The following is a 95,132-nucleotide window of genomic DNA, read 5'->3' as shown; positions in this document are numbered from 1 at the left end:
CATGCAAACGCACTGCGAAATCAACGTTTCAAATGTGCTTAAACGATGTTGATTAGTCAGGAGCCTGACCAAGAATAGAGAGCCCGGCCTAAAATCCAGAAAGAACGGTCTATTTTTCCGATGAATTTGCTTAAATAGGTCAACTATTCGCACAAATCCATCGAAGCTGTCCAGAACGCTCAAGGCTGTAGCCTCGTTCTACTGAATTTTATGCTCGAGCACTATTCTCGGTCAGGCTCCTGGAGCTATTCCAGAAAGGAGACATTGGCCAGATAGATATCAGGCTGAGAACTTTGTATTAAAGGAGGGGGTTCTGAAAGCCATACACGGGAAGGTTCAGAGTCAACCTGAAGCAGCTTCGCAACAATATACAGCAGAGTAAATGCTGGTTTGCTGTCCGGGTGTGAAAACTGGAGATAATGGTCATCGAGATCACAGTCTGGACAGACCTGATCCGCCTTCTGAAGATGTTCTGCCGGGGAAGGAACACAACAGTCATGATCCATGCCGGAAGCGTCTGATGACATGGTCATCGACATCTCAGGCTCGGCAGTATCCATAGCATGAGCCTGCGCCATCTGACAGGCCTGTAACAGCATAAACATCAGCAGAGCAATAAGCGCAGCGCCGAGTGTTTGTCTGTGTTTCAGGTTCAGATGAATCAGTGACATGGATACAAAAAATATAGAGTCTAAGCAGACATCTTAAACCTTCCAGTGAGGGGAAGGTCAATCGTGACTTACCGTTTGAAGAATATGAAAGGTTGACTATATTCCTCATCACCTTGGATCATAAAAAGAGTAATTCGGGATGATAAATTCCAGAAAACTCAATGCACTCATCTTTGGGTGCTGCATTATGGCAACCTCAATAACAACCGCTGCGCCACAATACAACGTATCCAGAACTCAACATCAGAATGAAACATGGAATGATTATCTGGCCAGACTGGATAAAGAAAACTCTCTGGACAATGTGGAGAATTCCTCAAGCAAAGAGCTTCCCGCTACTCATAAAGATTGCTCTTCCCTTCATGAGCTTGAACTGCCCGTTTCTGTTAGAGATCAGGCCGTAAAAGTCAGTCATGTTTTAAAACATTTCTCAAAGAATCTGAGCACTGAGAGTCAATCAAAAATAGAGGGTTACTGGGAAGTAGTCAGCAGAGGCCAGAACAAGCTTCTGGAAGGTATGAATCAGGAAATAGATCTGGATGATATTTCAGACCAGTCTCTCTTGCCCTACCTGTTGCAGCAGAAATTGCCGGACACTTACAAGATATTTCTCCAAAATGGCATGCCTGCCAATGAGGTCGATAAACAGGCTATTGACTACTGGCAGGAAAAAACAGCTAACTCCCTTCCCACTCCCAAAGGCCAGCTTTTGGGCTGTAAAGCCTTTGAACAGTTTGACCCGGGATGGCTGGAGACAGGCATGAACTGGTTGGCTCAGGCCGTTGGCATACTCACCAAGGCTGACTTTCCGGAAGTACCCGGTAAAGCAAGCTACAACAAGCCAGAAGGCGTTAAGATTGCCTTGATAGGCGACTGGGGGACCGGGCTTCGTGAGGCTCGTGATGTTCTTGGATTCGCTCTGGCCATGCAGCCAGATATTGTGATCCATTTGGGTGATGTCTACTTTTCTGGCAGCAAAAGTGAGTTTGCGGAACACTTTCTTGAATTCCTGCCTGAACCAGACAGAGAGGGAAGACCGGACTTCTTTTCTCTGAACGCCAACCATGAGATGGATGGTGCTGGCATTGGCTATTTTAACGTCCTGAAGCATCCTCTTTTTGAACGACAAAAGCAAAGCAGTCACTTTGTACTGGAGGTCAACGGATGGACTCTGTTGGGGCTCGACAGTGCCTACAACGCTGATGGTATTCAGTACACTACTGGTCGAATCAGAGACAAGTTCCAGTCAGAACTGTTGTCTGCATCTCAGCACAAAGCCCACAAACTCATTTTACTGAGTCATCACAATCCCCTTTCACCGGACGGAACCCGGACGACTCCTCTTTGGGAGGATGCCTATCACGCCTTAGGCAATAATGCCCCTCAATACTGGTATTTTGGACACCAGCATATTGGTATGGCTTACTCCGCTCAGTCCGCATTAGGCAAACTGGGCGTAAATGCACGCTGCGCCGGTCATGGTGGAATTCCTACTGCCAGAGGTTCAATGTATTTCAATCAGAACAAAATGCTTGAAACCATCGATAGCTATTCCAATGAGCCCGATGCCTACCGCCCCCATCACATTCAGAACGGCTTTATGATCATCACTGTAAGAGACAGCCATATTGAAGAAGCATACTTCAATCAACATGGTAAACAACAAGTGATGATTACGCCTTCTTATCAGAACATTCATACAATGGTTCTTTGCCCACCTCATTGTGAATGACTGTAGTTGTCAGGCATTGTCCTCTTCCACAGCATCATAAAGACGTTCCAGAATATCGGGGATAGCGGACATCACCCGATTCCAGCTGGGTATAAAGGGTCTTTCCATGGGGTTTTCCAGAAAGTGTTGCCCAGCTTCCATGATATTTCGGGCAAACAGTTCAACGGCTCGCTCTTCGGTATCGCGATCAACATGGAGGCCATTCATTACGGCGTCGTCGTAATAAGATTCAATGAAATCCAGAGCTACCCGGTAATAGGTGGCCTTGATGGTCCGGAATGTCTCAGTATTGAACTGCACACCATTGGTGGCCAGTTTTCTGAAGACTGCCTTGATAATGTCATGGCTCATTTTAGAAAGACCGGCATTACGATCTTCTTCCGAGAGTGGCTGATGCTTGTGGTCATACACATCAGCAATATCGACCTGACACAGTCGTTTACTGGAGTAGTTGCGCTTAACCTCTGACAGCACGCCTATTTCCAGCCCCCAGTCACTGGGGATTCGGATATCGTTAAAAACACTGGTGCGCATGGAAAATTCACCGGCCAGTGGGTAACGGAAGCTGTCGAGATATTCCAGATATTCCATTGGGCCGTGTATTTTTTTGAGCGCTCTTAACAGCGGTGTCACCAGAAGACGACTGACCCTGCCATTGAGCTTGTTATCGGCGACCCTGGCGTAATAACCCTTACAAAAGTCATAACTGAAAGCCGGATTGGCAACCGGATAAAGCAGCCTCGCCAGCAAGTCTCTTTGATAAGTCACGATGTCACAGTCATGCAGAGCAACAGCTTCTGATTTTGCTGAAGCCAGGACGTAACCATAGCAATACCAGACATTTCTCCCCTTCCCCGCTTCCTTGGGAGCTAATCCTTTGCTTTCCAGTAATCGATCAATTTCACGAAGCCTGGGGCCATCCTGCCATAAGATCCGGTGATGCTGATTCAACTGACCAAAGAAATCCCGGGCATAGGCATACTCTTCCTCACTGGCTCTATCCAGACCAATAACGATTTCGGACAGATAGCGAACCTGGCTGAGTTCCTGAACAATATTGTTCAGGGCAGGCCCCTGCAGCTCAGAAAACAGGGAAGGTAACACAAGGGACATAGGACGCTGACGCGAAAAAGCCTGCAGCTCCTGCTCCATATCTTCTGTTGAACGTACCCTTAAATTATGGAAATTGGTGATAATGCCATTCTGATAAAAATCTCCCATAACTACAGTCCCTTTATCTGATTATTGTTTTGATGCGCCCAGTTCACTGGTTTCATAGCAATTCACCCGCCGATTCATGGCGCTTTGGAACGGACTCAAGAATGTCCAAAACAGCTTCACTCCAACCTGCCGGCCCTACTGATTCGGTATGCTTGATATCAGGCAAGTGTTCGGTAGCAGGCTGACGGCTTCTTTCAGAGCGAACCAGAACAGGAATATCCACCGCTTCCAGCATGGGTATGTCGTTGAAGCTGTCGCCCAGACCTATAGACAGCCAACGTCGTTCAGGAAAACTTTCCAGATAATGTTTAAACAACTTTTTGGCTGCCGCGCCCTTATTTCCCTTACCAGAGACATGATAGAACCGTCCTCCTCTGGTCAAATGCAGTCCTTCTTTCCCCAGCTTTTTTTCGAATAGCTTCAAGGCTTTTTCACTGTCTTCCCAAAGCAAAGGCTCGCTGGCTTTACGGTCTGCGGCAAGGCTCGCCTCTTCAAGACTTAATCCACAAAGTTCTGCTATTTCCTGATGACTGCAATCACCAAAACCTCTGAACTGAAAGTCGTATTGCTCACGAAACTGCTTTAAAACCCTGCGAATAGCCTTGTAGGGTCGACCATGAAAGTAATGAGTATTCTTGTCGGTATCAGAAGATTGGAAGTAATTGGCAGGAATGGTGGTAATCATTCCGTTCTCGGTAATAAACGGATGATCCAGCTCCATTTCCAACTGCAATGGCAGAACTTCACTGAGCGTTTTACTGGTATTAAAAATCACCGGGATATTCAGCGCTTTCAGTTGATCCAGAGCAGGCTTTGCCTCTTTCCAGCTATAGCTGTCGTGATCGAGAAGTGTGCCGTCAAGATCGGAAAACAAGACCAGTCTTTCTGTCGCCTTTGCTTCTTTGGACATGGCTTTAGTCCTTGTCCAGACGCTTTTGGTAGATGGCGTTGGTTGCTTCTACAAAACCACTGACACTGCCGCAATCAAAGCGCTCACCTTCAAATTTGCAGGCGATAACACAGCCCTGTTGAGCCTGGGTCAGAATGGCGTCGGTGAGCTGGACTTCTCCATTTCGGCCAGGTTCTGTGCTCTCAATAATTTCGAAAATATCCGGGGTCAGCACATAGCGGCCAATCACCGCAAGATTACTGGGCGCTTCAGAAGGGTCGGGCTTTTCTACCATGTCAGTGACCCTTATCAGGTTTTCGCTGAGCGCTTCGCCGGCAATCACACCGTACTTATCCACTTCGGATTCCGGCACTTCCTGAACGGCAACAATCGTGCAACGAAACTGTTTGTACAGATTCACCAGCTGCGCCATAACCATTGGTCCATTGTCGTTAATGCAGAGATCGTCAGCCAGGACAACACCAAATGGCTGGTCACCGATCAGGGTTCTACCGCACAGGATCGCATGACCAAGCCCCAGCATCTGATTTTGTCGGGTGTAAGAGAACGTACAGGCCGCCATGACTTCACGAATGGTCGATAGCTTTTCTTCTTTACCACTGCCAGCAATCTCAGCTTCCAGTTCATAATTGATATCAAAATGGTCAGGAATCGCCCGCTTGTTTCTGCCATTCACAAACCCCAGGTCGGTCAAACCTGCCAGCATGGCTTCTTCAACGCCATATTGAATCAGGGGTTTATCAACGACAGGTAACATCTCCTTAGGCATGGATTTGGTGGCAGGTAGAAAACGGGTTCCATAGCCCGCTACAGGAAACAGACACTTTTTAATCATATTTCTGCTCGTCTTTCTGAGAAGTTGTGCGTCTCAATAGGGCTAAAGCAGGAGTCGTGCCAATTCAGTGACAGATCCTTGGTGGGACAAGAACAATGAGCTCAATAATGATTTTCAAAACAATCAATAAATAGACGATATAAATAACAAATTTATGGCATTTATCCGTGATGGCATGACTTCTGCTGCAAGGAAAGAATTCAGCTTAATTCGCACACTTACAAGGGAAGATGAATCTTGCAAAGCTACCCAAAAGCCTTCTCTGGTTTTCATCAGTCCATGACTCAATTATTGTCGCTTCCCTATGGTGAAGCAGCGGGCGATATTGCAGCGAGAATTGTTCGCAGAGTACAACATCACCTTCATGAAAACCCTCCCAGGCCAATMCCCGCCTGGTCTGAAAAAGATGCGTTTCTCATTACCTATGGCGACTCTCTTTCTGATAACAGCGACCAGACACCGCTGCAGGTTTTAAAGGGCTTCCTTGATGCCCATCTCAATGAAGTCATCAACACTGTACACATTCTTCCCTATTTTCCTTACAGCTCAGATGATGGTTTTTCCGTCATTGATTATCTGTCGGTTAATGAACAATTAGGAAGCTGGCAGGACATAGAATCCATCTCCAATAATTACCGGTTTATGTCGGATCTGGTGATCAATCATATTTCCAGAGAAAGCCTGTGGTTTGCAGACTTTGTCAGTGGTACACAACCTGGCAGGGATTACTTTATAGAAGAAACTCCTGAGACGGATCTTAGTGCTGTGACTCGCCCAAGAAACTCTCCTCTTTTAGTACCTATTCATACAAGGCGGGGGTTGAAGCACGTCTGGGCAACATTCAGTGAAGATCAGATCGATCTGAACTTCCAGAATCCGGACGTTCTAATCCAGATGGTGGATATTCTGCTTTTCTATCTGGCTCGCGGCAGCAGCGTCATACGACTGGATGCCATTGCTTTTCTCTGGAAGCAACTGGGTACTCATTGCATGAGTCTTCCTGAAACCCACGCCATTGTTAAGCTGTTTCGACTGATTATGGAAAAGGCTTGTCCAGGCAGCCTGCTATTAACAGAAACAAATGTCCCTCATGAAGAAAACATCAGTTATTTTGGTCAGCAAGACGAAGCGCAAATGGTTTATCAATTTGCCCTTCCCCCTTTAATACTTCATGCACTAAATAGGGGCACAGAAAAATATCTGGTGCAATGGGCCAGGGCACTGCCCGATTATCCGGAAGGCTGCACGGTCTTGAATTTCACAGCATCCCACGATGGCATCGGCCTTCGCCCCTTGACTGGAGTGATCCCGGACAATGAAGTGTCAGAACTGATCGACAGCATGCATCGTTTTGGTGGTTTCGTGAGCATGCGCACCCTGCCGGACCAGTCAGAGTCTCCTTATGAGATCAACATTGCGCTTTTTGATGCCATGAAAGGGACTCGAAGGGGTGAAGATCAGTGGCAAGTGCAGCGCTTTCTCTGCTCTCAGCTCATCATGCTGGGCATGCGCGGTATTCCTGCCTTGTACATCCACAGTCTTTTTGCCACGCCTAACGACCTGGCGGGTGTAGAAAGTACCGGCAGAACCCGATCCATCAATCGTCGGAAATGGTTATTGGAAGAATTGTTGCCCGAGCTGGAAAACCCGATTTCAATTCAATCGCTAGTATTCCATTCGCTCTTGAATAATCTCAGAATTCGCAAACAGGAACCCTGCTTTCACCCGAATGCCTCACAAAGTATTCTGGATATGGAGCCCGGTATATTTGCATTTTTGAGAACATCCGGCAGTCGTAAACTGGTGGCTATTCATAATCTGACACCCGCACATCAAAAGTTGAACCAGCCCGATTATGCTGGCTGGTTCGACTTATTGGGCAATGGTGTAATTGCTGACCTTCAACTCAAGCCGTATCAGGTATTGTGGTTAGTGCATGAGTCCTAATGTACTTTGAGCCCGACCAGAGAATCGCACCAGCCTGTCAACGGTTTACCAAAGTGAGGCAACAGCGTGTCGCGCCTTAAGCTGTATACAGATGCCAGGCTACAGGGAGAGAATGAAAGCAGGTCACTATAGCCTTTGAAGATAGCCACATCATCATCAAGGCCAGCATCATGGGAAGCCTGAATCACTTCCTGTAAAAGAGATAGACTCCCAGGCTGGTCATCATCTGCAGACAGCTCTTTATCGAGTTCACTGAGCTGAAACATGGTTAAAATAAAGCTGAAAAAGCCCTTGGCACTCTTAGGCTTAATAGTCGCTTTGTTTGGAGGATTGACTCCCAAAAAGGGCAGAATGTGAAGAAAAGATCTTTCGAGTTCATCCTGAACAAACTGCTTTTCCCCATCAGGCAGAGCATCTATTTCCGCTAATGCCACTCTTGCACTCAATCTCAACAGCCCCAGCAAAGCAGTGGTGTTGGCATCCACGTCCAGATATACTTCTACACTCCTATCCTCAGCAAGATCATCGACTTCCTGATAGCTTTTGACTACCTTCAGGTAATATCCAGCCTTAGTAGCATCGGCTAAATATTGGTGATGACGCCCATGCCAGTGTTTCTCCAAATGAGTCTCAATGGCTTCAAAGAGCTTTTTCGATTCAATGAATGAAACCTGATTATCCAGCTCTACCCTGACAGCTCCCACAGTAACAGAAACTCTGGAGTCGTTCTCTTTCTGGTCTTCTTCCTCACAATCGCCCTGACAATGGGCTTGAGCCTCTTTGAGCTCATCCGACTCCAGAACTTTTTTCAAATGTTCTGTTATTCTTTTGTACCTGCTCTCAAGTTGCTCATCAATTTCATCAGCGCCCCTCAGACTTTTTTGTAATTCTCTGAGTTTCATGTCGTCTTCATCACTGCTTCTGCTTTCAGAAAATGCTTTTCGCATGGTTTCATGAAGCTCACCAGGTCTCTGCGAATCATGACTCTGTTTTTCTGAATCAGATGCAAAAGTCGGCAAAGTGAGACAAGACAATGCCGAAACAAGAAATCCCAGAAATAATTTTTTCTTCATTTTTAAACCTATCAGAACAACCAAGTGCTTAAAGGTAGTCAGTCTTTAAGGTTTCTTCCTTCGTAGGTTTTGATTTCCCGGTAGTCCTGCAAAAGCTCCTCTCCACTATCAATATCTCTAAGAGCAATCAGTCTCCCGTCTTCCACCAAAGAAATATTGCCCTGTTTGGAATGATTACAAAATCGGATGTTATCGTGTGAAAGGTGCCAGCGATTTCTTGTTACATCAAAAAAACCATAGTGCTTAATAAATGCCTGCTCTGAAGCTTCCAGCTGAAGCAATGCCTGCTCAGAAAGATGCAAATCCAGCTCTGGGTTTTCCTTGTAGAGGATTACTCCCTTCTTAATGGATTGCCCGGCAAACAGCCCTACTCCGTGAACAGGGCTCTGAGCCAGATAGGTTTCAACACAGAACATCAGAAAAACCTCCCAAAATTTAACCACCATAAAAAATAGAGCATGCTGATGGTTGTTAGCATGACTGACCGGCTTGTTAAAAAGAAAACAACTGGAAAAACAACAGGATAGTCAAGAGCTACTGACAGAGAGGTGTTTTTTATATACTAATTCGAAACAGCTAAGCACTTATCAGGTCTTACTCCCTAAACCGACTATAGGAGCAGGACCATGAAAAAGACCTATCCACCAACCTGTGCATTAAGAAGAGTTATGCCATTGATGGCTGCTCTTTGCTGCGTCCTTTCCGGCAACATTTCAGCACAAACATACGATGAAAATGATATTCCATATCCCTGGACACTCCAGGAGGTTAAGGATTATTACCAGCAGAGAATTGAGCAACTTGAAACTTTGGGTATAAAAGAAGATTTCCCAACGGAAAGGCAAGTCAATAAAGCATTTAGAAAATTTGCTACTAAAAACCATCCTGATAAAAATCTGGGACAGCAGGCAAAAGCCAAGGCCCTAATGGAAAAGGCAGGCCATGCCAGAGATAACTTATTTGATCCAGATCTCAGCAAGCTCGACAACGCTCGCACCGACTTTTTGGGTAGACCTGATCTAGGGAAGGTGTGAACAAGTTCCTTGTGAGCTAATCTACCATCAGCTCATATTTGGAGTTCACCATGAAGAATCAGCTCACGTTTGCCGACTGCGAGTTCACCCAAAAAAAGCGACAGACTCGTAAAGAGAAGTTCTTACTCAGAATGGAGAAGCTGATTCCCTGGTCTCGATTAGAAGCCGTCATTGAGCCTTTTTATCCAAAGCCAGGTAATGGAAGACGCCCTTACCCGCTAGCAACCATGTTGCGTATTCACTGCTTACAACACTGGTACAGCCTGAGTGACCCAGCAATGGAAGATGCACTTTATGAGATAGCCTCAATGCGATTATTTGCAGGCTTATCTTTGGAGAACCCCATTCCTGATCACTCAACCATCTTGCACTTCCGGCACCTTTTGGAGAAGCACAAGCTTGGCCGTAAAATTTTTCAGGAGATTAATGAGTGGTTAATAAGTTCTGGCATTGTACTGAAGGAAGGCACTCTGGTGGACGCCACTATTATTGAGGCGCCTACATCCACCAAAAACCAAGCAGGTCAACGAGACCCTGAGATGCATCAAACCAAAAAGGGAAACCAGTGGCATTTTGGAATGAAAGCTCATATTGGTGTCGATGCCAGAACTGGGCTGACTCATAGTCTTTCAACTACGCCCGCAAATGACCATGACCTTAATCAAACTAAGAATTTATTGCATGGAGATGAGTCCTTTATTGGGGCGGATGCTGGATACCGGGGGGCAGAGAAACGAGAAGAACTGAGCGACTGTGAAGCGGAGTTTTTCATTGCTGAGCAACCCAGCAAAGTGAAAGCCCTGAAAAAGCATCCCCGAAAAAATAAGGTGGCGATCAAGTTGGAGTATTTGAAGGCCAGTATCCGAGCGAAAGTTGAGCACCCCTTCAGAATCATCAAGTGCCAGTTTGGATTTGTAAAAACAGCGTATCGAGGCATCGGGAAAAATGACAATAAACTGGCCACTCTTTTTGCTCTGGCTAATGTGGTTAGATTGGATCAAATGCTACGTAGGGGTTAATCTGCCTATCAGCCGAGAAAACCGGCTGAAAAGTAGATAATGAGCGACCCTATCCTCGCTTTTAGTTCTAAGAATTGTGTTTTAGAACATGCTCAAAGGATTGATGGACTTCTTCACACCTTCCTTAGTTAGTTGCTGCATTCTCATTCCCTTAACTTTTCGTGATGTATTAAAATGTAATCCATGCGCCCCTCCTTCACACCCCCTTGGTCATCATTTATTAATTAGTGAAGTGAGCAAATTAAGTAAAAGTGACATTGCTATAGTCCATGCACCTATTTCTAGCACTGCCGATAATGATGTTTCGGTAAGATCTGGTGGTAAGTGGGTTAGAAAATTTCTTAAATCAACTTTTCACAAAGAAAACAATTTATCTAATGTTGAAGCTGGATATATTATTGACTTAGACTTTAGTGAGAGAATTCTATCAAATTCAATAAACTTATATGATTTTGGAGATATATATTTCAATCCAAAAACTGATACACAAAATACTGTTGGGCAAAGACTATCTTTCATATGTCAAAATGTAGCTTCTCGTCATTCAAAACTAATTGTCCTTGGTGGCGATCACTCACAATCTTACTTTACAATTGGATCACTAGAACAAGTTTATCCAAAACTAGGAATCATTCATTTTGATGCACATTCTGATTTATATACATCTGGAAATAGCTTAGACAAAGAAATGAATCACGCAAACGTCTTTCATTGGATTAATGGAATGGATCACGTGAAATCAATATTACAAATAGGTCTAAGGGATACTTATTTTCAAACAGATAGCAATATAAGAGTTGTTAAAAGCAAAAAAATTCAACAATTTTCTGCTTTCGAAATCATGTCTAATGGGTTTTCGAGATTATTAGATTCGCTAGACTCTGATTTAGACTGGTTTATTTCTTTTGATGTTGATGTGTTACATAGAGTTGATCTACCTGAAACAGCTACACCAGTCTTAGGAGGCCTTGACTTTTATACAACATTTAGAATTTTTGAAGAGTTATTTCAGCGTCTAAGAATTATTGGTATGGAAGTTGTTGAAATAGGCGAAGGCACACCAACTGCACATGGAGCTGCGGCAATAGCTTCAAGGTTAATTTCTCGGTTTATATTTAGTACTCATAACAAAGAGTCATCAAAAGGAATTATCTTCCAACCAACTTTAAACTAATAACTCTTGATGGAGAAAATTTTGAACTTACTCGACTTAATATTAATATCGAAAGAAGCGCTTACTATTGATCAGTGTGATATGTTAATAGAAGAGTTTAAACAAAGAGAGTTTGATTCTGAAAAAGAATCATCTTTAAATTCACAAACAGGTTTATTAGAAGAAGCTTCATATAAAACCATTTCACTAAGACCAAATACAGAGTGTTTCAAAATCTTACATTCAGCTACAGGAAAAATGATTACAAGTTGGATGCGTCATTTAGAAGAACATGATATGTATAATACAAAACTACTAAAGCAAAGTTTGAAATACTCTCATGATTACAGAATTTTAAAGTATAGTTCAGGAAGCAAGATTCACCCACATACGGACTGGGATTTATTTACTATTGGCAGCTGTTCATTCATTTTAAATAATGAATTTAAAGGTGGTGATTTTTATTTTTTTAATGGCAAAAATAAAATCTCCTTGAATAAAGGAGATGCAATTATTTGGCCTGCTGATTGCTTTTGGGTCCATGAAGTAAAAGAAGTTATTGAAGGGGAAAGATATTGTGCAAATTCATTTTTGACTTGCTTACCTGATGATTATGTTGATGAAGTATTTGAAAAAATTAATCGTGATATGTCAGACAGAGAAGAAGGTTCTCCTTACCTCCATGAGTTGAATTAAGTAACCAGAGAATAACTTCTAATTTTCTTCCCTTATTTAATTGGGATCTAATGCTAGCTGAAATCAGCCCCTCAAGGCCTATTTACGGGGCAAAAGCCTATGTATCTGCTCAGAATTTATAGGCGCATTTTTCGGCCGGTTGGCTACACCCCAGTAAAATCAAGGGAAGCATTCTAAAATCAGGCTCTTTTGCCTATAAAAAAATGAGCAGTTACTAGGGGGCGCAACCAGACCAAGGAAGCGGTTAACTGAAGCACTCCCAGGTAGTTGTTTCGACCCAACCGTTCGTACCGGGTTGCAATTCGTCGGAACTGCTTCAGTTTCTGGAACAACCTTTCTACAAGATTGCGCTCTTTGGTCATGTCTCAAAGCTGTTGAAAGTGCTCTCTATTAATGAATTCCCCAATCACTTTGTCATGCACCTTCTCTGAGCGTGAAAAACAAATTGTTTTTCGATTCAATCTCTTTAGTCGGGTTCTGAAGTTCAAATTTTCTCGCTCAATGCCTTGAGTATTAGCTTTACCAACGATGTGTTGCTCCTTAGGTAACAGCCTTTCGTAAGCTCCCCAGTCATCCGTGAAATACGTTTTGATACTATAACCTTCGAGGTGGGCAAGAAGTAGTTTCAGTACACTGTCTTTTCTCCGGCCAAACTCATAAGCCAGTACTTTTCTGGTATCTGGGTTCCATGCATACCAGAGCCATCGAGGGTTCTTTTTACTACCCACATATGACGGTAATCCTCCCTTTTTTAACCGCAGTTAAAAGTAGAGGTTAAGCTGCCATCAGTGGTGGCCTGCCATTGTTAGCTTTATGTGGTCTTTCATGATTGTAAAACCAAAGCCACTCGGTTGCATATTCCTGAACCTCTTCCAGAGACTCAAAGAGGTGTTTGCTGACCCAACTGTATCGAACTGTTCTGTTATGTCGTTCGATATAAGCGTTTTGTTGAGGGTTACCCGGTTGGATATATTCAATGCGGATTCCCTTTCTTTTCGCCCAATTGGTGAACTCGTGGCTGATAAATTCAGGTCCATTATCGCAGCGAATAATGCTTGGCTGATCACGCCATTCCAGCAACTGCTCCATGACCCGAATAACTCTCAGCGAAGGCAGCGAGAAGCCTGGCTCAATAACCAGACCTTCACGACGATAGTCATCAATAACATTGAGTAGTCGGTAGCTTCGACCATCAGCCAGTTGGTCATGCATGAAATCGATAGACCATACCTGATTTGGGCGCAAAGGCTCCTTTAGTGGCTCAGGCTTATTACGATTCAACCGTCGCTTTGGCCTGATACGCAAGTTTAATTCCAGCTCCTTGTAGATGCGATATACCCTTTTGTGGTTCCAGGTAAAGCCCTGAACATTGCGTAGATAATCAAAACACAAACCAAAACCCCAGTCGCTATGCCGGGTGGTCAGCTGTATTAGCCACTGTGCAATCTCATCGTTCTCTGAAGCCTGTTTGGGTTGATAGCGATAACAGGTTTCACTGATTAGGAAACAGTAACAAGCCTTGCGAATGCTGATGGAGTGTCGCGCCACCGACTCCTGAGCCATACAGCGACGCTCACGGGGCTTTACCACTTTTTTGCCATGGCTTCTTGAATGATTTCAGCCTTTAGGCGTTCGTCAGCGTACATTTTTTTGAGCCGCCGGTTCTCTTCCTCAAGCTCTTTGAGCCTGGTCATAAGGGAAGCATCCATACCTCCGTACTTGGCTCGCCACTTATAGAACGTTGCGCTGCTCATCCCGTGTTCGCGGCAGAGTTCGGGAACTGGTGTTCCAGTTTCTGCTTGCTTGAGAATCCCGAGGATCTGACTGTCTGTGTATTTTGATTTTTTCATGCAGAATCTCCTGCGTATAGGTTACGAGAAAATTCTACTTTTGGCTGCAGTTATTTTTCGGGATGATTACCTGACCACTGTTCATCCATTTGGCACACCAGCTCAACTGTCGAAGTTTCGCTCGGAGCGGGCTCTGCCTTGGGAGGTGTTAGTTTTTTAAATGGGCGACTACCGTATTAGGGCTGATTCTCAATACACGAGCGGTATCTCTGACTCCTGAGCCATTCATGGCCATATCGATAATGCGTTCATGGGTGCCAGGCTGGTTGGCGTTGTAGCGGTATTCAAGCTGGAAGCACTTATTGCAGTTGCGGCAGAGGTATCTTTGATGACCGGTATAAGCCTTTCCATTCTTAACGACATTGTCTGTCTTTTGACAATGTATACAAGCAACTTGAATAACAGCCATATAGCACTTAGAAAAAAGCTTAGGAATATACAGGATCAACAGTTTTAGGTCACGACCCCTGTTTCATCACTTGTTCTGTTCTCTGAAAGCCTTGGTAAGGAAGGAAAGTACACCAAAAAGATGCGCAAAATGCTGGCGGGCAAGGCATTGGACGTGTTGCAGTGGATGGTAATGAAGAATGAAACAAAGAAAATCAAAGCTTAAAATTCAGACGAAGGGCAAGTCCTACAGCCTCCACGACTCACCTCTATACAAACTGAAAACCAAGCGTAAACTTGCGAGTATTCTTCAGCACTCACTTCCAGACTTGAAGCTTTTGTGTAGTGATGAAGGCAATTATGCCGTTTTTGAAGAAACCAAGAAGGGCAGCAAACCTCGTGAGATTCAGAAACCAAATCCCAAGCTTGAAGTCGTCCATACCCGTATAGCCAGCCTGCTCTGTAGGATCGACACCCCAAACTATTTACACTCTGGTAAAAAGGGTCATTCCAACGTCTCGAATGCTTATGCTCACGTCAATTCGGATAATTTGCTGACCACGGATGTAAAGTCATTCTTTCCTGCAACATCCAGAAGGCAAGTATTTTCGTACTTCTACTCTATCATGCAGTGTTCACCAGATGTTGCAGATATGCTGGCTGATTTGTGTACCTATAATGCTCATATCCCAACAGGAAGCAGAATCAGTATGCCCCTTGCATACTGGGCAAATGTCTCGATGTTCAATGAGCTTCAGGCATTATCACTGAAGCATTCGGTCAAGATGACTATTTATGTTGATGACCTGACATTTTCCGGCAAGAAAGTGAACAAGCTATTCCGGTTGTGTGTGAAGAGAATTCTAGAAAATTATGATCACGCCATGCACCCAGCCAAGACCATTCTTTATCGTGCGGCTCAACCGAAACTGGTTACAGGTGTGATTGTCACAGAGGGGCAGATGAAGGTTAGGAATGAGCAGCATCAACAGTTGGCATCTGAGCTGGACATATGGAAAGCAATAAAAGATCATCCATATGCAGCAGGTATGAAACCCACTTCTAAGTTGCTGGGACGTTTATATTCAATGGCTGTGATTGACTCTCGTTACAAATCGAAAGCAGTAACAGTACGAAAATCCACTCATACATAAGATCAAAAATAATCATACCTCTGACTCATATTGCGCCAGTTCTGGCGTAGAGCCTTTAATGACTCCTCCCTGGATAATAGCTTTCTGCCCAACATCAACAGACATTCCCTGCACAGTGACTACAGAGCCGTCTCGCAGACGAACTTGACTGGTACTGTTCGAGTTTTTGGCTACGACAGTAGCAACCGTTTTTGCCCCTTCGGGAATCAGGGACTTGAACTGTTGCCAGATGTTGGTAGTGGCCATGTTCTTCTACGCTTAATAGTGACGCTCGAGCTCGATGGATTGACTGAACTTGCTGCCTGATATCCGAATACTGGTGGACAGACAGAGTGCTCGCCAGTTTCCATTGATATCCTGCACTTCAATTAACTGACCCGGTTCAACCAGCCCAGGGGCGGTATTGTTATCCGTGAGCGGGATCTCCAGAGTGGTGATACTTTGATGGCCACCTTTGGCCAGTTCATTCCTGCCCCGTTCAGTGTTGACCTGTGTCTCAGTCAGCCAGTCCTCCAGAATATCAGGCGCAGGATTATCGCCTGCAGTGCCTTGACGTTTCACATTGACCGCTACCCCTGCATGAGTGCCTGAGACATACACTGCGTTGTATTCGGGTTCTGGTCGCCAGCTTGCACTCAGGTTGATGACCATGCTGGCCGGTACGATTTTGTCCATAGTGGCGCTGCTCCAGCTCCAGGGGCTGGCCGGGTATCTGGGCTTGATGTTCAGTTGATCGCTATCCCGGGCAGGAATGATGACAGCGCCTGCAGTGCTCGCTAATCGTGCCACCACCTTCATGGGTGTCTCGTTCTGGTAGCTGAAGGTGCCACCTGGGATGATCCAGTCGGGTGTGCTGAAGTCGTCCAGCTCCGGATACAGGGCTGTGAAGCCGGTATTTTGCAGTTCTTCGGTGATGGCTTGTTTTGCATTGATGTTACTACTGTTGGACTTGCTGCGTTGCGGTGCATAGGGTGACGCCAGCAGCTGTGTTCGGCTGGTGCCATAGACGGTGTATTGCTCCTGACCAAAAGCTCTAGAGCCAGTGTAACGCTCGACAATAAAGACCCACTTCCAGCCGTTGATATCCACTTCGATTTGCTTGGGTCCGTTCTGATCCGGTTCCACTAATGCCAAGCTGCTGGCTCCCCAGAGTTGACCACTGAGGCTCCAGCTGAAGCTGTCAATGTCGAGGCTGATCTCTATGTCATTCAGCTCGATAGCCGTCCGTGTGGGTAAGGTGACCACGCTGATCGTATTCATAAGCAGATAACTCTCCCTGATCTCTGGTTGTTCCGGTTCGGGCTTTTCGATGACATCGATCTCGCCGCCATAATTACTCTTGGTACTGTCATCTTTAGCTTTTCTTCCAGGGCTCCAGGGGAGGATGACGAGTTCATCCTGGATACGGTTACTGCTGAACCTTGAATGCTGATGTGAGTCTCGAGGCTGGATCGGATAGTTGGGTGACTTATCACCCAGGCTGAAGTAAACCGCCGAGCTGGTGACCGGGGTGTATCGCCTGCCCTGGAAGGTGAAGTCCAGCTGTGAGGGGCCGGGTACTTGGTAGCCAGTGATGGTCTGCTGCTGGAAGGCCCCATACTCATTGCTGCGATCAAAACGCTCGGTCTGCTGGCGATCTTTCCAGCTGGCTTTCTGCCAGGGTTCACGGCTTTCTTGTTCCCTGGCCTGGATGCTCTGATCCCTGACCTCATGGAGGTCGGATTGTTTGGCAGCCGGTTGCCGCCATAATGCTTCAGCCTGATTCTGTCGATCATGGCCGTTGGCATGACTGATTTGTGCTGATCGTTCTCTTTCAGGCACCTGTCCCCAAAACAGTCCGAGAGCCTGAGCTTCCAGAGCCCGGGCCTGATGACTGCTTTGCTGGCGGCTTGTCTCAATCGTCAGGGAGTGTTGAAAGCGACTGCTGGCAGATGCCTGATACACTGCTCCTGTCTGCCACTGACTCTGCCAAGCACTAACCACCGAGGGCGGAGGAATAAAGGCGTAGGTGGGCTGTGGATAAAACAGAAAATGGGAGACCGGTTGATAAGCCTCCCGAGGAAAGTTGAAGTACTGAGTCTCTTCTGGAAAGTAAGCCACGTTCAGCTCTCAGGCACTATTTCTGGAAAGACGGGTCCATGAGCCAGAGGACGCGTGTAAGGTTTGGCTTTGAACTGTGCAGTCCCTACTGTTTGAATACTGTCGTCAAACCACCAAGTGGGTTCTGTACTGTCTCCGGTACCGGCAACAGTGCAGTGATAGACGTAGCCCTGAAAGTCGACGGGTCGGATCACGTCGCCAGTTTCATAAACTGTATCGGCTTGCCAGACATCACCATAGTCATCCACGGCTACAACAATGACTGATCCTTCATAAGGGCTGGTCTCCAGAGAGTAGCTGCCACTGGTACTGTCGCTCATCACGCTGCCCAGTACAGCATGTTTGGTCTCTTCACTGCCATCCACTTCCAGCAGGGCCTGGGTAAATGCGAAGACTTGCCGGGCGACGGGCTGGTCATCTTCGGTCACCACACCTTGTACCCGGGTGGTGTTGCCATTGCCCGGAATGATGATGCCACCACCACTATTGGCTGATGGTGGTGTATTGCCTTCGACCCATACTACTGTGCTGTCGCCTGTATTCGTCCAGACTATTTCACTGCTGACGTTTTGACGGCTGGTCGTGATCTTCAGAGGGTTGCTGCTGTCTTCAAAATCCCAATGCCACAGTGTCATAGATTGACTGTCAGAAACTGTGGGTGGAATACTGCTTTTGTCGTAGCGATTTATCAAAGAGGCTTTCAGCATCAACAACCCTTTCGCATTGCCTATTGATGTTCCATCACCTCCCAGAATGGCCCTGAAGTAAGCAGCAGAGAGGTACATGCTTTTATGGTTGTAAATGGAGTGAACCGTCTGTGCAACGCCGTTAAATAGGATGAATACACGATCACTGACTGTATTTTGAGAAGGATGCACGGTTATTACCAGTTCAAACAGCTCATCAAAAGGAATCGAGCTTTCGCAATACCCCCTTAACCCCAAGCTCCCATAACGTGACCCCAGCACTTTGACAATGCCACTCTCGATATAGATTTGTACCTGATAAGCAGAACCTGAAGTGCTGTTATCCGAGAAGGTATACAACAACGGAACTACTTGATTCGCCTGACTGGAGTCTACCTGGATCAGGGTATGAAAGTAGAAGTCCTTGGTACTGTTGAAGCCTTCGTTATCAGCGCTGTAAGTTACAGGGGAATCTAATCTTCCCTGCGTATTCTCTTTGCTGAACCATATCCCTGCCATCAGTCCGCATCCCCCCGAATTTGCAATGTAAACTGGTCATGGGTTTCCGTGCCCTGACCGGCCAGCACGGTTCGGCAGATCCACACCGGTGCCAGGCAGCCATCGGTATTGAAGCGGATCACATTGCCCACCGACCAGCCGGTCCCCCAACCTTCGGCCTTAATGGTGAAGTAAGGCGTACCGGTTTCCGGATTAATCGGTGCTGCGTCCACCGCCGTGATAGCGGTATCGATAATACCGAGCTTTTCTTCCACGATCTGGAAGGCGGACGACGAGGTAAAGATGATCGCCCACTTACCGAAAATGGCTCCTTTGTTGGTCACCTGCAGTGGGTAGTTGATGGTGTTGTACTGAGCGGTGGTGTTGTCGCCGATGCGCTCATTGCTCCAGTTGGGGTTGCCGCCGTCCCAGACTTTCTGGCTGAAGAAGTGATGCACCCGGGCTTGCAGGTCGCCATAAACGACGGCGCTGCTGACGCTGGTTTCATTGGCTGGCAAGGTCCAGGGCACCGGGGCAATGATGGACAGCTCGCCATTAATCTGCACGTCGCTGGCCACGCTCATATGCTCGACCCTGTCCTTGATGCTCAGGGGGGCGATCAGGCTGTTGCTTTCACTGTTCTGGAGCAGCAGTGGATCGGCAAAGGTGACTGTACCGGCTTCCCTGTCGGCGGTGTACTGGGCAGGATCGAGCAACTTGCCCTGGCTGTCCTCGACGATGATCTCCGCCTGGTAGTCCCGGTTGAGGGTGACCACCTGACCGGCAGTGGGTGTACCGGCATCGGTGGCCTGGGTATGGCTGATCACCACAATGTCGCCCGGGCGGAAAATAGGCACTTTACCATCGGGTGGCAGGCGGACCGGCTCTAAACCGATCAGCTCTGCATCCAGTGGCAGGCTGGTTTCCACAATGCAGTTATAGCGGACACTCTGGGGGATCACATAGATAGGCTCGCTGCCATCGGTAAAGGTCAGTTCACACCAGCCGGTGGTGGTATCCATCTTGCCCTGAACTTCAGATGTATTGATATCGCCGTTAAAGTCGGCGGTGGCGGTGATGACATCGGCGTTATCCACACGCACTGCGATCAGCTGCAGGCTACCTGCCCGAATGGGTGCACCGGGTGTTCTGAAGGCGACCGCATCCACTTTAAAACCACCGGAGATCGTAGCAGCAGACTGAATGGCAGCAGTGCTTATTGTGCCGGAAGGGTACACGGCCAGTGTCGCCACTCCACCGGTATAGTCAATCATGCCCACCGACGATCCGGCATTGGTCTGGGTGCTGACGTTTTTATAAAGCACACCGTCCCGGTCAAAGTAGAGCTCACCGTTCCATTCCAGGATTACGCTACCAGGTAACAGTGGATCTTCAATCAGGGGCAGCAGATCAATGGTCAGTTCCGGCGCACTCAGAGTATCGGTATTGGCTTGATGACTGAGACTGTTGCTCTGAGCTTTGCTGGTGACTGTGTTGCCTGAAAACACTTCCGTCTTGGTGGTGTTGGTGTAAGTCAGTCGGTACTTGTAACCTTCTTTGCGAACGGTGTATTCGGGATAGTTATAATCTTCTGTCGCCTGCAGGGTGAAGTTGCCGGTCTGGTAATCAAGGGTTCCTGCCATCCCGCGCCAGTTTCCGCTGCCATCGTCACTGACACTTTTGAATCGCTGGGACGTGGTCTGGTAGGTGGAGTACTCATTGCTGCGATTATTGGCCTGTTGCGGCACATTGCTTTGTCGTTCCACGGCAAACTGAATCTGAACCGAACCGGGCAGCAGGGGCGCACCTGAAATAGTCCCGGTCATTAAACCCGCACCATCCACAGCGACTTCAACAATGCCGCCAGCCACTTCCCCTTCTTCGTACTGGATCTCGATCTCCGTGCCCTGGTCGGGCAAAGTATCCAGTACAAAGCCCAACTCGCCGGGAGCGTAGTGAACACTACCAGAGCCATCGCCGGTCAGCAGGCCATTGCCCTGATCGGTGAGTGTTTTCGTGGTTTCGCTGGCCAGATAAGTAATGGTGACACTGCCAGGTTTGATGCCTGGTTTCTCGGTCGTGTGCCGGAATGAAAACTTGTCGACCGCCACGCTGCCGGTTCTGAGCGTTACTTCGTCATCGGCCTGAGTGATGTAGCTGAACACCAGCTTGCTGTCGGGATCGGGCAAGCCGTCCAGAGTCAGGGCCACGCTGCCCGTGTTGAAATCCATGGTCCCTGAGCCGGAGCCTACCAAAAGACCGTTACCCTGATCGCTGACATCCTGCCATTTGCCCAATGAGATATAGCTGATCACCAGAGTGCCCGGCTTGGGCTTGGCTTCGGCAAAGTTGAAGGTGTAGTTAAAGCCCCGGTTCTGACTGGTAATGTCCAGAGTGCCACTGATGGCTGCACCGGTGATGCCGGTCGCCGGTTGGTAAAGGGCCGTGGCCGCACTGGTAAAGAAACTGCTGTTGCGCCAGACGTTCAGTTCACCATTTTCATAGTCGATGGTCAGTTTTGAGTAGTGGTTGTTGCCACTTTTATGGACCAGCTGGCCGGTCTTGTCATCTTCAAAGGTGCCGCCTTCCAGGGTCAGAGTGACACTGCCCGGCAATGCCCCGGTTTGCAAAAAAGCACGACTCTGGTTGCCGGACAGATGGACAAACGACAGGCTGACACTGCGTTGGTTGGATGAGCTGGCCACCATGCGTTTGGCGGTGTAACCACCGTACTGATCCACTACCGGGCTTTCTACCCGGGCGCTGGGCACCAGGGGCGAATAAACGCTATTAACCTTTAGGGTCAGGTCGCCGGGGTTGATGTCGGCTTTCGTGGATTGAATGCCGTAATAGCGAGAAGTGTCGGCCACCTGTGTGTTCTGAACCGTGGTTTTGGCTTCACTGACGCCATCACCGTCTACGGGCATCAGGGTACCTGTAGGCGAAGCTATGCCCCCAGGAAAGCGGTCGATCAGAGCAGCGTTGATCTCCATATCCAACCGCCGACGTTCAAAGTCGATATAGCTGCCGGAACCATAGGCGTAGGTGAAGGTTTCGATGCGGTGCTCCACCTGGGTGATCCGGACATACTGTTCCTTGCCGGTGTCGCTGTTATGTAGCCGGTACACTTCGCCAATTTCCGGCAGGGCTTTTTCTTCCCGCTGAATACCGACAATGCTACGCTGACCCACCAGTTGATCACCCAGCAGCTCAAAGCTGGCACGGGTGCCAGGCACGACATAAGCCTCAATCCGGTTTCGAGCGACACTGCGCTCATCAGTCTGGCTGTCGGTATTGAACAGCAGCACACTGACATTGTCGTCATCGGGCGCATCGGTGAGGATGATATGACTGCCCAGATAAGCGTCGTTATTGTCAGTGCTGATACCGATGTACGCTTTGCGAAGAGCTACGTCTCCGATGGTGCGATCAATCCGGGAGATGTCCTGGAACAGATTGTTCACATTCCCGTCAATGACTTCATTGCCTGTTGCCCGGCCACCGCCGTCTTCCTCATCACTGAGACGCTGGCTTTCAAAGAGTTTCACATCGTCGTTGTTGATAGCCATCCGTTGCTCCTATTGAAATGTTCGTGCTTTATGTTTTTTCTGTTTTTTTACCGGATCATGGTACAAGATCCTTCTGGAACAACCTGATTTAGCTCTGTTAGACTCTGCATGATGCGGTAAACAGGAAAGGAATTCGTTGTGCCCGAAATTGAGAATAAGAAGTCCTATTACAAAAAAGACCGGGTTGAGCAAGCGATTGATAAGTTCGCTGCCATTAAAAATCCAAAAGTTGCAGATCTTGAGGCTGTGGGCAATGTTGCCCAAGTTGAAAATCAACTTGACCGCTATCGTTCCGCAACCAAAAATATGACGGTGGATCAACTGGAAGATGAAGAGCACCAGTCGAAAAGACTTGCTGAATATCTGACAATATCAGGCGACCCCAAGCCCCATAAAAACTGCCATGCTCATGCCATTATTTCGGGATCTCACAAGGATGCAGCTCGATTAAGGGCTGTACTGGCCTGGGTAAAGATAAGAATTGATGATCCCGATAATGGTTGCTGGCTACCTGAAAACACTGCGGCCCTGTCTTTAATGCCGCGAAGACTAAGACATGCAATACCTCATAGCAGAATTCACCGATTTAACTACTATCACTGGCTCGACAGCATCATTAATTTAAGAGCTACTCGAACTGATGAGCAACTCAGGTCAGTATTAAGGATGGTTGAAATTCGAATTCAAGCAGGTTCTCAGCCCAGTTACGTTATGAACAAAAAAGGCGTTGGTCTACCGGTATGATTTATTCCCTTCGACCCGATGTAAAAAAATTTCTCTGGTTCAACATCGACAGTAAAGAATCTCGCCGAGCCTTGGGTGACGATACTTTATTCCATATGGATGAAAGCCCTGTCTCTTACCTGAAGAACTGGCAAACCATGGAAATAGAGTTCTACAGCTCATCAGTAGGGAAAGTATCAGCCATACCCGATATTTCACAACGCCATGGCCGTTTATTTATCAGCCAAGAAGCTCACGCTAAGCTGCAGCCTCTGATTCACTCTTGCGGTGAGTTTTTACCTGTCACATACAACCAGGAACACGGTTATATCTTCAATGTATTGACCTTGTCTGATGACGCTCTGGATCTAAATCTCTGCAAGAAAAATGAATGGGGGGAGATAGAGTGGATTGCTTTTGATGAGCAGAAACTGCCTGGTTTTCCCCTATTCAGAATTGAGTACGATAACTATATGGCCGTGTTTTGTAATGAGCAGTTTAAGCAAGCCTGTGAAGATGCGGGCTTACAAGGTGTGAGATTCAGCCAGGACTTGTCTGGAGTTCCTTGACTTCTATTATTGAGATGGTTCAACCGTCAACAGCCGGAGTGTCAGGCTGTAATGGTGATCTCCACCCGGGTAAGCATAGGGCAGAATCTGTCGGGCTTCAATGGGGGAGCCTGCACTGCGATCAAAGATCACGGAGTACTGTCTCAGATCGGGCAGGGTCAGCGTCATCACCTTGTTGGCGATGCTGCTCAGTGCCAGTAGATCCAACACCACGGATCGTGAAACCCAGGCGGCATCTTCCCCACCACTCAGTTCAATAGAGCGACCATGGCTTTTGCTTTGCTCCTGGACCAACAAGCCACCGGTCAAGCTACGGTCGGTGCTTTGCTCGACGGGATTCCAGTCAAACTCATTGATCCATAACAAATCATCGGGCAGTGTGATGCTATCCAGTGTCATCAGGCAGACCTCATACCAGCGTTTTTCAAAGCTTCCAGCAGTCTTCTTTCATCATCGGGTTTGACGCCAACATCCACCTGGCCTCCCGGGTATTCCAGACGAATGACTTTCTCAGGGGTTGCTCTTGATAAAGCCGCAGGCGCTTGTGGGGACTGGCGCTCGGATTGAATGCGTGATTTTTCCTGACGAATCCGTTCTTCTTTTTCTCTCCTGGCTGCTTCTTGCTCCTGCTGTTTTCGTCTGGTCTTTGTCTCTGTGTAGATGGACTGGTTCAGGCTCAAAGCTTTTTTCAGGTTACTGACGGATTCGTTATCCCCTTGTTGTTTGGCAATGGCCAGCTGAGTCTCCAGTTCCTGCTTCCGGGTTTCAAACCGGCGCTGGTCAATGTCGTCTTGCTTACCTTGCAGACGATCCAGTTCGTCCTGTAGCCCTTCGAGGGTGCCCCGAGTGCTGTCTGCCAGTCGATCCATGCCCGCTTCAGCTTGTTCGATGGCACTGTTCAACCGGTCCAGGTCTTGCTGGTTAAGCAAGTTCATAGACTCTGCAGCAGCCCCGCCTTGGCTGACAAGAGTCTCTGCTGAAACAGCACCGTCTTGATAACCTTGTATGAGTTCTTCCAGGGCTATTTTCTGTCCATAAAACTCAGCCTTTACAGCAGCGGCATTTGTGGCTGTGTCCTGCATCCATCTACCCAGGCCAGTGACATCTGCACCCACATTCGCACTCTGCAAGTGGTGCAGTTCCTCGGTAGCTTCTGCCAGTGCCACCTTGAGCTGCCCGATCTCGCCCAGAGTGTCGGTGGTATCGATCTGAGTAGCACCCTGCATAGCAAGAAAGGTATCTTCTGCCTGTGCGCTTAACCCATAGAGCTCAGAGGTGATGTTGTTGTAAAAGCCCACTAAGCCATTGAGTGTTCCGGCCGCACGTTCAGCTCCCTGTGCTTGTTTATCTCCGGCCTCATCGACGGCATCGCCGAGCGTCTGGGCTGCGTCAGCGGCAGCTTGGGCACCGTCTTCCAGTTCAGCCAGTTTCTGACGGCTGGCTTCCAGAGCTTCATTGTATTGCTCCTGGGTCAGGGTTCCGTCTGCAAACGCTTGAGACAGTTGTACCGCCAGATCAGCCAGTTCCGTGCGGGTTTCGGCAGCATTAATCTGCTTGAGGGCATCGGCGGCACCAGCAAAGGCTTTCTTGGCCGTCTGGGCTGATTGGACGTAGACCGAGTTGAGTTTGACGACATCCTGCTCAACAGACTCTGTCGTTTTCTGGCTTTCGCTGCGGATCTGTTGCTGGGTTTGCTGACTCGACTGAACAATGGTTTCGCCCAAACGCTGCCAGGTCTCGTTAATCTCCTGAACATCATCCTTCACGGCTTCTTTGAAACCAGAAGTCACAGCTTTCATGGACTCACTGAAGGCTTGTAGCTTCTGTGCAGTTTCATCCGCCCCAAAGGCATTAAACAGGTCAGCAGCCGTTTGAGTAACGGACGCCATCACCGAGCTGAATACCAGGCCAAAGGATTTTACAGCGACAGTAAAGCCATTAAAAAACAGAGCAATACTGTTACCCGTCAGAGTAAAGGTATTATTCAAGCTTGCCAGAACCGAGGCCACACTCTGGCTGGCCGATTGAAACCGTTCAACCACCTGCTCAAAAGTCAGCCCGGCAAAATTGGCCTTGATCGCTTCGCCCATCTGAACAAAAGCGTCACTGAGCGACTGTGCCAACCGGGAAAGACGACCATCTTCGGACATCTGGGTAATATGGTCCGAGATCCCCTTCAGCTGACGTTTGGCGTACTCCAGCGCCCCACTCTGGGCCACTTCATCAAGAAAGTTCTGCCAGCTGTCTTTCAGGTTGCTGACGTAGCCGGACAGCAGGGACATATTCTCCGCCGCAGCCCCGGCTGAACTCTTGCCAATCTCCTCAATCAACAGAGCAATGGTATCTCGGCCCAACTTGCCAGCGCTGGACAGTTTCTGAAGCTCCTGGACATTCTTGCCGGTGGCTTTTTCCAGCAATTCCCACACCGGAACGCCCCGCTCTACCAGCTGAAGAATTTCCTCACCCTGCAGTTTCTGCTTGGCCCAGGCCTGACCCACTGCCAAGGATATTCCGTTCAGCCGCTCCATGCCCCCACCCAGCTTGGAAGCCTGGTCCACCATGGCCTGCATACTGCCGTCCATAGGATCGAGACCGAAGGCTTTCAGCCGGACAAAAGCATCCGCGACTTGCTCCAGTTGATAAGGCGTGTCCCGGGTAAACTGCTTGATCCACTGAATGGCCCGCTCACCTTCGGCCACTGAGCCCATCACTGCATTGAGCTGAACCCGCAACCGTTCAAACTGATCACCCGTACCCAGCAGCCCTTGGATTGCCCGCTTGATGGTATACAGCCCCACGCTGGCCGCCACCAAAGCACCCAACCGCTGAGATAGACGCCCCATACTGCCAGATGCTCGATCCGCATCTCGAGCCAGCTCCCGGAAGCCGGAACGTTTAAATGAACGAGAAGAAGTCTTTGCCCTGGCATCCACCTTTTGCAGTGCTGATGCTGTTTCTTTCAGCTCCTTTTGCAGACGCTGCTGCTGGCCAGACAGGTTACGATTGGAAAGACCCGCCTGCTCCAAGCTGCTGCGTAACCCGGCCAGCTTCTGTCGCTGAGCCTGATAAGCACGGCTGGCCGACACCACGGATTTACGAGCCGACTCCAAGGAGCGCTGGAGGGATCGGGAAGGTTTCTCAGTCTGCTGAAACTCCCTGGCCAACTTCTCAACCCTGGCTTCCGCCTCACGATAGGCTTTGCCCGTATCCCGAACTGCTGCTGTCTGTTTTTGAAAAGACGACAGAAGACGATCTTGCTTCTGCAAATCAGACAGTTTTTGTTTGAGGGTTTGGGCTTCTTTACGGAGGGATTCGAGGGAGGTGGCTGACTGGAGGATGGTCTTGGATAGGGTATCTTTGGCTTTTAATACCAGCCGAAGGGCTGATTCCTTGATGGACGACATAGCTCCTCCATGAGGCGAGATGTGAGAATATTAACGATATTGAGGACTACCGAGTATGGGCGTAACATTTGATACTGCTCGCTTGACTTTTAACTGTTATTTTCAGAGTGAAATGTAAAAAAGAGTACATATGGACAATCAAGACATAGAGTATATTTGTAAGAATCTTTTAAAAACCAATTGGAAACCAAAGCTTGATTCAGATGTATTAAGTGTTTTTGATAAATGTGACTCCAAGCTCGAAATCATGTTTATCCTTGGAGCTTGTGAATTCATCAAAAATCAAAGTGAAAACACATGCTGGATGACAACATCTACAGTCAATATAGATGGGAATAGTTATGAAGGAATCTGGTATGTAGAACCCTGGATGGGCTGGTATCTTGACGAGCTACCACAAGAATCACAAGGAGGCCCCTCCGCCTTATTATTTGTACCTCAATACAAATCTCCTGAAAAAGAAATAACTCACGATCTCGCACTTTTCTATGGAGATGATAATGGTAGCCCCACATGGCGTAGAACACATGTTATTGAGATTGACGGCTATGGTGTTCATAGCGAAAGACGAAAAAGTGATAGACTCAGAGACAGCGGTTTATCCTATCCTGTAAAGCGGTTTTACGAAGAGACCAACAGCCCTAATGATTGGTTTCGGGATATCGTGTACACAGATGCAGGCTGGGAGCCCAACTAACTTTTTACTGAGCCAGATCCAACTGCATAAAGGCACTCAGTCCATTTCCAGAAACTGATGTATCCGCCAGCACATCCACCTGCAGGGGAATGCTGGCAAAATCATCGGAGATAAACCCCAGGTTCTGCACCGGTGAGAACTTCACCCGATGGACTCGAATGTTGAAGGGCAAACCTTCCTGAGCATCGTTCAGCCCTTCCATAAACAGGGTGAACTCTCTCCCGGACTCCACCAGTGCCTGTACCAAGTTGGCCTTGAGTGGGGTGTAGCTGACCTTGATACTCTGGTCGTCAATGCCACCACCTTCCAATACTTTGATACCGGATTTCATCTGCTCATAATCCTCACCTTTTACAAGGATGGTATCGAGGCTGTCTTTGACGGTCACTGTTTGGCCAAGATCCGGTAGCCGCTTGAAGGGAATCAGTTCATCTGCGACCCCATGAGTTTCCAGCTCTTCATCCACAACCGGTGTCGTGGTCACAGCTGCCACACTACCTCGCAGAGCGAGAGAGATATTGCTGGCAGTAAAATCGTGAGCGACCAGACTGGCGGTAATACCCGACACCCGGCTGATAACATTGAGATTACCGCCACCACCCAGATAGTTCTTCAGTTCTTTACGGTCTTCTTCAAAACTGAAGTTAAATTCACTGACATTACCGATGGGCAGTAACGGTGCCGACTTGTTGTAGGGCTGGATATGAATGTTGCCTGCGCCGATAAAGCTTCGGTCGATGGTGGACATAGGGATCTCCTTCCTTGAGGTTTTGAATTAGAAGACGGCTTCAATGGTCAGGGTCGTATCTGCAAAAGACAGATGACTGTGATTGGGGGCTATATCAAACTGGGTGTCGTTCAAGGTGACTTTCCGAACTTCAGAAGTCAGCCGATTGTCAGGACTCAGGACTTTTCGGAGCCCACTGGACAGTTCGATCAATTTGTAGGTGGTCTGCTCATCAGTTCTGGTTACGGCACTGAGACTGAACTGCAGTTGATATTTGGCTTTGATTCCCTGGCGGTTTTCTTCCTGAATGGATTCCAGTTGAACCAGCAGTGCCGGTAATGCCAGGTCTTTTTCCAGCCCGGTGGCTGAATATCCCAACAATACGTTGTCTATAATGGCCCTTAGTCCATCAATCAGCGCCTGCACAATACGAGCTTCAGGATTCGATGTTAAAGACATAATTCAGTTCCTGATGCATCAGAGTGGCAAACCGTTCCAATAGCAGTGGCTTGAGCTTTTCCAGAACCTGCGTCGCATTTTTTAGCATTGGCTGAGCCTGCTTCTCCAACGGCAAACCCATCCACATCATCCGGCCCGACTTCCTTGAACGCTGGTATTTATGCTGCCAGTTGTCTTTGCGTCGGAAGACCATAGGCCTGGGCGCATTTACTGGTTGCATCAGAAAGGCACCTTTCCAGAAGTGTTTCCCGGTTTTTACGCCCGATTTTGTTTGTCGGGGCTTGCCCAGGTAGTGAGCAGGCAAGTCACTGGCACCAATCCAGATCACTAAGCTATACCCTTCTCTGCCCCTTTCACCGGGATTCAGAAGACTGACTTTGACCCGTCTGAGTTCTTTTAACTGTTTCTGAGTAATGCCCTGCTGTCGAGCCAGTGCTCTCAAGGTTCTTCGTTCAGCAAATCGGGACAGTTTTTTCAGCGTTCTTCTTGTGGCCAGATCAATTTTTTCAGGTGCATGTTTGAAGCTTTCGATCAGGTCATCGATGCTGTCATCCAGCTCAAGATCCAACTCCATGAAGATTCCACCAGGTCATTTGGCCATCACTTTTCAGCTTTTGATCAACCGTCCACTGTTGTCCATCCGCTAAGATCCGGTCGCCTCGTTTCAGCTGGGTTTCTGTCTCAAGGGCCAGGACAGTGATTTCCTGAAGCACCTGTTCAAACTGCCCGGCTGGAGCCAGCTCCCTGAACAATACGCCAGTGGTGTCCAATGTACTGTCGTCTGCAAACATCACAGTCACCGGCTGACCAAAGGTCGCCAACACCTGTCGGTTCAGTGCCTTCAGCTCATCTTGCATTTGATCACCGCCCGGGGTTTTAGGCAGATCGGCAGCGGGTTAGACTGGGTATGCACCTGTACGCCTTTGTCAAAATCCAGAATCTTCTGTTTGGCGTACCTTGGCAAGCCGATGGTATTGACGGTCTCGATAAAGTCCGCCGGGGCAAACCAGGTTTTGAAAATCCCGGTGCCTTCCGGAATCACATAGGCTTCATCGGCTTTGATGAAGGGCAAATCGCCGACCTGTCCGCGATACTCTTCCCAGTCGATATCACCGAACCGGAAACCGGCCTTGGGATCGTTGCGTAGAAGGGCACTGTCCTGGAAGCGGTGATAGGCATCTTTCACATAATCATGCCCCACCAGACCGTCGTAAAAGTCAGCCCCGCAGAAACCTCTTAATCCGGTGTAAGGCTGTGCTCCCAGCGCTTTATCCACCTTCCGGCGCAGATTTACACATTCAAGCCGGATATCGGTGTCTGCCACGGTGAACTTAAAGGTATGAGTCTGCTGACTCACACCGAATTCCTGGAACAAGTCATAGATAATGCTGGAGCCGTCCGCATCCAGAATCTGGCCCTTGATGGCTCCCAGCCGCAGGTGCTCCAGCGTCACTTCATGGTTGGCATTCATGGACGCCAGTCGTTGATTGACCACTGTCTTTACCCCTTCCAGGGCACTCTCAGAACCAAAGGCCCGGACATTGCGCACTTCATCTGCCACAACCGTGGAGTCATACGGAATATGGGGAATCACAAAACTGCGAACCTTCCGCTTGCCGCCTCTGGCCTGGGGAGCGGGAGCACCCCGCTCAGAAGTCGGCAACAGAATCAGCTCACCGTTGCGGGATTCGACAATAGCGGTGGTGGTATTGATGCCGCTCTCGGCAAATAGCCCCAGCTCACCGATACGTCCCGGTTTATAAGGCAACTCATTAATAGTGGCGGTCAGACTGGTGAGACTGAAGGCGTCGTTATTAAAAATATCCAGCAGGTTCATCCCTGTTCTCCTTTTCTGAGAATGATGTCCAGTGACGCCAGCTCTGACACCGCTGTCGCCTTTTGTTCGTCGGTGATCCCTTCAGGCCAGACCAGCAGCTCCTGATCCACTTCCGCCAGACGGGCAATAATGACACCTTCACCACCCGTTGCATCTGTAATCACATGATCCCAGAGCAGACCAGCAGCCATTTGCAAACCCGTGTCCGCATCTGGATCAAGAGGGCCATAAACATCCGTAGACGTGTTCTTGCCCAACACGGTGCCCGGCACCAGAGTCAGATCCGCCGCCAGTTCGACCCGCTCCCGGCTGATGCTGTTGTTTCCTTCGGACACAATAAATTCGCCAGCGTGCACCGGCTCTGTCATAACAGGCATGATTCAGTTCCTTTGAGTGAGATAGGGGTCTTGAGAAGAGAGAAGTTGTATCAGGCTGCGGATTGACCGTTACGCTTGCGGTAGACCGCCTGGGTATCAATCAGTGGCTGGATTTTTTTGTCCTGCTGGTTGGGGGTCAGGCTGTTATCAATGCGTTCATCACCCTGTACCAGTTGATCAAACAGTTCGGTACGTACCTGCTCTTTGGACTTGCCCGACTGAATGTACTGGCTGGCCCGATCTGGACAGTGCGCTGCAGTACAGAGGGATTTGATGGCCTCACACTCTGACAAACGATTTTTTACATCGTCAATGCCCTGATGCTGTCGCACAAAGGATTCAGCCATTTCCGGGTAACCGGCCTGGTTGCACAGGGTCATTATGGCCAGGGCATGAACACCGGATTCTTCTTTAGACGCTGGATCAGGTTGCTGAGGCGGATGCATGAAACTGGAGAGATCAAAACTGGCGGCCAGTTTTACCGGACTGTCCACAGTATCAATCAGACCATGGCCTTCGGCTTCGGTGGCCGTAAACCAGGTCTCCTCATCCATCAGTTTCAGCATGGCCTCCAGATCCAGATCACAACGACTGCAATAGGTCTGGGCGATCACTTCGGTGGTTTTATCCAGCATATCCGCCATTTTTCGAAGTTCCCCGGCATCGCCACCGACCCAGCCGAAGGGATTGTGAATCATCAACAGGGCATTCTCAGCCATATGTACGGTGTCGCCTGCCATCGCGATTACACTGGCAATACTGGCCGCCAGTCCTTCAATGCGAACATGGATATGGGCCTTGTGGTAACGCAGGGCATTGTAGATGGCGACTCCATCAAACACCGAGCCACCGGGGCTGTTGATGCGGACGGTAATCTCATCGGTATCCAGGTCTTTCAGATTGCTGACCAGCTGCCGGGCTGAGAGTCCGGCCCAATCGCCAATGACATCGTAAATCAGCAACTCTGCTGGCTGACCGGATTGATTCTTGAGCGTATACCAGGCCCGGTTCTTATTGAGGGGATTCTTGTTCATCGGTTTCAGGTTCCTCATCCTTGACGGTTTTTTCATGGTTCGCTTCGACGCGCGCGTCACTGTCGTATTGCAGGTTCAACTCATCAGCTCGACGGTTGTCAGCCGCGATCTCATCATCCATTTGTTCACTGTCGTATCCCTGTTCTGACACCACTTCCGAACGAGACTTGAAGCCACTGCGCACGGCCAGGTTCTGGGACTGCACATCCTGCACCGGATGGATATAAGCCCAGCCCTGGGGAATCCATTTCACCTTTTTGTAACGAGCCTTGTTGAGATGAAAGTCTGAAGCCGGTAATACACCTGACAGCACAGCCATCTCCAGCCAGCGATTCCAGACCGGACGACAGAGCTGGAACACCAGCAGGTTATGTTGAATCTGTTGAATACGACGACGAAACTCATTGAGCACCACTCGCAATGCCCGGTCACTGACGCCTTTCATATCACCCGATAAAATTTCGTAGGGCAGACCGATACCGGCGGCTACTGCCATCAGTTGCTGACGAATAAAATCCGGGTAGTTGCTGGCCGCACCGGGCGGCGTATTAAAAGTAATCTCCTCGCCCGGAGACAATTCCTGCATGGTGCCCGGCTCCATGGCCACCATGGGCACACCCTGCAGGTCATAAACAATAGGGCGACCGGTCAGAGGGTCTACTTTCTCGGTTTCCGGAGCCGGTTTGGTAATAAAGCCGGTGAACAGGTTGGCAATCTCCTGCCGCAACAACGTTGCATCATCAAACTTGTCCAGGTGAAACATTCTCAACATTACCTGGGTCAGCAACGGTTGGCCTCGAAGCTGTCCAGGCCGCAGCGGTTCATACAGATGCATCACCTGATCAGCAGGCACTCGTCGCAAGTCGGCAGTGTCCAGGGTTGTGTAGTCCGAAGGATGCTGACGGTGCATCCAATAAGCGACTCGCTGACCAATGGCGTTAAACTCAATCCCGGCCCTGATCTTGTGACCTTTTTTCAGATCATCGTTGTAATCCCAGGGCACAAACTCCGATTCCAACAGCTGCAGCTGAAGAGGCACACTGAAACCATCACCGGGTTTACGGGGTCGGAAGCGAACAAAGCACTCCCCGGCTTCCAGTACCGAACGCATGGCCAGCGATTGCTGCCCGTAAAAATCCAGCTGCCCATCAGCATCAGATTCATCGGTCCAGTCCAGAAACAGGGCTTGGAGCTGTTTGCGAAAAGCATCGTCCTCCGCTTCTGACTTGGGCTTGATGCCGGTACCGACAATATTGGCTACCAACTTTTCCAATCCGGAAGCAGCCCAAGGGTCATTACGAATGGCAGCTCGGGAACGATTGATGAGAGTACCCATATTACCCGTCAGAGACTGGTTCGGGCCGGTTGCTGGGGCTATCCAGCTTTGACTTCTCCGGCCCTGCCCGGCTGAGGTGTAAGCCAGATTTTTCAGCTCGGGCAGCAACCAGCCTGCAATGCGGTGTCGAAGCCTCATTCAGATACCTTTGCCGGAATAGATACCGTACTGCCGGGGTCGTTTTTGTTGTTTGATCAGTTCCCGTTCAATCGCCTGCAGTCGTCTTTCCATTTCAGAGAAGCTGGCGTATTCCACCTTGCGACCTTCGAACTCGACCGTTCGGGTTTCCCTGAGGAGTACCGCTCGTTTCAGAGCCTTATATTCAGCATCCGTAATCATGGGCTATCCATTTAAATAGCTGCTTCTTGAGAATCGACGGGATCGGTTTTGTACAAACTCTTCAGGCTTTTCCGATTCCATCACCACTTCCGGCTCGGGTCTCTGGGCTGCTAACTGCTCCAGATTCAAACCTCGGTGCTGCTGCAAAATACGCACAGCAGTCAGGGCATAAACCCGACAATCCAGCGCCTCGTTGCGCTTCTTACGAGCATCCCACTCAAAGTAAGCAACCCCGTGTTTGTATTTGCGAACCTTCTCTTCAGCTGTGGCCTGCTTGAAATAATCTTCATCAAAACAATCCTTCACCGGCCAGTGGCAATAACCGGCTCCCGGTTCCAGAATCCGGTAACGCTGATAGATCAACTCCTTGGCGGTATCGGTGCCTACCAGAGTGAGATAGACGCCTTTCTTATTGCGAGTTTTTGGGAAGGTCGCGATGGGCTTGCCGGACTGGGACGCGCCCTTGATAGGAATCAGCCAGTCCGCGCCCTGCTTACGGCTGAAGGCATAGACTTCATCGGTAAAGTGGCCGCCGGAGTCCATACAGATCTGGGCCAGGTTCATCAGAACACCATCCTGCCGTCGGTAAGCGGTTCGGAGTTTATCCGCCAGAATCCTCCAGATCTCCGGACGGCTGAGATCCCCATAGAGCCGGATATAATCAATGGACCAGCTCTCTTCGCCCGCTCCCCAGCCCACCACTTCGTACTCCACCCGGTCATCTTGAACATCAATGCCGCAGGTCAGCACTTCGACTGACCAGGGCACTTCAGCGACATAGTGTTCACGTCGCTGGTAGAGCAGTTCGTAATCAACGGTTTCACCGGCTTCCTGCCAAGTCTGCCCCAGCACCGTATTGGTCCAGTCTTTGAGCAGGACCGGATCATCCTTTGCAGCCAGAAAATCCGCTACAGCATCTTTCCAGCTGTACCAGCCATTGGGGCTATAGAGTGAGCTCAGGTGGTAACCCCGAATCTTGCCGTCACTCTCTTCGTTTTGAGGCACCCATTTACCGTTTTCCAGTAGTCTGGGTTTATCATGTTCCTGCATCCTGTGCTGGCACTGGACGCATTCGAAGCTGGCCGTTTCAGGTGCTTGATGCTCGAACTTGATCTGCTGCCACTCTATGGGCTGGAAGTGTCCACAGCGAATGCAAGGTACTTGATACTGCCTCTGGTCACTGGCCTGGTAGGCCGACTCAATCTTGCTGGCTCCGGCAATATTGGGTGTGGAGACCATCAGGATTTTACGATTCCGGGAAAACGTCGCTGTTCGTTTAATCGCCAGATTGATGGGGTTTCCCTCGCCATCGACATCATCCTCATAGGCATCCACTTCATCCAAAAACAGGAAGCGGGCTGGCATGGAGCGAAGCCCTGTCGCTGAATTGGCTCCGGTAATGATCAAGACGCCATTGGGGAATTCCTTCACCATTTGGGTATTACCGGAATCCCTGGAGCGAGGATCTTTGACCCGTTCCCGCAGAATGGGCATCTCCTCAATCATCGGGGCAATGCGCTGCTTGGAAGTCCGCTTGGCCATATCCAGAGTCGGCAACACATACATCATCGGGCCTGGAGTATGGTGAATGACATAGCCCAGCCAGTTATTGCCGCACTCTGTGCCACCGACCTGCGCCCCTTTCATAAAAGCCACCCGTTCAACCTCTGAAGAGGGTGACAGGCAATCCATGATTTCTTTCAGATAAGGTGTCCGGGCTGTACGCCAGCGACCCGCTTCCTTGGCGGCTTTCATCGGCAAAATACGGTATTCATCCGCCCACTCCGACACCATCAGTCGTGTATCGGGCTTCAGGCCTGCAAAAAAACCATCCAGATAAGGTGAGGTCATGGGCCACTTAACTCAGAAAGGATTGATTCCAGTTCATCCATCAACAGCTGTCGTACTTTGCGGGGATCTGTCTCGGCAGCCAGCACATCGGCCTGGCGATCCGGAATACCCAACAGCGCATCTCTCAACATTCGTCCGGCTCGATAGGCATCTTCCCGCACCTTGCTGGCCTCTGTGAGCTTTCCGGCTTTTTCTTCGTACTCCATCTTCGCCATCTTGGCCCGGAAAGCCTCCCGCATGGTACGAGCCGTGACGAAATCCACCGCCTGTCGTGAATCAGTGGGGGCAACAGGTAAAACTTCTGATTGGGGAGGCGGTTTTCTCAGGGCGGTTGAAGGCTCTGCCTGGGACTGGATCGCTTTCAGGGCCTCCTCCGGGTTGATCTTGCCGTTGTGCAAGCGAATCTTGCCGGACTTGACCAGTTTGGCCACATATTGACGGCTCCAGCCTTGACCTTTGGCGAATGCCGACTGCGAGATGAGCGTCATAGCCATCGGTATCACCTCCTCTGTCCCGCTGTGGCCGGATAAGTCCTCCTGTGTCCGACAAGCTATTGATTATTAATACTATTTTCTTGATAACCAGCGGTTATAGAGCCTAACTGTACATAACGCCAACAAGCATCAAAAAGGAAACAGGACATGAACAAGAAGATCGAACAAGCCCTGGAAGCCATCGCCCAAAAAAACCTGATGATGGACACCCTCAAGACCCGCAACACACCAGAAGATTTTGAAGAGGTTGCCGTCTGGCAGGTTAAACGAGCCTTGGAACAGGCTTACCAGCTGGGCTTGCAACAAGGTCAAAAACAATAAACCCAAAAGGAGAAGCACCATGAAAACAACAAAACTCACTAACACCCAAGAAACTGTGCTTAAGCAAGCTGCCGAGACCGGCACCTTCCACGCCTCCATGCTCGCCCTGAAAGGCGGTGCCCGAAAGAAAGTGCTGGACAGTTTGACCAGCAAGGGCTTTCTGATCCGCCTGAAAGAAGCCGACACCTTTGACATCAGCCCTCAGGGAAGAGCCGCCATCGGATTGCCGGAGGAAAACAAACCGGCTCACAAAGACAAGATCCGCACCGGCACCAAACTCCACAGAGTTATCAAGCTACTGGCTCGACCCGAAGGCGCTGCAATCCACGACATCATGAAAGAGACCGGCTGGCAACAGCACACGGTGCGCGGCACTCTGGCCGGAGCCCTGAAAAAACGACTGGGGCTAACCATTGAATCCGAGAAACTGGAGGGCAAGGACCGCATTTACCGAATCACCGCCGGACTGGATACCCTCTTTGCCGGAGAAACTGCATGAGCACCCGCTCCCGCATTGCAAGGCGGCTGGCTGACGGCCGCTATTGCTCCATCTACTGTCACTTTGATGGGGATCTGGTGGGAAAGGTGCTACAGGAACACTTCCCCACCGAAGCGGATGCCAAAATCATTGTGAATTTTGGTGACCTGTCGTCCATCAGCAAGGATGGCGTTGATGCTTACATGGATAAAGGTGAGCCATGGGCCAAAATACGACCTCACAACAGCGACAACCTGCAAGATCTGATCACCTTGGCCTGGGAAACCGGAGCCGAATACGTTTATTACTGGCAGGACGGTGGCTGGCAAAGCCTCTCCATGTGGGGACCTAAATCATGAGAGAGCCCATTATTCTGGCCGTTAAACTGAGCAGCGGCTCTTTTTTATCCTGCCGTTTACTCCATCCTGATCGCTATATCCTGCCCAGCCTCAACCGCTGCTACCGGACCATGGCAGAAGCCATCTTCCTGATCCAGCTGGGTGATCTGCACTACCTGAAAGACAATCAAGCTTCAGCGTTGCATCGAGACTGGGGAGAAGACTGGCTCAATCATCAACCCCGCATCAGCCCCAGCTTCAATCACCTGAGCGGATTAGCACGATCCTTGAAAATCAAAACGCTGCTCTGCCACCAGAACCAACAGTGGCTCAAAGTGGACCTAAATGCTGTCAACCCGGTTGACAAATTGAACGTATCATAGGGGTCAATGAGTTGACAAAACCACTGACTGGTTGACACCGGAAAGCCCCGTCATCACTGGGCTGAGTCCGATCTTGTCAACCCAAGTGTCAACTCCGATTTTCGCTCTGTCGCTGGCGATATTCCGCGCTGCTGCCTACCCGCACTAGAAGACACTGCCCAGGGACCCCGGAACGCCCATCAGAAGCCTTCTATAAGGCTTTCTAATCGTTTTAAGGACGCTCCCTGCATTCAGAAAACCACCCTCAAATCGCCTTGTATTACGTCTCAGCCTTTCCATGTTCTTGTTACCTTCTCCACCCCCCGGCTGGCAATGTATCCGCCAATGCCCAGCTGAATAATGCTGAACAGTTTCAGCTCCACTTCTTCCGAGAGATTCGGTGCCGACCAGCCCATCCAGCGACACACAACCAATGCCGTAAAGACCAGCATCACAATAGGTCGCCAGCTTCGTTGCAGCCAGCCTTCGCCCTGGGCTTCTGCCTTGATCACTCCGGCCTGTTGCTCCAGTTCGTCCAGCTCACCGTTGAGCAGCATCTGGGTCAGTTCAGCCTTGGCTTCCTGCGCTTTGTTGGCATCTGGAAAGAGCTTGTCGATGACCTTCCCGATCACCGGAATGGCGGCAGCCAGACTCACCGCTTGCCTCCCAACAATCCCTCAGCCCTGAGCCAGTGATGAACATCAAAGTTGGGGCAGGTTTTGACCTTGCTGAAGTGGTGGTGACCGTGCACGACAGCGTTTGGATAGAGTGCCTGGTGGCCTGCGATCAGGAACTTCAGCATTCGCTTCTGGTCGGGAGTAAAGTTATCTTCCGGTTGGTTGTGTTCATCCAGGCCACCCACCAGGCAGATCCCCACGCTCTCATGATTGTGGCTTTTGGCATGAGCACCCCAGTCATCCATGGGACGCCCCTGCTTCACCGAACCGTCACGTTCGATCACCCAGTGGTAACCAATATCCAGAAAGGCCCGCTCCAGAGTGTGCCAGCGTTTGATGTCGTCAAAAGTCACGTTCTGATTGGCTCGGGTGTCCGAGCAATGCACGACGATATAATTGGTTTCCTTACGCTTGCCCATCACTCATCCCCTGAGTTTATGATTTAAGAAAGTAAGACAGTAATCCAATAGCAGCAGTCAGCACGATCCAGCCAAACCGCTCGATATACCCAAGCATCACGCCCCGTCGACTGGCCTGAAACTCCAGCTGCCGAAGGCGTTTCTCCTGCTCATCCAGGCGTTCGTCCTGACGGGAAAGATTGCTGGTCTGGTGAGTGATCCGCTCCTCGATCATGGCCAGGCGAGACACTGCATCGCTCAGCTTGTCGAGCTTAGAATCAATCTGATCCAGTCGCCTTGAGAGATCGTCCATCACGGTCTTCCTTGACCTGGGCAAAGGTCAGATTGTTGGATTCAAGGTAAGCTTCCTTGCCGGTGTACTCTTCCCAGCGACGGACAATCACGTCCACGTATTTGGGATCAAGCTCAGTCAGCCGGGCACTGCGGTGAGACTTCTCACAGGCGATGAGGGTGGAACCTGAACCGCCAAACAGATCCAGCACAATATCGTGGGTCTTGGAAGAGTTACGAATGGCCCGTTCCACCAGTTCCACCGGTTTCATGGTGGGATGCAGATCATTCCTGGCAGGCTTGCTGTAAAACCAGACATCGCCCTGATCTCTGGCACCACACCAGAAGTGATCAGTGCCTTCCTTCCAGCCGTAGAGGATCGGTTCGTACTGGCGTTGGTAATCAGAACGTCCCAGGGTGAAGGTATTCTTCGCCCAGATGATAAACGTGGACCACTTGCCTCCGGCCTCCCTGAAAGCTTTCTGCAAGGTATCCAGTTCAGACGACGACATGCAGATATAAATTGCGCCCTTGCAGACGCCAAGAAGGTTGGTCATGGCGGCCAGCAGGAAAGCATGGAACTCAGAACCCAGGTTGTCGTTCTTGATCCGGCGATCCTTCTTGGCTTGGGTATTTTTCTCAGGATTGGCGTAATCGACGTTGTAGGGCGGATCGGTGAACACCATATCCGCCAGCTGGCCTGCCATCAGGGTTTCCACATCGGCCTGTTCAGTTGCACTACCACAGAGTACCCGGTGGTCGCCTAACACCCACAAATCACCCGCCTGGCTCACTGGATGCTCTTCCGGTTCAGGAATCTCATCGTCATCGGTTTGGCCTTCCGCTTCGTCCACCAGCAGAAGTCCTTCGAGTTCCTCATCGGAAAACCCCATCAAGTCAAGGTCAAAATCCAGAGCATCCAGCTCCGACAGTTCCTGCTTGAGCAAGTCTTCGTCCCAGCCTGAGTTGGCCGTAATCTGGTTATCCGCAATCACCAGCGCACGACGCTGGGTCTCACTCAAGTGACCCAGCACGATCACCGGCACCGTTTCCATTCCGAGCTGTTTTGCCGCCATCAGTCGACCATGTCCGGCTACGATCACATCATCACTGCCCACCAGCACCGGATTCACAAAACCAAACTCCTCGATGGAACGGGCAATCTGGCTCACCTGCTCATCGGAGTGAGTCCGGGCATTGTTAGAGTAGGGAACCAGGCTGACAACTGAGCGATGTTCGATGGCTTCGACAAGGATTCTGGACATGATTCTTCCGTGATTTCCAGAGACTAAAAAACCTCAGACCAGTGAGGTGTGAGGTTCAGATGCACTTCGCTTCGATGTTAGCCTTAATTCTTGTCAAATCTGGCAAAAGTGTCCAACCCTTGAGAACACCTCTATTTTGTATTTACCCGGATAAAACCAGACACTACCCGTTACTTCGGGTTACTCCGGGTTACGTCCTCCGGCCAAATGGATGGAGATCTTACTCATGGCTTTGCTCCAGTGAGCGTACGGTGTCTTCCGGTTCACACCCAGATCTTCAGCGATGACTCGCCAGGGCAGTCCCGAGGCACGAAGCCAGATCAGCTTTCGTTCCTCCTCGCTGACCCAGCGTAACCAGCGCATGCACTGCACCATCCGGTCGACTTCGTCCTCCGAAGGCTGGGGCAACTTCAGGGACTTGCCTTCACCCTGATAAACTTCCCAGCGATTGGGATTGATCTCCGGCCAGAAGGCGGAGTACCGGAGATTGATTCCTGACGACACACGTCGTGCCACCAGCCAGGCTTCGCGATAACGGTTTGCCAGTTCATCCTTGCACTCCATAACTTCGCCTCCTGTGGTTTTGTTATACAGGCGAGGCCGACCTGAAGGAGGCTCGCCTGTATATATTTATATATACGGTGTTGTTGAATTCTGAAATCTAGAAATTATTGCTTAATAAACAATTACTTACAGACTTCGGAATCCAGAATTCGGAAAACCTGAGTTGAATTCTAAGAAGCCTGCATAACCGTTTGAAATCCTTTTAAAAATAAGTTCTCAACCAGATTTCAATTTTTTGAATTCTGCGAATTCTGAAATCTGGCCGAATTCTGAAAGGCCATTTTCAGACGATTTCTGACTTCTAAAGAGAGTCCTGATAAACCCACACATCCGGGTTTTCAACAGGCAGCAATGTACCGGTGTTCGGGCATTTGAAATCCGTTGGCCTGATGCTGCACAGCGCCTCACCCTCCATCCCATAGGCCATACCATCAACACATAAATACCCGAGCTTGCTGCGCTTTGGAGCGGGCAGGTTGTACTCATCATAATCCCGGAAAAACTTAATATAGCCCTTGGTGGCCAGTACCTGAATCCGGTCATAGATGGTTGTTTTGCCACCCAAACCCAGCTGGTTTTCAAACTGTTCGGAGAACTGGTTAACGGTGAAGACCCTGCCTTTCAGCGCTTCCTGGTAGATCAGGTTGACGATCACTTCCCGCTTTCTGATGCGTTCTGCATCATGCTTCTTGCCCAATTCTTCACCTGCCAGACGCATACTATTGGGAGGTGCTTCCCGCCACTGCCCATCTTTCTTGATGATCCTCTGAGCCTTGGGGGATGGGCCGTTTCTCAGCTCGTAATACAGCATCCGTTCAGGTTCCAACTCTTCTGGTCTGAACAGCAACATCCCGGAGGTATAGTAGCCTCGCAAGCTGCCAGCGCCGGAGAGTGCCTGAAAGGGGTCTTCCTCCAGCTGTCGTTTACTCATCTTGCGGGTATGGTGAACCAGAACGATCCCTGCATCCGGATTGACGATATCCCTCAGCTGTTCAACTCGATCCTTCAGAAAGAACAGCATGGCGTTGTTATCATTCTCACTGCTGCCATCCGGGCCGGGATCGAAGACATTCCTGATGGGGTCAATAACGATAACATCCGGACCTTCAGGGAAGGCTTGCCGGATAGCTCTGGCAATAATGGGTAAACCTACCGCATTGAGAATCAGTTTTAACCGGGCCGTCATCACTAGGTTCTCTCGAACTCGGGTGAGCTGGAAGTCCTTGAGGGGCAGCTGCTTTACTCGTTCACGAAGATAGTGGTATTGCACTTCTGCCTGTAGATAAAAGACTTTCAGGGGCCGACTGGGTCGCATATCCAGAAAGGTCAATCCTGCAGACATATGAGCAAGCAAATTCAGCAGGAAGTCACTCTTGCCAACCTTGGGCGCACCACCCAGTACCAACATGCCACCAGGCGTCAGTATCCTGGGGGACAACAAATCTTCTGGCATGGGTGACCCGTCATCCAGCAGCTCACCAAAACGATAGACTGGCACGGACTCTTTAATCGTCTTACGACGGGTTGTGATCATCCAGTGTCGAATATCAAAGGCTTCAGCGACTGCATCCGCAGCATCCCACTTCTCGGGTTGTCCCTCGGGTGGCTTCAGGATGATGACTGATGCCGCCCCTGCATCTGAAATGGCCTGCGCTGCCTGTTGGGCATAAACAAGCCCGGTTTCATCATTATCCGGCCAGATCAATACCCGCTTGTTTTTAAGAGGCGACCAGTCGGTTTTATCGGTAGGAGCCTTGGCCCCGTTCATAGCGGTGGTGGCGCAGTAACCTTTTTCAATCAGTGCCTGTGCGGCTTTTTCTCCCTCCACCAGCAGTACTTCGTCCGCTACCTTGATGCCCGGCTGGTTATACAGCGGTCTGGGATTGGGTGCCTTGGTTTTTCGGGCTTTGACATCCCAAGGCCGGAATTCTTTACCATCGGGAGTATCGTAGCGGTAGACACAAGCAATCAGATTGCCATCAGCATCGTGATAGTCCCACTTGCCGGTATGATGCCCCAGGTCTTCATACTCATCCTGGTGACTGGCAGTAGCTGGTGGCGTGAATGAAGGCATACCTAGCCAGTCCGCCATAAACCGGATGACTTCGGGGAAATCCCTTTGTGCATCCAGCTTCTGGTGTGCTGCGGTGAGGCTGATAATGTCGCCGCCTTCACCACTTTCAAAGTCGTGCCAGAGCCCACTGCCAAGTTCCACTTCCAGACTTTTGCCTTTCTTGCCCTGGACGTTGCCCAGCACAAACTTCTGCCCTCGTTTTTTGCCATTGGGAAACAGCCAAGCCAGATACTCTGGTACACGCTCCTGAATACGTCGTTTGACTTCTTCCGCGTCCAGCGTCTGAGCCGAGTTCTGCTCAGGCGCATCATTAAAATCAAGCCATTTATTGTTCATCGTTACAGTCCCTGTCGGGGAAAAGCCCACCGGCTGATGGGCATCAGGTCCTTAATCCCATTGGTTGTTGTAGCTGTCCGCCGGATGAGGTGCCTGATCCGGAGGACTGTACAACTGAGACTGCAACTGTGCATGGGAAGGACTGCCCTGTTGATTAGAGGGCTGGTTGGTTTGAGGAGCCGTCTGACCGAACATCAACTGTGCATACTGCTTGTGCTCCGGAGTAATAGCCTGCTTGATGACATTCTTGGGCTCGTCGTACTGGTCTTTCTCAGTGCTCACCTTGGCCACAAACTCAATGCCATCCAGCTCGGACAAAGACTGCAGCTGTCGAGCTTTATAAGCCGGTGGGCTGTTATCTTCTGCCTTAATATTGCGAGCGGACTGCAGAATACCCCGAACAAAAGACCGACCCATGCTCTCCCACTCCGGCCCTTTGGGACTGTGCATACCGATCAACGACCAGACTTTGCGTTTGGCGTACTGGCCTTCCAACACCGTAAACTCAGCGTTGAGGTAGATGGCTCCGGTATCACCACAAGTGGCATAGCCGCCGGTCCAGCCCATATCGGGATTGTCATAACCACCAGGCTTGAGGGTCATACGAACTTTGACCAGAGTGCCTGAGGGGATGACATCGTAGCTGCCCTGGTCGGTAGCATCGTTAAAGTCATTCCAGCGAGTCATGCCTTTTTGTTGGCTCATGGCTGTTTCTCCATTCCTTGGGATTGAGTTTCAAACTGGACAGGCTGCCTTGATCCGGTGCGGACCTTGTCAAACAGCTGTCCGAGGTGGGGTGGTTCAAAAACGTCTAAACGTCCACTACGATCCTTGGCGGGATAGCCATAGGGATTGAGGGTCTGGCAGATAAAGGTACGACGCAGGTTGCCTTCTTCATCGGGAAGACTGGCCAAGGTGATCACCTGATCAACGATTCCGGGCAGTTCCAGACCGGTTTTACTGCCTTCAATCTGGGGCTGGTGGAGCTTGCGGTTAAAGTCGTCCACCCGCTCTTCCAGAATGGCGACAAAGACTACATTCTTACCTCGGGCATGTTGCAGATGCGTCAGTGCTGCAATCATCTCCTGGCCGTGCAGGCCATAAGTGCCCCGAGTGTCTGGTTTCCCAGTTTTCTCGGAGAAAGCTTGTGGCTGCCCCTTGCACCACTGGAAGCAGAGCCGCCCCAGCACTGTGATGGAATCAATAAAGTAGGTGTCGTACTTCTCCAGGGATTGAGGATCACCAAACTTACGACACACCGCTTCATAGTGCGCTTTGGAATACACCTGATCATCCCGAAGCGCCGGATTAGGACCAGCCAGATAGACGGCAAAGTTCCTGAACTCTGGCCAGGTGGCTGGGCGAAGGGTGTCGCCGGGCCACTCCTGTACTGCCAGATCACCGGCTTCCAGATCCACAAACAGAGTGGTGTCCGGGTTGAGACTCAGCAGCTGGGTGGTTTTACCCACCCCACTATTGCCTAACAACACACATTTAATGCCCTTGTTTTCCTGGCTACGTTGCTTGGCATCAAGAATCGGGAGGCTCATTGACCACCTCCCACCAGCTTGTAGGTGCAACGTCCCTGCTTGATTTGTAAGGCTGGCTCAAAGGATCGACGAATCTCTTGAGGCCACTGATCAAACTTCTCCTGCGACACTGAGTACTCAATATCCAGGAACTCGCTGGGGTCTTCGCCCTGCTCCTGAATTCTCTGGGCTATAGCCTTCAGTTGTGACTGATCCCAGCTGACTTCCCTGGGCAGATCCACCAGCACACGCGTTCCTTCGTCATCAAAACTGATCGTCCCAAAGTCCTGCTGCAGCTCGGATCGAATCTGCGATGCCCGGTAGACGTATTTATAGGCGACCACTGACTCCAGCCACATTTTCTGGACAGTCAGCTGGCTCATGGCCTTCTCGACATCGTTTAACAAAACCACCAGCTCTTCGCCGGAACGGGCTGCCAGTTCAGCAACTCCCATGCCCTGAATGTTTTCCAACTCCGTAGTCATACTTCACCTCCCTGACAGGGTAATGGCTGCGATGTACCCGCATGGGTATGGGAAGCTTCGTGAGCTTCAATGTCCACCAGCCGGTAGATGACCCGGTTGCCCAGTTTGATATAACGCGGCCCCAGCCCTCTCATACGCCACTTCTCCAGCGTATAGGGGCTGAGCCTCCAGCGGTCTGCCAGTTCTTTCTGGCTCAGGTGTTGCACTTCCATTTCATGCTCCTTCTTGTTTTTTCCAAAGGCAGGAACAATCATGGGACAGTCGGCGTAGACAGAGCGGAGATGGGGCGGAGACAGAACGGAGACGACGCTTTTTTTCTTAAAAAATCACAAAAAAATCAGCATGTAATCTACAAGGCAGTAACGCTAACGCGCTGTATCACTTTTCAAATAGCAAGAAATAAATAAGGCTGCTTAATAATGCAGCCTTATTTATGGTGAGATCTTTATTGGAGTAGTTCAGACTTAAGCTGACATAACTTGTTGGACTGATGGCTGTTCATAACTGGATTCTGAACCACTATGATTTTCTATAGCCAGAGTTTCACGGTACTCCTTGGCTTCAGCCTTCATCGTCCAGTGTGCTTCTATATCCATTTCATCAATTTTATTCTTGATATCGGATACATTAACCCTAAAAAACTCTTTCCTGTAGTTAACTTTATTTACTTGTTGTGACTCAAAGACTTTATGGAGTTCTTTTTCGAGCTTTGGAGCGTCTTCAGAGTAGATCATTGCATGAACATCGAAGTCGAATGGTACACTCGCATCACCAAGCTCTTTTACCCGATCCATAGGCTCTAATCGACGAGTCAAACCAATCTTATGAATATCTTCACCAAATGACCCAATGTTAGAAATCACATACACATGACCTCTTCGAGTCTGCTGAGCCATTGATATCGCTCTTTGGTTTTTGGCTTCTGCTTCTTCAAGCTGACTTTGGAGGGCTGATAGTTGCTCTTCAAACTTGAGCTTTTCCTCTTCACTCGCTTTCTCAAGCTCCTTGCGAGCTTTTTCCATAGCTTTCTGAAGCATTTTCTCTTCTTTCTCTGCCTCCCTGATGGCTTTTTCCATCTCTCTTCTTGCTTTTTCTTCTTCCCTGATAGCTTCTTTTATTTGGCGCTGCTCTTCTCTCTCCTGAAGCTTTAGTTCATTAACTGCCACAGCCCATTTTAATTCATCAAGTCTGGCATTTAAGTATTCATCAGATATACGAGCATTTCTGAAAGCTCTGCCATTTCCATTTACAAGAGCAAATGCATCTTTTATTTCAGCCTCTAACTTCCCATAATTATCATGCTTTACTTTTGCCAAAGCAGTATCAACTTTACCGTTGAATGCATCCAGAACAAACCTTATAGCTGTTTCTTTTCGGTTTACTTCCGCATAGTCACAGAGAGCCGCCCTACTTTTGGTAACAAGCGTTTTTGTAAAATATCTGGATTTTTTAAGTTCAACACCAGCATCCTTATGACTAAACTCCTCAGCCAAATCATCAAGAACTGTTTGATTTGCAATAAGGTATTCATTCCCATAGCCATCAATGATATTTTTCATGGCCTTGGCTTTTTTCTCAAAAGTATCAGCCTTAGATTTAGCCTCAAGAGCCTCACCAGCAATTTCTCGGGCATTTTCTTCTGCTTGTTTGACGATTTTATCCGCATTGGTAAAAGCTTCCTGCATAGTCTGCTCCGCTTTCTCCTTTGCCTTTTTAAGATTCTCTCTCGCCTCTTTTACAATCCTCTCATGAGCAACATTTGCTTCTTTCTCTCTGTTCTCAGCTTTGAGCTTAGCGTCATTTAATCGCTTGGCAGCATCATTAACAATTTGTTCTGCATCTTTTCTTGCTTGAGAAATAATACCTCTGGCTTCTGACTCAGCATCAACTATGGCTTCGTATTTTTTGAGGTGTAAGAGAGCCTCTTTTTCAGACTGAAGCTCAGAGATTTTTTCTGTGGATTGTTTGTTTTTCCACCAAAATAATGCAGCAATGCCCAAAGGAGCAAGCAGTATAAGAAGGGCTGTAACTGTAGGAGTATCCATCACTCATTTTCCATAGTACTAAGTGCAGAAATGATAATAATTTTTTGGGACTAAAATTTCATTATGGAGTCATTTTTCTTCTGGATCGGGCTTTGGCTTTTAAGCTCCACAATCGGTTATCATACTGGATATACTCTTGCCACTGTTCGCTGTCACCAAAACAGTTACTTGGGCGTGTATAGCCAATGCCTTCTTCTCTAATCTGATCGGTCGTGACTCCCCGGTTCCCTGCCAACCAGGCATCATAAATCATGCTGGCCACCTTGCAGCGCTGACCACCACGTATATTCCACGGCTCTCGGCCACTTGCCTCAAATCGACCTTGACTACCATAGTATTCCCACTGGACTTCCAGTGACTCCACCTCAGGCTGGAAGGTTGCTCGTAGTACGTCTTTCAGCTTTTGGGCATCCATTTCACAAGGATCATCAGAAGACAGTAACGACATAATCGACACGATCGGATACCCTCCAGGCAGAGGAAGCAGATGGTCAAACCGCTCGGATACCGTGAGAACAACGCCAGAGGCCTTTTTCTGCCAGCTCTCCAATCCCTGATAAATGCTTTTGAAACCGCTCATGCTGGTCAGGTGTCTGGCAAGCAGAATTTGGTAGGGCTGCCCATCAACATGAATATTTCCCAGCCACTCTAACTGTTCAGGAATCACCGTGACTTGTTCCCCAGACAACTTCAGATGGGTCTTGAGCACCTTAATTAACCAGTCCCGGTCGTACTTGTACTGCCTCTGCTGTTCTTCAGTGATCTCAATAAAGCCTTCGGAAACACAGTAACAAGTAAAGACTCCTGGCTCATGCTCCGGATTTCTCTCAATCACTTCCAACCATTGTTCTCCGTCGTCGGTATCGATGGGAATTTCATAAGCCAGACCACCCGGACTCAAAGCGCCAGAGCTGATAATATCAGCAGCTTCATTGGGTCTGCCCATTTCCAGACAGGCTTTCAAAACCGTTTCAGAATCGGTTTCATAAAGACCGGCCAGGTAGCGAAATGAACGCTGTTTCTTGGGTAATTCCAGTGTATCAGTCATGAGTCAGTCCCCACTCCTTGAGTTTGTTCCAGCTGAGATAACGCTCCCGCTCTGTCAGATCCTGCAGATTGGAAGTGCAAGGGTCTTTCAGAATGATGGTGGTGCTGTTCGCACGACTTTGCCCTTCTTTTTTTCTGAACCTCACGGCAATGGAGGCTTCAGCAACAGAGTACTGATCACCATTTCGAAAGTTTTCCACCTCATCCTCTTGCATTACCCGATACACATCTTTCTCGTGGGCTTTTCTGGCGGGAGAATGAACGGTATAGGCCGCTTTGGTTCGAGTCGATTTGAACTTCAGATAAGAAACGGATACCTGCTCAATGCCTTCTTCCCGGGTGAATGGCAGTACAGGCTTGGTCTTCAGGATACCAAGCGTTAGCAGTCTTCTTTCCAGCTTCTCTGGAGCCTGCTCTATACCCAGCCCTTTACTGGTGAACAGCTGGGCCAGCTGCTCGCGCTCCTGCTTCTTGCGGGTCACCACTTCCAGCTCTCTCTTTTTCGGGTTCCAGAGAAAAGCGTATTCTCTTGCGGGGCTGACCATGGTTTCCCGGAGAACCTTCTTCTCTTTGGAGACCTCTTTGAGCAGGCTGGGCACACCTTCCCGGTAGACCATCACTTGCTGCAGGGTTTCCGTGGTGCCATCAATACAAGGACGTTCACGTTCAAACAACTCCACCAGCACTTCATCATCGCCACCAAAGTGCTGTGTGAGGTATTCCTTTAGACCTTCAATATCCGGCAGTTGATCAACATTGGAGAGTACTCTGAAACTGTCCCACTTGGCGGTCAGTCTGGCTTCATCGGCAAAGCGCTCACTTTCAGCTTGTGCAAAGATGGACTGTTCATGAAGAAGCACCCAGGCCGCCTGATTGTAAGGGTCACCCTGGGCTTGATACTCGGCCCTGTTTTTGACCAGACGAGTCAGGAACTCCTGACCCACTTCGTCTGTCATCTGGTCGATACGCCGGGCCAGGTCTTTAAAATCCTGCCGCTGTCTCTTATCGAGCTTTTCATACAAATTGACAGTCGTGCTGATTTCCGGTTCTTGAGCGATAATCCTTTGCGCTCTTGTGACTCCGGTTAACTTCAAAAGTTTGCGACAATAATCATCCCGAACGTATTTCAGGACTCGCTTTACGTGGGGCATCCGATCCTCCAGATTTTAAATTTTTCCTACTGCTACATCCCGACCTCGTTAAACTACTGTTTTTTTATACAGCATCATCTTGTACCCGATTGCACGGCCTGTCAATCCCTTGGAAAACACCGGATCAAGCCAGTTACCTCGGTATGGATTCCAGTCAGTTTTACAGCAACACTTTAAAGAAACTCGCACCACCCAGGGATGGGAGCACACCATGGACAAAAACCCATCAAACCACCAGCCACATCCGAACACCCTGGCAATCTGCCAGATTCTGGCTGTGGGTATCGAGCGCCGGTATATAAAGCAGCAAGAGCCGGATAACGCCGAAAGAGAGAAAGATAACTGGACTAATGCCGGAACCAGAGCCTGTATGTCTCATAAGGTTCAACGACAGGAGTCCCACAATGAAGAATGAATTACGCGAACAATCAAGCCTGGCGGCCAAGGTGGCTGCCATTCAGAAGATGTCCACCAAGACGCTACTGGAACTTTGGCCGAAACTCTATGGCACCGATGCCCCCAAGCTGAATAAACGACTATTGCGACAACGATTGGCCTTTCGGGTTCAGGAGCTGGAACTGGGGAGCTTATCCGAGAAACACAAAGGTCGATTACAGCGCCTGCAAAAACCATCCGCTAAAGACAAGCCCGTCCCCAAAGCGCGAGTCAACAAGCCACCAGCAGGCACCAGGATTACCAAAGAATACGAGGACGAAACCCATGAGGTGATTGTCACCAAAGAGGGCTTTGAATATCGGGGTCAAATATACAGGAGTCTTTCTGGGATCGCCAAGTTGATCACAGGTAGCCATTGGTCGGGGCCGGTGTTTTTTGGATTAAAGGGAAGCAGCCATGGGCAAAAGTAAGAGCAAGATTAAGGACATCAAACGTTGTGCGGTCTATACCCGCAAATCCTCAGAAGAAGGATTGGAGCAGGAATTCAATTCACTCCATGCCCAGCGGGAGGCCGGGGAAGCTTACATCACTTCCCAAAAACAAGAAGGCTGGATTCTGGTACCCGATGAGTACGACGATGGCGGCTTTTCCGGTGGCAATATGGAGCGGCCTGCCCTTCAGCGATTAATGAAGGATGTGGAAGCGGGCAAGATTGATGTGGTGGTCGTCTACAAGGTGGATCGCTTATCAAGGTCGCTGGCTGACTTTGCCCGGCTGGTGGAAGTGTTCGACAAGCATCATGTTTCGTTTGTTGCTGTCACCCAACAGTTCAATACCACCAGCAGCATGGGACGGCTGACGTTAAACATACTCTTGTCGTTTGCCCAGTTTGAACGGGAGGTCACCGGTGAGCGAATCAGGGACAAGTTCCTGCTCTCCAAGAAGAAAGGCAAGTGGATGGGCGGTACGCCACCCTTGGGCTATGACGTGGTTGATCGCAAGCTGATCCCCAATGAAGGGGAAGCGGTGATTATCCGGGAGATCTTCAAGACCTTTATTGACACCCGCTCCCAGATTGAGACGGCTGAGCGGATTAACGACATGGGTTTTAGAACCAAGCGCCTGCCGCGCAAGGGTGGTCAAGTGGCCGGGAGCAAGAAGTTCACCCGAACTGCGATCTACAAGCTTCTGAAGAGTCGGCTTTATATCGGTGAGATCGGCCACAAGGGAGAATGGTACCCCGGTGAGCACAAAGCCCTCATCAAACCGGAGGTCTGGGAGCAAGTTGAGGCCATTCTCCAGGGCAACAGTTCGAACCGGCAGACAGACAGCCGACACCGCAACACACGTTCGTTTCTGCGGGGTTTTCTGTTTGGGCCGGAACAGGAAGCCCTGATACCCACGGCCACCCGCAGCAAGGGCAAACTGCACCGCTACTACGTCAGCAGCATGGCTCGGAAGCACGGTCACAAATATTCGCCCCTGCCTACCGTACCTGCCAAGGAGATTGAGTTTCTGGTAGTCGAGCATCTCCGGGATCTGCTGAAGCAGCCCGAGATTATTTTCACCACCTGGCAGATGCTGACGGATCAGGAAAGCTTCAATGAAGATCAGGTCCGAGAAGCCCTGAATGAACTGTCGGACATCTGGAACCTGCTGTTTCCAGAAGAGCAGCGCCGTTTGATGAAACTGTTGGTCAGTCGTATAGACGTCCACCAGCAGGGCATCAACATTCGCTTCCATCAGGAAGGGATACCCTCCATTACCAACGAGCTACAAGGAGAAGTGACATGGCCATAAAAGTGACCGGCAAAGCCACTCGCACCTATCTGGAAGATGAAAACTGCATTCTGGTGCATATCCCCATCAAGTTCATCAGCCGCAAGGGCAAAAGCCAGATCACCACTCCCGATGGTCGTCCGGCACTGGAAGAAGTCGATCCAGCCTTGAGGAATGCTCTGGTCAGGGCACATCGATGGTTGAAGGCTTTGGAATCGGGCAAAGAGCAGCACCTGAAAGTGCTGGCTAAAAAGGAAGGGATTAACAGCGAAACCTACGCCTCCCGGATCTTACGCCTGACTACCTTATCGCCAGACATTCAGGAAGCCATCATTGACGGCAGAAGTCTGGGAGGGCTGACTCTGGCTGATTTCATGAAGCCTTTTCCACTGCTCTGGTCTGAGCAGAAGAAGGCTTTGGGAATACCCGAAGATTAGCTTCGGGTATTTATTCTGCTCGCCCTTCAGCAATAGCTGTTTGAGTCTCATCGAAACTGACTCGAACATCATCAACCCACTCTCTCACTTCAGTTGGGCAATCCGTCTGGCTAGCAATATTCTGCACCAACAGCAGAGCTGCCTTCATCTTGTTGAGGTTCCTAACTGACTCCCAGCTCATGGCCTCGTCAACATGAAACAGAAGCTTGTCTGAGTCTGGAAATCCAAAGTGTTCAACAATGCTTTCTCTTAATACCGTCCAGGCTCCCTGTAAATCAGAAAGCGCCGTCTTTATGTATCCAGTGGGTTCTGTATCAAAGCCCATCATGACTCCAAGTGATCTTTTGAAAGCTTAATCATAGACAAGAAACTGTTTAAAAAAATTCGCCGACCGTTCCCCCTACATATCGCTACTAAAGTGCGAACCAAACACCCGTCCAAGCCCCTCGAAAGCGCCTGCAACCAACTGATTTTAAAGAGGAAATAAAATAGCGTACTTCAAAATGGCCGAAGTACGTTATTAAGAGAAGAGAGTGAGAAAATAGCCCGAAAATGGCTAAAAATGGGCTTTTTAACGGTTTTTGCCAGTACGCAGTTACAAGACAGTGGATGCTTATAAAACCGGCAGAGGTCAGGAAAAACACCAACCCCAGAACGACAAAAAGCCCTATAAATATAGGGCTTTTTGAAGATGGCGCGCTCGGGAGGATTCGAACCTCCGACCGCCTGGTTCGTAGCCAGGTACTCTATCCAGCTGAGCTACGAGCGCGTTGTACTAACTTGTTGACTGGCGGTGAGGGAGGGATTCGAACCCTCGATACGTTTCCGTATACACACTTTCCAGGCGTGCTCCTTCGGCCACTCGGACACCTCACCGTTGCTGTCGTCCGCGTCTGTTGCTGCGAACGGAGCCGTACTTTATAGCAGGATTGTCTGAAAGGCAAAGCCAAAATGCACTTTTTTTCTGAATTAAGGGCAATTACCTAACCGGCAGACGGTTAAGCCTGAATCGACGTCTCAGGATCGCCTCAAACCAGCTACCAGGCAGTAGCCTTTTCAGGCCCGGAAGTGCTCTGCTGCCATTGCCCACTCTAAGAATTCCCTTCTGGCTCGATGACTCCAGCCAGTCAGCAATCTCTGTTGCCACCTTCTCTGCAGGGGTGGGTCTGTCCTGTGAAGCATTGGCTCGCTCCCGGACACCTTCCTCTATAGGGAAATAAATGGAATCTTCAGAAAACACCCTCTCGAGTGCGGCATTGGCATTCTCGGCAAAGCGCGACTTTATAGCACCGGGTAAAACGGTCAGAACTCGGATACCGAAAGGTTTCAGTTCCATGCGCATAGCGTCGGAAAAAGCATTAAAAGCGGCTTTCGAGGCACAGTACGACCCGGAGAAAGGCGTAGTGACCTCTCCAGAGATACTGCCAATATTGATGATGGATCCCTGACCCTGCTCACGCATAGCCGGAATAAGCTTGTTGGCCAGAAGCACCGGCGCAAAGACATTGGTTTTAAACTGCCTGAGTAACTCTTCTCTTGGCAGTTCGACAACAGCCCCCATACTGCCATAGCCGGCGTTATTGATCAGAACATCAATAACGCCATGCTCCTCGGACACAGACTTCAACGCTCTATCTACCTGAACTTCATCAGTAACATCGAGCGCGAGTGTTGAAATGCCCAGCTCTTTCAGCGAGAAAAGATCATCTTCTTTTCTCGCTGAAGCCAGAACATTGAAACCCTGTCGCTTATTAAGCTCGAGTGCCAAAGCCCTGCCAATCCCTGAGGAGCAGCCTGTTATCAGTATATTTTTCATGGGGTTCAGAGAATTGATTCAAAACTTTATTGTGTCATTCTCATCATACACCTGAAAGAGCGACTCAGCTCTTGGCGTAAGCACCAGACGAATAAATCAGCTCATAACTGTGGCTGTAGATTTCCAGGATGTTACCAAACGGGTCTTCCATATAAACCATTCTGTACGGCTTTTCGTCCGGGTAGTAGTAACGAACGGGCATTCTTTGCTTGCCGCCTGCAGCTACAATTTTCTCTGCCAAGCCTTCTACATCAGGATCCTGAACACAGAAATGGAAGACACCGGGTTTCCAGTATTCAAAGTTGTTGTCACGCGCTTCGTGGTTCTTGAACTCAAACAGCTCTACACCGATTCTGTCGCCTGTAGACATATGTGCGATGCGAAATGATCCCCACTCCGGACCAAAAACATCAGTGCACATCACGCCAATGGCGCTTTCATCTTCTACAATCTCAGTGGGCTCCATGATCAGGTACCAGCCCAACACTTCGGTGTAGAACTTAACGGCTTTTTCCAGATCCGGTACAGAAATGCCTATGTGGGAAAAAGTGCGGGGGTAAACTGCGTTTGCCATAAAGCGAACTCCATCTGTATTTAATCGATGGGTGCAGTTTAAAAACCCCAACCAAGAACATAAAATTATCATTTATAATATTTTTGATAACATTTTATTATGGTAAATCCCACCTGGCTGAGAACGTTCACCACTTTGGTCGAGCAAGGTCACTTCACTCGCACGGCAGACCTACTGGCCATGACACAACCAGGCGTCAGTCAGCACATTAAAAAACTGGAAAGCCACTACCACACGGACCTCATCAACCGCCATGGCAAACACTTTGAGCTGACGCCTGCCGGAGAAATGGTCTATCGCTTCGCCCGTAAAATGCTCGAAGGCGAAGAAAACCTGAAGGAAACGTTGAATCGGGACGACCCTCATTCGGGAATTTGTCGATTATCCTCCCCCGGAGCTTTGGGTCTCAACCTTTACCCCAAACTGATAGAAATACAGAAGCGACACCCAGGCCTGAAAGTATTTTTTGAGATTGCCCCCAATCGCCGGATTGAGTCTGAACTGCTGAACAACCGCCTTGATTGTGGTTATATGACCCGCGAGCCGGAATCCAGCAGCCTGGAAGCAGAATCGGTATTGACTGAGGAAGTTTGCCTGGTGGTCCCAGCCGGATTCCATTTGGATACTTATGAAGATCTCCAGACGCTGGGCATGATTCACCACCCGGATGCGGAGCACCACGCCAACTTGCTGCTTCAGGAAAACTACCCGGAGACATTCAAGAGCATCTCTGACTTTCCTGCCCAGGGCTATATCAATCAGATCAACCTGATTCTCGAGCCCGTGGCTGCGGGGCTGGGGTTCACGGTATTACCAGAGTCAGCCATCAGAGCCTTCTCCTTCCCGGAAAGAATCAGGGTGGTGAATCTCCCAAACCGTGCAGAAGAAACCCTTTACCGGGTTTTCAAGAAACACAGACAGCTCCCCTCCCGTTTTCTGTTCATTCAGGACGCCCTATTTGCCCATCAAGAGTCGATACTGAAAACCGATAAAAACTAGAAGCTTCTAATTTTTATCAGAATCTATGAAACCCAGCGACTCTTCCGGTAAGAACCACCCTTACCCTGGTCAGACTAACCCGCAGGATAGCTCCACGCCTGCTATGAAAGATCAGCGTATGCATATCCCCCGTGACAGCATGTTTCATAAGGTTCGTACGAAAGAGGTTGATGAACGACTTCTTCCCCTGCCTCCTAAAATTGCCCGGGAGCAACGTTCGATTGCCAGCATGGTTATCAAGATAATTTCATCTCTGATCTCTTTTTTGACCGCTACAACGAGAAATTACGAACCCACTCCGGTCAGTATGCAGAACTGGATGGGCAGGCTATTTACCGGCCCAAACAGGAATGTTCGTTTGATGCACTGCACTATGATTGGCAGCCATGATGCCGCCAGTCATTGCCTGACAGGATTTGGACAACGCTGGGCCACCACCCAGACCAACAATCTCACCGACCAGCTCAATGCGGGTGTTCGCTACCTGGATATAAGAATCACCAAGAATCGTCGGGGCGAGTTTATCGTTCACCACGGTCCTGTCCACGGCGGGCTGGCCAGAAAAGAAGTCATCGAACCTCTGACAGACTATTTGAAAAAGAACCCCTCTGAACTGGTGATGGTTAAACTCCAGTTTGACGGAATGGACAAAGCCAGTGTCCAAACCTTTATGGAAACCGAGTTTAAAGAGGTCAGCGAAGCTCATGCCCTGCACAATAAGGATAAAGCCAAACGCCTGCGTCCTCCTGGTCTGATCACCTATGGCGACGCCATTGATTCTGGCAAAAACCTGCTGGTCATGGTGAACGATGAAAAACTGAAGAAAACAGACCACTTCACCCAGGAAGAACTGGGAGATTATTGCTGGCGACACAATGACCACAGTATTGATCTCTGGCCCAACACCCCCGATCCCGCCCGGGTAAAAACCTTCAACGAAAACTATGTGATCCCAAAGGTGGATTATTCAAGAAACAAGCATGACGGTAAGATTGCCATGCTTCAGCTGCAAACCAACGTAAATCCTTTTCAACTGTTCCGTGGTGGGCTGAGCTCTGTCTGGCGCCTGGCCAGCTTCTCCAACCATGAAATTCCTGAAATGATTACTCACTGGAACAGACTCAGAGGCTTCAAGCCCAACGTCATCCTTCAGGATTTCATTGGGCACTTTAACTATTCGGATATCACCGCACTGACCATAGCCCTTAACTCCGAAAACATGACTAACTTTGATGTCCGATATCAGTTTCCGGATCAGGCCGAAAAAATTCTGACCTATCGTGAAGCTCTTTATGCCCCTGTTACCGAAGCCGTCTGATCAGTTTTCATCATCCTGAATGGATTGCTGATCAGATTCGATGGCTATATCGCTCCCCAGGTCTGCCGTTTCCAGCGTCTGTCTGGGCAGCTCTTTTTTAACCCGAACGCCCAGAGTCAAGAACTGATCCGCCTGGGAAATCAGATTACCCCGGCCATGCTTAAGCGTGCCCATAGCATCGTCGTATGTAGTTCTGGCACTGGTCAGCTGCTGGTCCAGCTTTTCCATCTTCTCGACAAAAATACGAAGTTTGTCGTACACCTGACGGGCTTTGTCTGCCAACTTGCGGGCATTGGCATTCTGTCTTTCTATAGTCCAGAGATTAGACACGGTTCTGAGCGTGGCCAGAAGTGTGGTAGGTGTTACCACTACAATGCGTTTTTCAAAAGCTTCATTGAATAGCTGCTGATCATGCTGAAAGGCCACCATAAATGCCGGTTCAACTGGCATAAACATAAAGACGAAATCAGGCGCTTTGACCTCTGGCAGTGAAGGATAATCCTTTTCGTTCAGGCTGCGGATATGGTTCCGGATACTCTGGATGTGACGTTTCAGCGCAACCTCTCTTTCCTCATCGGTTTCAGCATTCACATAGTTGAGGTAATCCACCAGCGAGACTTTGGAGTCAATGATCAAGTGCTTTTCTTCTGGCAGATAGACGATAAAGTCCGGTCGTTTATTCTGACCTTCTTCATCTTTAAAGTTCGCTTCTCTTTCGTACTCCTGCCCCTTGATCAGGCCACTGCTTTCCAGAATCTTCTCAACCTGCAGCTCTCCCCAGTTACCCTGCAGTTTTTTATCACCCTTCAAGGCTCGAGCAAGATTACCCGCTTCATCGGTAATCTTTTGATTGAGGTTATAAAGTGTTTCCAGTTGCTGTTTGAGTGCAGCCCGACCTTCATTATCCGCTTTTCTGGCTTCTTCAACCTTTGTGCGAAACTCTCCCAGCTGTTCCTTGAAAGGCTTAAGCAGATTTTCCAGACCGGCCTGATGCTGTTCCGAAACCGACTTGCTCTTGGCTTCCAGAATCTCATTGGCCAGATTTCCGAACTCTTCCTTGAGAGCCTGCTTGTTTTCTTCCAGCTGCCGCAGAGACTTCTCATTTTGTCGCTGCTGCTCTTCCAGCCTGACGTTGAGCTCCCGAACCTGCTTCTCGGCACTGAACCGGGCTTCCTGCTCATCCTGTTGTTTCAGCAAGCCAGACTGCAATAACTCTTCCCGCTCCTGAACCCGGCGTTTCTCATTATTTAACAGGGTTTCCAGTTTTCCCTTGATAATGTGCAGGTCGCGATTATCCTGTTGCAGATTGTCCCGCTCACTGGAAATCTGGCTTTGCTCTGCGGTAAGTTCTGAAATTCTGAGTCCCTGCTGTTGAATCTGTGCTTCCAGCTTTGCCAGCTGGGCTGCTGCTCTCTGCCTGGCTACCAGCCAGGACAGTCCGGAACAGATTAAGATCAACACAATGGCTACAGCCATTACACTTGAAGACATGTACACACTCTCATTGGTACAGGATACGATCGGAAGCCAGTCACCGTCTGGCTGTAGTTATTATCTACCGTGAAATTTTTTTCATCCCTCAGGGTGACGAAAAAATGTTTCTTTCGCTCATGGCTGATTTATGCACATTACGGCATTTTTGCAGAAATCAACAGAGCAATACGAGCTGGCTTCTATACCTGGAACGAAAGGAAGAAAGCCTGCCAGAGCAAGCACAGCAAATGGCTGATTTATGAACAAAACCCAGATACAGGAAGCCCTCATCCATGCCCTCGAGCAACAGTGGCATTCGGCGTTAAATGCCGCAGAACAGGCACAGAAAACGGCCAGCGACAGTGAAAACCAGCCAGAACATCAGTATGACACGCTGGCACTGGAAGCAGCCTATCTTGCTCATGGTCAGTCTGAGAGGGTTCTGGAGCTGGAAGAAAACCTGGCTATAGCCCGAAAGCTGATTCTAAAGGAATACTCTGTCGATGATCCTATTGGCATGAGTGCACTCGCAGTCCTTCAGGATGCCCAGAAGCATGAGCAGTACTTCTTCATCAGTCCGGTAGGAGGAGGCATGCAGCTGTCCATCGCTGGCCGGGTCATCACCATTATTAACCCCGATGCACCGGTCGCCCGAAAACTGACCGGCAGTTATCTCGGGGATGAAATCGAACTTCCAGCGGGACACTGGCAGGAAATCATAGCTTTATATTGAGTACGACAATGACGTCACTAAAGACACTGATCCATGAGAAAATGCTTCAGCCCGTTCTGGGCTTGTTGAAACAGGGACTCACACCAGAAGCCCTGGCCAATAGCCTTGCCTGTGGAGCAGTCATTGCTGTCTTCCCGGTGTTTGGCATTACCACCGGTATCTGTGTTCTGGTTGCAGCTGCTCTCAGACTTAATCAGGTCGCTATCCAGATTGCCAACTACTGCGCCTATCCTTTGCAGTTTTTGTTATTCATCCCTTTTTTAAAAATGGGTGAATGGATGTTTGGGCTGCCGTCACTGTCCGTAAACCCAATGGACATTTTTGCCCTGGCCCGCGATCACTTTTCCTTGTTTCTGGAGCAATATGGTCTGGCTATTCTTGCAGCCTGTGCGGCCTGGTTAGTTCTGGCTATTCCTGCGGCTTTCGTGCTCCGGAAACTGCTTTCTGTCATACTTCGCAATACATTAACCCGGACATCCTCCCATGAGTAAAGAGATTGAAGCAGTACGCCAATGGCTCAACGAAGTCGTGATTGGTCTGAATCTCTGCCCCTTTGCCGCCTGGCCGGAAAAACACAACCAGATTCGTATAACACTGACCAGAGATACCACCGAGGAAGCTCTGCTGGAAACGCTCCAGTCCGAACTGACCCTGGCTTCGGAAACGCCTGTCAGTGAGCTGGAAACCACATTGATTGTCATTCCTGATATGTTGCAGGACTTTGATGACTACAACGAGTTTCTCCATCATGTGGACGCCCTGCTGAGGGGGTTCCATTGGGAAGGTCAGTTCCAGGTGGCCAGTTTTCACCCGGACTATCGGTTTGCTGGCACCCACCCGGAAGACGATGAGAATCTGACGAATCGATCCCCTTTTCCCCTGTTGCATATCATCCGGGAAGAGAGTCTGGAAAAAGCCATTGCCAACTATCCAGATCCTGACGGTATTCCTGACAGAAATATTGCTCGAATGAATGAGCTAACGGCAGAAGAAAAAGTGAACTTATTTCCCTATCTGTTTGGAAAGGCTGAAAAAGACTGATTCGGAGCCGGCCTACCTGCCCAGCTCTGCGGCTATGAAAAAAGAAGGGTTAATACTGTTCGGTAATCTCAAACTGGTCTTTGGCCAGCTTCCAGATTCCGGCGCTGGTTTTAACCCACTCTTCCAGTGTGATCACGCCTTTCCCCATATTCATGGACCAGTCTGCTCCCAAATGAACAGAAGCTTCGTCAATTTGCTTGAGCCAGATTTTGTGATACTCAAGGTCTGTGGCCCCCGACTGAACGAAGGGGCGCCAGAAGTGATCAATACTTTCATGAGTGTCAAAAGTGCCTAATGGCTTGGCGACCAGTTCGGCTTCTGGCAGGTAGGCTGAAACACAGTAATCCACATCACCATTATTGAAGTGCTTGACCCACTGTTTACTGGCCACCAGCACTTCTGTCAAAACATTATGATTCATAGTCATCACCTTGCAGCAAATAGCAGAGGTGACTGAAGTCTAGCCGCAATCCACTCCCATAAACGCAATGAATTTAAGTCGTTTGTAAGAAACCAGCGAATTACATAGGATGAGCCCTGAGAATTCATTGCGTTCAGATTAACCTGACCGTATCAAAACAAGAATAAATGAGCTCATCATGAAAGTTGTACGACAAGCCTTACTAATAAGCACATTGCTTCCCTTTCTGATTACCCAATCCTATGCAGAGAGTTCTGGCCCGCTGTTTGGCAAAGAGTGGATACCGGAAGGCACTGACTTCCCTAAAACCTGGGGCATTTCACTGACCACTCTTTCAATGAAGCAGAACAGCAAGCTGGACAGCGTTGTGTTTCAGGGAGACATTGGTCGATACATCACAGACCTGCAATTCAACAAGGTAGAAGACGAGAGCCGAACAACTAACCTGCGAGTAGACGCATGGGTTTTGCCATTCCTGAATCTGTACCTCATGTACGGATATATGGAGGGCGAAACACAGGTTAATACCACAACTACGTTTGATATCACTCCCAACCTGCCAGGGGGCATACAAACTGATAACACCACAACCTTGCAGAAATATCATGGCGACAGCTGGGGATTGGGAGCCACTCTGGTTTACGGCAGCGGGCCATGGTCTGCCAGTCTGGACATCAACGCAACCCGGACAGAATTGAATGTTGTCCGATCCAAAGTCAATGCCATTATGGCCACTCCCAGGTTGGGCTATACCACCCGAATTGCAGATATTCCGGTAACCTGGACAGCAGGGGTCAGCTACCTGTGGCTGGATCAACGCATTACTGTTGAACAGTCCTTACCAGGGTTGGACACCCCTATGGTGATGGAAATGGATGTTAAAGCAGACAACCCATGGAGCCCGATGCTGGGTGCCAGCCTTCAGTTCACAGACAACTGGCACGCCGTTTTTGAAGCAGGATTTGATGGCCGTCAAACCCTGATGGGAACACTCACCTATCGTTTCGATTAGATATAAGTCAGATCTTTCCGATATCTGTCTTCCCACCCCAGGGAGGACAGATAGAGCAGGAGAGCCATCCCAACAGGCAAAAATGCCGGTGCTAATAACCAGCCTCTGGCACACATCCATTCCAGAATAATCGGTGTAATCCCGCCAAAGAAAGCAAAAGCCAGGTTATGGCAAAAGGCCACACCACTGTACCGGGCCCTGGTGGGAAACAGCTCTGCCATAGAAGATTCATAAACCCCCATCACCATTCCACACCCCAAAAGGAGTGGCATCAAGGCCAGAATGGGAGAAAACGCCTGACACGTCATCAGGCAAAAGCCTGTTGGCAGCAACATGAATATAAAGCTGCCAACACGGATCATGGATAATCGCCCTATCTTGTCTGAGAGTATGGCCATGATCAGAGTGATACCCGTCAGAAGCAGAAAAGCAGAGGTACTCATTGAAAAGGCGACTTCTGACGGTATCTTCAGAAATTCTTGCTGATACCGGGGCATGTAGAACAGAACGGATAAACTGATGGCAGGCAGGGCCGCCACCAAGGTTCCCCGCACCAGAGACAGAGAGTGATCCTGAACCAGCTTTTTAAGTGGCCAGACTCTGTCTTGCGAGGGCTCCAGAGAGCGGAAGACCGGTGTTTCTTCCAGACTCATGCGCAGCCATAAACTCAGCAGTCCCAGTCCTGATCCCAGAATAAAGGCCAGTCTCCACCCCCAGGCGATTACCGTTTCATCGCTGAAACAAAAGTACAGTAGCCCTACCACACCACTGGCCAGAACATTCCCGAAAGTCACACCACTGATGACCAGACCCGTAACCAAGCCTCTTTTGTTTGTTTCTGTGTGCTCGGCAGCAAAAACAACCGCACCGGGAATCTCCCCCCCAAGAGAGAAACCCTGCAAGATCCTCAACACCAGCAGACCCAAAGGTGCCAGCTCACCCCACTGAGCGTAACCGGGCAATAACCCTATCCCCAGGGTGGCCAGTGACATAGTAACTATGGAGTAGATATAGGAAGCTTTGCGCCCATGCCTGTCTCCGGTATGGCTGTAAACCAGTCCTCCAACAAACCGTGCCAGATAGCCGGCAAAGAACAGCAACAGCACAGGCATGACCGTGCTTAAACCCTCCGTGCCCGGGAAAAAAACCTTGGCAATCACGGGGGCCAGAAAGATCAGCAATGTGAAATCATAAAATTCCAGCGTGGCACTGAGAGTAGTGACACAGCGCAGGCGGAGAGCTTTGTTCATGACCTGATATTGATATTATTGAGTCAAAGCCACTTAGTGTAGTGCAGATATTCAGGAAGGCTCTTTAATATGAGATTGCATTCACAAAATACAAACAGACCAGCCTGGGAGGCTGGTCTGTTTAAGAAGGGACTTACTTCTTGATCCAGGCGTCCTGCCATGCCAGACCGGTACCCGGGGCATAGTAGAGGGTGGACTGATTACACCATCCTGAGTATGGGAATGGCTTGCACTGATAAACCTTACCGTCCGTTCCAAGCACTACGGTTCCTGGCTGATAGCTACCCTTGCCTTCCGGATAGGCGTATTCATAGTCTGGGGTAGGCTCCGGTGTCGGTTCGGGTGTTGGCTCAGGCGTAGGAGGAGGCGTCACATCCGAAGACTTGATGACAGAAGTCGAAGAACTGTGATTGGCATCCGGTGCCCAAACCCTGTTACTGAACAGATTGTCCTCGTCGTACATGAGATGATTCATGGCGTCGTGCCAGATACCAATAAAGGCCTTGCCCTGATTACGATCATTTACCTTCAACGCCAGCTCTTTTGTCCAGAGACTGAAGTCAGCGTTGCTGCTGGTAATGTTAATCTGCTCATCAACCACTTCCGCACCAGAACTGTTAAACAGACGGAAACGAACCTTGTCGCCCGCTTCGGCAATGTTATGACCCGTATTGACATAAGTGCCGACATTGACGAGTGAAGGAGCTGGGTCAGGATCTGGTGTAGGCGTTGGAGTGGGAGGAGGTGTTGTGCCACCACTGGTAAAGGCAACATCAGAACAGTTATAGAAGCCTTCACCCGCAGCATCTACACGCTGCCAGCGCACATAGAGGATACCTGTACCGCTTCTGCCTTCCGGAATCGTGGCATCCATTTCGTAATAGCCATTCACTACGGGCAGATTACCATGGCTGTTGATCAACTCCAGATCGGACCAGTGCAAACGTTGAACAGAAGAATCAAAACCCGGTTTGGTCAAATAAATACGCCAGTAACTCGGATTGTGTGGAGCTGTAGCTCTGAACTTGAGGGTATGAGTACCTGCGGACAGTGTCGTTTTCTGCCAGGCAGCGGAAGGTATATCCATTCCCGCCTTGGCGGTAGAACCTGCACTACAGAGATTGCCATCGGTCACCAGAGCCCTGACAGCAGACTCATTATTATAATCAGTGACATTAGCGGCAAACTCATTCTTTTGTACAAAAGGATAAGTGCCCGACTCCAGGAAAGCTGCACGACAGGCAGCATTAGGAATCGTTGAGCCATCCTGGGAGCTCCAGTACCCACCATCATCCGCACAGAATATCTGTCTTGCTTTCGGGAACTCAGTCCAGCCGTGCCCCATGGCCATACCGGAAAACATCACTGCAGCCAGTGATGCCATTCCTTTTAAAGTAGGTCTCATAATGTTTGCTCCATCCTGAGAGATGAGAATTTTAATCCGGGCGCCTTGTTTATTATGATGACCTGAAAACGATTACACTTTCTTGTCATTCTTCACAGATCATCAAAAACGAAACAGACTTGTTTCACACTTTTTAACTTTATTTTTTTATTGGGAAGGGCTCTTTATTTTTAGTTTTGGATGATAAACAAGATGCCGTTGATTTATGGCGGGTTGATTTATGACGGTGGTCACATAATCTGGAGCGGGCCAGTCAATTTCCACCTTTTTAACCGCTTTGGACAAGCCAATACCAAAATGCTGCTGCCTTGGATTTGTAGAGACAAAGTTATTCTCAAAACGAACCTCCCGATATTGAACCCCTCCTTCAAAATAAAGCCTTATTTTTGCCCCTAAAGCTTCGGTATTGCCGGACAGTCCCACCAATCGAATAGAAAGCCAGTTATTCTTCTCAGGATTATTGTTTTTGAAAAAAACAGGCCGACCTTCCCAGTTACTGATGACAATATCGATATCACCATCCTGCTGATAATCAAAACAGCTGACGCCCCTGCCATCGATAGCCTGTTTCAACCCCGCTTCTTGCGCCTGCTCTTTGAATCTCATACCCCCCTGGTTAATAAACAGACGCGCTTTAGACTGCTGAAACTCTTCATGGTTATTCAGCACTTGAATGGCCAGTGTCTGATACTCCTTACTGGGAAAAGTAGCCGTTTCTGGGACATTGCCATAACCCGTGGCGTGAAAGATATCCATCAACCCATCATTATTAAAGTCGGCTGCACAGCTCCCCCAGCCCCAACCGCCATCGCGAAGGCCGGAGTTTTCCGTCACGTTTCTGAATTGATAATCCCCCTGATTTTCATACAACCGGTTGCCTGTATAGCTACTGCTTTGGCTGCGACTGAAAATACTGCTCTCAAACCAGTCCAGATCGCCATCATTATCAAAGTCGGCAATAGCAGCCCCCATTCCAAAGCTGCCGTGAATCTCCTGGATATCCGTCACATCCTTCAGCTCACTGCCCGAGTTTTTCCACAATTGGGTAGTAAAGAAGTCAGCCGTCATCAGTACATCGGAAATACCATCACCATCCACATCGGCAAAGTTGGGTGTAAAAGTAAAATCGTCACCCCCAAAAACCGGTGCTTCATGCTTCTGGTGTATCAACCCGTCATTAAGGGTAACCGGTCCATAACTGTTTCTGAGTTCTGGCAGTTCAAACGACGTCGGACTTATTTTTCGATAGCCTGTATTACTCCATACCTGAGGCTGCCGGATCGACTTGTAGGTTCGCCAGAATGCCATCACCGCATCAAGATCCCCATCCTGATCCAGATCACCAAAGCTGGCATTCAGAGAAGGTCCGGAAATGGCTGAAAAAATGAAAGGCGATGGCTTACCCGTAAAATCAAACAGTACCTGTGGATAAAATCGACCATCATTGCCCAGATAAAGGTCGGGCCGATAATCACCATCCAGATCCACCACCAGAGGGGTAATGGCTCCTTTCAAATTAATACCTTGAGGTGTCATGGACTCCTGTCTGAAACCACCCTCCAACTGCTGAAAATAGGTCCAGAGGGTTCCCTGATTGTCGGTAAAAACCAGATCATCCAGACAATCGTTATTCAGATCAGCAGCACTGACGCCTCCCCAGTTAATAACATCCATGATCCAGCCCGGCTTGATCAGCCCAACGTTACGTCTATGTGTAATGCCGACTTCAACTCCAGCTTCACTAAACCATGAGTCACTGTCTGAAGGTTTGGTAGCAGGTTCAACACACTGATCAAATCCAGGAAAACTGACAGCAACGGGCTTCTCTTCACTCTTTAATTCAACAGACTTCCCTAGCTGTTTAGCACTGGTTTTTTCAATCGGAGTGACTATTGGCTGAGAATCCATGAAGGGCTTTAAACAAGATTCATTGAGAATGCAGGCGTCGGTAAGCGTCTGAAGGAATCCCGCCAGCTGGTTCACTTTATTATCGGATAAAAATTCCGGCAGAAGTTTTAATGTCTTAGACTGCGCAGCCTTTTCCCGAATAGTAGTCAGTGAACGTTTTAGATAAACGGCTTCATCTTTTTTCGATTCAATTCCCACTGAACTACGCAAAGCTTTTTGTGTGTGCGCACGAATTGCATCCGACAAATGCCTGGCACTGCCATTATGAAAGTAAGGTGCGGTCTGAGCGATATTGAGCAGCCCTGGGGTTCTGAAGCTGAAGATATCCCTTCCGGGTTCTATATTGCTTCTACCGTAATCAAGCCCCCTGCCATTTACGCCCGGTCCGTGGGGAACAATGCCAAGATTGTAAAACTGTTCATTAGAAAAGTGCTGTCCGGCATGACAGACAGAGCAACCAGCCCCACCTTCCGACAATGGAGTGAAAAATAAGCGAGCTCCATCTTGTTCACTCTCTGAAAGGGTGTTCTGCCCCTTAAGAAAGCCAAAGAAACGATTTTCAATGAACAGAAGGTCTGCCTGATAGGCTGCCAGCGCCCGTGTGACAGCGTCAATTGAAACTATCTCGCTGCAATCAGGGCTGCTTTTGACAAATACTTTTCTGAATAAATCACACCACTGACGGCTATCTGCCAGCCGCTTTACGATCAACTGATGGATTTCAACATTATTATGGGCGGCATCTTTCAAGCCTTTCATCTCAAAGGGCGACACCATAGGCAACCGTGCCTGAGCCTGTAATAGGCTTCCGGTCTCGTATCGATCCGCAGAAAGCCCGGAATAACCACCGCCGACTTTGATTCGTTTCTCGGATGAGTGTTGAATGACATATTGAACCCGACCATCCCAGAAAAGATTCTTTTGATAGAGGGCAGTATTGAAGACAGTGGGAGAGTTTCTGGGAATTAAATGTCGGGTATGATCACCGGCAGAAGTCTGTACCAGCTTCTTCAACCGCTGCTCTCCAATCAGGAAAGGATCATCAACCGTTACTCCTACTGGAAGAGCTAGACCGTCAGCCCCACCGAGTGTCGGGTGATGACAGGTAGAGCAGGCGACCTTCCCATCCAGACTAAGATCCGGACTGAAAAACAGTTTCCTGCCCAGCTGACTCAGGTCCGAATCAATACCCGGACCTGCTATATCGGCTTCCAGCTTATGGGAGAAGTGATCTGAGTTCAGCCATTGACGAAGAGCATCTCCCCTCATCGGCTCAGAGAAAGCCTCAGAAGACGTCATCCACAATAGGCCCAGCAGTAAACAACGAACAGATGCCTTGCTCTGCATTTGGCTAAATCCGTTTTCGCCCTTTACTTCCTAAGTTATAACAGAGCTCTTCAGAATTTAAGTTTCTTACTGACGAACCTCAGAGGATCTGGCCTGCTTATTGCTCTAGAAACAAATAGGAGCGAACGATCGCTCACAAGTCAACTGACTTATACATAGCACCTAAGGAAAGCACCTTGAAATACTACAGCCGTAAAATGATCAAACACGAGGACCTTAACCACTCCAGTCATCTATTTGGAGGCACTGTCCTGGGATGGATTGATGAGGAGGCCTGGGCATTCGCCTGCTGCCAGATGAATACTACCCATGTCGTCACTAAATACATGTCTGAGATCGAGTTCATCTCTTCAGCCAGACTGGGAGAACTGATCGAAATCGGCATAGATCTGGTGCACGTTGGGACGACATCTGTCACTTTGGAGTGCAGGGTTAGAAATAAGCTCACAAAAAATATCATCGTCCATGTGGACAGAATTGTAATGGTTCATGTCAATGCAGAAGGTGAGAAGGTTCCTCATCAAATGGTCACTGGCGCTGCATAGTCCAAAATCCGATGCCGGATAAAGCCGGCATCAACCTCCCTCCAAAAGAGACTTCACCATTAATAGCTAATTTCTATTAGTGACATTTATACGATCAATTATACCAATCAGCCCAATCGGCATATTCTTTCCCTGTCGCCACCGAAAACGGACAGGCAACAGAACAGATTCAGTGGAAAGTATTTTGATCCACAGCTCAGAAGCAGCGATATCTGATCAAAATATTTTCGTTTATATCCAGCCATTTGCGATTCAATGGCTACAGCAAGAAGGAAAGAAATCATGTCCCTCGTTAACACTCAAATCAAGCCATTCAAAGCCACTGCTTTTCACAATGGTGAGTTCATTGATGTGACTGAAGAAAGCCTGAAAGGCAAGTGGTCTGTTGTCTTCTTCTACCCAGCAGACTTCACCTTTGTCTGCCCGACTGAACTGGGCGACCTGGCTGATCACTACGAAAAGCTGCAAGGCATGGGCGTTGAAGTGTACTCCGTGTCTACAGACACTCACTTCACTCACAAGGCGTGGCACGACAGCTCCGACACCATCAACAAGATCAAGTTCCCAATGATCGGCGATCCAACAGGTCAGATCACTCGCAACTTTGAAGTGATGATCGAAGAAGAAGGTCTGGCTCTGCGTGGCACCTTCGTAATGAACCCTGAAGGTGAGATCAAGGTCGTTGAAACCAACGATCTGGGCATTGGCCGTAACGCTGAAGATCTGGTTCGCAAGATTCAGGCAGCTCAGTTCATCGCTGCTAACCCAGGTCAGGTATGCCCGGCTGCATGGCAGCCAGGCGAAGAGACTCTGGAACCTTCCCTGGATCTGGTCGGAAAAATCTAAAAGACCTGCGCTCCCTGCATAAGCAGGGAGCCTAAAACCTAATTTAAAAGATTAAGCGAGTCTGTCATGTTGGACGCAAACATCAAAAAGCAACTGGAAGCTTACTTCCAGAACCTGAAAACCCCTGTTGAGATTGTTGTGTCTCTCGATGACTCCGCGAAATCACAGGAAATGGCTGCACTGGCCAAAGACCTTGAAACCCTTTCCAGTCAGATCACGCTTCGTGAAAGCGACAATGATCAGGACAGAAGGCCTTCCATGGCCATTCAGGGTTCAGACAGTCGCCCGGCCATTCGCTTTGCCGGGTTGCCCATGGGGCACGAATTCAATTCTTTGATACTGGCTATTCTCCAGAGCGGTGGACACCCCGCCAAGCTGGAAGCCGACCTGATCGAGCAGATCAAAAATCTGGAAGGCGAGTTCAACTTTGAAACATACATCTCCCTGTCCTGTCAGAACTGCCCGGAAGTAGTCCAGGCGCTGAACCTGATGGCAGTCTTGAACCCGGGCATCAGTCACACAATGATTGATGGCGCCCTGTTCCAGGACGAGGTGGACGAAAAACAAATCATGGCCGTACCTGCCGTATTCGTTAACGGCCAGCCATTCGGTCATGGTCGTATGAGTACCGCTGAAATTGTTGCCAAGCTGGATGTTAACGCTGAAAAACGCGCAGCAGAAGCTATCAGCAAAAAAGATCCCTACGACCTTCTGATTGTTGGTGCAGGCCCTGCAGGCGCAGCTGCCGCTATTTATGCAGCACGCAAGGGTATTCGTACAGGTCTGGTGGCTGACCGTTTTGGTGGACAAGTCATGGACACCATGGCCATTGAGAACTTCATTTCTGTTAAAGAAACAGAAGGTCCAAAACTGGTCGCCAACCTTGAACAGCATGTGCTTGATTACGACGTTGACGTTATGAGTAACCAACGCGCAAGCACACTGATTGAAAACAACCGCAGTGCCGGTGAACTGGTTGAAATTCAGCTTGAGAGCGGTGCCAGCCTGAAAAGTAAAACCGTACTGATGGCAACCGGTGCTCGGTGGAGAGAAATGAATGTTCCTGGTGAACAGGAATACCGGGGCAAAGGCGTTGCTTACTGCCCACATTGTGACGGCCCACTCTTTAAAGGTAAGCGTGTAGCAGTGATTGGTGGGGGTAATTCCGGTGTTGAAGCCGCTATTGATCTGGCCGGTATTGTTTCCCACGTCACCTTGATTGAGTTTGACAGTCAATTAAGAGCTGACGAAGTACTGCAACGTAAGCTGCGTTCTTTGAACAATGTCACCATTATTACCAGTGCACTGACTACTGAAGTGTTGGGCGATGGTAATAAAGTCAATGGGCTGACTTATAAAGACCGTAATACTGACGACGAAATCAGTGTAGAACTGGAAGGCATCTTTGTTCAAATAGGTCTGGTACCGAATACCGAGTTCCTTAAAGAGACAATGGAATTAACCCCTCGCGGTGAGATTGTTGTCGATGCCCGGGGCGAAACCTCCATTCCAGGTGTCTTTGCTGCAGGAGATGTAACCACTGCACCTTACAAGCAAATTATTATTGCCATGGGCAGTGGCGCCAATGCCTCTCTGGGTGCTTTTGATTACCTCATCAGAAACAGCTTTGAAGGCGATACCGCAATAGCTGCTTAAATAGACACAAGTAAATAAGAATATTGCTTTCGCCAGGTCAGGCTCAAGCCTGACCGCCAACCTAAGGCTTCCTGACCTGGCATCTTGATTCCTTTTTTAATTCACACTTCTTATTTATCTTATTAATTTTGATTCAAATTTGTTTCATTATCTTGTTACAGAAAACAACTCCTACAGTTAATCAAGAGAAATAAAAAGGAAACAGATCACAAGAAAACACATCAACTGTCTTAGATTACAAAGCCAATACAACTTCTTGATTTTCATTTATCTCTCATTAACAATCAGTCTTCCAGAATGACTTTAATAGAAGCATTAAGTCAAAGATCTGACATTAATGTGGGCCGTTATTAGGGATATCGTTGTATCTGGAAATGGAATAACTCTTTAAACAATCTGGCACACAATGAGGTTTTTTAAAGGGTTACATTGGAAGTATTGTTCAGGATACAAAATGAAAACAAGAATAATGAAACCTCTGGCTGTCGGTGTTATGGCACTGACGCTCGCCGGTTGTAAAGTCGAATTATCCGTCGATGGAAACAACCACTGGGTCACCGATCCAGTCTCTATTGGTTTGCCTCACCTGCCCCCTAGCCTGCAAACCGTTTCTTTCGAAGGCACCATTGAACAAAAAGGCAATAGCTACGTCTTCTCCCACGGTGTTCTGTACGACATTGGTGGTGGACGTTACAGCTATATCTCAACAACCGGTGAAGATGCTGAAATCCCATTCACCATTTCCCATGGCAAAATTTCCCGCCATGGCACACTGACTGTGTCCAATGTTTCTACTGACCCTCTGTTTGGTCAGCAGTGGCACCTCAGCAATACTGGACAAAGTGCCTACTCTCAAAACCAGGACGGCATGGACGCTTACATCGAGTGGTCCAAAGCTTACTTTGGTTATGATGATGACTACATTGCCAGCAATCCCCAGCGTTACACATTCAACGCTGACCTTCGTGTAGCTGACCAGGATATGAATGCTGGTACAGCACATGCTATGGGTTACACCGGTAAAGGTGTTGTTGTTGCTGTTACTGACACCGGTCTTGAAGGCGCTCATGAAGACCTGGTAGATAACTACCGCGTAGAAGGCTCTTTTAACTTTGTGGAAGCTGACTCAGACGACCCAACCAATATCTATGACAGCCGTGGTGACCATGGCACCAGCGTTGGTGGCTTGATCGCTGCCTCAGCTGGTAATGGTCTGGGTGGTCGTGGTGTTGCTCCGGAAGCCACGCTGCTGGGTCAGAACTTCCTGAAAAACCAGACTGATGAAGCTACTGCCACCATTCATGGTATGTATGAAGGTGCGGATCAGGACGTTATCAACAAGAGCTGGGGTTCAACCCTGTTCGTCCAGACCAACGGCGTTATTCATAATGCTGAAGTGGATGGTTACATTGACGCTTACCCTGCCCTGAACCTCAGGGATGGTAAAGGTGCTGTTGTCGTTAAATCGGCTGGTAACAGCTTCGACGACTCTGACCTTTCTCAGCGTCACTTTGGTCTGGGATTGGGTCTCTGTGATGTAAACGGAGCCAATGACAATAAACTGACCTGCTCCAATGCCTCTATCAACTCAGGCAATAACCACCCCTACCAGATGGTTATTGGTTCCAATAATGCGGATGGCACTCACACCAGCTACTCAACTGCCGGTTCAGCGGTATGGGCTTCTGCACCTTCCGGTGAGTTTGGTTTCCGTGAACCTGCAATGATCACAACAGATCAGAGCAACTGTGAAATAGGTTACAGCGGCTCTGTTAATGAGAATTTCTACCTGAATGCCTACCAGGGTTACCCATATGGGAAAATGTACCCTCTGAACGGTGTCAGCTCAGAAATCAGTACAGAACTGGATCCTGGCTGTAACTACGTTCAGACCTTCAACGGTACGTCTTCTGCAGCACCTAACACCTCAGGTGCTACGGCTCTGATTCTGGAAGCCAACAGCAATCTTAGCTGGCGTGATGTGAAACGCATCATTGCCTCTACGGCTGACCAGATTGTGCCAGAAGATCCACAGGTTATTCTGCCGGTAGGCGAGAGTGAGTATGTAGCTCACGATGGCTGGATGACAAACGCTGCCGGTTATTCCTTTAATAACCTGTTTGGCTTTGGTCGTGTGAATGTTGGTGAAGCTGTGAAGATGGCTGAAACCTATGATGACTACCTTGGCACTTACACCAGTTCAGGCTGGATCGATACCAAAGCGGGCATTACTGTTCCGGATAACGACGCCAAGGGTGTAACTCACAGCATTGAAATTGACGACAAGCGTGGTGTGGTTGAAGAAGTTCAAATTCGAATCACCCTGTCCAACGACAGTGTTATCACTGATGTTCAGAAAGAAGGTCCTAAGACAGCCTCTACTATTGGTAGTGATACTGCTTTCGAACTGACCTCTCCTTCTGGTACCAAGAGCATCATGCTGACAGCTCGTACCGGTACTTTTGCTTCCTACGACTGGGTATTTGGTGTAGCTCCAGCTGATGAAACACTCATGTACAAAGACATGATGCTGCTCAGTAATGCCTTCTACGGCGAGCCTGCAGGCGGTACCTGGACTCTGCGCGTCATTGACACCAACGGCAAGGACATTCCGTCCCTGAACCCTGAAGTCACTTTCGTGAATAACACTGTAGATTCTACACTGGATACATGGGGTATCACTTTCTATGGCGAGAACTTTGCCAATGAACTGGTAGGGGAGAAGTAACCATGGGAATCAATAAAATGAAGAAAACAAGCCTTGCTCTGCTGGCCACCTGCATCGTATCAACGGCAGCGTTTGCCAATCAGGAGCTGAAAATTGACTCGGCCGAAAGCCAGTCTGCTAAAACTCAGCAAGCAAACCAGAACGTTGTAACGCTGAATAACCGCAGCTTTGTTGTCAACGCACCCGCTGTTCGCACCTTCTCGTTTGCAGCGGCTACAGCAGCCTCTCCTGCCACTGCCAAGCCTGCAGTAACCAAAGGCATGACGCTGACCAGCAAGCTCACAGGACAGGCGGTTAAAGTGACTGGACGCTTCACTGTTCTGCTGGATCAGGGGGTTGAAGCTTCCGAGTTTGCGGCCAAGCACGGCCTGAGCCTTTACAAGCAGATGGGCAGTTCTCGCCTGGCTATCTTTGAAGCGGCTGACTCCGTGGACCTGCTGGCTCTGGACGCGCAATTGCGTGAATCTTCCGGCCTTTCTTCTGTGAAGATCGAACTGCTGGAAAACCTGAATCAGCCCCTGTAAGGTCTGACTCATCAAAGCCTGGCTGATTTCAGCCAGGCTTTTTTATGTTCAGGGAGCGTTGATGCCTCCTAACAACACATATTTCATTTCCAGATATTCATCCAATCCGTACTTTGACCCTTCCCGCCCTATTCCAGACTCTTTGACCCCACCAAAGGGAGCCACTTCTGTGGATAGTACGCCTTCGTTCACTGCTACCATGCCATACTCAAGCGCCTCAGCCACCCTGAATACACGACTAAGGTCATTGGCATAAAAATAAGCGGCCAGTCCGTAACGGGTATCGTTAGCCATATTGATCACGTCTTCTTCGTAATGGAATCGAAAGACCGGAGCAACAGGGCCAAAAATTTCATCCTGATAGCATTTCATTTCCATGGAAGCGTCCGCCAGTACCGTGGGTTCATAAAACAATCCACCCAAACTGTGAGCTCTGCCACCTGTCAGTAGACGGCCTTTTTTGGCCAACGCATCTTCTACAAAATCTTTGGTCTTGTTTAACGCAGCTTCATTGATCAAAGGACCCTGGTTGAACTCTCCATCCAATCCGGGACCCAATGTAAGCTTTGCAACGGCTTCCGAGAACTTTTGAATAAACTCATCGTAAATACCGTCCTGAACAAAAAGACGGTTCATACAGATGCATGTTTGCCCGGAGTTACGGTATTTAGAGGCAATAGCTCCCTGAACCGCCTGCTCAATATCAGCATCATCAAAAACAATGAAAGGAGCATTGCCACCCAGCTCCAGTGAAACTTTCTTAACCGAGTCAGCACACTGCTTCATCAGCAACTTGCCAACAGCTGTCGAGCCTGTAAACGACAACTTCCTAACAATAGAGCTGCCTGTCAGTTCTGCTCCTACTTCTCTGGCATCACCGGTCACTATATTGATCACACCTGCAGGAATACCTGCCCGTTGGGCCAGCTCAGCCATGGCAAAAGCGGATAATGGTGTCAGCTCTGAAGGTTTGATCACGATGGTGCACCCAGCAGCCAGAGCAGGAGCCACTTTTCGTGCAATCATGGCATTGGGGAAATTCCAGGGAGTAATAGCGGCGACAACACCTACAGGCTCTCGAGTCACCATAATTCGCTGACTGCTTTTGGCGGCAGGAATCAAATCACCATAAGCCCTTTTTGCTTCTTCTGCGTACCATTCGATAAAAGATGCGCCATAACCCACCTCCCCCCTGGATTCGGTAAGTTGCTTACCCTGTTCAGCGGTCATCAGCACGGCTAGGTCTTCCTGATTATCCAGAATCAACCTGTACCACTTCCTGAGCAGAGTTGAACGTTCAGCAGCTGTTTTGGCACGCCAGCTTTTAAAGGCCGACTCGGCAGCTTTTATTGCTGTTCGAACTTCCGAGGCTCCCAGCATGGGAATATGGGCAATGACTTTACCAGTGGCGGGGTTATGAACAGGAAGCGTTTCACTGGCACTGACCCACTCACCGTTAATATAAGCCAGCTGTTTAAAAAGACCGGAATCGTGCAGTTTCATGGCTAATTCCTTAAAGAGCGATGAGCCAAAGCATAACGTACAACAGAGTGGGTTAAATAGATTTCAGTTTAAATAACTAAAACAGGGAACATTTGTTCATTAGAGCTGTCTACCCAATGTATTAGGGCATCTCTATAAAAGGATTTTATTCATGAACCCGGAAATTCCAGCAAAAGTACAGGTAGCGGTTCAAGCGCTATTGGGCCTTACACCATCTTCTTCTAATCAAGAAAATCAGGATGAAGTACCCTCTGTACCTGTAGCTTTTAGCCCTACCCGAGCTGTAAGCCCCACCGATTCAGAAAGAACCGACAGTATTTCTGTTTCAGCACCACAAAGCCCACTTGACTCATCATATAGTCCTGGTGGAAGAAAAAATCCTTTAAAAACCAAGCGTACTCGTGCATCTAGAACTTTGTTCACCGATCGACAAACTTATGTCATGACAGGGATGCTAACTTTAAAAAAATATCTAAGTTCCCAAGAAAGGACAAAGGTAGCTGAAGGTACCAGCTTAACCAATGAACAAGTTAAGATTTGGTGGCAAAATAGACGTCACGACGAAGCCCACCGCGGCTATCAAATCCCTCCTGTACAACAAAGGCATACCGGCCTTAACTTTGACAGTTTGCTATCAAAACTACAAAACGAAGAAATATCAGATTTTGAGCTTACCCCTGCTTCAGCAACATCTTCGGCACTGACAGCAGAATCCCCGAGCATGCTCTATAGTGTGCCAGCTATAAGTACACCTTGCTCTACTGCATCAGAGTTACCAATAAGTTCAACAACGATTTCTGCCTTTCCTGGAGCCTGGACAAATGCAGGAGCATCCAATGCACCTGCATCATACAGCCCGGACTATATGGCTGGCTTTGCTGAAGGAATGCGCCAGGCCTTTGCAACAGGCTTTGGTGGTGCTTACAGTATGGGTTATAGGGATGGAAGGAGCTCCCTTCTTCTTCCTTACTACCCTTCCATGCAGATGAATACAAACGTTTCCGTTTCGAACGAGCAAACCTCAGTTACGTCAACAGAAGACCATTAGGCACAAATTACTCTGATTCGAACAGCACAGTTTGCAGATGTTCTACCGCTGCCTTGTATTCACTGGACAACTGTGAAACCAGCTCAGCAACGGGCTGAACTTTTTTCACGGAACCAATGCCCTGACCGGCTCCCCAGATATCTTTCCAGGCTCTGGCGTCAGAACCGGCAAAGTTGAAAATTTCCTGACTGGGCTCTGGCAGGTTATCCGGATCCATACCCGACTTACTGATGCTTGGCTTCAGGTAATTACCATGAATACCGGTAAAGACAGGCGTATAAACAATGTCATTGGCATTCCCGTCCACCAGCATTTCACGATAATCGTCCGGAGCATTGGCTTCTGGCGTGGCAATAAAGCTGGAACCCATATAAGCCAGATCGGCTCCCATACTTTGCACAGCCAGAATGTCACTGCCCGTGGCAATGGAGCCGGCCAGAATAATCATGCCATCAAAAAAGCTTTTAACTTCATTCACCAGTGCGAAGGGGTTCAGAGTCCCGCCGTGTCCACCTGCACCGGCACACACCAGAATCAATCCGTCCACACCATGCTGATGCGCTTTTCGGGCATGACGAACGTTGATGACATCATGCAAAACAATACCGCCATAGGCATGAACAGCTTCAATCATGGCCGGATCAGGAGCCCGCAAACTGGTAATAATGACCGGCACTTTATGGCGAATAATGGTGGCAATATCCGCCTCCATTCGAGGGTTGCCGGGCTGGATCACCAGGTTGACGGCGTAAGGGGCTACTTTGCTGTCTGGGAATTCAGCTTTGTGCGCTTCCAGCTCAGAATTAATGCGGGTCAGCCAGACATCCAGCTCTTCCTGTGGCCGGGCATTCAGTGCCGGGAACGACCCCACAATACCGGCTTTACACTGGGCAATTACCAGCTCAGGTCCGGAAACAATAAACATGGGGGAACCAATAACAGGCAAGACCAGTGAATCCTTGAGTGAAGCATGCAGTGCCATTTAATTTATCCTTATTATCGATGAATGGCTGAAGACTAAGCCAATTGAACACCCCTTGTCATTTAATGATTCGATACCCTGAAGCACAGACTTCATGAACCACCCTGTAAACACCGTAGTATTTGTCCGCCAACTCCTGCTAAGGTAGTAGCCACAGCTTCTTCTCTGATGAAAAAACAATAAAAAGTGGGAAGTCATGACTTTGGTTCGACGCATCACCTGGATTCTGGTATCCACAGCCATCATTCTGGCTCTGATAGGAGCCTCAACCTGGTTTTATCTGAACCCTACTCCACCCCGACAACAATTGTTTACCAATGGCGTCATTCTGACCATGGATCAGGACAACTCGGTGGTTGAATCCATCCTGGTAGAAGACGACAGAATTATTGCAATTGGCACGGAAGAAGCCATGGAAGAGATGGCTTCCTTTGATGCCACCGTTGTTGACCTTGACGGTATGACACTGTTACCCGGCTTTATTGAAGCCCACGGCCATTTTCCGGGCAGCGGCCTGGACGCTATGGCTGCCGACTTGAACAGCCCACCCATTGGTGATGTGTTGTCTATCTCTGACATCAAAAAGAAACTGAATGATCAGGCCAGGTCACTGGATAAAGATGAATGGATTCTGGGCTTTGGATTTGATGACACCCTGATTCTTGAGCGACGCTTCCTGAACCGAGACGACCTGGACAGCATTTCAACAACCCAGCCCGTTTTCGTCATGCACATCTCAGGGCATATGAGCATAGTGAACAGTTTTGTACTGGATCAGATGGGCATTGATGACAATACCCCCAATCCTGAAGGTGGAGAGATTGTCCGCGACGCCAAAGGTCGAGCCACAGGCTTGCTGAAAGAAACCGCCCAGGAAAACATCCGTCATGAAGCTCTGAATGCAGGTCCGTCCCGATTATTCGATATGCTGGCCGACAGTGTTCGAGACTACCTGTTGCAAGGTGTTACCACTGTGCAGAGTGGATTAACGCCTCCAGAACAACTGACACCCATGGGTTATCTCGTCACAGCCGGACTGATTCCCCAGCGAATGGTTTTCTGGCCCGACGAAGACCTTGCCCGTGACATTGAGCAAGGTCAAATCAATCCAATCAACAACGATAAGGTAACCACCGGAGCCCTCAAACTGGTGACTGACGGATCGATTCAGGGCTACACCGGCTTTTTATCTCAACCTTATTTCAAACAGCCAAAAGACAAGAAAGCAACTTATCAGGGCTACCCCAGCCAATCGCCCCAGGCACTTAAAGATCAGGTCGCCCAATGGCACCAGAGAGGCTGGCAATTAGCGCTTCATGCTAATGGTGACGCTGCAATAGACCAGGTTCTGGATGCGATTGAACAGGCCCAGAAAGATCATCCACGTGAAGATACACGCCATATTATTGTTCATGCCCAGACAGCCCGTCATGATCAACTTGAACGCATGGCAAAGCTGGGGGTCACTCCGACCTTCTTCCCTTCCCATATCTATTATTGGGGAGATCGCCACAAGAATCTGTTCCTGGGTCAGGACAGAGCCAACCAGATCAGTCCTCTGAAGTCTGCCAGTGACAAGGGCGTTCGATATACTATTCACACAGATACGCCTGTAGTACCGATAGAACCTCTCCTGTTAGTCAGCAATGCGGTTAACCGGGAAACCAGCCAGGGCAACACCCTCGGCGAAGCAGAGAAAATTTCAGTCATACAGGCATTAAGAGCCACTACCATTGATGCCGCCTGGCAGGTTTTCAGGGAGCAAGACATTGGGTCTATTGAACCCGGGAAGCTGGCAGATTTTGTGGTTCTTTCTGATAATCCCCTTGAGCATGCTCGTGAGCTGGAAACACTGGATGTTGTGCAAACCTGGATTGGAGGAGTAAAGCGTTATGATCGGGATCAATTCAGAACAAGAGAGTGAATGGCTGGCGAACCGGGAAAGTCTTTTCAAACAGTATGTACCCGAAATTCGCCAGATGGCACGCAACCAAGGCAACAAAGTACCGGAATGGAGTGAAGTCAATGAACAGCGCGCCCGCTTTATGGAGGCGTTTCCAAAAGATTCTGACCTGCTGATTTTTGCTTACGGCTCCTTACTCTGGAACCCTTTATTGCGTTTCAGCCACCAGTATCATGCCCTGCTCAAAAACTATCATCGTCGCTTTTGCCTGGATATGACTTATCTAAGGGGCAGTCCGGAAACGCCCGGGCTGATGATGGCTCTGGATAACGGGGGTGAATGTGAAGGCCTCTGCTATCGCATCCCTGCCTCTTTAGTAGATGAAGAGCTGCATATCCTATGGACACGGGAATGCTGCCTGAATACCTACATACCTGCCTGGGTGGAACCGGAAATTGAGGGGCTGGACTCTTCGTTACCCTGCCTGACCTTTGTCGTAAATCATGATTCCCCCCGATACATTCATCAGCTTTCTGAGCATAAAACTGTCGAGAAGATAAGAACAGCTGTCGGCCAGTTTGGCAGTAACCGGGATTACTTTGACAACACTCTGGCGCACCTGAGGGAAATGGGTATTCATGACGAAAAGTTGGAGAGCCTGGACAAGGCTCTCCAGGAAACTCAGAAAGCGTAATGAATCGCCAAAGTCAGTACGGGATACCAACGAAAATTGCTCAGCTCGTCTTCCACCCGTTTTTGCTCTGCCGCCAGGTTTTCACTCAACCCGGCAATATTGGAACCGGATGTTGTACTTAAGGAAATATCCGGTTCTCCCTGATAAAGCACTCCCAGATCCACACCGTAATAAAAATCAGAACGTCCTATCTGCCCCATAAAACCAACCCCCAGATAAGGACTGGCATCGCCAAACTTCATTTCTGATTCAAGGTTGCCAATCTGGTCAGTGGTATACGCGGTGCCATTAATGGTGATCACGCCATTGCGGCTTTTGGCTTTGGCATCCAACTCGTTACCGTTATAAAAAGCGCCAACGGAGAAAAAGAAGTCATTTTCCCAGGGGTGCCAGTCCATGGTGGCCCCTACCGTCCCCAGTTTCAGGTCACCATCATACGTAATGCCGTTTTCCTTGAATTCATAGCTCCCGGAATACCCATTGAGCTGAAGCCTCAAAGAGAGTTGATCATTCATCCGGTTGGTAAATACGATATGCCCCCCCAGAGAACTGACACCGAGTCCAACATCGGTCGTTTGTGCGGAAGCAATAAAGGAAAAGAGTAATAACCCGGTAAAAAGAATCACTTTCTGCATCTGACGGTCCTTGTCTGACGTTCGTTGTTTTTCTAATCAATAACAGATCCGGAAACTATTCACAATGAATCTGAAATTACATTCTGTCTAACTAAAGTCTATCTTTTATAAGAATTAAATCGCTCTGACGCCTGAAGAAAAAGAATGATGATAAAAGCCTGCTCATTAAAATCGCTTTTCCCAATCGTCCTGTTACTTCTTTTAATTGGAGTATCAGTACCATCTTCAGCTAAAAATCCCAGCACAATAGTCATTGGCAACTCGACCGACCCGGACTCCCTGAACCCCTACAACTCCCAAACCATAGTGGGCCACCAAATTCATAAAAACCTATTTGAAGGACTGATTATTAAAGATCGTGACAACCAGTTCTTTCCTGCTCAAGCCAGCCATTGGACTTTATCTGAAGACGGCAGAACCTACACTTTCAAATTACGACCCGACTTGAAGTGGAATAATGGCGAGTCGCTTACAGCCAAAGACTTCGAGTTTGCCGCCCGCTACGCCATAAATCCAGACAACACATTCATTCGGGCCCAGATTTTCGAAACCCTTCATGTCCTCAACGCAACCGAAATCCTCAATCGAAAAAAACCTGTGCAGAGCTTTGGAGTAATCGCTGAAGACGATCATACTCTTAGAGTTCATCTCAGCAAGCCAGTGCCCTATGCTCTTGATATTATTGAATACCTTTTGATGCCTCTTCATCAGGCCTCAGTTGAAAAAGAGCCCAAGCGCTGGGCTCAACCAGGCTATCTGATTTCCAACGGGGCTTATCAACTGGATAGCATGGTCATCAATGAACATGTAACCATTAAAAGAAATCCATTTTATAGAAACAACAAGCAAGTCAGTATTGATAAAGCAGTATTTCTTCCCCTACAACCAGAAGTTGAATACAAGCGTTACCAGGCAGATGAAATTCATATTACTGCCAGTGTTCCTCCAAAACTGTATAACAAGCTTAAGCAATCAATACCCGATCAACTCAGCAGCCACCCAACCAATGCAGTTTATTATTACAGTCTGAATCTCAAACACGGGAAAATGAATAATCAGGCTTTACGCAATGCTCTTTCCATGGCGATAGACAGAGAATTAATCACTGACAAAATAACCCGTCAGGGAGAAAAGCCTGCTTTCACGTTTACGTCCGCCCACTTCAACGACTTTGAGCCACCCAGACTGCCTAAAAACACACTCTCCAGAACTGAGCAAATCAAGGAAGCCAAGCGCCTATATAATGAAGCAGGGTATGGGCCTGACAAACCGCTGGAGCTGGAAATTCTTTACAACACGATGGATAAACACAGGCAGATTGCCCTGGCCATCAGCGATATGTGGAAGAATACCCTTGGTGTTAAAACCCGTTTGAACAATATGGAATTTAACAGCATGCTGGCCCAGATGAAGCAGGGACAATATGAAGTAGCTCGGGTGGGCTGGTCGGTTGTCAGTCCGGAGCCCTGCATGATTCTGGAACTCTTTAAGTCCGACTATGCCTTCAATGAAGGCCGGTACCAGAATCCGAAGTATGACGAATTACTGGAGCAAGCCTGTACAGGTATACCCACCCCTCAATTCAGCCAGGAGCGAAAGCAATTGTTCCAAAAGCTGGAAACAATTCTGGATAAAGACGTACCTGCCATTCCTATTTACTTCCATACCCAGCACCACCTGGTGAAACCAGAAGTCAGAGGCTTTCCAAACAGCGGAGAAATGGACGGGTTTTATATCAGAGAACTTTCTCTGAATTAAGTCACACCCAATGGACTTGTTTTAGAAGCTTTTGAAAGGGATACTAGGCAGCAGGAATAATAAGAGTGCGAGGATGAACAGTGAAAAAAGGAATCTACCCTGCTGTCGCCATTGCCAACGCTTTTCTGGAAGTCGCCCAGGAAAAGCAGGAAGAAATCAGCCCAATGAAACTGCAAAAGCTGGTTTACTTCGCCCATGCGCTTTCTCTTGCTGTTTATCACCGTCCTTTAATTGATGAGCCTGTTTACGCCTGGAAATTTGGCCCCGTTATTAAAAGCGTCTACAACGAGTTCAGAGCTTATGGGTATCAACCCATACAAAGTCTGGGCACGCTGATAAGAAAGATAGGCCTGGCCAAAACCAGCGAAGAAGGTCCCGGCTTTGAAGTCTGCATACCCAAAATTGATGCCCATGACCACAATGTCATGAACCTGATTGACCAGATCTGGGAACTCTATGGCGGGCTTTCAGCACAAACACTTTCAAACCTGACTCATAAGCCTGGAACACCCTGGGAAATAACCCGTAAAGAACATCAAAATGGTGAGATCCCTGATTTCGAGTTAAATCAGGAATTGATTGAAACGTCCATGATGAAAGAACTGGGATTGATGCAGGAAGAGATTGCCTGATCATGAGTTCGCAGTCGCAGGAAGCAGAACAACAAAGCCCCTCTCAAAAACAACCTGAACTCGATCAGGAAACGCTCTGGAAAGTTCTGAGCAAGTACTCTGAAAGCCTCAAGAAAGCCAATGAATCCAGCTCCAAACCGGAAGACGATGAGCTCTTCCGGGAGGAGAAGAAAGTTGAGATCAAAAACCTTTCGCCAGAAGGCATTGCCGAGCAGCAATACAAAGTGCTGGTTGCCCAGGAAGAACTGAAAGAAAAGCGCCTTCATAATACCCGGCTGGAAGACACCATCGAACTGCGCAAAGGCTTTGCCCGACGTATCTTTCTTTTTGTTGTACTTTCATCCGTCGTTGTTGCCGGTATTGTGATTGCCAGTGCCAGCAAGGTTCAATTCAAAAGAATCGATGGAACTTTCGTAGAACTCTTCTCACTAAGCGACAATGTACTTATGGCATTGATCACCGCTGCCACCGTAAATCTGATGGCCGGTCTGATCATTATCGTCAAGCACCTGTTTCCTGAAAATAAATAGAAGTAAAAAATAGACACCTGCATTGAAAACCGAACGAACGTTAGCTTGATAAACTTAACCTCGCAGGATAGGGTTGGGTTTCCTGGCTGAGACTACCTGCGAGAAGAAAAATCATGAAGCAGCATAACCAGTTCTACATCAATGGTCAGTGGGTTGAGGCAAACAGCCCTGACTGGATCGATGTCGTCAACCCTGCCACTGAAGCGGTCATTGCACAGGTGGCCAAAGGTACAAAAGAAGATGTTGATAGTGCCGTAAAGGCTGCCCGCGACGCCTTTATCTCCTGGTCTGAAACCCCTTCTGAAGAACGTGCAAGACTGATCGGGCTGCTGGCCCAGAAAATGTCTGAAAGTATTCCTGAAATGGCTCGGATCATTTCCTCAGAACAGGGTATGCCAGTCCATCTCTGTGAATTGATTCAGGCCGGTGGCCCTGCCCTGGCTATGAGCATGCATGCCGATATGGTTGCTCTTATGGATCAGGTAGAAACCAGAGGTTCCGTTGAAATTTATAAAGAGGCCATCGGTGTCTGTGCCTTTATCACCCCCTGGAACTACCCTCTGCATCAGATTATAGGCAAGGTTGCTCCTGCTCTGGCCGCGGGCTGCACAATGGTGTTGAAGCCCAGCGTCGAAACCCCATTGAATGCCCTTAAGTTTACAGAGCTGTTGGATGAGGTAGGTTTTCCACCCGGTGTCTTCAATTTGGTAAACGGCTCTGGCTCAGTAGTAGGCGAAGCTCTGTCATCTCACCCGGAAGTTGATATGGTCTCTTTCACAGGTTCAACCGGTGCTGGAACTCGAGTTTCGGCCGTTGCTGCACAGACAGTAAAGAGAGTGACTCTGGAACTGGGCGGTAAATCAGCCTTTATTATCACCGATGATGCTCCGTTGGCTGACGCCGTCGGCACCGGTGTTCAAAATGTCATGAGTAACTGTGGGCAAACCTGTACGGCTCTCACCCGAATGCTGGTGCCCCAAAGCCGTTATGAAGAAGCCGTTGAAATCGCCAAGGCAACGGCAGAACAACTTACAGTGGGTGACCCGCAGAATTCTGAAAACTTTATGGGTCCCCTGGTCTCCAAAGCCCAATGGAACGATGTCACCGGCTATATCCAGAAAGGCATAGAAGAAGGCGCTCGTCTGGTAACCGGTGGGAAAAAGCCTGACGGACTGACAACCGGCTACTACCTGGAGCCCACTATTTTTGCTGATGTGAACAATCAGATGACCATTGCCCAGGAAGAAATCTTTGGCCCGGTTCTGGTTATGATTCCGTATCAAGACATTGATGAAGCAATAACCATTGCTAATGACTCACCTTATGGTTTGTCCGGCGGAGTGTGGGCAAAAAATGCCGATGCAGCCCGTGCTATTGCCAGAAAAATCAGAACCGGAATGGTGAACATCAATGGCGGCAGCTTCTCCTATGAAGCCCCCTTTGGCGGATACAAAATGTCCGGCAATGGTCGTGAATGGGGTAAAGAAGGTGTGGAAGAGTTTGTGGAGTTGAAATCCATGATGCTTTCAGCCCATTAAGGAATGGGCTGTTCTTATTGAAAACCTCTCAAACCCCGTTGGGCTGAGCTTGTCGAAGGATGCTGGGCATGCACTTCGACAGGCTCAGTGCGAACGGTATGGGATCATTATGACCAAGAAATCCTAGTTTTAAAGTTCTGTGCAGGGTCATGATTTAGAACCGGTAATTCACCCCCACCCAAAGCTCTCTGCCAGGCTCATTCGCCCGGACAGCTTTAGGATCAAAAGGATCGTGACTGGCTCGGTTAACGTGCTGGGCATAAGCTTTATCAAACAGGTTCTGCACTCCCGCTTCTAGCTTGAAGCCCTGCCCCAAGTGATACCAGCCGTGCAAATGAACAACACCATAACCGTCGGTCTGGCCTGTATCCAAGCCACTGAGCGTATCAACTTTCTCCTGCTTTGAAGCCAGCTCCCAACGGGCTCCCACCAGCCACCTGGCAGCATCGTAATCCAGTTGCAGGTTAAATTGCAGAGGGGGAATTTGTGGCAGATCAGATCCGTTATCTCGATTTTCACCACGGGTCCAAGCGACTCCGGCAGACGGTTTAAAGCGTCCCAATGTGTAACGCACATCGGTCTCCACCCCATAGAGCCTGGCCTCTATGTTTTTGTAGGTATAAGCTCCCGATTCAGACTGGGTTCTTAAGATGTAATCCTGAACTTCATCCACATAAACAATCGCTGACCATTCGGCCGCTCCGGTGTGGTAGCGGTATCCAGCATCCAGTTGCTGATGTTTTTCCGGTTTGATGTCCGGATTACCCACCCAGTCATCACTGCCATGACAGCAGGAACCTCTGGAAGCTATAAAGCGCTCGCTGGTATCGGCGGTTCTTACACTGCGACTGCCACGAAGCTCTATGGATTGATCGCCAGACAATTCATGCTGCCAAGCCAACAGGCCGCTCAGATTCTGTTCATGAACCTTGTCAGCTTCAACTCCATAATACTTTTGGTACAACTGGTTGGGGCTGCTATTTCCCAGCAGAGAGCTGCTGGCTTTAGTGGCCTCGGCCTTCAGATCATCAAATCTCATACCAACACGGAAAGAATCCTTCTCGCTCAAACTGAAATCCAGTTCTGCAAACACTCCCATCTGACGATATTCAACACCCGGCCAGATATGAGACTGCCAGACCTGATTGCCGGTCTGACGATTCACCTTATAACGATTGGCATCACGATCATTGGCCTGATAGTCAACACCCAGCTTCAGCTCTGCATCATCATAATAGATTTTACCCAGCAGCCTGCCGCCCCAAGTCACAGAGTCAGACGGTGCCCGCATACCGTTTGGAGAATTGGGCTTACGGAGCCTGACCGAATAGTTATCCATAAGATGTCGTACATCAGCGTGCCAGCCGGAAAGCTCAATAGAGTCCAGCCCCAAAAAAGGCTGGTCATGCTGCAGTTTCAGACGCCAGGTATCCGCTTTTGCCCAGGGAGCATCCATACCATTGCCAGAGTAATAAACCTCATCGTCCCTGGTGGACTCAACATTAGCCTCCAACCGGGTAAAAGGTATGATCTCGCCTGATATCAGAATCCCACCACTGTTAGACCGAAAGGCCGAACTGACAGTCTGGCCATTCCCATCCTTGTAATTTCCGGCATCCTGATACTCGCCATAGGCTCTCAAATAGGCAGATTCTTTACCGAGGGAAACATCGGCGAAAGCTTGTTTATGGTCAATGTTATCAGTGTACCTGGCTCCTATATTGCCGGTATAAGAACGAACTTCAGTTCCATTGTTGAAGTGGGGAGCATCCCGTTCAAAAAGTACTGTGCCCCCGGAACCTCCAGAACCATAAATCACGCTTTCATAGCCACGAAGTACTGTGACACGGTCGTACCCCTTGAGACTGGCGTACGTTGTTGGTGGATCCATACGACCAGGACAGGCCCCCAGCACAAAAGCATCCGCAGTAATAATGTTTAACTGACTTTGTTGTTGCCCGCGAATAATAGGTTCAAACCCTTTTCCCCCCTTTCTTGAAACCGCTACTCCTGTTTCCTGCCTGAGTAGCTGTCCAGCATCGGTTACGGGAGGGTGAGGTTGATCAAGCTTGATCATAGACTCTGAAGGCGGTGTTTCCATCGTCTCTGTAACATCTACATCCAGTTCAAAATCAGCGGCAAGAACGATCGGTGCGACCAATCCGATACAGAGAAAGGAGTACTTCATTAAATCGTTTCCGAATGCATTTTTATTAGGTTTTAAAAATGCAGTCAGTATAGGCAAGGCTCAGCAGCCTGCAGAAAAACCTGATTTACCCTTAGCCTGTTTAATGCCGAACTTCGAAATAGGGCTTGTAGAAAGGACACTTTTTGGTAGAGGACGGTTTCTGGCCAAAAGCAAAGTAATAGTCCATATCATCAGCACCTCTTCCCAGTGCATAGGCACAACGACAAATCATATTTATCGACTGACCTGCCAGAATAGGCTTATTATCACTCACCGTAGCCTCCCAGCTATTTTTCTTTGGAGACCACACATACAACTGACTGTTTTTACCCTTTATGAGTGGCAGCTGCATGTTGGCTGATTGAACATCTTGCATCTGTGGTGTCAGTTCCTGCAACTCCTCTGAGGAAACATGGGGATGCATTTGCAAAGACCACCCCAGATAGCCCTGCTTCCACATAGGAGAGAGCCTCATGCCTTCTCCGGATTTCAAGCCTCTGCCATTCATGTTGATTAACTTCTGCAACCACTGCTTTCCGGTCCACTCATGATTGTTCTGAATCAAAATCCATATATTTTTTAACCAGGCTTGGTACATTCCATTACTACTGTCTTCTTGAGCACCTGCTAATACTAATGCGGCACGCACAAAGCGCCTTTTCTTGCCGCTGGTTTCCTGAAGCAGATTCATTTCGGCCCAATCCAGCAGAGAGAAAATACTCTCCGCTAATACCTCTTCACTCACTCCCTGATATTCAGCAGTCTGAACCCCTAACGAAGCTTCCGTGAAAGTGGGGACACCCGCTGCAACAAATTCCTGCAGATCGACCAGCACTCTGGCTTTCCAATCAATTTCCCAGGCCAGATACGCATAACAGGCCGCCTGCAGGGCAGTCTGAGTCAACACTTCACATTGAATTTTTCGTGACTTGTCACCCGGATCAAAGGTTTGTCCATCCCTGAAAGAGATTCCCCTGAACATGACAGGCTTAACACTACCTAACTGAAAAATACTGATACTTTGTTCATCTCCCCCTCCCAAAGAAGCGGGTAATTCAATGGCTTTTTCACCTTCGAACACCTCATCCATCAGTCGCTTACCCAGCTCTTTGATCCCCAGAGTTTCCAACTTTGCCTGTAGCCCGGCATGCTTGTACTCAAGCGAATACGCATGATAGGCAGCCCCCAACAGTAACAAAAACCCGTCATCGGATAATGGTGCCCAGACAATGTATTCATCACTAACGCCTTTGGCCTTCCAGAGCTGATAAATCATCATGAGTGTTTTTTTCTGCAGCTTAAGAGAAGCGCCATAAAAGTCGTTGCTTTTGATACTTTGCAGGTGCAACTGGCTAACGACCAAAGACGGATCACCAGACGCCTCAAGCAGATCCATCAACTCTTTGGCACTCAGAGAACGAGAAGTGGACTCTGATCTTTGCCACCAGGCAAAAACCGGAAAATACAGCGTTTCCTGATGTTTCTGACTGATATTGATCAGCAGTGGGAGTATGGCGGCAAAGGTTTGATCACCCTGGAATTCCAGACACAATGCTTTGAGAGGGTGTCCAGTCAACAAATCACAACTGGACGACAACGGTTGAGAGGATGACCAAACCGCTGAATCGCTTTGATTCTTTTTCAACGCTTCCAGTTCCAGACGATTATTCTCTGCCTGTTTACTGACCTTACCAACGTATATCCCTGTCCCGAAAACTGCCAGCAAGACAGGAGGAAAAACCCAGGAGCTCAGTAATCCCAGAGCTTCAACAAATGCAGCAGCCAATGGGCCACGAATGGTAGAAGGCCCAATATCTTCAGGCTCTGCATCTGCCTGTTGGTTTTGCGATGAATCCTGTTGATTCGAAGGTTCATCATTTGTGGCGGAGTCCGTCTTTTCAGCGCCTTTATCAGACTTATCTGATCGAAAATCTTTCCCTTCATGAGTAAAGTCTGTTGGGTCTCCCGGACCGCAGCTGGCATCCACCAGAATAGGGGCTTTTGGCAGATAAGACTTCAGAAGGTCGGGCAGTGTTCCCTGTGTATGAAGGTTATTCAGTAATTCTTGAATATCCAGGTCTGCCTGACTCTGGGCATCGATCAAAACAATCTCATCCGGCCCCACTTTCTGCTCATGAGTTTCAATCTTTTCTGGAGCTGGATCCGTTTGAGTGGTGGCATCAGTACTACCTGACTCACTGGCTCTTCCCGAATCAGGTAGCGATGGCACTTCCGGGCTGGCTGAGTGAGGTCTGGGTACCGTTGCTTGTCCGGTTACCACTCCCTGAGGTGTGGAATTGATGCCTGGCGAAACCATTGTGGCTGAAGAAACATCACTGTCATCGGAAACAGAAACAGGCGCTGAAACCGGTTCGGAGGTTACCGTCTTGACCTCTTTATCAGGCACTGCATTTCCACCCGATGTTCCAGAATCTTCTGTATTCATACCCTGACTTTTAGTCTTCACGTGGGTGCTAGTCGCTGCGTTCTTTGTTTTGGGTTTTGATTGCCTTTGTTGCTCGAGTTCCTCTTTTAAGTCTTTGACTTCTTTTTTATGACTCTCTTTCTGCTGCCTCAATTCCTCATCATGTTTTTGTTTTTGTTCATTCTTTTTAGTTTCATAATTGGTTTTGTTCCGCTCCATTTCTCTCTGGAGCTTTTTCTTATCGTCTTTTTGCTTTTCGGCTGCTTTTTTGGCATCTTCCAACTGCTTGGTCAGGGCCTGTACTTTTTCCTGCCATTCTTCAACATTGGAAGCTTGATCAGCTTCTTCCAGGGAGTCTTCAAGCTCGCTAAGCTTCTGCTGTGCTGTGGATACTTCCTCCTGTGCCTTATTGAGTTCACCCTGTAACTGAGCTACTTGAGCATTGGCAGTTTTCAGTTTCTGCTCCGCCTCACGTACTTTTTCTTCCTGTCCCTTAAGTTTTTCATCCAACGCCTCCTGTGTGGGCCTTGCCTGAAGCTCCTTACGCTCAACTTCCAACTGATTTACCCGCTGCTGCAAGCGGCCCGACTTGCTTTGCTCGGTTTTCAACTCTCCCTGTGCTTTCGTTTGCTCTTTTTCTGCCCTATCGGCTCTCTGCTTCTCATCCGTCTCTCTTTTTCGAGCATCCCTGGAAGTTTCTTCAGCTCTGCTTTTTTCCTCTTCCAATTTTTTCTGATGACTAAGCAGTCCCTGAGATTTCTTAGCCTCTTTCTGTAAAGCTTCTTCCTGCTTTTTTAAATCGGCTTCCAGCCTTGCTATTTCCTTTCGTTTGTTCTCGATCTCCTGATCCTTTTCAGCCAGAACTTTTTCATGCTCTTCGACTGAAACAGCTGTATCCGGTCCCTCATCTACAGGGAAGTTACTGTCAGGGGCAGGAGGTGTTTCCAGCCGATGATTGAGTTCATCTATTTTGGCGTTGAGCTCGGAAATCGTCTCTTCTTTAGCTTTCAGTTCTTTATCAAACGCTTCTTGTTTTTCCTCAAGCTCTGCCTGATGACTGGTGATGGGCATCATTCCGGTTTGATGAGACAGTTGCTGCTTCAATTGCGCCAGTTGCTGAGTCATTCCAACTCCTTGCAGTTGCATCTGGGCCACTTGCTGCTGAAGTGCCTGATAAGCCGGATAAGGCACCACTCCCCCTGCAACCATTTGCTGTGGAGGTAAGGTAGGCATGACAGGAAAAGGCAGCAGAACCGGGGAAGTTGTAATACCTGGGGCAGACTGTGTTGTTTGCTGCTGGTGAGTCAACTGGCTGACCCAATTCATATCAACAGGCACCTGATTGACGAAAATGCCCTGAGCCGTTTGAGCAATCTGGAATTGCTGTGCGGTCGACCCATTCACAACAATCGTAATATGCTGTGGGTTAGTGGAACCCGGCGGATTGGAGATAATTTGTATTAAGCCATGGCCTAAACGATTATCTATTTTCAGTTGCCATGCTTCTATAGTCGGTACAAAGATCAGGGCAGCTGTAAAACAAAGGCTTTTGATGATCGGGCTCAGTGGCACAACGTTCCACACACAACTCAGGACACTTCGGATTTGGCCATTCATACAGCAATCAACCTGCGCACCTCTGTCCCTGGCGAACAACCTGGAACGACCGTTATCGACTCCAACTTCCAGAAACTGCGATTTCTGACCCAGACAGCAATAAATGAAGGAGACTTAGTATAGGTGACTATCCGTCCCTCACCGGGAAAGTTGCATTAAATTGCTTTCAGCCCCCTTCAGGAAGTGCAATTGGCAGTTCTGATCAAGCCCCCAGTACTCAATGACCTCATTGCTATCATCTGGCTCGAATTGAAAAGCGCAGCCACAGCAGAAATGATTGCGACTTTGGGCATTGAAATGACTTTGCTCTGAAGTCCATCCCCACCGTCGCTCCTTTGGAAACCACTGATTCATTTTCCCAGAACGCGCAATAGCCAGTTTTTGCCATTTAAAGCTCGCTCCCTCGTCATAGTCTTTGAGTGTTTCCCGAGTCAGAACTGGCATCATCTGCATCATTACTTTATCTCCTTCACTGATCCAGATGGGCTTTACTAACAGGATATTGTCTCTCCATCTTAACCTCTGTCGAATATTCAGTAGCTGTGACATGGGGACTTCTCTGATATCTTGCCTGACATCGGTAATCACATGATCCATGATCTGTTCCTGAAAAACCGTCATCCGACCACCCAGAGGCATCTCACCAATGCCCAACAGCAACAGGGTTTTAAGAAGGAACTTTGCCGTTTGTTGAACCGTCACTCCGGGGAATCTAGAAAGCTGGAAATTGAGCAATCGGTCTACAGATCTGAACACTTCTTCTCTCTGAACAAGAGGGTATTGGGCAATCCAACACGAGCCACTGGGATCAAACTCAAAAATGGGCAATGATCTGAGATTCTCGCCTTTCAAATACCCAAGAACTTCTACTTTCTGCGACTCCCCAGCCTGCATGTATTGATAACAGACATTTCGCAGCATCATTGACTCAATTAAACGACACCGGTTATAAGAAGAACTATCCAGGACAAAATTACTGTTTCGGGCATCCAGAAGTGTGGGCACTTTTCTACCGAGATCAACGATATAGAAGTCACTGCCCGAATCTATTTTGAAGGGCAGCCCCTTGCCATCTCGAAGTACTTTTTCCAGAAAATACATTGAGACCGAATTCAACCGGTTAACAAGCGGGTTATCAGCCCCGGAACTCTGATCACCCGCCACTCCGGACTGAAACACCACAAGGCCAAGCATCAGATAAAAGGATTCCCCCATATTGGGCAGAGCAAGAAACGGTTGCAAATACTCTTTCTGACGAGCCTCCGGAAGCTGCGCCCAAAGCTTAAGTAACTCCCTGATGATCAGTGCCTGTTGAAAAACAGGCTGTTTGTAGAAATCCAGAACCTCCTCACTGGTAAGAGCCTGATGCTCAAGTAGTTCTGTTGATGCAGCATTTGATTCCGCTTGAGAAGATAAATCAACAGGCAGTCCTTCACCCTCAAAGTGCCAACCAAGCTCTGGAAATAAGAGCTTGTCAGGATATTCTCGATAAACATTCTCCAAAAACATCAAAACCATTGAAGGATCCAAACTCTTATCCCGGAGTAACTGTCCACAAACGTTTATTAGAGGGCTGCCTGTCAGAATGGAGCACCTATCCCCTTCCAACAGTGGCTTCTTCCGGTTTTTTCGCTTCTCCTGTTCTGCGTTCACCCAGCTCCACAGTCGGGCAGCTGAGAGATAGAGAAAAACAGGCGACAAGTACTTTGTTGTAGTCAGCATGGTCTGAGCCCAGGGACCCGAAAGCCATGAGGGAGACACATCACCGCCCTCTTCAACGGGCTGTTGCTTCGGTTGTTCATCCTGTTTCTGGTCAGACTTTTTTGTGCCTTCTTCTGCCTTTTCAGAGGGTTCTTTCTGAGGGTCCTTCTTCTTACTCCGGTGATCTTTACTCTCTGGATCAGAGATCCCATCTGAAAAGCCCCCTACAGGCGTCGCTGATCTTGCGGATGACTGGACCATTCCTTCCAGAGTAACGGGATCGGTTTTCACTTCCTCAGGCAACTCACTTTGGATATTTTCTATCCGTATATTGATTGACTTTGCCGCTCTTGGCTTAACAGCAACCCTCTTGCCTCCTCGCTTTTTTACAGGCGCAGGCTCTAATGTTGTTTGGGTACTGGCGTCGGCTGTTGCGGGTGTAACTCTGGGTTCAGATAAAGGCCTTTCCTGTAGACCCTCAGCGGCTGTACTCAAACTTTGCTGCTTTTCATTCAGTTTCTGTTCTTTTCTATCCAGCGCCTCTTTTCTTTCATTCCACTTTTTTTCCTGCTGGCGCCTCTGAGCCTCCCACTCCCTTTCTTTCCTGGTCAGTTCCCTCTCTTTCTTCTTTAACTCACTGTCTTTTTCCTTGCTCTTTGACCTATCTGTCCCCAACTTACTTTTTTCTCTCTGTTCCCATGCACGAAATTCAGTTTGCTCTTCTTCCAGTTTTTCTCTCTCCTGGCGAAAAGAGGCTTCCATATTTCTCCACTCAAGCGCTTCGGCTTCTTTTTCCTCCTTGAAAGTATTGAGCTCTTCTTTTAACCGGGCATTTTCATCCTGAGCTTCACGATAACTTTCTTTAACCTCATCCACTTTTTTCTTAGTGCGCTTCATTTGCTCCTTTGAACGTGTATTCTCATCCGCTCTTTTCTTTTTTTCTTTATCCAGCGCCTTCGTTAAAGCCTGTTGACTGTCTTCTAACTCCTGTACCCTTCTTTTGCTTTCCAAACTTTGGGATGTAATTTCAAGCCCTTTTTCCTCTAATTCAGCATTCTTTTCTTTCAGCTCAGCACTTGCATGATTGACCGCTTCCTTTAATTCTGCATTTTCAGCCTTAAGCTCAGTCAGCTCATCTTGAATAGCTGCAGCCTCAACTTCACTTTCCGTGGGTTCATTTTCCTTGGTCCCAGACACTTCCGAAGTCAACGAAACTTCAGAAGAAGATACTCCCGAGTCCTCAGAAAGGCTGGGGGATCTATCCACGGGAGTATTTGATGCAACTGATGCCTCTTGAGCCGAAGTGTCCGGAGTTCTCCGGGCTGCCAACTGATGCTGAAAGTCTTGAATTTGTTGCCTCAGAAGTTCAATCACTTGATTTTGTTGTTGCAATACAAATGGAGTTGCAGCCTGTACTGGAGCTTCGGGCGCTGAATATTGAGCAGGAGGTAAAGCAAACCCACTAGCTAAAGCACTTAAGGACAGGCTCAGTTGCTGTTGTCCATTTGAAAGGAAAGGGCTATACGAAGAGGGAGATAATAAAACACCGTTAACAAGAATAGTTTCATCACCCAGGCTGTTCACTCCTGTTCTCAGGTATTCAGGAAAACTGACTTTTTTATTTTCGAAGTCGATAACAAACTGATCTGAGTTTTGATCTAAATCCGAATTAAAATTTATTTCCCAGGCAAAGGTAAGAGAGTGACCCAACAGAACAAAGAAGAAAAACAAAGAAACTGAATAAAGTTTCAGACAACATCGACCCATAAATTTTAATTTCATTTTTTATTACTAGGGAACCTGCGAATAAGTCCCTGATCATGAGATAATAATCTCAGCAGCTTGATCAGAGGTAGTCATGGACCAACAACTCTCTTTTTCCGACAGTGAATTCAGCCAGAAGCGACGCAGAACTCGTAGGGAAATTTTTCTTGAAAGAATGGAGGTTCTGATTCCATGGAAACGCTTAGAGGCCGTAATCGAGCCCTATTACCCTAAGCGTGGCAACGGAAGACCTCCTTATCCTC

General features: G+C 48.7%; 91 protein-coding genes and 2 tRNA genes. 38 read left to right on the top strand and 55 right to left on the bottom strand.

The window, feature by feature from the left end; translation table 11 throughout:
* Positions 1–245: 245 nt before the first annotated feature.
* Positions 246–671, bottom strand: coding sequence for a hypothetical protein (locus tag WG89_RS05560; RefSeq protein ID WP_062262523.1), 426 nt, complete (start codon positions 669–671; stop codon positions 246–248).
* Positions 672–858: 187 nt separating this feature from the next.
* On the opposite strand from WG89_RS05560, the gene WG89_RS05555 reads away from it, so the two are divergent.
* Positions 859–2,403 (top strand): metallophosphoesterase family protein, encoded by a 1,545-nt coding sequence (locus WG89_RS05555; protein WP_062262520.1) that lies wholly within the window; start codon positions 859–861, stop codon positions 2,401–2,403.
* Positions 2,404–2,412: 9 nt separating this feature from the next.
* On the opposite strand, the gene WG89_RS05550 is transcribed toward WG89_RS05555, so the two are convergent.
* Genes WG89_RS05550 through galU form a run of 3 tightly spaced genes read right to left on the bottom strand, consistent with a single transcriptional unit; the run spans position 2,413 to position 5,369 of the window.
* Positions 2,413–3,624: a glycosyltransferase family protein gene (locus tag WG89_RS05550; RefSeq protein ID WP_062262517.1), complete on the bottom strand. Its 1,212-nt coding sequence runs from the start codon at positions 3,622–3,624 to the stop codon at positions 2,413–2,415.
* A gap of 52 nt (positions 3,625–3,676) precedes the next feature.
* The gene (locus WG89_RS05545; protein WP_062262514.1) at positions 3,677–4,534 is read right to left on the bottom strand and encodes an HAD-IIB family hydrolase; all 858 of its coding nucleotides are present in this window, start codon (positions 4,532–4,534) and stop codon (positions 3,677–3,679) included.
* A gap of 4 nt (positions 4,535–4,538) precedes the next feature.
* A complete protein-coding gene (gene galU / locus WG89_RS05540; protein ID WP_062262511.1) occupies positions 4,539–5,369 on the bottom strand; it encodes a UTP--glucose-1-phosphate uridylyltransferase GalU in 831 nt (276 codons plus the stop codon).
* Positions 5,370–5,606: 237 nt separating this feature from the next.
* Between galU and WG89_RS05535 the strand changes: the two genes are divergently transcribed.
* A complete protein-coding gene (locus WG89_RS05535) occupies positions 5,607–7,316 on the top strand; it encodes an alpha-amylase family glycosyl hydrolase (RefSeq protein WP_062262508.1) in 1,710 nt (569 codons plus the stop codon).
* On the opposite strand, the gene WG89_RS05530 is transcribed toward WG89_RS05535, so the two are convergent.
* Together WG89_RS05530 and WG89_RS05525 are read right to left on the bottom strand one after the other, a co-directional pair.
* Positions 7,313–8,263 (bottom strand): hypothetical protein, encoded by a 951-nt coding sequence (locus WG89_RS05530; protein ID WP_172806720.1) that lies wholly within the window; start codon positions 8,261–8,263, stop codon positions 7,313–7,315. The two genes, WG89_RS05535 and WG89_RS05530, sit on opposite strands and share 4 nt — an antisense overlap.
* Before the next feature lie 164 nt (positions 8,264–8,427).
* Positions 8,428–8,805, bottom strand: a complete 378-nt coding sequence (locus WG89_RS05525) for an SET domain-containing protein-lysine N-methyltransferase (RefSeq protein WP_172806719.1) — start codon at positions 8,803–8,805, stop codon at positions 8,428–8,430.
* Between the two features lie 210 nt (positions 8,806–9,015).
* On the opposite strand from WG89_RS05525, the gene WG89_RS05520 reads away from it, so the two are divergent.
* The 4 genes from WG89_RS05520 to WG89_RS05505 all read left to right on the top strand — a co-directional run bounded on the left by WG89_RS05520 (position 9,016) and on the right by WG89_RS05505 (position 12,291).
* A complete protein-coding gene (locus tag WG89_RS05520; protein ID WP_079253681.1) occupies positions 9,016–9,423 on the top strand; it encodes a DnaJ domain-containing protein in 408 nt (135 codons plus the stop codon).
* Positions 9,424–9,473: 50 nt separating this feature from the next.
* Positions 9,474–10,442 (top strand): IS5 family transposase, encoded by a 969-nt coding sequence (locus tag WG89_RS05515; protein ID WP_062262497.1) that lies wholly within the window; start codon positions 9,474–9,476, stop codon positions 10,440–10,442.
* 88 nt (positions 10,443–10,530) lie between these two features.
* Positions 10,531–11,616, top strand: coding sequence for an arginase family protein (locus tag WG89_RS05510; RefSeq protein ID WP_062262495.1), 1,086 nt, complete (start codon positions 10,531–10,533; stop codon positions 11,614–11,616).
* A 21-nt stretch (positions 11,617–11,637) separates the two neighbouring features.
* Positions 11,638–12,291, top strand: a complete 654-nt coding sequence (locus tag WG89_RS05505; protein ID WP_172806718.1) for a 2OG-Fe(II) oxygenase — start codon at positions 11,638–11,640, stop codon at positions 12,289–12,291.
* A gap of 365 nt (positions 12,292–12,656) precedes the next feature.
* Here WG89_RS05505 and WG89_RS32870 read toward each other — a convergent pair whose 3' ends face one another.
* From WG89_RS32870 to WG89_RS29210, 3 genes are all read right to left on the bottom strand, one after another.
* Entirely contained in the window at positions 12,657–13,019 is a 363-nt protein-coding gene (locus WG89_RS32870) for an IS1 family transposase (protein WP_062262490.1), read from the bottom strand.
* Positions 13,020–13,065: 46 nt separating this feature from the next.
* Positions 13,066–14,141, bottom strand: a protein-coding gene (locus tag WG89_RS05495; RefSeq protein ID WP_153301440.1) for an IS3 family transposase whose coding sequence is annotated in 2 segments (ribosomal slippage) — positions 13,066–13,889 and positions 13,889–14,141 — 1,077 coding nt in all. Because the reading frame shifts where the segments join, the coding sequence is not laid out codon by codon here.
* A gap of 148 nt (positions 14,142–14,289) precedes the next feature.
* A complete protein-coding gene (locus WG89_RS29210; protein ID WP_153301443.1) occupies positions 14,290–14,550 on the bottom strand; it encodes an IS1-like element transposase in 261 nt (86 codons plus the stop codon).
* A 178-nt stretch (positions 14,551–14,728) separates the two neighbouring features.
* Between WG89_RS29210 and WG89_RS05480 the strand changes: the two genes are divergently transcribed.
* Positions 14,729–15,682 (top strand): reverse transcriptase family protein, encoded by a 954-nt coding sequence (locus tag WG89_RS05480; protein ID WP_062262482.1) that lies wholly within the window; start codon positions 14,729–14,731, stop codon positions 15,680–15,682.
* A 12-nt stretch (positions 15,683–15,694) separates the two neighbouring features.
* On the opposite strand, the gene WG89_RS05475 is transcribed toward WG89_RS05480, so the two are convergent.
* The 4 genes from WG89_RS05475 to WG89_RS05460 are packed head-to-tail and all read right to left on the bottom strand — an operon-like array spanning position 15,695 to position 22,535.
* Positions 15,695–15,928, bottom strand: a complete 234-nt coding sequence (locus WG89_RS05475) for a hypothetical protein (protein WP_062262479.1) — start codon at positions 15,926–15,928, stop codon at positions 15,695–15,697.
* A gap of 12 nt (positions 15,929–15,940) precedes the next feature.
* Positions 15,941–17,782 (bottom strand): hypothetical protein, encoded by a 1,842-nt coding sequence (locus WG89_RS05470; protein WP_062262476.1) that lies wholly within the window; start codon positions 17,780–17,782, stop codon positions 15,941–15,943.
* A 2-nt stretch (positions 17,783–17,784) separates the two neighbouring features.
* Positions 17,785–18,987: a hypothetical protein gene (locus tag WG89_RS05465; protein WP_062262473.1), complete on the bottom strand. Its 1,203-nt coding sequence runs from the start codon at positions 18,985–18,987 to the stop codon at positions 17,785–17,787.
* Positions 18,987–22,535, bottom strand: coding sequence for a hypothetical protein (locus WG89_RS05460; protein WP_062262470.1), 3,549 nt, complete (start codon positions 22,533–22,535; stop codon positions 18,987–18,989). Before WG89_RS05460 ends, WG89_RS05465 begins: the two co-directional genes overlap by 1 nt.
* A gap of 138 nt (positions 22,536–22,673) precedes the next feature.
* On the opposite strand from WG89_RS05460, the gene WG89_RS05455 reads away from it, so the two are divergent.
* Both WG89_RS05455 and WG89_RS05450 read left to right on the top strand, forming a co-directional pair.
* A complete protein-coding gene (locus tag WG89_RS05455; RefSeq protein ID WP_062262467.1) occupies positions 22,674–23,279 on the top strand; it encodes an AHH domain-containing protein in 606 nt (201 codons plus the stop codon).
* Complete coding sequence (locus tag WG89_RS05450) at positions 23,276–23,827, top strand: hypothetical protein (RefSeq protein WP_062262465.1); 552 nt, start codon at positions 23,276–23,278, stop codon at positions 23,825–23,827. The genes WG89_RS05455 and WG89_RS05450 overlap by 4 nt, the downstream gene beginning before the upstream one ends.
* Positions 23,828–23,833: 6 nt before the next feature.
* Here WG89_RS05450 and WG89_RS05445 read toward each other — a convergent pair whose 3' ends face one another.
* Both WG89_RS05445 and WG89_RS05440 read right to left on the bottom strand, forming a co-directional pair.
* Positions 23,834–24,226: a hypothetical protein gene (locus WG89_RS05445; protein WP_062262462.1), complete on the bottom strand. Its 393-nt coding sequence runs from the start codon at positions 24,224–24,226 to the stop codon at positions 23,834–23,836.
* Positions 24,226–27,231, bottom strand: coding sequence for a tape measure protein (locus WG89_RS05440; RefSeq protein ID WP_062262459.1), 3,006 nt, complete (start codon positions 27,229–27,231; stop codon positions 24,226–24,228). The genes WG89_RS05445 and WG89_RS05440 overlap by 1 nt, the downstream gene beginning before the upstream one ends.
* A 130-nt stretch (positions 27,232–27,361) precedes the next feature.
* Between WG89_RS05440 and WG89_RS05435 the strand changes: the two genes are divergently transcribed.
* Complete coding sequence (locus WG89_RS05435; protein ID WP_062262456.1) at positions 27,362–27,928, top strand: hypothetical protein; 567 nt, start codon at positions 27,362–27,364, stop codon at positions 27,926–27,928.
* Between the two features lie 4 nt (positions 27,929–27,932).
* Here WG89_RS05435 and WG89_RS05430 read toward each other — a convergent pair whose 3' ends face one another.
* Genes WG89_RS05430 through WG89_RS05380 form a run of 11 tightly spaced genes read right to left on the bottom strand, consistent with a single transcriptional unit; the run spans position 27,933 to position 36,382 of the window.
* Positions 27,933–28,676: a phage tail tube protein gene (locus WG89_RS05430; protein WP_062262453.1), complete on the bottom strand. Its 744-nt coding sequence runs from the start codon at positions 28,674–28,676 to the stop codon at positions 27,933–27,935.
* A gap of 27 nt (positions 28,677–28,703) precedes the next feature.
* Positions 28,704–29,114, bottom strand: a complete 411-nt coding sequence (locus WG89_RS05425) for a hypothetical protein (RefSeq protein WP_153301439.1) — start codon at positions 29,112–29,114, stop codon at positions 28,704–28,706.
* Positions 29,092–29,688 (bottom strand): hypothetical protein, encoded by a 597-nt coding sequence (locus WG89_RS05420; protein ID WP_062262447.1) that lies wholly within the window; start codon positions 29,686–29,688, stop codon positions 29,092–29,094. Before WG89_RS05420 ends, WG89_RS05425 begins: the two co-directional genes overlap by 23 nt.
* A complete protein-coding gene (locus WG89_RS05415; protein ID WP_062262444.1) occupies positions 29,672–29,971 on the bottom strand; it encodes a hypothetical protein in 300 nt (99 codons plus the stop codon). Before WG89_RS05415 ends, WG89_RS05420 begins: the two co-directional genes overlap by 17 nt.
* On the bottom strand, positions 29,956–30,951 hold the full coding sequence (locus WG89_RS05410) for a major capsid protein (RefSeq protein ID WP_062262441.1): 996 nt from the start codon (positions 30,949–30,951) through the stop codon (positions 29,956–29,958). Before WG89_RS05410 ends, WG89_RS05415 begins: the two co-directional genes overlap by 16 nt.
* Entirely contained in the window at positions 30,948–31,328 is a 381-nt protein-coding gene (locus tag WG89_RS05405; RefSeq protein WP_062262438.1) for a head decoration protein, read from the bottom strand. The genes WG89_RS05410 and WG89_RS05405 overlap by 4 nt, the downstream gene beginning before the upstream one ends.
* A 50-nt stretch (positions 31,329–31,378) precedes the next feature.
* The gene (locus tag WG89_RS05400; RefSeq protein ID WP_062262435.1) at positions 31,379–32,362 is read right to left on the bottom strand and encodes a head maturation protease, ClpP-related; all 984 of its coding nucleotides are present in this window, start codon (positions 32,360–32,362) and stop codon (positions 31,379–31,381) included.
* Entirely contained in the window at positions 32,340–33,836 is a 1,497-nt protein-coding gene (locus tag WG89_RS05395; RefSeq protein ID WP_062262432.1) for a phage portal protein, read from the bottom strand. The genes WG89_RS05400 and WG89_RS05395 overlap by 23 nt, the downstream gene beginning before the upstream one ends.
* Positions 33,837–34,037, bottom strand: coding sequence for a phage head-tail joining protein (locus tag WG89_RS05390; protein ID WP_062262428.1), 201 nt, complete (start codon positions 34,035–34,037; stop codon positions 33,837–33,839). It abuts the gene before it with no gap.
* A 3-nt stretch (positions 34,038–34,040) separates the two neighbouring features.
* Positions 34,041–35,888: a phage terminase large subunit family protein gene (locus WG89_RS05385; RefSeq protein WP_062262424.1), complete on the bottom strand. Its 1,848-nt coding sequence runs from the start codon at positions 35,886–35,888 to the stop codon at positions 34,041–34,043.
* On the bottom strand, positions 35,885–36,382 hold the full coding sequence (locus WG89_RS05380) for a hypothetical protein (RefSeq protein ID WP_062262421.1): 498 nt from the start codon (positions 36,380–36,382) through the stop codon (positions 35,885–35,887). Before WG89_RS05380 ends, WG89_RS05385 begins: the two co-directional genes overlap by 4 nt.
* 147 nt (positions 36,383–36,529) lie before the next feature.
* On the opposite strand from WG89_RS05380, the gene WG89_RS31085 reads away from it, so the two are divergent.
* Genes WG89_RS31085 through WG89_RS05365 form a run of 4 tightly spaced genes read left to right on the top strand, consistent with a single transcriptional unit; the run spans position 36,530 to position 37,902 of the window.
* Positions 36,530–36,703, top strand: coding sequence for a DUF6900 domain-containing protein (locus tag WG89_RS31085; protein WP_172806717.1), 174 nt, complete (start codon positions 36,530–36,532; stop codon positions 36,701–36,703).
* A 19-nt stretch (positions 36,704–36,722) separates the two neighbouring features.
* Positions 36,723–37,202 (top strand): DUF3489 domain-containing protein, encoded by a 480-nt coding sequence (locus WG89_RS05375; protein ID WP_062262418.1) that lies wholly within the window; start codon positions 36,723–36,725, stop codon positions 37,200–37,202.
* Entirely contained in the window at positions 37,199–37,540 is a 342-nt protein-coding gene (locus WG89_RS05370) for a hypothetical protein (RefSeq protein ID WP_062262415.1), read from the top strand. Before WG89_RS05375 ends, WG89_RS05370 begins: the two co-directional genes overlap by 4 nt.
* Positions 37,537–37,902 carry a hypothetical protein gene (locus WG89_RS05365; RefSeq protein WP_062262412.1) on the top strand — a complete coding sequence of 122 codons (366 nt, stop codon included), beginning with the start codon at positions 37,537–37,539 and terminating at the stop codon, positions 37,900–37,902. Before WG89_RS05370 ends, WG89_RS05365 begins: the two co-directional genes overlap by 4 nt.
* Positions 37,903–38,168: 266 nt before the next feature.
* Here the strand turns inward: WG89_RS05365 and WG89_RS05360 are convergent, their stop codons facing one another.
* The 13 genes from WG89_RS05360 to WG89_RS05300 form a co-directional block, all read right to left on the bottom strand.
* Positions 38,169–38,537 carry a 3TM-type holin gene (locus WG89_RS05360; protein WP_062262409.1) on the bottom strand — a complete coding sequence of 123 codons (369 nt, stop codon included), beginning with the start codon at positions 38,535–38,537 and terminating at the stop codon, positions 38,169–38,171.
* Complete coding sequence (locus tag WG89_RS05355) at positions 38,534–38,977, bottom strand: N-acetylmuramoyl-L-alanine amidase (protein WP_062262406.1); 444 nt, start codon at positions 38,975–38,977, stop codon at positions 38,534–38,536. The genes WG89_RS05360 and WG89_RS05355 overlap by 4 nt, the downstream gene beginning before the upstream one ends.
* Before the next feature lie 16 nt (positions 38,978–38,993).
* Positions 38,994–39,269 carry a flagellin gene (locus WG89_RS05350; RefSeq protein WP_062262403.1) on the bottom strand — a complete coding sequence of 92 codons (276 nt, stop codon included), beginning with the start codon at positions 39,267–39,269 and terminating at the stop codon, positions 38,994–38,996.
* Positions 39,235–40,512 (bottom strand): site-specific DNA-methyltransferase, encoded by a 1,278-nt coding sequence (locus tag WG89_RS05345; RefSeq protein ID WP_079253674.1) that lies wholly within the window; start codon positions 40,510–40,512, stop codon positions 39,235–39,237. The genes WG89_RS05350 and WG89_RS05345 overlap by 35 nt, the downstream gene beginning before the upstream one ends.
* Before the next feature lie 180 nt (positions 40,513–40,692).
* Positions 40,693–41,076 (bottom strand): DUF6362 family protein, encoded by a 384-nt coding sequence (locus WG89_RS05340; RefSeq protein WP_062262397.1) that lies wholly within the window; start codon positions 41,074–41,076, stop codon positions 40,693–40,695.
* Between the two features lie 301 nt (positions 41,077–41,377).
* Positions 41,378–43,486: an AAA family ATPase gene (locus WG89_RS05335; protein ID WP_062262393.1), complete on the bottom strand. Its 2,109-nt coding sequence runs from the start codon at positions 43,484–43,486 to the stop codon at positions 41,378–41,380.
* Positions 43,487–43,537: 51 nt separating this feature from the next.
* Positions 43,538–44,191 carry a hypothetical protein gene (locus tag WG89_RS05330; protein ID WP_216638444.1) on the bottom strand — a complete coding sequence of 218 codons (654 nt, stop codon included), beginning with the start codon at positions 44,189–44,191 and terminating at the stop codon, positions 43,538–43,540.
* Complete coding sequence (locus WG89_RS05325) at positions 44,188–45,036, bottom strand: ATP-binding protein (protein ID WP_062262389.1); 849 nt, start codon at positions 45,034–45,036, stop codon at positions 44,188–44,190. The genes WG89_RS05330 and WG89_RS05325 overlap by 4 nt, the downstream gene beginning before the upstream one ends.
* Positions 45,033–45,500, bottom strand: a complete 468-nt coding sequence (locus WG89_RS05320; protein ID WP_062262388.1) for a hypothetical protein — start codon at positions 45,498–45,500, stop codon at positions 45,033–45,035. The genes WG89_RS05325 and WG89_RS05320 overlap by 4 nt, the downstream gene beginning before the upstream one ends.
* Positions 45,497–45,712, bottom strand: a complete 216-nt coding sequence (locus WG89_RS05315; RefSeq protein ID WP_062262529.1) for a helix-turn-helix transcriptional regulator — start codon at positions 45,710–45,712, stop codon at positions 45,497–45,499. The genes WG89_RS05320 and WG89_RS05315 overlap by 4 nt, the downstream gene beginning before the upstream one ends.
* A 252-nt stretch (positions 45,713–45,964) precedes the next feature.
* Positions 45,965–47,545: an SNIPE associated domain-containing protein gene (locus WG89_RS05310; RefSeq protein ID WP_062262385.1), complete on the bottom strand. Its 1,581-nt coding sequence runs from the start codon at positions 47,543–47,545 to the stop codon at positions 45,965–45,967.
* A gap of 61 nt (positions 47,546–47,606) precedes the next feature.
* Entirely contained in the window at positions 47,607–48,593 is a 987-nt protein-coding gene (locus WG89_RS05305; RefSeq protein WP_062262382.1) for a hypothetical protein, read from the bottom strand.
* Positions 48,586–49,743 carry a hypothetical protein gene (locus WG89_RS05300; protein WP_062262378.1) on the bottom strand — a complete coding sequence of 386 codons (1,158 nt, stop codon included), beginning with the start codon at positions 49,741–49,743 and terminating at the stop codon, positions 48,586–48,588. Before WG89_RS05300 ends, WG89_RS05305 begins: the two co-directional genes overlap by 8 nt.
* 211 nt (positions 49,744–49,954) lie before the next feature.
* Here WG89_RS05300 and WG89_RS31080 point away from each other — a divergent pair, with 211 nt between their 5' ends.
* The 4 genes from WG89_RS31080 to WG89_RS05280 are packed head-to-tail and all read left to right on the top strand — an operon-like array spanning position 49,955 to position 52,355.
* Entirely contained in the window at positions 49,955–50,158 is a 204-nt protein-coding gene (locus tag WG89_RS31080) for a hypothetical protein (RefSeq protein WP_062262375.1), read from the top strand.
* A complete protein-coding gene (locus WG89_RS05290; protein ID WP_062262372.1) occupies positions 50,148–50,609 on the top strand; it encodes a DUF2924 domain-containing protein in 462 nt (153 codons plus the stop codon). The genes WG89_RS31080 and WG89_RS05290 overlap by 11 nt, the downstream gene beginning before the upstream one ends.
* Positions 50,596–51,939: a recombinase family protein gene (locus tag WG89_RS05285; RefSeq protein ID WP_062262369.1), complete on the top strand. Its 1,344-nt coding sequence runs from the start codon at positions 50,596–50,598 to the stop codon at positions 51,937–51,939. Before WG89_RS05290 ends, WG89_RS05285 begins: the two co-directional genes overlap by 14 nt.
* Positions 51,930–52,355, top strand: coding sequence for a hypothetical protein (locus WG89_RS05280; protein WP_062262366.1), 426 nt, complete (start codon positions 51,930–51,932; stop codon positions 52,353–52,355). Before WG89_RS05285 ends, WG89_RS05280 begins: the two co-directional genes overlap by 10 nt.
* A gap of 10 nt (positions 52,356–52,365) precedes the next feature.
* Here WG89_RS05280 and WG89_RS05275 read toward each other — a convergent pair whose 3' ends face one another.
* From WG89_RS05275 to WG89_RS05255, 5 genes are all read right to left on the bottom strand, one after another.
* On the bottom strand, positions 52,366–52,683 hold the full coding sequence (locus WG89_RS05275) for a hypothetical protein (protein WP_216638443.1): 318 nt from the start codon (positions 52,681–52,683) through the stop codon (positions 52,366–52,368).
* 364 nt (positions 52,684–53,047) lie between these two features.
* Positions 53,048–53,124 (bottom strand) — tRNA-Arg (locus WG89_RS05270).
* Positions 53,125–53,143: 19 nt separating this feature from the next.
* Positions 53,144–53,231 (bottom strand) — tRNA-Ser (locus tag WG89_RS05265).
* Between the two features lie 103 nt (positions 53,232–53,334).
* Entirely contained in the window at positions 53,335–54,171 is an 837-nt protein-coding gene (locus tag WG89_RS05260) for an SDR family oxidoreductase (protein WP_062262364.1), read from the bottom strand.
* Positions 54,172–54,235: 64 nt separating this feature from the next.
* Positions 54,236–54,745, bottom strand: a complete 510-nt coding sequence (locus tag WG89_RS05255) for a lactoylglutathione lyase family protein (RefSeq protein ID WP_062262360.1) — start codon at positions 54,743–54,745, stop codon at positions 54,236–54,238.
* 99 nt (positions 54,746–54,844) lie between these two features.
* Here WG89_RS05255 and WG89_RS05250 point away from each other — a divergent pair, with 99 nt between their 5' ends.
* Both WG89_RS05250 and WG89_RS05245 read left to right on the top strand, forming a co-directional pair.
* Positions 54,845–55,744, top strand: coding sequence for a LysR family transcriptional regulator (locus WG89_RS05250; RefSeq protein ID WP_062262356.1), 900 nt, complete (start codon positions 54,845–54,847; stop codon positions 55,742–55,744).
* A 25-nt stretch (positions 55,745–55,769) separates the two neighbouring features.
* Positions 55,770–57,062 (top strand): phosphatidylinositol-specific phospholipase C domain-containing protein, encoded by a 1,293-nt coding sequence (locus WG89_RS05245; RefSeq protein WP_062262352.1) that lies wholly within the window; start codon positions 55,770–55,772, stop codon positions 57,060–57,062.
* Here WG89_RS05245 and WG89_RS05240 read toward each other — a convergent pair whose 3' ends face one another.
* Positions 57,063–58,553, bottom strand: coding sequence for a DNA recombination protein RmuC (locus WG89_RS05240; protein ID WP_062262349.1), 1,491 nt, complete (start codon positions 58,551–58,553; stop codon positions 57,063–57,065). It lies immediately after the preceding gene.
* Positions 58,554–58,794: 241 nt separating this feature from the next.
* Between WG89_RS05240 and WG89_RS05230 the strand changes: the two genes are divergently transcribed.
* From WG89_RS05230 to WG89_RS05220, 3 genes are read left to right on the top strand one after another with little or no spacing between them, the layout of a single operon-like run.
* Positions 58,795–59,268, top strand: a complete 474-nt coding sequence (locus WG89_RS05230) for a hypothetical protein (protein WP_062262343.1) — start codon at positions 58,795–58,797, stop codon at positions 59,266–59,268.
* 8 nt (positions 59,269–59,276) lie between these two features.
* Complete coding sequence (locus tag WG89_RS05225; protein ID WP_062262340.1) at positions 59,277–59,759, top strand: DUF2062 domain-containing protein; 483 nt, start codon at positions 59,277–59,279, stop codon at positions 59,757–59,759.
* Positions 59,752–60,309: a DUF1415 domain-containing protein gene (locus WG89_RS05220; protein WP_062262337.1), complete on the top strand. Its 558-nt coding sequence runs from the start codon at positions 59,752–59,754 to the stop codon at positions 60,307–60,309. Before WG89_RS05225 ends, WG89_RS05220 begins: the two co-directional genes overlap by 8 nt.
* Before the next feature lie 49 nt (positions 60,310–60,358).
* Here the strand turns inward: WG89_RS05220 and WG89_RS05215 are convergent, their stop codons facing one another.
* Positions 60,359–60,730, bottom strand: a complete 372-nt coding sequence (locus WG89_RS05215; RefSeq protein WP_062262335.1) for a hypothetical protein — start codon at positions 60,728–60,730, stop codon at positions 60,359–60,361.
* Between the two features lie 178 nt (positions 60,731–60,908).
* Here WG89_RS05215 and WG89_RS05210 point away from each other — a divergent pair, with 178 nt between their 5' ends.
* Positions 60,909–61,742: a hypothetical protein gene (locus tag WG89_RS05210; RefSeq protein WP_153301438.1), complete on the top strand. Its 834-nt coding sequence runs from the start codon at positions 60,909–60,911 to the stop codon at positions 61,740–61,742.
* On the opposite strand, the gene WG89_RS05205 is transcribed toward WG89_RS05210, so the two are convergent.
* The 3 genes from WG89_RS05205 to WG89_RS05195 form a co-directional block, all read right to left on the bottom strand.
* A complete protein-coding gene (locus tag WG89_RS05205) occupies positions 61,739–62,992 on the bottom strand; it encodes an MFS transporter (RefSeq protein WP_062262330.1) in 1,254 nt (417 codons plus the stop codon). The two genes, WG89_RS05210 and WG89_RS05205, sit on opposite strands and share 4 nt — an antisense overlap.
* Positions 62,993–63,125: 133 nt before the next feature.
* Complete coding sequence (locus tag WG89_RS05200) at positions 63,126–64,397, bottom strand: lytic polysaccharide monooxygenase (protein WP_079253672.1); 1,272 nt, start codon at positions 64,395–64,397, stop codon at positions 63,126–63,128.
* 147 nt (positions 64,398–64,544) lie between these two features.
* Positions 64,545–67,604, bottom strand: coding sequence for a cytochrome c peroxidase (locus WG89_RS05195; protein ID WP_062262324.1), 3,060 nt, complete (start codon positions 67,602–67,604; stop codon positions 64,545–64,547).
* A gap of 224 nt (positions 67,605–67,828) precedes the next feature.
* On the opposite strand from WG89_RS05195, the gene WG89_RS05190 reads away from it, so the two are divergent.
* The 5 genes from WG89_RS05190 to WG89_RS05170 all read left to right on the top strand — a co-directional run bounded on the left by WG89_RS05190 (position 67,829) and on the right by WG89_RS05170 (position 73,951).
* Complete coding sequence (locus tag WG89_RS05190) at positions 67,829–68,197, top strand: acyl-CoA thioesterase (RefSeq protein WP_062262322.1); 369 nt, start codon at positions 67,829–67,831, stop codon at positions 68,195–68,197.
* A 282-nt stretch (positions 68,198–68,479) separates the two neighbouring features.
* A complete protein-coding gene (gene ahpC, locus WG89_RS05185; RefSeq protein ID WP_062262319.1) occupies positions 68,480–69,043 on the top strand; it encodes an alkyl hydroperoxide reductase subunit C in 564 nt (187 codons plus the stop codon).
* A gap of 66 nt (positions 69,044–69,109) precedes the next feature.
* A complete protein-coding gene (gene ahpF / locus WG89_RS05180; protein ID WP_062262316.1) occupies positions 69,110–70,699 on the top strand; it encodes an alkyl hydroperoxide reductase subunit F in 1,590 nt (529 codons plus the stop codon).
* Between the two features lie 454 nt (positions 70,700–71,153).
* On the top strand, positions 71,154–73,427 hold the full coding sequence (locus tag WG89_RS05175) for a S8 family serine peptidase (protein WP_062262312.1): 2,274 nt from the start codon (positions 71,154–71,156) through the stop codon (positions 73,425–73,427).
* A 2-nt stretch (positions 73,428–73,429) separates the two neighbouring features.
* A complete protein-coding gene (locus WG89_RS05170) occupies positions 73,430–73,951 on the top strand; it encodes a hypothetical protein (RefSeq protein ID WP_062262308.1) in 522 nt (173 codons plus the stop codon).
* Positions 73,952–73,999: 48 nt separating this feature from the next.
* On the opposite strand, the gene WG89_RS05165 is transcribed toward WG89_RS05170, so the two are convergent.
* The gene (locus WG89_RS05165; protein WP_062262305.1) at positions 74,000–75,454 is read right to left on the bottom strand and encodes an NAD-dependent succinate-semialdehyde dehydrogenase; all 1,455 of its coding nucleotides are present in this window, start codon (positions 75,452–75,454) and stop codon (positions 74,000–74,002) included.
* Positions 75,455–75,605: 151 nt separating this feature from the next.
* On the opposite strand from WG89_RS05165, the gene WG89_RS05160 reads away from it, so the two are divergent.
* Positions 75,606–76,502: a homeobox domain-containing protein gene (locus WG89_RS05160; protein WP_062262302.1), complete on the top strand. Its 897-nt coding sequence runs from the start codon at positions 75,606–75,608 to the stop codon at positions 76,500–76,502.
* A gap of 7 nt (positions 76,503–76,509) precedes the next feature.
* On the opposite strand, the gene WG89_RS05155 is transcribed toward WG89_RS05160, so the two are convergent.
* Positions 76,510–77,484, bottom strand: coding sequence for an NAD(P)H-dependent flavin oxidoreductase (locus WG89_RS05155; RefSeq protein WP_062262299.1), 975 nt, complete (start codon positions 77,482–77,484; stop codon positions 76,510–76,512).
* A 196-nt stretch (positions 77,485–77,680) separates the two neighbouring features.
* On the opposite strand from WG89_RS05155, the gene WG89_RS05150 reads away from it, so the two are divergent.
* On the top strand, positions 77,681–79,408 hold the full coding sequence (locus WG89_RS05150) for an amidohydrolase (RefSeq protein WP_062262295.1): 1,728 nt from the start codon (positions 77,681–77,683) through the stop codon (positions 79,406–79,408).
* The gene (locus tag WG89_RS05145) at positions 79,377–80,081 is read left to right on the top strand and encodes a gamma-glutamylcyclotransferase (protein ID WP_062262292.1); all 705 of its coding nucleotides are present in this window, start codon (positions 79,377–79,379) and stop codon (positions 80,079–80,081) included. The genes WG89_RS05150 and WG89_RS05145 overlap by 32 nt, the downstream gene beginning before the upstream one ends.
* Here WG89_RS05145 and WG89_RS05140 read toward each other — a convergent pair.
* Positions 80,069–80,716: a hypothetical protein gene (locus WG89_RS05140; protein ID WP_062262289.1), complete on the bottom strand. Its 648-nt coding sequence runs from the start codon at positions 80,714–80,716 to the stop codon at positions 80,069–80,071. The genes WG89_RS05145 and WG89_RS05140 overlap by 13 nt on opposite strands.
* Positions 80,717–80,860: 144 nt before the next feature.
* On the opposite strand from WG89_RS05140, the gene WG89_RS05135 reads away from it, so the two are divergent.
* The 4 genes from WG89_RS05135 (at position 80,861) to WG89_RS05120 (ending at position 85,174) form a co-directional block, all read left to right on the top strand.
* Positions 80,861–82,474, top strand: a complete 1,614-nt coding sequence (locus WG89_RS05135; protein WP_079253669.1) for a peptide ABC transporter substrate-binding protein — start codon at positions 80,861–80,863, stop codon at positions 82,472–82,474.
* A gap of 80 nt (positions 82,475–82,554) precedes the next feature.
* Positions 82,555–83,106, top strand: a complete 552-nt coding sequence (locus WG89_RS05130; RefSeq protein ID WP_062262281.1) for a Panacea domain-containing protein — start codon at positions 82,555–82,557, stop codon at positions 83,104–83,106.
* 2 nt (positions 83,107–83,108) lie between these two features.
* Positions 83,109–83,636 (top strand): hypothetical protein, encoded by a 528-nt coding sequence (locus WG89_RS05125; RefSeq protein ID WP_062262277.1) that lies wholly within the window; start codon positions 83,109–83,111, stop codon positions 83,634–83,636.
* 113 nt (positions 83,637–83,749) lie between these two features.
* Entirely contained in the window at positions 83,750–85,174 is a 1,425-nt protein-coding gene (locus tag WG89_RS05120) for an aldehyde dehydrogenase family protein (protein ID WP_062262274.1), read from the top strand.
* Positions 85,175–85,328: 154 nt separating this feature from the next.
* On the opposite strand, the gene WG89_RS05115 is transcribed toward WG89_RS05120, so the two are convergent.
* The 3 genes from WG89_RS05115 to WG89_RS05105 form a co-directional block, all read right to left on the bottom strand.
* A complete protein-coding gene (locus WG89_RS05115; protein WP_153301436.1) occupies positions 85,329–87,362 on the bottom strand; it encodes a TonB-dependent copper receptor in 2,034 nt (677 codons plus the stop codon).
* Positions 87,363–87,462: 100 nt separating this feature from the next.
* Positions 87,463–91,404, bottom strand: a complete 3,942-nt coding sequence (locus WG89_RS05110; RefSeq protein WP_062262268.1) for a cell envelope integrity protein TolA — start codon at positions 91,402–91,404, stop codon at positions 87,463–87,465.
* Positions 91,405–91,542: 138 nt separating this feature from the next.
* The gene (locus WG89_RS05105) at positions 91,543–94,314 is read right to left on the bottom strand and encodes a hypothetical protein (protein WP_172806716.1); all 2,772 of its coding nucleotides are present in this window, start codon (positions 94,312–94,314) and stop codon (positions 91,543–91,545) included.
* Between the two features lie 68 nt (positions 94,315–94,382).
* Between WG89_RS05105 and WG89_RS30220 the strand changes: the two genes are divergently transcribed.
* Together WG89_RS30220 and WG89_RS31985 are read left to right on the top strand one after the other, a co-directional pair.
* Complete coding sequence (locus tag WG89_RS30220; protein ID WP_153301434.1) at positions 94,383–94,571, top strand: hypothetical protein; 189 nt, start codon at positions 94,383–94,385, stop codon at positions 94,569–94,571.
* Positions 94,572–94,963: 392 nt separating this feature from the next.
* A partial coding sequence (locus tag WG89_RS31985; RefSeq protein WP_062260605.1) for a transposase occupies positions 94,964–95,132 on the top strand: 169 nt, incomplete at its 3' end.

Origin of the sequence: Endozoicomonas arenosclerae (assembly GCF_001562015.1) — a bacterium.
GTDB classification, from domain to species: Bacteria; Pseudomonadota; Gammaproteobacteria; order Pseudomonadales; family Endozoicomonadaceae; genus Endozoicomonas_A; species Endozoicomonas_A arenosclerae.
Note: the sequence above shows the minus strand (reverse complement) of the source record. Positions and strands in the feature narration are given on the sequence as shown.

Coding starts and splice junctions, on each gene's coding strand:
- WG89_RS05560 (WP_062262523.1), bottom strand. CDS start 671: ATGTCACTGATTCATCTGAACCTGAAACACAGACAAACACTCGGCGCT.
- WG89_RS05555 (WP_062262520.1), top strand. CDS start 859: ATGGCAACCTCAATAACAACCGCTGCGCCACAATACAACGTATCCAGA.
- WG89_RS05550 (WP_062262517.1), bottom strand. CDS start 3,624: ATGGGAGATTTTTATCAGAATGGCATTATCACCAATTTCCATAATTTA.
- WG89_RS05545 (WP_062262514.1), bottom strand. CDS start 4,534: ATGTCCAAAGAAGCAAAGGCGACAGAAAGACTGGTCTTGTTTTCCGAT.
- galU (WP_062262511.1), bottom strand. CDS start 5,369: ATGATTAAAAAGTGTCTGTTTCCTGTAGCGGGCTATGGAACCCGTTTT.
- WG89_RS05530 (WP_172806720.1), bottom strand. CDS start 8,263: ATGCGAAAAGCATTTTCTGAAAGCAGAAGCAGTGATGAAGACGACATG.
- WG89_RS05525 (WP_172806719.1), bottom strand. CDS start 8,805: ATGTTCTGTGTTGAAACCTATCTGGCTCAGAGCCCTGTTCACGGAGTA.
- WG89_RS05520 (WP_079253681.1), top strand. CDS start 9,016: ATGAAAAAGACCTATCCACCAACCTGTGCATTAAGAAGAGTTATGCCA.
- WG89_RS05515 (WP_062262497.1), top strand. CDS start 9,474: ATGAAGAATCAGCTCACGTTTGCCGACTGCGAGTTCACCCAAAAAAAG.
- WG89_RS05510 (WP_062262495.1), top strand. CDS start 10,531: ATGCTCAAAGGATTGATGGACTTCTTCACACCTTCCTTAGTTAGTTGC.
- WG89_RS29210 (WP_153301443.1), bottom strand. CDS start 14,550: ATGGCTGTTATTCAAGTTGCTTGTATACATTGTCAAAAGACAGACAAT.
- WG89_RS05480 (WP_062262482.1), top strand. CDS start 14,729: ATGAAACAAAGAAAATCAAAGCTTAAAATTCAGACGAAGGGCAAGTCC.
- WG89_RS05475 (WP_062262479.1), bottom strand. CDS start 15,928: ATGGCCACTACCAACATCTGGCAACAGTTCAAGTCCCTGATTCCCGAA.
- WG89_RS05465 (WP_062262473.1), bottom strand. CDS start 18,987: ATGGCAGGGATATGGTTCAGCAAAGAGAATACGCAGGGAAGATTAGAT.
- WG89_RS05460 (WP_062262470.1), bottom strand. CDS start 22,535: ATGGCTATCAACAACGACGATGTGAAACTCTTTGAAAGCCAGCGTCTC.
- WG89_RS05450 (WP_062262465.1), top strand. CDS start 23,276: ATGATTTATTCCCTTCGACCCGATGTAAAAAAATTTCTCTGGTTCAAC.
- WG89_RS05445 (WP_062262462.1), bottom strand. CDS start 24,226: ATGACACTGGATAGCATCACACTGCCCGATGATTTGTTATGGATCAAT.
- WG89_RS05440 (WP_062262459.1), bottom strand. CDS start 27,231: ATGTCGTCCATCAAGGAATCAGCCCTTCGGCTGGTATTAAAAGCCAAA.
- WG89_RS05435 (WP_062262456.1), top strand. CDS start 27,362: ATGGACAATCAAGACATAGAGTATATTTGTAAGAATCTTTTAAAAACC.
- WG89_RS05430 (WP_062262453.1), bottom strand. CDS start 28,676: ATGTCCACCATCGACCGAAGCTTTATCGGCGCAGGCAACATTCATATC.
- WG89_RS05425 (WP_153301439.1), bottom strand. CDS start 29,114: ATGTCTTTAACATCGAATCCTGAAGCTCGTATTGTGCAGGCGCTGATT.
- WG89_RS05420 (WP_062262447.1), bottom strand. CDS start 29,688: ATGGAGTTGGATCTTGAGCTGGATGACAGCATCGATGACCTGATCGAA.
- WG89_RS05415 (WP_062262444.1), bottom strand. CDS start 29,971: ATGCAAGATGAGCTGAAGGCACTGAACCGACAGGTGTTGGCGACCTTT.
- WG89_RS05410 (WP_062262441.1), bottom strand. CDS start 30,951: ATGAACCTGCTGGATATTTTTAATAACGACGCCTTCAGTCTCACCAGT.
- WG89_RS05405 (WP_062262438.1), bottom strand. CDS start 31,328: ATGCCTGTTATGACAGAGCCGGTGCACGCTGGCGAATTTATTGTGTCC.
- WG89_RS05400 (WP_062262435.1), bottom strand. CDS start 32,362: ATGAACAAGAATCCCCTCAATAAGAACCGGGCCTGGTATACGCTCAAG.
- WG89_RS05395 (WP_062262432.1), bottom strand. CDS start 33,836: ATGAGGCTTCGACACCGCATTGCAGGCTGGTTGCTGCCCGAGCTGAAA.
- WG89_RS05390 (WP_062262428.1), bottom strand. CDS start 34,037: ATGATTACGGATGCTGAATATAAGGCTCTGAAACGAGCGGTACTCCTC.
- WG89_RS05385 (WP_062262424.1), bottom strand. CDS start 35,888: ATGACCTCACCTTATCTGGATGGTTTTTTTGCAGGCCTGAAGCCCGAT.
- WG89_RS05380 (WP_062262421.1), bottom strand. CDS start 36,382: ATGGCTATGACGCTCATCTCGCAGTCGGCATTCGCCAAAGGTCAAGGC.
- WG89_RS31085 (WP_172806717.1), top strand. CDS start 36,530: ATGAACAAGAAGATCGAACAAGCCCTGGAAGCCATCGCCCAAAAAAAC.
- WG89_RS05375 (WP_062262418.1), top strand. CDS start 36,723: ATGAAAACAACAAAACTCACTAACACCCAAGAAACTGTGCTTAAGCAA.
- WG89_RS05370 (WP_062262415.1), top strand. CDS start 37,199: ATGAGCACCCGCTCCCGCATTGCAAGGCGGCTGGCTGACGGCCGCTAT.
- WG89_RS05365 (WP_062262412.1), top strand. CDS start 37,537: ATGAGAGAGCCCATTATTCTGGCCGTTAAACTGAGCAGCGGCTCTTTT.
- WG89_RS05355 (WP_062262406.1), bottom strand. CDS start 38,977: ATGGGCAAGCGTAAGGAAACCAATTATATCGTCGTGCATTGCTCGGAC.
- WG89_RS05350 (WP_062262403.1), bottom strand. CDS start 39,269: ATGGACGATCTCTCAAGGCGACTGGATCAGATTGATTCTAAGCTCGAC.
- WG89_RS05345 (WP_079253674.1), bottom strand. CDS start 40,512: ATGTCCAGAATCCTTGTCGAAGCCATCGAACATCGCTCAGTTGTCAGC.
- WG89_RS05340 (WP_062262397.1), bottom strand. CDS start 41,076: ATGGAGTGCAAGGATGAACTGGCAAACCGTTATCGCGAAGCCTGGCTG.
- WG89_RS05335 (WP_062262393.1), bottom strand. CDS start 43,486: ATGAACAATAAATGGCTTGATTTTAATGATGCGCCTGAGCAGAACTCG.
- WG89_RS05330 (WP_216638444.1), bottom strand. CDS start 44,191: ATGAGCCAACAAAAAGGCATGACTCGCTGGAATGACTTTAACGATGCT.
- WG89_RS05325 (WP_062262389.1), bottom strand. CDS start 45,036: ATGAGCCTCCCGATTCTTGATGCCAAGCAACGTAGCCAGGAAAACAAG.
- WG89_RS05320 (WP_062262388.1), bottom strand. CDS start 45,500: ATGACTACGGAGTTGGAAAACATTCAGGGCATGGGAGTTGCTGAACTG.
- WG89_RS05315 (WP_062262529.1), bottom strand. CDS start 45,712: ATGGAAGTGCAACACCTGAGCCAGAAAGAACTGGCAGACCGCTGGAGG.
- WG89_RS05310 (WP_062262385.1), bottom strand. CDS start 47,545: ATGGATACTCCTACAGTTACAGCCCTTCTTATACTGCTTGCTCCTTTG.
- WG89_RS05305 (WP_062262382.1), bottom strand. CDS start 48,593: ATGACTGATACACTGGAATTACCCAAGAAACAGCGTTCATTTCGCTAC.
- WG89_RS05300 (WP_062262378.1), bottom strand. CDS start 49,743: ATGCCCCACGTAAAGCGAGTCCTGAAATACGTTCGGGATGATTATTGT.
- WG89_RS31080 (WP_062262375.1), top strand. CDS start 49,955: ATGGACAAAAACCCATCAAACCACCAGCCACATCCGAACACCCTGGCA.
- WG89_RS05290 (WP_062262372.1), top strand. CDS start 50,148: ATGAAGAATGAATTACGCGAACAATCAAGCCTGGCGGCCAAGGTGGCT.
- WG89_RS05285 (WP_062262369.1), top strand. CDS start 50,596: ATGGGCAAAAGTAAGAGCAAGATTAAGGACATCAAACGTTGTGCGGTC.
- WG89_RS05280 (WP_062262366.1), top strand. CDS start 51,930: ATGGCCATAAAAGTGACCGGCAAAGCCACTCGCACCTATCTGGAAGAT.
- WG89_RS05275 (WP_216638443.1), bottom strand. CDS start 52,683: ATGATGGGCTTTGATACAGAACCCACTGGATACATAAAGACGGCGCTT.
- WG89_RS05260 (WP_062262364.1), bottom strand. CDS start 54,171: ATGAAAAATATACTGATAACAGGCTGCTCCTCAGGGATTGGCAGGGCT.
- WG89_RS05255 (WP_062262360.1), bottom strand. CDS start 54,745: ATGGCAAACGCAGTTTACCCCCGCACTTTTTCCCACATAGGCATTTCT.
- WG89_RS05250 (WP_062262356.1), top strand. CDS start 54,845: ATGGTAAATCCCACCTGGCTGAGAACGTTCACCACTTTGGTCGAGCAA.
- WG89_RS05245 (WP_062262352.1), top strand. CDS start 55,770: ATGAAACCCAGCGACTCTTCCGGTAAGAACCACCCTTACCCTGGTCAG.
- WG89_RS05240 (WP_062262349.1), bottom strand. CDS start 58,553: ATGTCTTCAAGTGTAATGGCTGTAGCCATTGTGTTGATCTTAATCTGT.
- WG89_RS05230 (WP_062262343.1), top strand. CDS start 58,795: ATGAACAAAACCCAGATACAGGAAGCCCTCATCCATGCCCTCGAGCAA.
- WG89_RS05225 (WP_062262340.1), top strand. CDS start 59,277: ATGACGTCACTAAAGACACTGATCCATGAGAAAATGCTTCAGCCCGTT.
- WG89_RS05220 (WP_062262337.1), top strand. CDS start 59,752: ATGAGTAAAGAGATTGAAGCAGTACGCCAATGGCTCAACGAAGTCGTG.
- WG89_RS05215 (WP_062262335.1), bottom strand. CDS start 60,730: ATGAATCATAATGTTTTGACAGAAGTGCTGGTGGCCAGTAAACAGTGG.
- WG89_RS05210 (WP_153301438.1), top strand. CDS start 60,909: ATGAAAGTTGTACGACAAGCCTTACTAATAAGCACATTGCTTCCCTTT.
- WG89_RS05205 (WP_062262330.1), bottom strand. CDS start 62,992: ATGAACAAAGCTCTCCGCCTGCGCTGTGTCACTACTCTCAGTGCCACG.
- WG89_RS05200 (WP_079253672.1), bottom strand. CDS start 64,397: ATGAGACCTACTTTAAAAGGAATGGCATCACTGGCTGCAGTGATGTTT.
- WG89_RS05195 (WP_062262324.1), bottom strand. CDS start 67,604: ATGACGTCTTCTGAGGCTTTCTCTGAGCCGATGAGGGGAGATGCTCTT.
- ahpC (WP_062262319.1), top strand. CDS start 68,480: ATGTCCCTCGTTAACACTCAAATCAAGCCATTCAAAGCCACTGCTTTT.
- ahpF (WP_062262316.1), top strand. CDS start 69,110: ATGTTGGACGCAAACATCAAAAAGCAACTGGAAGCTTACTTCCAGAAC.
- WG89_RS05175 (WP_062262312.1), top strand. CDS start 71,154: ATGAAAACAAGAATAATGAAACCTCTGGCTGTCGGTGTTATGGCACTG.
- WG89_RS05170 (WP_062262308.1), top strand. CDS start 73,430: ATGGGAATCAATAAAATGAAGAAAACAAGCCTTGCTCTGCTGGCCACC.
- WG89_RS05165 (WP_062262305.1), bottom strand. CDS start 75,454: ATGAAACTGCACGATTCCGGTCTTTTTAAACAGCTGGCTTATATTAAC.
- WG89_RS05160 (WP_062262302.1), top strand. CDS start 75,606: ATGAACCCGGAAATTCCAGCAAAAGTACAGGTAGCGGTTCAAGCGCTA.
- WG89_RS05155 (WP_062262299.1), bottom strand. CDS start 77,484: ATGGCACTGCATGCTTCACTCAAGGATTCACTGGTCTTGCCTGTTATT.
- WG89_RS05150 (WP_062262295.1), top strand. CDS start 77,681: ATGACTTTGGTTCGACGCATCACCTGGATTCTGGTATCCACAGCCATC.
- WG89_RS05145 (WP_062262292.1), top strand. CDS start 79,377: ATGATCGGGATCAATTCAGAACAAGAGAGTGAATGGCTGGCGAACCGG.
- WG89_RS05140 (WP_062262289.1), bottom strand. CDS start 80,716: ATGCAGAAAGTGATTCTTTTTACCGGGTTATTACTCTTTTCCTTTATT.
- WG89_RS05135 (WP_079253669.1), top strand. CDS start 80,861: ATGATGATAAAAGCCTGCTCATTAAAATCGCTTTTCCCAATCGTCCTG.
- WG89_RS05125 (WP_062262277.1), top strand. CDS start 83,109: ATGAGTTCGCAGTCGCAGGAAGCAGAACAACAAAGCCCCTCTCAAAAA.
- WG89_RS05120 (WP_062262274.1), top strand. CDS start 83,750: ATGAAGCAGCATAACCAGTTCTACATCAATGGTCAGTGGGTTGAGGCA.
- WG89_RS05115 (WP_153301436.1), bottom strand. CDS start 87,362: ATGAAGTACTCCTTTCTCTGTATCGGATTGGTCGCACCGATCGTTCTT.
- WG89_RS05110 (WP_062262268.1), bottom strand. CDS start 91,404: ATGAATGGCCAAATCCGAAGTGTCCTGAGTTGTGTGTGGAACGTTGTG.
- WG89_RS30220 (WP_153301434.1), top strand. CDS start 94,383: ATGCAACTGATGCCTCTTGAGCCGAAGTGTCCGGAGTTCTCCGGGCTG.